The organism is Pelotomaculum propionicicum (assembly GCF_048984525.1).
Taxonomy (GTDB): domain Bacteria; phylum Bacillota; class Desulfotomaculia; order Desulfotomaculales; family Pelotomaculaceae; genus Syntrophopropionicum; species Syntrophopropionicum propionicicum_A.
Genome location: NZ_JBMGJC010000002.1, coordinates 1 through 112,210, shown reverse-complemented (window position 1 = coordinate 112,210; position 112,210 = coordinate 1). Strand labels below are relative to the sequence as shown.

General features: G+C 48.5%; 126 protein-coding genes, 1 tRNA gene, 1 pseudogene, 1 CRISPR repeat array and 1 riboswitch (1 of these 130 cut by a window edge). Of the genes and pseudogenes, 22 read left to right on the top strand and 106 right to left on the bottom strand.

The window, feature by feature from the left end:
• From ACOBQJ_RS02980 to ACOBQJ_RS02970, 3 genes are all read right to left on the bottom strand, one after another.
• On the bottom strand, positions 1-104 hold the 5' end (the start) of the coding sequence (locus ACOBQJ_RS02980; protein WP_421070238.1) for a hypothetical protein. The gene continues 271 nt to the left of window position 1, outside the view; the window shows 104 of its 375 coding nt (coding positions 1-104); it begins with the start codon at positions 102-104; its stop codon lies beyond the left edge, outside the window.
• Positions 105-159: 55 nt separating this feature from the next.
• Positions 160-414: an AbrB/MazE/SpoVT family DNA-binding domain-containing protein gene (locus tag ACOBQJ_RS02975; RefSeq protein ID WP_421070237.1), complete on the bottom strand. Its 255-nt coding sequence runs from the start codon at positions 412-414 to the stop codon at positions 160-162.
• A gap of 586 nt (positions 415-1,000) precedes the next feature.
• Positions 1,001-1,378, bottom strand: a complete 378-nt coding sequence (locus ACOBQJ_RS02970; protein ID WP_421070410.1) for a hypothetical protein — start codon at positions 1,376-1,378, stop codon at positions 1,001-1,003.
• Between the two features lie 138 nt (positions 1,379-1,516).
• On the opposite strand from ACOBQJ_RS02970, the pseudogene ACOBQJ_RS02965 reads away from it, so the two are divergent.
• Positions 1,517-1,657 (top strand): annotated as a pseudogene (locus ACOBQJ_RS02965) (hypothetical protein); the annotation flags it as partial.
• Positions 1,658-1,785: 128 nt separating this feature from the next.
• On the opposite strand, the gene ACOBQJ_RS02960 reads toward ACOBQJ_RS02965, so the two are convergent.
• From ACOBQJ_RS02960 to ACOBQJ_RS02875, 18 genes are all read right to left on the bottom strand, one after another.
• The gene (locus ACOBQJ_RS02960; RefSeq protein ID WP_421070236.1) at positions 1,786-2,202 is read right to left on the bottom strand and encodes a TRAM domain-containing protein; all 417 of its coding nucleotides are present in this window, start codon (positions 2,200-2,202) and stop codon (positions 1,786-1,788) included.
• Between the two features lie 85 nt (positions 2,203-2,287).
• Positions 2,288-3,673, bottom strand: a complete 1,386-nt coding sequence (gene csm6 / locus ACOBQJ_RS02955) for a type III-A CRISPR-associated CARF protein Csm6 (protein WP_421070235.1) — start codon at positions 3,671-3,673, stop codon at positions 2,288-2,290.
• A 34-nt stretch (positions 3,674-3,707) separates the two neighbouring features.
• Positions 3,708-4,043 (bottom strand): CRISPR-associated endonuclease Cas2, encoded by a 336-nt coding sequence (gene cas2, locus ACOBQJ_RS02950; RefSeq protein ID WP_421070234.1) that lies wholly within the window; start codon positions 4,041-4,043, stop codon positions 3,708-3,710.
• Positions 4,040-5,068, bottom strand: coding sequence for a CRISPR-associated endonuclease Cas1 (gene cas1 / locus ACOBQJ_RS02945; RefSeq protein ID WP_421070233.1), 1,029 nt, complete (start codon positions 5,066-5,068; stop codon positions 4,040-4,042). Before cas1 ends, cas2 begins: the two co-directional genes overlap by 4 nt.
• A 13-nt stretch (positions 5,069-5,081) precedes the next feature.
• Positions 5,082-7,363: a CRISPR direct-repeat array (repeat unit 36 nt; unit sequence GTTTCCGTCCCCTTAAAGGGGTCTTTTGTTTTGAAT).
• 187 nt (positions 7,364-7,550) lie between these two features.
• Positions 7,551-8,297, bottom strand: a complete 747-nt coding sequence (cas6, locus tag ACOBQJ_RS02940; protein WP_421070232.1) for a CRISPR system precrRNA processing endoribonuclease RAMP protein Cas6 — start codon at positions 8,295-8,297, stop codon at positions 7,551-7,553.
• A gap of 25 nt (positions 8,298-8,322) precedes the next feature.
• The gene (gene csm5, locus ACOBQJ_RS02935) at positions 8,323-9,459 is read right to left on the bottom strand and encodes a type III-A CRISPR-associated RAMP protein Csm5 (RefSeq protein ID WP_421070231.1); all 1,137 of its coding nucleotides are present in this window, start codon (positions 9,457-9,459) and stop codon (positions 8,323-8,325) included.
• Positions 9,456-10,397 carry a type III-A CRISPR-associated RAMP protein Csm4 gene (gene csm4, locus ACOBQJ_RS02930; protein ID WP_421070230.1) on the bottom strand — a complete coding sequence of 314 codons (942 nt, stop codon included), beginning with the start codon at positions 10,395-10,397 and terminating at the stop codon, positions 9,456-9,458. Before csm4 ends, csm5 begins: the two co-directional genes overlap by 4 nt.
• A complete protein-coding gene (gene csm3, locus ACOBQJ_RS02925) occupies positions 10,372-11,067 on the bottom strand; it encodes a type III-A CRISPR-associated RAMP protein Csm3 (protein WP_421070229.1) in 696 nt (231 codons plus the stop codon). Before csm3 ends, csm4 begins: the two co-directional genes overlap by 26 nt.
• A 15-nt stretch (positions 11,068-11,082) precedes the next feature.
• On the bottom strand, positions 11,083-11,625 hold the full coding sequence (gene csm2 / locus ACOBQJ_RS02920) for a type III-A CRISPR-associated protein Csm2 (protein ID WP_421070228.1): 543 nt from the start codon (positions 11,623-11,625) through the stop codon (positions 11,083-11,085).
• Positions 11,622-14,045 carry a type III-A CRISPR-associated protein Cas10/Csm1 gene (cas10, locus tag ACOBQJ_RS02915; protein WP_421070227.1) on the bottom strand — a complete coding sequence of 808 codons (2,424 nt, stop codon included), beginning with the start codon at positions 14,043-14,045 and terminating at the stop codon, positions 11,622-11,624. Before cas10 ends, csm2 begins: the two co-directional genes overlap by 4 nt.
• Before the next feature lie 270 nt (positions 14,046-14,315).
• Positions 14,316-14,468: a hypothetical protein gene (locus tag ACOBQJ_RS02910; RefSeq protein ID WP_421070226.1), complete on the bottom strand. Its 153-nt coding sequence runs from the start codon at positions 14,466-14,468 to the stop codon at positions 14,316-14,318.
• 78 nt (positions 14,469-14,546) lie between these two features.
• Positions 14,547-14,711, bottom strand: a complete 165-nt coding sequence (locus ACOBQJ_RS02905) for a GNAT family N-acetyltransferase (protein WP_421070409.1) — start codon at positions 14,709-14,711, stop codon at positions 14,547-14,549.
• Positions 14,712-14,830: 119 nt separating this feature from the next.
• Positions 14,831-14,980, bottom strand: coding sequence for an aspartyl-phosphate phosphatase Spo0E family protein (locus tag ACOBQJ_RS02900; protein ID WP_421070225.1), 150 nt, complete (start codon positions 14,978-14,980; stop codon positions 14,831-14,833).
• A 561-nt stretch (positions 14,981-15,541) separates the two neighbouring features.
• The gene (locus ACOBQJ_RS02895; RefSeq protein WP_421070224.1) at positions 15,542-16,738 is read right to left on the bottom strand and encodes a M24 family metallopeptidase; all 1,197 of its coding nucleotides are present in this window, start codon (positions 16,736-16,738) and stop codon (positions 15,542-15,544) included.
• A 220-nt stretch (positions 16,739-16,958) separates the two neighbouring features.
• Positions 16,959-17,531, bottom strand: coding sequence for a 5' nucleotidase, NT5C type (locus ACOBQJ_RS02890; RefSeq protein WP_421070223.1), 573 nt, complete (start codon positions 17,529-17,531; stop codon positions 16,959-16,961).
• Between the two features lie 135 nt (positions 17,532-17,666).
• Positions 17,667-18,509 carry a cell wall hydrolase gene (locus ACOBQJ_RS02885; RefSeq protein ID WP_421070222.1) on the bottom strand — a complete coding sequence of 281 codons (843 nt, stop codon included), beginning with the start codon at positions 18,507-18,509 and terminating at the stop codon, positions 17,667-17,669.
• Positions 18,510-18,746, bottom strand: a riboswitch (cyclic di-AMP (ydaO/yuaA leader). It lies immediately after the preceding gene.
• Between the two features lie 108 nt (positions 18,747-18,854).
• Positions 18,855-19,241 (bottom strand): zinc ribbon domain-containing protein, encoded by a 387-nt coding sequence (locus ACOBQJ_RS02880; protein ID WP_421070221.1) that lies wholly within the window; start codon positions 19,239-19,241, stop codon positions 18,855-18,857.
• A 33-nt stretch (positions 19,242-19,274) separates the two neighbouring features.
• The gene (locus ACOBQJ_RS02875) at positions 19,275-19,721 is read right to left on the bottom strand and encodes a ribonuclease HI family protein (protein WP_421070220.1); all 447 of its coding nucleotides are present in this window, start codon (positions 19,719-19,721) and stop codon (positions 19,275-19,277) included.
• A gap of 185 nt (positions 19,722-19,906) precedes the next feature.
• Between ACOBQJ_RS02875 and ACOBQJ_RS02870 the strand changes: the two genes are divergently transcribed.
• The 6 genes from ACOBQJ_RS02870 (at position 19,907) to ACOBQJ_RS02845 (ending at position 24,130) form a co-directional block, all read left to right on the top strand.
• A complete protein-coding gene (locus ACOBQJ_RS02870; protein WP_421070219.1) occupies positions 19,907-20,176 on the top strand; it encodes a hypothetical protein in 270 nt (89 codons plus the stop codon).
• A 14-nt stretch (positions 20,177-20,190) separates the two neighbouring features.
• Positions 20,191-20,385, top strand: coding sequence for a hypothetical protein (locus ACOBQJ_RS02865; protein WP_421070218.1), 195 nt, complete (start codon positions 20,191-20,193; stop codon positions 20,383-20,385).
• Between the two features lie 53 nt (positions 20,386-20,438).
• Complete coding sequence (locus ACOBQJ_RS02860) at positions 20,439-20,807, top strand: response regulator (RefSeq protein ID WP_421070217.1); 369 nt, start codon at positions 20,439-20,441, stop codon at positions 20,805-20,807.
• 27 nt (positions 20,808-20,834) lie between these two features.
• Positions 20,835-21,383, top strand: a complete 549-nt coding sequence (locus ACOBQJ_RS02855; RefSeq protein ID WP_421070216.1) for a hypothetical protein — start codon at positions 20,835-20,837, stop codon at positions 21,381-21,383.
• 134 nt (positions 21,384-21,517) lie between these two features.
• A complete protein-coding gene (locus tag ACOBQJ_RS02850; protein WP_421070215.1) occupies positions 21,518-21,688 on the top strand; it encodes a YgaP-like transmembrane domain in 171 nt (56 codons plus the stop codon).
• 261 nt (positions 21,689-21,949) lie between these two features.
• Positions 21,950-24,130, top strand: coding sequence for a PAS domain S-box protein (locus ACOBQJ_RS02845; protein WP_421070214.1), 2,181 nt, complete (start codon positions 21,950-21,952; stop codon positions 24,128-24,130).
• A 41-nt stretch (positions 24,131-24,171) separates the two neighbouring features.
• Here the strand turns inward: ACOBQJ_RS02845 and ACOBQJ_RS02840 are convergent, their stop codons facing one another.
• From ACOBQJ_RS02840 to ACOBQJ_RS02795, 10 genes are all read right to left on the bottom strand, one after another.
• Complete coding sequence (locus tag ACOBQJ_RS02840) at positions 24,172-24,447, bottom strand: hypothetical protein (protein WP_421070213.1); 276 nt, start codon at positions 24,445-24,447, stop codon at positions 24,172-24,174.
• A gap of 170 nt (positions 24,448-24,617) precedes the next feature.
• Positions 24,618-24,692, bottom strand: a tRNA-Thr gene (locus tag ACOBQJ_RS02835).
• Between the two features lie 99 nt (positions 24,693-24,791).
• Positions 24,792-26,642 (bottom strand): ASKHA domain-containing protein, encoded by a 1,851-nt coding sequence (locus tag ACOBQJ_RS02830; protein WP_421070212.1) that lies wholly within the window; start codon positions 26,640-26,642, stop codon positions 24,792-24,794.
• 72 nt (positions 26,643-26,714) lie between these two features.
• Entirely contained in the window at positions 26,715-27,731 is a 1,017-nt protein-coding gene (locus ACOBQJ_RS02825) for a uroporphyrinogen decarboxylase family protein (protein WP_421070211.1), read from the bottom strand.
• A gap of 296 nt (positions 27,732-28,027) precedes the next feature.
• Positions 28,028-28,618 carry a hypothetical protein gene (locus ACOBQJ_RS02820; RefSeq protein ID WP_421070210.1) on the bottom strand — a complete coding sequence of 197 codons (591 nt, stop codon included), beginning with the start codon at positions 28,616-28,618 and terminating at the stop codon, positions 28,028-28,030.
• 44 nt (positions 28,619-28,662) lie between these two features.
• A complete protein-coding gene (locus ACOBQJ_RS02815) occupies positions 28,663-29,619 on the bottom strand; it encodes a glycyl-radical enzyme activating protein (protein ID WP_421070209.1) in 957 nt (318 codons plus the stop codon).
• 157 nt (positions 29,620-29,776) lie between these two features.
• Positions 29,777-32,176 carry a glycyl radical protein gene (locus ACOBQJ_RS02810; protein ID WP_421070208.1) on the bottom strand — a complete coding sequence of 800 codons (2,400 nt, stop codon included), beginning with the start codon at positions 32,174-32,176 and terminating at the stop codon, positions 29,777-29,779.
• A 238-nt stretch (positions 32,177-32,414) separates the two neighbouring features.
• Positions 32,415-33,065, bottom strand: coding sequence for a DUF1638 domain-containing protein (locus tag ACOBQJ_RS02805; protein ID WP_421070207.1), 651 nt, complete (start codon positions 33,063-33,065; stop codon positions 32,415-32,417).
• Entirely contained in the window at positions 33,055-34,662 is a 1,608-nt protein-coding gene (locus tag ACOBQJ_RS02800; protein ID WP_421070206.1) for a response regulator, read from the bottom strand. The genes ACOBQJ_RS02805 and ACOBQJ_RS02800 overlap by 11 nt, the downstream gene beginning before the upstream one ends.
• Before the next feature lie 30 nt (positions 34,663-34,692).
• On the bottom strand, positions 34,693-36,540 hold the full coding sequence (locus ACOBQJ_RS02795) for a cobalamin-dependent protein (protein WP_421070205.1): 1,848 nt from the start codon (positions 36,538-36,540) through the stop codon (positions 34,693-34,695).
• A gap of 447 nt (positions 36,541-36,987) precedes the next feature.
• On the opposite strand from ACOBQJ_RS02795, the gene ACOBQJ_RS02790 reads away from it, so the two are divergent.
• Positions 36,988-38,193 carry a L,D-transpeptidase family protein gene (locus tag ACOBQJ_RS02790; protein WP_421070204.1) on the top strand — a complete coding sequence of 402 codons (1,206 nt, stop codon included), beginning with the start codon at positions 36,988-36,990 and terminating at the stop codon, positions 38,191-38,193.
• A gap of 2 nt (positions 38,194-38,195) precedes the next feature.
• Here ACOBQJ_RS02790 and ACOBQJ_RS02785 read toward each other — a convergent pair whose 3' ends face one another.
• Positions 38,196-39,152, bottom strand: a complete 957-nt coding sequence (locus tag ACOBQJ_RS02785; RefSeq protein WP_421070203.1) for a cation diffusion facilitator family transporter — start codon at positions 39,150-39,152, stop codon at positions 38,196-38,198.
• A 354-nt stretch (positions 39,153-39,506) separates the two neighbouring features.
• On the opposite strand from ACOBQJ_RS02785, the gene ACOBQJ_RS02780 reads away from it, so the two are divergent.
• Positions 39,507-39,809, top strand: coding sequence for a cupin domain-containing protein (locus ACOBQJ_RS02780; RefSeq protein ID WP_421070202.1), 303 nt, complete (start codon positions 39,507-39,509; stop codon positions 39,807-39,809).
• A gap of 57 nt (positions 39,810-39,866) precedes the next feature.
• Here the strand turns inward: ACOBQJ_RS02780 and ACOBQJ_RS02775 are convergent, their stop codons facing one another.
• The 17 genes from ACOBQJ_RS02775 to ACOBQJ_RS02695 all read right to left on the bottom strand — a co-directional run bounded on the left by ACOBQJ_RS02775 (position 39,867) and on the right by ACOBQJ_RS02695 (position 54,799).
• Positions 39,867-41,591, bottom strand: a complete 1,725-nt coding sequence (locus ACOBQJ_RS02775) for an aldehyde ferredoxin oxidoreductase family protein (protein WP_421070201.1) — start codon at positions 41,589-41,591, stop codon at positions 39,867-39,869.
• Positions 41,592-42,022: 431 nt separating this feature from the next.
• Positions 42,023-43,672 (bottom strand): chaperonin GroEL, encoded by a 1,650-nt coding sequence (gene groL, locus ACOBQJ_RS02770; protein WP_421070200.1) that lies wholly within the window; start codon positions 43,670-43,672, stop codon positions 42,023-42,025.
• 25 nt (positions 43,673-43,697) lie between these two features.
• Positions 43,698-43,982: a co-chaperone GroES gene (gene groES, locus ACOBQJ_RS02765; protein WP_421070199.1), complete on the bottom strand. Its 285-nt coding sequence runs from the start codon at positions 43,980-43,982 to the stop codon at positions 43,698-43,700.
• A gap of 416 nt (positions 43,983-44,398) precedes the next feature.
• Positions 44,399-44,890: a MogA/MoaB family molybdenum cofactor biosynthesis protein gene (locus tag ACOBQJ_RS02760; RefSeq protein ID WP_421070198.1), complete on the bottom strand. Its 492-nt coding sequence runs from the start codon at positions 44,888-44,890 to the stop codon at positions 44,399-44,401.
• Between the two features lie 84 nt (positions 44,891-44,974).
• A complete protein-coding gene (moaC, locus tag ACOBQJ_RS02755) occupies positions 44,975-45,475 on the bottom strand; it encodes a cyclic pyranopterin monophosphate synthase MoaC (RefSeq protein ID WP_421070408.1) in 501 nt (166 codons plus the stop codon).
• A gap of 83 nt (positions 45,476-45,558) precedes the next feature.
• Positions 45,559-47,481 (bottom strand): molybdopterin biosynthesis protein, encoded by a 1,923-nt coding sequence (locus ACOBQJ_RS02750; RefSeq protein ID WP_421070197.1) that lies wholly within the window; start codon positions 47,479-47,481, stop codon positions 45,559-45,561.
• A gap of 64 nt (positions 47,482-47,545) precedes the next feature.
• Entirely contained in the window at positions 47,546-48,787 is a 1,242-nt protein-coding gene (glp, locus tag ACOBQJ_RS02745) for a gephyrin-like molybdotransferase Glp (RefSeq protein ID WP_421070196.1), read from the bottom strand.
• 91 nt (positions 48,788-48,878) lie between these two features.
• On the bottom strand, positions 48,879-49,058 hold the full coding sequence (locus ACOBQJ_RS02740) for a hypothetical protein (RefSeq protein WP_421070195.1): 180 nt from the start codon (positions 49,056-49,058) through the stop codon (positions 48,879-48,881).
• Between the two features lie 127 nt (positions 49,059-49,185).
• On the bottom strand, positions 49,186-49,947 hold the full coding sequence (locus ACOBQJ_RS02735) for a HesA/MoeB/ThiF family protein (protein WP_421070194.1): 762 nt from the start codon (positions 49,945-49,947) through the stop codon (positions 49,186-49,188).
• A gap of 23 nt (positions 49,948-49,970) precedes the next feature.
• A complete protein-coding gene (gene mobB, locus ACOBQJ_RS02730) occupies positions 49,971-50,474 on the bottom strand; it encodes a molybdopterin-guanine dinucleotide biosynthesis protein B (RefSeq protein WP_421070193.1) in 504 nt (167 codons plus the stop codon).
• A complete protein-coding gene (locus ACOBQJ_RS02725; protein ID WP_421070192.1) occupies positions 50,475-50,912 on the bottom strand; it encodes an MOSC domain-containing protein in 438 nt (145 codons plus the stop codon).
• A gap of 7 nt (positions 50,913-50,919) precedes the next feature.
• Positions 50,920-51,900: a GTP 3',8-cyclase MoaA gene (gene moaA / locus ACOBQJ_RS02720; RefSeq protein WP_421070191.1), complete on the bottom strand. Its 981-nt coding sequence runs from the start codon at positions 51,898-51,900 to the stop codon at positions 50,920-50,922.
• 68 nt (positions 51,901-51,968) lie between these two features.
• A complete protein-coding gene (locus tag ACOBQJ_RS02715) occupies positions 51,969-52,661 on the bottom strand; it encodes an ABC transporter permease (protein WP_421070190.1) in 693 nt (230 codons plus the stop codon).
• 55 nt (positions 52,662-52,716) lie between these two features.
• Positions 52,717-53,103: a winged helix-turn-helix domain-containing protein gene (locus ACOBQJ_RS02710; protein WP_421070189.1), complete on the bottom strand. Its 387-nt coding sequence runs from the start codon at positions 53,101-53,103 to the stop codon at positions 52,717-52,719.
• Between the two features lie 326 nt (positions 53,104-53,429).
• Positions 53,430-53,669 (bottom strand): MoaD/ThiS family protein, encoded by a 240-nt coding sequence (locus tag ACOBQJ_RS02705; RefSeq protein WP_421070188.1) that lies wholly within the window; start codon positions 53,667-53,669, stop codon positions 53,430-53,432.
• Positions 53,670-53,858: 189 nt separating this feature from the next.
• Positions 53,859-54,149, bottom strand: a complete 291-nt coding sequence (locus ACOBQJ_RS02700; RefSeq protein ID WP_421070187.1) for a MoaD/ThiS family protein — start codon at positions 54,147-54,149, stop codon at positions 53,859-53,861.
• A gap of 128 nt (positions 54,150-54,277) precedes the next feature.
• On the bottom strand, positions 54,278-54,799 hold the full coding sequence (locus ACOBQJ_RS02695; RefSeq protein ID WP_421070186.1) for a transporter: 522 nt from the start codon (positions 54,797-54,799) through the stop codon (positions 54,278-54,280).
• Positions 54,800-55,230: 431 nt separating this feature from the next.
• On the opposite strand from ACOBQJ_RS02695, the gene ACOBQJ_RS02690 reads away from it, so the two are divergent.
• A complete protein-coding gene (locus tag ACOBQJ_RS02690; protein WP_421070185.1) occupies positions 55,231-55,401 on the top strand; it encodes a hypothetical protein in 171 nt (56 codons plus the stop codon).
• Between the two features lie 217 nt (positions 55,402-55,618).
• Here the strand turns inward: ACOBQJ_RS02690 and ACOBQJ_RS02685 are convergent, their stop codons facing one another.
• Positions 55,619-55,768: a hypothetical protein gene (locus ACOBQJ_RS02685; RefSeq protein ID WP_421070184.1), complete on the bottom strand. Its 150-nt coding sequence runs from the start codon at positions 55,766-55,768 to the stop codon at positions 55,619-55,621.
• Positions 55,769-56,005: 237 nt separating this feature from the next.
• Between ACOBQJ_RS02685 and larC the strand changes: the two genes are divergently transcribed.
• Positions 56,006-56,473 carry a nickel insertion protein gene (gene larC, locus ACOBQJ_RS02680; RefSeq protein WP_421070183.1) on the top strand — a complete coding sequence of 156 codons (468 nt, stop codon included), beginning with the start codon at positions 56,006-56,008 and terminating at the stop codon, positions 56,471-56,473.
• A gap of 30 nt (positions 56,474-56,503) precedes the next feature.
• On the opposite strand, the gene ACOBQJ_RS02675 is transcribed toward larC, so the two are convergent.
• The 11 genes from ACOBQJ_RS02675 to ACOBQJ_RS02625 form a co-directional block, all read right to left on the bottom strand.
• A complete protein-coding gene (locus ACOBQJ_RS02675; RefSeq protein WP_421070182.1) occupies positions 56,504-56,803 on the bottom strand; it encodes a hypothetical protein in 300 nt (99 codons plus the stop codon).
• A 124-nt stretch (positions 56,804-56,927) separates the two neighbouring features.
• A complete protein-coding gene (locus ACOBQJ_RS02670; protein ID WP_421070181.1) occupies positions 56,928-58,652 on the bottom strand; it encodes an aldehyde ferredoxin oxidoreductase family protein in 1,725 nt (574 codons plus the stop codon).
• Positions 58,653-59,017: 365 nt separating this feature from the next.
• Entirely contained in the window at positions 59,018-59,839 is an 822-nt protein-coding gene (gene larE / locus ACOBQJ_RS02665) for an ATP-dependent sacrificial sulfur transferase LarE (protein WP_421070180.1), read from the bottom strand.
• A gap of 14 nt (positions 59,840-59,853) precedes the next feature.
• Entirely contained in the window at positions 59,854-60,855 is a 1,002-nt protein-coding gene (locus ACOBQJ_RS02660) for a LarC family nickel insertion protein (protein ID WP_421070179.1), read from the bottom strand.
• The gene (gene larB, locus ACOBQJ_RS02655; protein ID WP_421070178.1) at positions 60,852-61,616 is read right to left on the bottom strand and encodes a nickel pincer cofactor biosynthesis protein LarB; all 765 of its coding nucleotides are present in this window, start codon (positions 61,614-61,616) and stop codon (positions 60,852-60,854) included. The genes ACOBQJ_RS02660 and larB overlap by 4 nt, the downstream gene beginning before the upstream one ends.
• A gap of 31 nt (positions 61,617-61,647) precedes the next feature.
• Entirely contained in the window at positions 61,648-61,989 is a 342-nt protein-coding gene (locus ACOBQJ_RS02650) for a hypothetical protein (RefSeq protein ID WP_421070177.1), read from the bottom strand.
• Between the two features lie 124 nt (positions 61,990-62,113).
• A complete protein-coding gene (locus ACOBQJ_RS02645; RefSeq protein WP_421070176.1) occupies positions 62,114-62,416 on the bottom strand; it encodes a hypothetical protein in 303 nt (100 codons plus the stop codon).
• Between the two features lie 46 nt (positions 62,417-62,462).
• Positions 62,463-63,329, bottom strand: a complete 867-nt coding sequence (locus ACOBQJ_RS02640; RefSeq protein WP_421070175.1) for an NAD-dependent epimerase/dehydratase family protein — start codon at positions 63,327-63,329, stop codon at positions 62,463-62,465.
• Positions 63,326-64,216, bottom strand: coding sequence for an Mrp/NBP35 family ATP-binding protein (locus ACOBQJ_RS02635; protein ID WP_421070174.1), 891 nt, complete (start codon positions 64,214-64,216; stop codon positions 63,326-63,328). Before ACOBQJ_RS02635 ends, ACOBQJ_RS02640 begins: the two co-directional genes overlap by 4 nt.
• Before the next feature lie 7 nt (positions 64,217-64,223).
• Positions 64,224-65,339: a DUF362 domain-containing protein gene (locus ACOBQJ_RS02630; RefSeq protein WP_421070173.1), complete on the bottom strand. Its 1,116-nt coding sequence runs from the start codon at positions 65,337-65,339 to the stop codon at positions 64,224-64,226.
• A 145-nt stretch (positions 65,340-65,484) separates the two neighbouring features.
• Positions 65,485-66,831, bottom strand: a complete 1,347-nt coding sequence (locus ACOBQJ_RS02625; protein WP_421070172.1) for a DUF362 domain-containing protein — start codon at positions 66,829-66,831, stop codon at positions 65,485-65,487.
• Positions 66,832-67,109: 278 nt separating this feature from the next.
• Between ACOBQJ_RS02625 and ACOBQJ_RS02620 the strand changes: the two genes are divergently transcribed.
• Positions 67,110-67,367, top strand: a complete 258-nt coding sequence (locus tag ACOBQJ_RS02620; protein WP_421070171.1) for a hypothetical protein — start codon at positions 67,110-67,112, stop codon at positions 67,365-67,367.
• Positions 67,368-67,428: 61 nt separating this feature from the next.
• On the opposite strand, the gene ACOBQJ_RS02615 is transcribed toward ACOBQJ_RS02620, so the two are convergent.
• The 11 genes from ACOBQJ_RS02615 to tsaD all read right to left on the bottom strand — a co-directional run bounded on the left by ACOBQJ_RS02615 (position 67,429) and on the right by tsaD (position 78,120).
• On the bottom strand, positions 67,429-68,067 hold the full coding sequence (locus ACOBQJ_RS02615) for a hypothetical protein (RefSeq protein ID WP_421070170.1): 639 nt from the start codon (positions 68,065-68,067) through the stop codon (positions 67,429-67,431).
• Positions 68,068-68,195: 128 nt separating this feature from the next.
• On the bottom strand, positions 68,196-68,534 hold the full coding sequence (locus ACOBQJ_RS02610; protein ID WP_421070169.1) for a PAS domain-containing protein: 339 nt from the start codon (positions 68,532-68,534) through the stop codon (positions 68,196-68,198).
• Positions 68,535-68,700: 166 nt separating this feature from the next.
• Positions 68,701-69,003, bottom strand: a complete 303-nt coding sequence (locus ACOBQJ_RS02605) for a helix-turn-helix domain-containing protein (protein ID WP_421070168.1) — start codon at positions 69,001-69,003, stop codon at positions 68,701-68,703.
• A gap of 26 nt (positions 69,004-69,029) precedes the next feature.
• Positions 69,030-70,577, bottom strand: a complete 1,548-nt coding sequence (locus ACOBQJ_RS02600) for a sigma-54-dependent transcriptional regulator (RefSeq protein WP_421070167.1) — start codon at positions 70,575-70,577, stop codon at positions 69,030-69,032.
• Positions 70,578-70,636: 59 nt separating this feature from the next.
• Entirely contained in the window at positions 70,637-72,301 is a 1,665-nt protein-coding gene (locus ACOBQJ_RS02595) for an ATP-binding protein (protein WP_421070166.1), read from the bottom strand.
• 32 nt (positions 72,302-72,333) lie between these two features.
• Positions 72,334-73,482: an iron-containing alcohol dehydrogenase gene (locus ACOBQJ_RS02590; RefSeq protein ID WP_421070165.1), complete on the bottom strand. Its 1,149-nt coding sequence runs from the start codon at positions 73,480-73,482 to the stop codon at positions 72,334-72,336.
• A 296-nt stretch (positions 73,483-73,778) separates the two neighbouring features.
• The gene (locus ACOBQJ_RS02585; RefSeq protein WP_421070164.1) at positions 73,779-74,372 is read right to left on the bottom strand and encodes a 5-formyltetrahydrofolate cyclo-ligase; all 594 of its coding nucleotides are present in this window, start codon (positions 74,370-74,372) and stop codon (positions 73,779-73,781) included.
• A 298-nt stretch (positions 74,373-74,670) separates the two neighbouring features.
• Positions 74,671-74,958 (bottom strand): MoaD/ThiS family protein, encoded by a 288-nt coding sequence (locus ACOBQJ_RS02580; RefSeq protein ID WP_421070163.1) that lies wholly within the window; start codon positions 74,956-74,958, stop codon positions 74,671-74,673.
• Between the two features lie 47 nt (positions 74,959-75,005).
• Positions 75,006-75,437, bottom strand: a complete 432-nt coding sequence (locus tag ACOBQJ_RS02575) for an ACT domain-containing protein (RefSeq protein ID WP_421070162.1) — start codon at positions 75,435-75,437, stop codon at positions 75,006-75,008.
• A gap of 130 nt (positions 75,438-75,567) precedes the next feature.
• On the bottom strand, positions 75,568-76,941 hold the full coding sequence (locus ACOBQJ_RS02570) for a DUF512 domain-containing protein (protein WP_421070161.1): 1,374 nt from the start codon (positions 76,939-76,941) through the stop codon (positions 75,568-75,570).
• A 129-nt stretch (positions 76,942-77,070) separates the two neighbouring features.
• On the bottom strand, positions 77,071-78,120 hold the full coding sequence (gene tsaD, locus ACOBQJ_RS02565; protein WP_421070160.1) for a tRNA (adenosine(37)-N6)-threonylcarbamoyltransferase complex transferase subunit TsaD: 1,050 nt from the start codon (positions 78,118-78,120) through the stop codon (positions 77,071-77,073).
• A gap of 224 nt (positions 78,121-78,344) precedes the next feature.
• On the opposite strand from tsaD, the gene ACOBQJ_RS02560 reads away from it, so the two are divergent.
• Positions 78,345-78,599, top strand: coding sequence for a DUF3243 domain-containing protein (locus ACOBQJ_RS02560; RefSeq protein ID WP_421070159.1), 255 nt, complete (start codon positions 78,345-78,347; stop codon positions 78,597-78,599).
• A 7-nt stretch (positions 78,600-78,606) separates the two neighbouring features.
• Here the strand turns inward: ACOBQJ_RS02560 and ACOBQJ_RS02555 are convergent, their stop codons facing one another.
• The 5 genes from ACOBQJ_RS02555 to ACOBQJ_RS02535 form a co-directional block, all read right to left on the bottom strand.
• Positions 78,607-79,401, bottom strand: coding sequence for an alpha/beta fold hydrolase (locus ACOBQJ_RS02555; RefSeq protein ID WP_421070158.1), 795 nt, complete (start codon positions 79,399-79,401; stop codon positions 78,607-78,609).
• Positions 79,402-79,465: 64 nt separating this feature from the next.
• Positions 79,466-79,633, bottom strand: a complete 168-nt coding sequence (locus ACOBQJ_RS02550; protein ID WP_421070157.1) for a hypothetical protein — start codon at positions 79,631-79,633, stop codon at positions 79,466-79,468.
• A gap of 62 nt (positions 79,634-79,695) precedes the next feature.
• Entirely contained in the window at positions 79,696-80,364 is a 669-nt protein-coding gene (locus tag ACOBQJ_RS02545) for a rhomboid family intramembrane serine protease (RefSeq protein WP_421070156.1), read from the bottom strand.
• A gap of 140 nt (positions 80,365-80,504) precedes the next feature.
• Positions 80,505-81,251 (bottom strand): SIR2 family NAD-dependent protein deacylase, encoded by a 747-nt coding sequence (locus tag ACOBQJ_RS02540; RefSeq protein WP_421070155.1) that lies wholly within the window; start codon positions 81,249-81,251, stop codon positions 80,505-80,507.
• 548 nt (positions 81,252-81,799) lie between these two features.
• The gene (locus tag ACOBQJ_RS02535; protein ID WP_421070154.1) at positions 81,800-82,024 is read right to left on the bottom strand and encodes a helix-turn-helix domain-containing protein; all 225 of its coding nucleotides are present in this window, start codon (positions 82,022-82,024) and stop codon (positions 81,800-81,802) included.
• Between the two features lie 177 nt (positions 82,025-82,201).
• Here ACOBQJ_RS02535 and ACOBQJ_RS02530 point away from each other — a divergent pair, with 177 nt between their 5' ends.
• Positions 82,202-83,005 (top strand): polysaccharide deacetylase family protein, encoded by an 804-nt coding sequence (locus ACOBQJ_RS02530; protein WP_421070153.1) that lies wholly within the window; start codon positions 82,202-82,204, stop codon positions 83,003-83,005.
• Positions 83,006-83,030: 25 nt separating this feature from the next.
• On the opposite strand, the gene ACOBQJ_RS02525 is transcribed toward ACOBQJ_RS02530, so the two are convergent.
• Positions 83,031-84,083, bottom strand: a complete 1,053-nt coding sequence (locus ACOBQJ_RS02525) for a restriction endonuclease (RefSeq protein ID WP_421070152.1) — start codon at positions 84,081-84,083, stop codon at positions 83,031-83,033.
• Between the two features lie 171 nt (positions 84,084-84,254).
• Between ACOBQJ_RS02525 and ACOBQJ_RS02520 the strand changes: the two genes are divergently transcribed.
• Positions 84,255-84,833 (top strand): NAD(P)H-dependent oxidoreductase, encoded by a 579-nt coding sequence (locus ACOBQJ_RS02520; protein WP_421070151.1) that lies wholly within the window; start codon positions 84,255-84,257, stop codon positions 84,831-84,833.
• A 199-nt stretch (positions 84,834-85,032) separates the two neighbouring features.
• On the opposite strand, the gene ACOBQJ_RS02515 is transcribed toward ACOBQJ_RS02520, so the two are convergent.
• The 24 genes from ACOBQJ_RS02515 to ACOBQJ_RS02400 form a co-directional block, all read right to left on the bottom strand.
• The gene (locus ACOBQJ_RS02515) at positions 85,033-85,254 is read right to left on the bottom strand and encodes a hypothetical protein (RefSeq protein ID WP_421070150.1); all 222 of its coding nucleotides are present in this window, start codon (positions 85,252-85,254) and stop codon (positions 85,033-85,035) included.
• Positions 85,251-85,991 carry an N-acetylmuramoyl-L-alanine amidase family protein gene (locus ACOBQJ_RS02510; protein WP_421070149.1) on the bottom strand — a complete coding sequence of 247 codons (741 nt, stop codon included), beginning with the start codon at positions 85,989-85,991 and terminating at the stop codon, positions 85,251-85,253. Before ACOBQJ_RS02510 ends, ACOBQJ_RS02515 begins: the two co-directional genes overlap by 4 nt.
• Positions 85,984-86,541 (bottom strand): phage holin family protein, encoded by a 558-nt coding sequence (locus ACOBQJ_RS02505; RefSeq protein WP_421070148.1) that lies wholly within the window; start codon positions 86,539-86,541, stop codon positions 85,984-85,986. Before ACOBQJ_RS02505 ends, ACOBQJ_RS02510 begins: the two co-directional genes overlap by 8 nt.
• A gap of 73 nt (positions 86,542-86,614) precedes the next feature.
• Positions 86,615-86,821 (bottom strand): hypothetical protein, encoded by a 207-nt coding sequence (locus ACOBQJ_RS02500; protein ID WP_421070147.1) that lies wholly within the window; start codon positions 86,819-86,821, stop codon positions 86,615-86,617.
• Positions 86,814-87,512, bottom strand: coding sequence for a hypothetical protein (locus tag ACOBQJ_RS02495; RefSeq protein ID WP_421070146.1), 699 nt, complete (start codon positions 87,510-87,512; stop codon positions 86,814-86,816). Before ACOBQJ_RS02495 ends, ACOBQJ_RS02500 begins: the two co-directional genes overlap by 8 nt.
• Positions 87,513-87,527: 15 nt before the next feature.
• Positions 87,528-87,908 carry an RHS repeat domain-containing protein gene (locus ACOBQJ_RS02490; RefSeq protein WP_421070145.1) on the bottom strand — a complete coding sequence of 127 codons (381 nt, stop codon included), beginning with the start codon at positions 87,906-87,908 and terminating at the stop codon, positions 87,528-87,530.
• 227 nt (positions 87,909-88,135) lie between these two features.
• Entirely contained in the window at positions 88,136-89,359 is a 1,224-nt protein-coding gene (locus tag ACOBQJ_RS02485) for a phage tail protein (RefSeq protein ID WP_421070144.1), read from the bottom strand.
• Between the two features lie 12 nt (positions 89,360-89,371).
• The gene (locus ACOBQJ_RS02480) at positions 89,372-89,947 is read right to left on the bottom strand and encodes a putative phage tail protein (RefSeq protein ID WP_421070143.1); all 576 of its coding nucleotides are present in this window, start codon (positions 89,945-89,947) and stop codon (positions 89,372-89,374) included.
• A gap of 94 nt (positions 89,948-90,041) precedes the next feature.
• Positions 90,042-90,578 (bottom strand): putative phage tail protein, encoded by a 537-nt coding sequence (locus ACOBQJ_RS02475; protein WP_421070142.1) that lies wholly within the window; start codon positions 90,576-90,578, stop codon positions 90,042-90,044.
• A 35-nt stretch (positions 90,579-90,613) separates the two neighbouring features.
• On the bottom strand, positions 90,614-92,206 hold the full coding sequence (locus ACOBQJ_RS02470) for a baseplate J/gp47 family protein (protein WP_421070141.1): 1,593 nt from the start codon (positions 92,204-92,206) through the stop codon (positions 90,614-90,616).
• Between the two features lies 1 nt (position 92,207).
• Positions 92,208-92,663 carry a DUF2634 domain-containing protein gene (locus ACOBQJ_RS02465; RefSeq protein ID WP_421070140.1) on the bottom strand — a complete coding sequence of 152 codons (456 nt, stop codon included), beginning with the start codon at positions 92,661-92,663 and terminating at the stop codon, positions 92,208-92,210.
• On the bottom strand, positions 92,656-93,087 hold the full coding sequence (locus ACOBQJ_RS02460) for a DUF2577 family protein (protein WP_421070139.1): 432 nt from the start codon (positions 93,085-93,087) through the stop codon (positions 92,656-92,658). Before ACOBQJ_RS02460 ends, ACOBQJ_RS02465 begins: the two co-directional genes overlap by 8 nt.
• Positions 93,080-94,078 carry an XkdQ/YqbQ family protein gene (locus ACOBQJ_RS02455; protein WP_421070138.1) on the bottom strand — a complete coding sequence of 333 codons (999 nt, stop codon included), beginning with the start codon at positions 94,076-94,078 and terminating at the stop codon, positions 93,080-93,082. The genes ACOBQJ_RS02460 and ACOBQJ_RS02455 overlap by 8 nt, the downstream gene beginning before the upstream one ends.
• Positions 94,075-94,713, bottom strand: coding sequence for a LysM peptidoglycan-binding domain-containing protein (locus tag ACOBQJ_RS02450; RefSeq protein ID WP_421070137.1), 639 nt, complete (start codon positions 94,711-94,713; stop codon positions 94,075-94,077). The genes ACOBQJ_RS02455 and ACOBQJ_RS02450 overlap by 4 nt, the downstream gene beginning before the upstream one ends.
• Positions 94,714-94,748: 35 nt before the next feature.
• On the bottom strand, positions 94,749-95,780 hold the full coding sequence (locus ACOBQJ_RS02445) for a hypothetical protein (RefSeq protein WP_421070136.1): 1,032 nt from the start codon (positions 95,778-95,780) through the stop codon (positions 94,749-94,751).
• Positions 95,781-95,945: 165 nt separating this feature from the next.
• The gene (locus tag ACOBQJ_RS02440) at positions 95,946-96,350 is read right to left on the bottom strand and encodes a phage tail assembly chaperone (protein ID WP_421070135.1); all 405 of its coding nucleotides are present in this window, start codon (positions 96,348-96,350) and stop codon (positions 95,946-95,948) included.
• 11 nt (positions 96,351-96,361) lie between these two features.
• Positions 96,362-96,772 (bottom strand): phage tail tube protein, encoded by a 411-nt coding sequence (locus ACOBQJ_RS02435; RefSeq protein WP_421070134.1) that lies wholly within the window; start codon positions 96,770-96,772, stop codon positions 96,362-96,364.
• Positions 96,773-96,786: 14 nt separating this feature from the next.
• Entirely contained in the window at positions 96,787-98,253 is a 1,467-nt protein-coding gene (locus ACOBQJ_RS02430; RefSeq protein ID WP_421070133.1) for a phage tail sheath subtilisin-like domain-containing protein, read from the bottom strand.
• On the bottom strand, positions 98,253-98,456 hold the full coding sequence (locus tag ACOBQJ_RS02425; protein WP_421070132.1) for a hypothetical protein: 204 nt from the start codon (positions 98,454-98,456) through the stop codon (positions 98,253-98,255). The genes ACOBQJ_RS02430 and ACOBQJ_RS02425 overlap by 1 nt, the downstream gene beginning before the upstream one ends.
• A gap of 13 nt (positions 98,457-98,469) precedes the next feature.
• A complete protein-coding gene (locus ACOBQJ_RS02420; RefSeq protein WP_421070407.1) occupies positions 98,470-99,255 on the bottom strand; it encodes a minor capsid protein in 786 nt (261 codons plus the stop codon).
• Positions 99,256-99,301: 46 nt separating this feature from the next.
• Complete coding sequence (locus ACOBQJ_RS02415) at positions 99,302-99,496, bottom strand: hypothetical protein (protein WP_421070131.1); 195 nt, start codon at positions 99,494-99,496, stop codon at positions 99,302-99,304.
• A 586-nt stretch (positions 99,497-100,082) separates the two neighbouring features.
• A complete protein-coding gene (locus tag ACOBQJ_RS02410) occupies positions 100,083-101,429 on the bottom strand; it encodes a DUF3168 domain-containing protein (protein WP_421070130.1) in 1,347 nt (448 codons plus the stop codon).
• A 35-nt stretch (positions 101,430-101,464) separates the two neighbouring features.
• Complete coding sequence (locus tag ACOBQJ_RS02405; protein ID WP_421070129.1) at positions 101,465-101,839, bottom strand: phage tail fiber protein; 375 nt, start codon at positions 101,837-101,839, stop codon at positions 101,465-101,467.
• 630 nt (positions 101,840-102,469) lie between these two features.
• Positions 102,470-102,961, bottom strand: coding sequence for a hypothetical protein (locus ACOBQJ_RS02400; protein ID WP_421070128.1), 492 nt, complete (start codon positions 102,959-102,961; stop codon positions 102,470-102,472).
• A 910-nt stretch (positions 102,962-103,871) separates the two neighbouring features.
• Between ACOBQJ_RS02400 and ACOBQJ_RS02395 the strand changes: the two genes are divergently transcribed.
• The 3 genes from ACOBQJ_RS02395 (at position 103,872) to ACOBQJ_RS02385 (ending at position 106,283) form a co-directional block, all read left to right on the top strand.
• Entirely contained in the window at positions 103,872-104,213 is a 342-nt protein-coding gene (locus ACOBQJ_RS02395; protein WP_421070127.1) for a helix-turn-helix domain-containing protein, read from the top strand.
• 94 nt (positions 104,214-104,307) lie between these two features.
• The gene (gene thrC / locus ACOBQJ_RS02390) at positions 104,308-105,810 is read left to right on the top strand and encodes a threonine synthase (RefSeq protein WP_421070126.1); all 1,503 of its coding nucleotides are present in this window, start codon (positions 104,308-104,310) and stop codon (positions 105,808-105,810) included.
• Positions 105,811-105,986: 176 nt separating this feature from the next.
• Positions 105,987-106,283: a zinc-ribbon domain containing protein gene (locus ACOBQJ_RS02385; protein ID WP_421070125.1), complete on the top strand. Its 297-nt coding sequence runs from the start codon at positions 105,987-105,989 to the stop codon at positions 106,281-106,283.
• A gap of 77 nt (positions 106,284-106,360) precedes the next feature.
• On the opposite strand, the gene ACOBQJ_RS02380 is transcribed toward ACOBQJ_RS02385, so the two are convergent.
• The 3 genes from ACOBQJ_RS02380 to ACOBQJ_RS02370 all read right to left on the bottom strand — a co-directional run bounded on the left by ACOBQJ_RS02380 (position 106,361) and on the right by ACOBQJ_RS02370 (position 107,914).
• The gene (locus ACOBQJ_RS02380) at positions 106,361-106,633 is read right to left on the bottom strand and encodes a hypothetical protein (RefSeq protein WP_421070124.1); all 273 of its coding nucleotides are present in this window, start codon (positions 106,631-106,633) and stop codon (positions 106,361-106,363) included.
• A 189-nt stretch (positions 106,634-106,822) separates the two neighbouring features.
• Complete coding sequence (locus ACOBQJ_RS02375; RefSeq protein ID WP_421070123.1) at positions 106,823-107,341, bottom strand: NUDIX domain-containing protein; 519 nt, start codon at positions 107,339-107,341, stop codon at positions 106,823-106,825.
• A 246-nt stretch (positions 107,342-107,587) separates the two neighbouring features.
• Positions 107,588-107,914: a hypothetical protein gene (locus ACOBQJ_RS02370; protein WP_421070122.1), complete on the bottom strand. Its 327-nt coding sequence runs from the start codon at positions 107,912-107,914 to the stop codon at positions 107,588-107,590.
• Positions 107,915-108,361: 447 nt separating this feature from the next.
• Between ACOBQJ_RS02370 and ACOBQJ_RS02365 the strand changes: the two genes are divergently transcribed.
• Positions 108,362-108,676 carry a hypothetical protein gene (locus tag ACOBQJ_RS02365; protein ID WP_421070121.1) on the top strand — a complete coding sequence of 105 codons (315 nt, stop codon included), beginning with the start codon at positions 108,362-108,364 and terminating at the stop codon, positions 108,674-108,676.
• An 88-nt stretch (positions 108,677-108,764) separates the two neighbouring features.
• Positions 108,765-109,901: an HD-GYP domain-containing protein gene (locus ACOBQJ_RS02360; protein ID WP_421070120.1), complete on the top strand. Its 1,137-nt coding sequence runs from the start codon at positions 108,765-108,767 to the stop codon at positions 109,899-109,901.
• On the opposite strand, the gene ACOBQJ_RS02355 is transcribed toward ACOBQJ_RS02360, so the two are convergent.
• Entirely contained in the window at positions 109,889-110,968 is a 1,080-nt protein-coding gene (locus ACOBQJ_RS02355) for an NlpC/P60 family protein (protein ID WP_421070119.1), read from the bottom strand. The two genes, ACOBQJ_RS02360 and ACOBQJ_RS02355, sit on opposite strands and share 13 nt — an antisense overlap.
• A 130-nt stretch (positions 110,969-111,098) precedes the next feature.
• On the opposite strand from ACOBQJ_RS02355, the gene ACOBQJ_RS02350 reads away from it, so the two are divergent.
• Both ACOBQJ_RS02350 and ACOBQJ_RS02345 read left to right on the top strand, forming a co-directional pair.
• The gene (locus ACOBQJ_RS02350; RefSeq protein ID WP_421070118.1) at positions 111,099-111,314 is read left to right on the top strand and encodes a DUF3892 domain-containing protein; all 216 of its coding nucleotides are present in this window, start codon (positions 111,099-111,101) and stop codon (positions 111,312-111,314) included.
• A gap of 174 nt (positions 111,315-111,488) precedes the next feature.
• Positions 111,489-112,079 carry a carbonic anhydrase gene (locus ACOBQJ_RS02345; RefSeq protein WP_421070117.1) on the top strand — a complete coding sequence of 197 codons (591 nt, stop codon included), beginning with the start codon at positions 111,489-111,491 and terminating at the stop codon, positions 112,077-112,079.
• Positions 112,080-112,210 lie beyond the last annotated feature (131 nt).

The following is a 112,210-nucleotide window of genomic DNA, read 5'->3' as shown; positions in this document are numbered from 1 at the left end:
ACTCTTTCCCCTCTTGGTCTGTATACTTCAAAAGCCACGGTATACACCCCTTCTTTTCTGTATTTAGCTTTGGTTATTATATCCATTATATTACTTGAAGTCAAACGAAAAACACCCCGAAGGGTGTCATATGTTGATATGGCAGCTTAGTTACAAGAATTACATAGCTTTGGCATTTTTGAACATTGATGCGGCACATTCGCCGCAAACCATCTTCCCACGAAATTGTTTAACGTCAGTGGCGTTATTACAAAAGACACAAGCAGGCTCGTACCTCTTTAAGATAACATGTTCACCATCAACAAAAATTTCTAAGGGGTCCTTCTCACTAATACCCAAAGTACGTCTTAACTCAACAGGCAAAACAACACGCCCGAGTTCATCAACCTTTCTAACGATACCTGTTGCTTTCATATTAACCCTTCCTTTGACATAATATCTTAATTTCTAACCCAATAGTACCATTTATTATTAAAAGTGTAAATGCTTTTTTGTTTTACCATCTATTGCTCACTCAAAACACAAAAAGCCCGAACCTTTCGATTCTGGGGCGCCATTATTAAAAAAGGGTTAAAACACCTCTCCCATCTCTCCCATGTCTACTAAGTAAGCTACTTTCTTCAGCCGTAATCTATCTTTTTGGTTCCGCCATTTTTCAGCCATTCTGCTGTAAAAGCTCTGCGTTTTGCTCCTTGAGAGACTCATATTCGCACGCGAAATGGTGATAGTTTCTGTGCCCTTTATCATTTTGCGCTGGGAAATAAGCCTTACCGTGTAAATCTACAATACCTTTAAGAAATCTTTTGCCTTTAGACACAGTTATTAACAACCAAAACCTTAATGCTTTTTCAGGCCCTTAATTCTTCAGCAACTGATTCTATTTTATTTTTAATGCTTTCAACTGCATTTAATTCTTTACGCACATAGCAACCTTCCATGCCGCTGCTGTCATACCAACCACTTCTAACATCAATACATACCCTTGCTAGCATATACCTTTCTAATAAAGACGAGATAAGGCGATACGATAATATTTCAGGTGTAGTAGTTTTTCTTTAAAAGATTGCAGGCCAAGTACCTGTTCCACCTGGTCAATTACTTGTTTGGTATCATCAGCGCTTAAAAATGCATCAACATAATTATTTTGGTCAGGCCATCGCAGGTTCTCAAGGCTGAGCGTTGGCCTTAAATAATATCCGGAAGTGTGTAGGTGCTGGGACTGCTGGTTGAAATGGCATAAGTTATTCCATGGAAAATCGCCTTCTTTAATGAATAAGCTAATACAATCGTATTGTCCTCCACCAGGGTGTAGTTCCCATATTGATAGATTTTTATTATAATGTCTTCTCATTAATTCAGTGACTATCCGCCATGTAATGGCAGTTGTGCCTTGTACCCGGTTTGATGGACACGCAGAACTGAGGTAAAATTTAACTCAGTAGGAGGTGTCCGTAATGACAACAAAAGGTAAAAGGCATGATAAGGATTTCAAACTTGGCGCCGTCAAAATGGTCGGTCAATAAATAGTGTCGCTGTTGACCTTGGGGTCAGTTATGATACTCTCCATCGTTGGATTAGAGAGTTTAAAACAGACCCGCAGAACTCCTTTACCGGCCAGATTTATCAACATATTCTGTTAGCTCGGGGAATGATTTAAATATCTGTCTTTTCTGTTGAAGTGATAAGTACACCTGGTCCATCTCCTCTCTATTAAATCACCACTACTATTTTAGGTTTACCACCCGGATAAGCCGTATCTTTCTTCTAAGTATTCCAGGAGGCCTGTCAGTTTTGGATTGCTAATACGATGCATTGACGCAAAGCCGGACTTGTTTCGGTAGTGCCATGGGTAATCCATGCCAATTGTTTCGCAGATCTTAACATCGTCCAGACCGGCCAGGCGGCCAGGTTGTCCCTGGCCAACGTTGTTTTCAGCCTCAGCTGCTCCGCGTAGTCAACGTACTGCAGCTGGCAGCCGCCGCAGGCGCCGTAGCTGGTACATTCGGGCCGACACCGGCTTGGAGACTGCTCTATGACTTCCAGCAGGCTGCTGCGGGAGTAGTTCCGTTTTATATGCGCGATCTCAACCAGGACCGTATCACCCGGCGCTGTGCCGGGGACGAATACGGCCATCCCGTTGTGCCGCCCTACGCCCTCGCCGGCGTGGGCAGGCCCGTTTATCAGAAGTTTTACCTTATCCAACCTTTACAGAACCTGGTGGTTTTTCATTTGCGCTTCCACCTGCCTGCATAGTTTTAAAATAAATAATATTTGTCTTTCGGATAAATTATTTCATTTTGGCGGCTGCCAGCGTATCCGTGTCCTTTAGCCTGCTGATAATATGATCGTTCATTTTGTTATAGCTGTCCCACGCATCTGAACTATGGGCAAAATAATGAGCAAAGGTATATTTGAACATCCATTTCATCCCGCTTAATAATTTAAAGCTGGAGATACCAGCTGTTTGCACAAACTGTTCTTCCTTAATGGCAGTAATATCATGGGCAGCCCGGTTCCTTAATTTTCCCTCAACGCTACGCATAGCCAGTGCCCTTTCCAATACCTCCCCGTTAGGGTTGCGCCCTTCTGCTCCGCAATCGAATTCGATCATTGGCAGCAGCGTGGAGCAAGATAAATCACTATCCTTGAATGCCGGGCTAAACCTTTTATCATAATAAGCAAGCATTCGCGGGTCATTTTTTTCTAACTTATCGCGCCTCATCCTCCAATGCCCGGGATCGGCGGCGCTTTGCACACAAAAGTCCCTTTTTACCTGCCTCCGGCACTTCCTATCTAAAAAACACTCAAACAACCTGCTTAACGCAGGTGATATGCCGCGCACAAAATCCATTAGCAGTCCTGTTTTCTGCTGCAAATCTAATAACAGTAGATATTCAAACAGCTCTTTGGCATCGCCGGACTTTATTGGATATAAGTCATAGTGTGCCATATGGCTGTCTTTTTCTGCCGCGCTCAACTCCATGTTTTTGCGTTTTTGGGCGGCTCTTAACAGCTGCATAACATCCCGGGGCACAAAATCTCTGACTGCGTCTAAAATATGCAAAGCCGCAGTATAGTTGTAGGCCTCGATATTACTGATGGCAGCCTCCCTTAAAAACAGGTAGCGGAGGTTCTCTGCTTCCACCTGTCGGGTCCTGTCCTTGGGTTCCAAATCAGGATGGTTGTCCAGGTTATTTGTCCAGCATTTTTCCAAATCGTAATCTGGTGTGCCGTAATTCTCGCGTTCGTGCGGGGTGGTTACCTGTATTGGAATAACCGGGAAGGGGGCTGTTAAAGCCAGCAGGTGACAGGTGGATTTCATCTGCGGGGTCCCGGAGGAAAGGTTTAGCAATATATTACAGCCGGGATTGTCTCTATGGATTTTATTCAACTCTTTTTCAAATATAAGATAGAAGATATCAAATTGCTGCGGATTGTCAATTTCTTCATAGCGCAGCTCTATTATTTCACAATTAAAACCCTCTTCCCGGCACAGGGCGGCCGCATGTATTCGATAACGGTCATCCTGGTCAGCCAGCTCACAGACTCTTTTGGTCATGAACAGATATGCCTTTTGCGGTTTATAGTGCCGCATTATGTGCAGAAAAGGCCCGTCATGATCGTTTTTTATGGGGTCAGTCATCCCCAGGGTGCTGAATAAAACTTTTGGCACGGTTTCACCTCTTTTCAATTACGCCGGGGGCAGGTCATATAATCACAACCTCTTCCTCTTCCACCAAATCTACAGTTCCCCAGGCCCTGATATCAGCGTTGCTGGTAAGTTTATAAACCCTTATTTGATCTTCCTTGCCTATAAGACGCGGGATTCCCTTAATGAGTTTTTCATATTTAGAGCTTGACAGGATACATTCAAAGGCCGATTTTTGCACCCTAATCCCAAAGCCCTTCAAGTATTTTGCAAAAGCTGTCCTGCGGCGGTTGTCAACAATATCATAAATCACTACGACCAAGTATTTTCGCCTCTCCTCCGCAACAAATTCATCGTAAAGAAAGATACGTTTACTGCATATCAATTGTGTCATCTAATCACCACCGGGTGGTATGCGTCCGGGTCCCCTTCTTCCACAGCTTTGGCCAAACATTGACACTGCATTTCAATGGCTCTTCGAAAGCTCACAGAATAGTCAACATAAGTAAGATAATGAGACCGGCCGCGTACCTTTTTCTCATATTCAGCAATATATGCCTTTGAAGCTTCAGTATTTAAGTAGACGCCTCCATCGTGATTGGGAGCGTCAAAATGGTCCTGTTTAATAATTCCTTTGCTTGTAACATATAGCGCTAAAGAGTCGGCTAATACAGCCCGCCATTCTTCCATTAAATCTGAACACAAAGCTGGATGGCCTTTTCGTATGCTGTGCAGAAAGCTGGCATAAGGATTTAATCCCCGGTTTACAGCAGCAGTGTACACATCGTACATCAGTAATGTATATGCAAAGCTTAAAAGGGAATTGAAAGGATCGCGGGGAGGCTGCCGGTTACGGCTGTGAAAAGCAAATTCAGGACCAACCAAGGCGGATAAACCCTGATAGTAGTTTCTGGCTGCGATGCCTTCAATCCCCATTAACACCTCTTTGTTGTCAACTCGTTCCAATCCAGGCAATAACTTTACCATATCGTCAATGCTTTTTGCAACTGACGTTTCCATTCGGTTCCTTTGGTAGCGGCGAAGTATGGTGATTTGGTTTTTTACTTTAGCTGTGACTATCTTCTTACCCAATGCAAGACAAAATTTATCGTCCTCTCCACAGGCAAATTGCCGTCTTTGCCGGTGAATATTAACATTTCGCGTAGATTCCAGCCGGCCAAAGAACTTTCCCCTACTTGAAAGCCAGGTCAAATTTATATCTCTCTCCATGAAATGCTTGACGCAGCTGGAACTCAGGGATGCTTCACCGAATATTATTACGCTTTCTACCCCCTCAATCGGTAAAGTGCGCTTTAAATGCTCTTTTTCGCTTTCTACAACAACGCAATTATCTTTTACCCAGATTTTAGCTGCCCTTTCATAGATATAAAGAAAGCTCACAGCTATCGTCACCTCCATATAAGATCTGTACGTTTCCGTCCCCTTAAAGGGGTCTTTTGTTTTGAATAAAACAGTGCGTGCGATGATTATGCGCCGAGTACGTTTCCGTCCCCTTAAAGGGGTCTTTTGTTTTGAATAAAACCGAGTAATATCTTTTAAAAATGGTGTTTCTGTTTCCGTCCCCTTAAAGGGGTCTTTTGTTTTGAATGCAGGCTTCTTGTGGTTCGTGGTGATGATGACGGTTTCCGTCCCCTTAAAGGGGTCTTTTGTTTTGAATAAACAGATTTTTGGTATCCACCAACAGATCAAGCGTTTCCGTCCCCTTAAAGGGGTCTTTTGTTTTGAATAAAAGGAGGAAATTTCAATGGCTAAACTGGAAAAGTTTCCGTCCCCTTAAAGGGGTCTTTTGTTTTGAATGCAGGTGGTGCGATGAACCAAGTACAAAAAAAGGTTTCCGTCCCCTTAAAGGGGTCTTTTGTTTTGAATTATACGACACTTGTCGTATACGTGGCGCACTGTGTGTTTCCGTCCCCTTAAAGGGGTCTTTTGTTTTGAATTTATAGATGGAATCGTAAGGAAGAGGAAGACTTTGAGTTTCCGTCCCCTTAAAGGGGTCTTTTGTTTTGAATAAAACCGAGTAATATCTTTTAAAAATGGTGTTTCTGTTTCCGTCCCCTTAAAGGGGTCTTTTGTTTTGAATAGTGTAAAATGTTCTAAGGTTGACTACTGGAAAAGTTTCCGTCCCCTTAAAGGGGTCTTTTGTTTTGAATGTAATGCAGAAAAATAATGATATAGCGGAATTAAGTTTCCGTCCCCTTAAAGGGGTCTTTTGTTTTGAATCGGACATTGCCGAAATGATTGCGGTAAAATACGGGTTTCCGTCCCCTTAAAGGGGTCTTTTGTTTTGAATATTACTGCCGTGGCATTGGTAGATATTTAAGAGTTTCCGTCCCCTTAAAGGGGTCTTTTGTTTTGAATAGAAATCAACGTTGATTATAAGTTATTTGACGTCTAGTTTCCGTCCCCTTAAAGGGGTCTTTTGTTTTGAATTGTCACAGTATGGCCTATCGGCCATAACTAGCACGTTTCCGTCCCCTTAAAGGGGTCTTTTGTTTTGAATTATACGACACTTGTCGTATACGTGGCGCACTGTGTGTTTCCGTCCCCTTAAAGGGGTCTTTTGTTTTGAATTTATAGATGGAATCGTAAGGAAGAGGAAGACTTTGAGTTTCCGTCCCCTTAAAGGGGTCTTTTGTTTTGAATAAAACCGAGTAATATCTTTTAAAAATGGTGTTTCTGTTTCCGTCCCCTTAAAGGGGTCTTTTGTTTTGAATAGTGTAAAATGTTCTAAGGTTGACTACTGGAAAAGTTTCCGTCCCCTTAAAGGGGTCTTTTGTTTTGAATGTAATGCAGAAAAATAATGATATAGCGGAATTAAGTTTCCGTCCCCTTAAAGGGGTCTTTTGTTTTGAATCGGACATTGCCGAAATGATTGCGGTAAAATACGGGTTTCCGTCCCCTTAAAGGGGTCTTTTGTTTTGAATATTACTGCCGTGGCATTGGTAGATATTTAAGAGTTTCCGTCCCCTTAAAGGGGTCTTTTGTTTTGAATAGAAATCAACGTTGATTATAAGTTATTTGACGTCTAGTTTCCGTCCCCTTAAAGGGGTCTTTTGTTTTGAATTGTCACAGTATGGCCTATCGGCCATAACTAGCACGTTTCCGTCCCCTTAAAGGGGTCTTTTGTTTTGAATTTGAGGGCTGGATGAATAAGTCCTGGAGAACGTTTCCGTCCCCTTAAAGGGGTCTTTTGTTTTGAATAAAGGAGAGATTTGAATGAGTAACTTGAACGTATTGGTTTCCGTCCCCTTAAAGGGGTCTTTTGTTTTGAATAGGCGTTTCACTAACTCGGACGTAGCAGTAAAGCTAGTTTCCGTCCCCTTAAAGGGGTCTTTTGTTTTGAATCCGCACCCACAGCCACTTACGAGTTATACGTAAAGTTTCCGTCCCCTTAAAGGGGTCTTTTGTTTTGAATCGAACTTGTCAAAATGGATACATATTGTTTAATGCGTTTCCGTCCCCTTAAAGGGGTCTTTTGTTTTGAATTCTTTAAAGGTTACTAATAAAAAAGTAGTAATTGTTTCCGTCCCCTTAAAGGGGTCTTTTGTTTTGAATTGGCTATTGGGTTGTTAACGTCAGCGGGAATACTGTTTCCGTCCCCTTAAAGGGGTCTTTTGTTTTGAATAATAGTCATAACAGAACATGCTGATACAACACGTTTCCGTCCCCTTAAAGGGGTCTTTTGTTTTGAATCCTGTCCGCTGAAAGCCTTGTTTTGCCTGGTCCCAAAATGCATTTTGCGGAGCAGAAATAATATTTTCCATTGGTCCCCATATTATTGCCGCCAGCACATTAATCACACCAAATTATCTTACGCTTTCTCTGTTTTACGCTTGATTTCTGGTTGCGGCGCTCAATTCGGGTGATAACCGCAAAACCACTAAACTATTTGCTTGATTTTTACAGCCCCCATACCCAGGGCTGTTTTTATCCCTATCCCGCAGTATTCAGCGAAGGAAAGCAAGGCCCCGGCCAACCTGGCGAGTGGTTCCGGCCCGCTGATGACCAGCGTTATCCGTCCCATGTAGCCGGTAATTTTGGTATTTTCCAGGAAATAGACAGCCGTTCGCAGGGAATAACGGACTATGCGCATATGCCGCGCTACTTGTTCCATAGCCTGGGGGTCGTCGATAGACACATCATGGGTAAAATCGCTGTAGCGCTTGCTAATGCTGTTGACAATCAAATCCGGGTTGGGAAACAAAGCGTATTGGCCGTCCTGCCTGTGGGTGCACGGGGTTAGAAACTCCAGTTCATAGCGCCGGCACGGAGCTCCGGCCGCAAAAAAACGGCTGAAATACTCCTGCTCACTTTGCAAAACTCTTTGCGTGCCGGTCACTTCCAAAGTCAAACCCTTTTGCTGCAGCTCAATCCGGGTCAAAGGCAGTACGGCCTGCCCAATGTGACCGGCTATTTCAGTATCCCACATACCGATAACCCAGCTTAAATCCTGGCCGGGTTGGGGTAAAACATACTGGGAAAAGGGCCTAAGCCGGCTATGGTGGAGCGTTTCCGCCACATCAGGCGGCAGGGCCTTGAGCAGGAAACCATGAAAAAGTGAGCCCCAATTATAGTTGGCCCTTTGCTCGCCGCCATATTTACACTGCACAATAATTTTTTGCATCATTTTTCACTTACCTGATATCATAAATTTATTCCACGATCAGTTCGCATCTGCCCATCTGGTAATACTGCCCCGCATACATGGCCGTCTTTAATGTATGGGGCGACACTTTGTATACGGCGGCGTCTTTGCCGTGGCCGTGCCGGGGAAATTGTTTGGCCATTATTTTCGCGGCCAGGTCCAAGGCTTGCTCCCGTTGGGGAAACAAGTTATAGACAAGGGTTTTGGACACATAACCCGCTCCTCCCCCCAGGATAATATCCACCCCCTGTTGGGCCGAAACTGTTGCATCATCCGGGGTTTCCGCAAAGCACTGTTCGAAATTAGCATAATGCTCATCAGCAAAGCTATGTAAAGCCGCCTCGATGCTTTTCGCATTTAGCCCGGCATTAGCCAGCATGGCTGTATCCAGAGTCACGGTCAAACGGGCTTCGCTGCCCGGTTTTATAACTTCCCTGAATATCGGCAGGTTGTTGACGGTTCCATCCGGTTTGCGGTCGTATTTGCCCGTCAAGGTCAGGGTCTCAAAACTCAATGGGGCGCTGTCGCTGATGCTGACGCCGCGCATCAAGTCGTTGACCGGACTGTATATCTCGCCGCCTTCCCTGGGATCTCTAATCCCCAGGCGGTAAAAAATTCTTTTCTCCAGCCTGTCCGCTTCTCTGGCCAGGAATTTCCGCACGTTTACGGAACTATCGGCGCCGGTAATTTCACGCCTGGAGCTGTCCCAGCGGCCTTCTTTAATTAACATAGCTGCCAGCGCTGTGCGGACGGCCCCTTTAACGCTGGAGCCCGGTATATAGGGGTACCCTGCGGGATCTTTGATGAAGGTCAGCACTTCACGGAAGTTTGCCGCCCGGGCAGCTTCACCTGCTTCTATGCTGTAACTGATGAAGGACGGATAGTCAGCCTCGCCGATACCGTTTTCCCTTAAAAAAACACGGAAGTCATTGTGCCGCTGCTGGTAGAGGTAATCTTCATACTTCGGCAGCAGTGAACGGCTTTTTAAAAAAGTAACCAGGCGCGGCAGGTCGGGAAAATAGATCAGGCCTTTACGCGCGTCAAAGATATATTCTTTTTTATTGAGGCTCTCTCCCGAGCCGATAAAAACCGGCCCCAGCGCGCGCAGGGTAATATTCAGCCTCTCGAGATGACCGTATTTCACAAGTTCACCCCCGCAAATAGAGTGTTGCCGAATCGCCATACGGGATGGGTGCCGCCGTCGGACAGGTCGTACATGCCCCCCTTGAACCTTCGCCGCAAACAGGAACCAGGCGCCATCATATACATCGTGCGTTTTTTCATCTGCCCGGGCGCATAATTTTCGGAACAGATAAAGCCGCCACGCCTGACCAGAGCATACCAGCCGTCAGCCAAAACATCATCCAATTCGTTATCCGCCGGCAGGGCGGTGCCAAGCAGCATCTGATATTGCGCCCGGCTGTCCTCAATCAACTCCATTAATCCTGCAGGCACGTCGCTTTGCCGGACTTCAAATTTCCCCCAGCCCGATGACTGCTTGCCGCCGATGCCGGACAGGCCCAGGCGGGCCAGCAAGGTCCCGAAAGTATGCCGGGCATCCTCATGCTCGGCGCGGACAACCAGATACAGCCCGCAGCCTCTGGCAAATTTCCACGCGGCCACATGGTACGGCAGGGGCTGGTCATTACCCTTTAATGCCACCCTGGTAACGACAACCATCCGGCCAAACTTGTATTTAAATTTTTCGACATCTATTTGCGGCCGGCGCAAACCCAGCAGGTAGTCTGCGAATAAGGACAGGGGGATGTACTCTACGTTCTTTAACGCTTTTTTTAAACCGGCGTCACCTTCACGCCTGGTATTATTAATAAACAAAATAGGCCTGGGCAGGAAAAGCTCATCTCCGGCATAAGGCAGCGCGTCGGATATGGTCAGCGCCCCGCCGGCAAACAAGTCAGCCAGCCCGTTAACCTCGCCGGCGCGGGCTGCTTCACAGCACAGGGCGGAAAAGATGGTATCGGCATGGATGTTCATCCGGCAGTCATCTAATGAGCCGGCTCCCGCATCCTTCCCCATATGCAGGGCGGTGGTAAAGCTAAGCCTGTAAAGAAAATGCTCCATACTCCTCCACTTCCTTTAACATATTTAGAAGGGTGTTTACATCCACGGGGCATTCTCCCTCTCTCACTTCTACCGTAAAATCCGCAAAAGCCACTTTACCGTAACCGCGTGACCCGTGCCCGCCCAGGTAATCCATAGACAGCAGCTTCAGGGCTTTGGCGATATTGGTAAAATCAATTTTGAGTACTGCTTGATCCTCCATATCATAAACCATATTAATGGCGAATTCGGAACCCCTTACCACCCTTTCTATCTGCCGCGGGTTGGCAACAGCTGTAAGACGGCTGATCGTGTTTTCAAACTTCACTTCAGTCATACCGCCGCGCTTTTTCAGGTCTGCGGCGTTGACCAGAAAAGCGTCGGCGAATTGCAGGCGCGCGGCCTTGGGATTGATCCCTTTTTTACTGTTGCCGGCGGAGCCGAAGAGGCGCGTAATTTCCTCAGGGTCATTGGCGCATTCCTGGGTTATGTAGTGGTATTTGATGCTCTTTGCCAGCAGCGTGCGCATTTTACCCTTGAGGCTGGAACCGGGCAGCATCGGTTCACCGGTGAAAGAATCCCTGATTACCGGGCTGTCAACCGCGCCGATAGCGGAAAATGCCGACGACCCGCCAATATGCATACCGGTTAAAACTTTCATTTTGCATTTGATAAAAATTTTTCCGTACATTATACCCTTCCCCCCTTACTTATCCTGACCTCCATAGTAGCGGTGGTAGGCTACCAGCGCTTCCATATAGCGGGAAAATTTTTTAAAGTTCTCCCGGCTGCCGCCAATGTTATTTAATAGATCCAGCAACCCCGCCTTAGTTACGAAGGGCTTGACCACATACGGTTCCCGCCCGCACTCGTAGACCAGCCGCACTTTCAGGTATTCGATCCGGCTCTGCAGCTCCGGGCTCAAGAGGTCGTCTTGTTCGGTGATCACATCGTTGTAGATTTCGCTGACCATAGCCAATATGTTCCTAATTTTGCTGGTGGTAAATCTCTGGTAATCCCTTAATGATCGCTTCAGTTCCTGGATAACCTGGTCTGCCTGGGCGGTATAGTTTTCCCCCAGTGTGAATTGCGCCGCGGCGGTTTGCGACCGGGACGGCTGAGCGGGCGGCGCGCCTCTAGAGCCTGCTCTGCCAGTATTATCGGTCCCTCTCGTTTGGGTTTTAGCGGGTTGTAACGGCTCACCCGCAAGCCCTGCTTTTCTAAGGGCCTCTCTCATATCACCACTCATGCCTGCTCCTCCTTTTCATTGCGGTTATAATATGTATACAGCATGATTGCTGTAATCAATTGCCGCCTGTCCTCATCGTTTAAGGCCCATTGATAAATACTTTGAGAAAAATTACGGTAACTTTTTTTAAACTCAGCGCTGGCTTTCTGCCCTGGCTCCCGCCTTCCCAGCAAATAAGCCAGGCGCGCTATATTTATCGCATCACTCTGCGCCTGCCGCAGCAAGTCGACGATGTTGTACAGGTAGCTGCTGCCGTAGTCGTCACTGCCGGAAAAAATACTGTCAATAACCGCGTACTTTTCGCCCAGCACATGCTCCTCAAAGGTATCCCAGTCATAGGTGTGCTGTGCTTGCAGCTGTCCATCGCCGATTTCCAGCCCGAACAGCGAGATGGCGTTTTTCTCCCGGCCGTTGCAGCGGTGCTGTTTGGCGTATTCCTCCAACTGGGCTGTTTCAGCCGCCATCCTGGCAATGGGGTAACCCGGCACAAAAACGGCAAAGCCTGCCGACAGGGTCAGTGTGCCGCCGGCATAACGGGCAAAAGCCCTGCGTATATCAATAGCTGCCGCCAGCACCTCGTTCCAGGCGCCCACCAGAAACAAGTCATCGCCGCCTGAATATACGACCACAATATTACGTGCTTTGGCCGGCGCCAGCAGGTCAAATTCGCCGTTGGCCAACAAGTCATTTAGATAGTATTTAAAAAAAATGGACAGGCTGCGCGACAGGGTGGCAGTACGTGACAGGGTTAGATACCTGTATTTGTTTTCAGCCGCGTGTTCCCTGATAAAACCGCTGACAAAGGCGGCACCCATGTTATCTACATCTGCCCGCAGCACCCCGATCCTTTCGATGCCTCTAGAGCTTGCGGCCAACTCGGGAAAAGTTTTCAATTCCCCGGTCTGGCCGGTGGCCGCATAATCCCCCAGCCATAGTCTGGTGGCCAGATAAAAGCCGGTACGGTAGGTATTCTTACTGTATATGCGCACCACTTTTTCCGGGGTTTTTTGCAGGAGCTCCCTGACTTTTTCTGCCTTAAAGGCGTAAAAATAATACTCCTCGCCCCGGCTCGAAAACAGCGGCAAGAATGTACCGTTTAATTCCTGGTTGGCGACTACAAAAACTGTATCTGGTTTGATCAGCATCCCGGAGATGTCAGTAAAAGCAGCGCAGGTTTGACAAAGGGCGCCTACGTCGTTTCTTTCCTCCAGCAGGCCTGACACCCCGCAAACGCCGCATTCGCGCCCTGACTTGTCGGTAGAGGTACTGTTTAACAGCCGCAGCTCCTCAGCCGAATAACGCCTCAACTTGTTTTCCGATACTTGAGCGGACAAGCTGCGGAAAATATTGACGTAGCTTTCGGGATCATCAGTTTTGCTCATCAACTCCTCTGCCGAGCATTCCTGTAGGCCATAAGCTACAAACAGGCGGGCGCCGAAATATTCAATCAGCTTACTGTTAATATTCCTGATAGCTTCACCTGACTTTTTTCTGGCCTCTGCGGTATGGGGCAGTAAAATATAAGCATGCCCGCCGCCCGTATATAAAAGGTTGGTGCGGTAAAGAGAACAGGCACAGAGAATTTCGTCTGCCAGGTTTTCCAGCAGCAGCTCCAGATAAAAGGAGCGCGCCCGCAGACCTTTTAAAGCTCCTTTAGAAGAAATTGTATAAATAAATTGCTGAATCCCCGAAATATCTATAGAGAGCAGGCAGAAGGCTTTTTCCCGGTAAAAATCCCGCCTGTTTTTAAACAGCTCCAGATAATAATCAGCTCTCTGCTGACTTTCCAGATATAAAGCGATACAGGCCGCCAGGGCCGCTGTTATCTTAGAGTGGTCAAAAAGTGATATATCGGCGACCTCGCTCAAATATGTAGAGGACGGGATGTAGGATAAGTAAGCTTCGGTAAGCTCCAGCAAAGAATTCACATATTCATCCTGAAAATTAATGCCGGCTAAGCCTGCGCTGATGCCTGAAATGATCCGGTTGTAATCTGGGGCTGGTTTATAGTCCCCCCTTTCCTGCGGGTAATTAATTTTTTCATGTATCGGCGCTACTTTGTGGACAGTTTTTCCTGCTGCGTTGTTCAGTAGGTTGTAAATCGAATTCTGCGGCCTGCTTCTGTCAAAACCCCCGGCCGCTTCGCCTTCTGTTTCCCGGCGGTCGGAGCCGGAAGCGATATTGTCAGCCAGGTAAACGATATAAGCGGCGCTGTCTTTTTCTAATTCCGCCGAGATGAGATCCTGGTGATGGTGGTATCTGATACAGTCCAGGATAAGCTGGTCATCCGTAAATTTATTAACCCATGCACAGCCGGAGACGCTGTGGGCACGCCCGTCAACATTTGAGCCACGGTGTAAAACCTTGCCTATGTCATGTAAAAGGCCCGCATTTGTTACACCCCTTACCAGATCATGCAAATTACCACCCCATTTAAATTTTACAATCTTATTTTTGGATAATGATAGCTTAGTTGTATACTTCTCCCTTTTTCGCCAAAATACCTTTATAATACCCCTTACTCAAACAGTTTATTTATAACTCACCGGCCGGCAGCAAATATTCCTTATTAAGCATAGCGTATTAGGCCTGCAACATATTGTCAGTCCATAAAATTAAAGATGGCTGATGCTCTGGGCATAGAAAAAGGGCGATCGCCAAGATCACCCGTGAAAGGAATTATACTGTTATCATGCTAACTGCCATGGCAGCTTCTTTTTTTCTTTTGACGGGAAGGCTGCGTCAAATTTCTCTACTTCTGCATCATCCACCAAATAACCATCCGGGTCTTGAAAAGTACCTGTTATCCCAGTAAGATAACCTGATTGCAATTCCTTTACCATAAAGAACGGAGCCTCTTCATCTCATGGAACAGCAGCGTAATAAACATGCATAGAATAACCACTGACAAATCCAAATCTCTAATAGCAATCTGGATTTCCCGTAATCGCTCCACAAACAAGCTCCAGCGCTTTTTCCATTGCAAAACGAATCAGCTTACTACCATATCCCTTGCCCCGATATTCTGGCAACACACTGACCGGGCCAAATGTCATAATCGGAATAATACGTCCATTATCACACATTATTTCGGATTTGCAGTACATGATATGAGCCACAATTTTGAGTTCATGCCCCAGCCAGCCAGTTTTATTGTGTACTTGAGCGAGTGCTGCCGCAGCTAATCAAGAGTAAAAAAGCCGCCTTACCCAGCGACCTTCTGATACTCCACTATTAATCCATCCAACTGCTGGCTTACTTCCAACAACTCTCCAATATTCCGGCTATATGGAGCTATCGTATACATTACTGACCGCAGACGCTCTATCTCTATAAGTAGTTCAGTACGGGACATGATACCTACTCCCTAAAAATTATATGTATAATTTCGTGGCGAATCTTGTAATATCCTGCATATTTAGGAAGATTTTTTTGAAATAATTTTCTAAAAAACGGTGCGTTTTAGTACCGTAAAAAAAAGTAATAGGTTATGTAAAATACCCAATAAACTATGTCCTTCATTTTGTCCGACTAGACACGGAAACTGTGATCCAACTCTTCGAATATAAATTTTGGGCTTACTTCTTATATATTACATATGTTTTTAAATTTATTTACTAACAACTTGCTAACCAATTTGCTAACCAGGACTATTTTCTAAAATATAGAATACCAGCAATATCAAGGCTTCCAACTAGACTGGTTGGATTACCTGGATTTGTCTGAAAAATATATAATGATCCCGTCCGGCCTTTGTTTTCAAGGTATCCAGCGATCTAGACTAAATTGTCGAGTTAACTCACATTCAAGAGGCCACTGGTTCGAAACCAGTCATCCCCACCAGGAAGATGCAAAAAGCTCCGGGATTCCGGAGCTTTTTATATATCGACTTATTTCCTGTTACTTTGCTGTTCTACTATATTACTTTTATTTCATCATCGACACCGGTCAGCTGCTCCAATCCGTCTTCATTCAAAACAAAAGTGTCTTCAATACCGACCGCCCCCTCGCCGGGAAAGACAAACTTCGGCTCCAGAGCGAACACCATCCCGGGCTGCAGGATTATTTTATAATTTTTCGCTATAACAGGCAGCTCATCCAGCTCCAGCCCGATCCCGTGCCCGATAAATTTGACGCCGGCGCCGTATCCCATGAACTGGTCGGCAAAACCTGATCTCTCTGCAATATCACAGGCAAGATTAAAGAGGTCCGTCCCCTGCGTGCCCGGTCTTGTTTCTTTTATTATTCGGCGTTTTATTCCCAATGACGTATTGTGCGCCTTGACCAGCTTCTCGGACACCGGCCCGATGGAAAAGATCCTGGTATGGTCCACCATGTATCCGTTAACAACAGTAGCGTAGTCAACCAGCACCGGCTCGTTCCGGACGATTTTCTTAAAGCCCGCGCTCTGCGGGAATGAGGGGTTGAGGCCGGTCCCGCCGGTAGGCCCGTTAAAAAAGCTGGGGTAAGCCGAACTCCACCCGGACGCCAGGTGACCCATGAAGGCTTCCTGGTTGAATGCTCTCACGCGCAGGGCGCCCTGGTGCCCCTTTTTTCTTAGAAAATATTCTATCCGGCTGGCCAGACCTACCTCCGTCATGCCTTCCCTTAAAATATTCGGCACCTCGCGAAACATCTCAGTGCTTAAAAAGGCTGATTCCCTCAAGCGTTCGATTTCATATGGAGACTTGATCATCCTTGTTTTACGTATAGCTTCGGATACATCGACGGTTTCCACCGGGTCAAGCAGAGCCTTATATCTTAAAAACAGGGTCGCCGGCAGGACGTCCATTTCCAGACCCAACCTGCGTTTTCCTTTTAGAACTCCGTTTATGCCCTTACGGATATCTTCCATGTTCCCAACTGAAGCAATATCTTTTAAGGCGCTCTCTTTCAGCGCTCGATTATAGCTTTTCTTAACCATCAAGAGCGGTTCACCCTGGGCGGGAATAAAAAGGTGGGCGTCCTGGCAGGTGCCGCTGAAATAGAACAGATCAGCGTTTTGGACGATCAGGGCTCCATCGATGTCTTCCGTACGAAGGCGCTCTTGAAATTTTCCTATCCTGCCGTACAGCTCTGTTTCCGGTGTGTAACTAATTATACTGTTGATCATTTAATACCTCCCATTCTGCAAAAAAGCGAAAAACCAGTTTGCAACGCGATATTATCAATTTTAAGGCTTTTTCTAAAATTTTCAACCTCCTGTTTGATAATTCCTTTTTTCCGGGATAAAACCCAGCCTTCATACCTTTGGCCTGAGCCGCCTTAGTTGTTTAGCCAGGTCTTTAATTACCCGCCTGCCCGGCGAGTGGATCAATCATGATACTATTGTTTCAAGTTTTTGGAATAATAAGTGGTTCAGACGCCAGCGCCCGGTATATTTCCTCCCACGAATGTTTCCTGTAGACAAGCTCGGGCAGCTTCCCACGGTTATACGGGGCGTCCATAAGCAGCACCGGGATTCCTGCTGCACTTACCTTGATGCCTATTTCAAGGGTGTCTTCGACCAGTACTTTTAAATCTCTCTCCAGGCAGAATTCCTTTTTTTCATGGCTGCCGAGCAGCAAAAGGTCGTCATACGGCAGGCTGTTTTTATTAAGCCAGTCAAGTGTTTCCTGATAATACTTTTTATCCCTGGCCGAAATGATGCAGATTTCGTAAAGCTGTTTCAGCCTGCCGAGATAATACGAAGAACCGGTTACAGGATCCGGTTCGCTCATTAAAAAGCGTCCTTTGCGATCAAGAAATAATTCAAGGTCATCAACAGTAATTTCGTAGGTCTTATGGATCTCATAAAGGTGTATATCCTCTACCCGCTTGTTTTTATTAAAAAACTTATTCAGTTCATTTACCCAGAGCGGCAGGCTGTTGGCCAGCACCCCGTCTATGTCCACGCCGATTTTCATTATACTCCCCCGCTGCGCCTAAAATCCTCTACCAGTATATTCGCCTGGCCCGGCTGAATTCCCTTTTAAACAGCGATCCTTACACGGCAGCAAAAAAAAACAGCCCGTCAGGGCTGATTTCAGATCAAGTCATCGTTAATAAGAAAAAATCGCATTTCCTATCGTTTTGCTTACCGGCCTGGACCACAGCCACTTGCTTTTTGCATAGTTGGCAAAGAAATAAAGTGCCCCGTTTGTCGGGTCAGCTCCCTCCATCGCTTCTTTTGCCGCTTTAATCGAATCGCTGCTGGCCGGCCGGTTGATCCACCCGTTCTGCACCGGCTCGAACTGGTAAATCCCATTCCCATTTTGGTATATCACGTCTCGAATTGTTTTAGGGAATCCAGGGGCTGCCACCCGGTTCAATACTACCGCCCCGACTCCTACTTTTCCCTCATATGGTTCGCCATCTGCTTCAGCGGTAATTAACCTGGCCAGGAGGTCGACTTCCTCCGACGTTGTCCGATTAAATAATCCTCCCCTGCTTACCTGCGGCGCTGCCTGGGGCGCAGTGCCGGAATTATTGTAAGGAGCGGACAGATACAGTACCATGCCGGGGTAAATAACGGTACTGACCAAGTTGTTGGCTGTCATGACGTCCTGAAAATTCATACCGTGTTTTTGGGCGATCAGGTAGAGCGAGTCTCCCGGCTGCACGGTATAAGCAGCCTTGCCGGCAATGTTACCAGCTGGGACTTTACCCTGGCCGTCAGGCTGACCGCCGGGAATGTTTAGCTGCTGGCCGGGGAATATCAGGTAGTCCTTTAGACCATTGGACTCCATCAGGTCCTTGACAGCTACTCCGTAACTGCCGCTTATATCATAGAGACACTCGCCCGGCAAAACTGTGTGGGTATCGGCTGCCAGGGCATGAGCGGGCAAAAAAAGAACGCCCGTCAAAACAAAAAAGCAAAAAAACACACGGGTAACCAAAGTCATATAATCCCTCCCTTGGCCTCCGAGGTTAGCTGACGGGTTCGGGTTGAGGGCACCCTACAATTTCGGTCGTCGGTCGTCGGACATAGGAAGTCGGATTGTTTGTTGGAAATCACCTTTAGTGATTTCCTTCTTGTATCTGACTACCGACTACTGACTACTGACTACCGAAATAGATTCACCCCAAAAATTTTTTTCCCCCGTTCCCCGGTTTTACCGGGGTTTCGGCCTTTTGTATAATTGTACAAGGATCTCCATAGTTTGACCAGAGCACAAAATTTTACAGGTTGTATCCTGAATACAATAAAATAACCCCCGGCGGGGTTATTTTATTTAGACTTTACTCTTCTAGTTTTGTTCTTCTTCCGCTATTTTCTCGCCACAATTCATGCAGAATTTGGCGGCAGGCGGCAGTTCCGTATTGCATTTGGGGCATGCGGGTGGTTTAGGGTTCAGCTTTTCAACCTGGTCTTCGAGGCTGGCGATTTCTTCTTCCAACTCCTTGGTGGTGTTTAACAGCCTTTGGATCTCTTCCTCATGTTCCTTTTCGCCTTTAAACTGCAGATAAACGAGATTGCCCAGGGCGGAAATATTGTTTTCCACTTCTTTTTCCCGCTTTGAGATTTCAAACTTCAGCTTGGTGGATTCCACCAGGTCGCTGGATTTTTTCCCAATTGTTTTGGCTCCCTCACCCAGGGACTTTGCGCCTTCACTAACCTTTTTCAGAAAATCCACAGTTTGCTACCTCCCCGTTTATTTTTATAAAAGCTATTCTTTGTTCTGTTCCAGCCACGTCATGTAACTGTCCAGCTCCCGGTTGACTGCCGCGTCCGCCAGCTTGTTTTCCTCCCGGGGCACGTGTCTCACGGTAAGTTTAAGCCCGGGTGTGATGGCGAGGTCTTCCCATACCCTCTCGGCTATTTCCCGCAGGGTTGGCTCTTTGATTTTATACTGGCGGTTAAATTGGCGGACTACAAGCTCGCTGTCGGCCAGAACCTCCGCAGTCAGTCCATCGTGCTCGCCCGCCAGGTAAACCAAAGCGTTGACCGCTCCTTCCAGGGCGCTCCATTCCGCAAAATTATTAGTCAGCCCCGGTCCGAGGAACTTGCTTTTGGTCGCGATTACTTTGCCTTCTTCATCGGTAATAACCATGGCGGCTGCCGCAGGTCCGGGATTACCCCGGCTGCCGCCGTCTACATTCACTGTAATTTTCAAAATCAACACCCCGCTGCACTAATTTTAGCATATATAAACTTTTACTACCAGTTTATACGTATATTTATATCCAACAGATTACAACTTTACTAATTTGGAATGATAATACAGGATTCAACACGTTATACGTCGAATTTTTAATTAGCTGAACATTTAGGGAGGGTCATTCTATTATTAAAATCGATTTGGAAAACTATAAAGAACTTATTTACAGCCTGGAAGAGATCGTTTATCCGGGACGTATGGAGAGGCTGACCCAAGCAGCCTTAAGCCACCAGAAAAAACTGGCCGAAATGGGCCTTGAGCCGGAACAGCATATTGCCACCCTGGCAGCGGCAATGGCGGGAGAGGCTTTTAGGGAAGCTGTGGCTTTAACCCTGGCAGTCGTGGCGATGTCAAATGAAGAGCCTGAAAAACCGTTAAATCCAAGGGATGCAATCAGGCGTATCAAATAAGCGAGGTGATCAAAATGTCAGAAAGCCTGCAAGATGAAATTTACCTGAAACATGCGAGAGAACTGTACGAGCGCTTGAATTTTATCAAACAGAGCGAGGCTTTTGAAAAAGGCGAGGACCTTTTAACAAGGTTGTCTATTGAAATACTGCAGCAGTCTATCAAAGCCAGTTTCGATATCTGCCAGGAACTATGCAATAAAAAAGATTAGTCTGCAAACCGCATACAGGTTATCTCAAATATTATCAGCAGAGGTTGAAAATCTTGAATAAGCGGATCCTGATCGTAGATGACAGCAGCTTTGCCAGGAGCATGCTCACGGAAATATTTATTAAACATGGTTATGATGTTGTGGGCGAGGCCAGCAGCGGCAGCGAGGCTCTGGAAAAATACGGCCAGCTTAAACCGGACCTGGTTACGATGGATATTGCCATGCCCGGTTTAGATGGAATAATGGCCATAAAAGAAATTATCCACAGTTTTCCCGAAGCAAGAGTTGTAGTTATTAGCTCAATACATAGTAAAGAAATTGTAAAAAAAGCTTTACTGGCAGGTGCGTTTGACTATGTAATCAAGCCATTTACAAAAGAGCGCCTGCTTAAAGCTATTGATAAGGCGCTTTTGCAGGGATAGGGAAAAATATGTAGTATTTTAGTAATTATGAAAAAGTTTTTTGATAATAACACCCAAATGAGCCAACAGGAATTCTCGGGTCTGACTATTTCAGAATTAGAAAAACAACTGATAACGGAAGAGCCCGAAAGCGGAATAAAAAATGTCTTTCACGCCCTGACACGGTGGGGAAGGCTCCTGATCGTGTTTAGCCTGGCTGTAATATTGATATTTGTGGCTTGTTACATACAAAACCTCAAAAAAGAAATCTATGAACTCCGCAGGGAATTAAACGAACGGCCCGGCAATACATCACAAGTTGAGAATATTGAACAGAACCAACCAGTTGAGAAAACTCCTACTGACAGTTCACAAGAAGAAAACGACGGGCAGGGCCAGCCTGTTGAAGAAAGCTCTCCCGACAGCTCGCAAGAAGAAAATGAGGGGCAAGGCCAGCCTGTTGAAGAAAGTTCTCCCGACAGTCCGCAGGAAGAAAATGACGGGCAAGAGCAGTCAACAGAAGAATATCCTCCCGCCCCCTCACAAGGAGAAGTTGACGGGCAGAGCCAGTCAGTTGCAGAAAATCCAGCCGGTTGACCAGAAACAATCGACGAATTTCAACCTGCTAATAAAATATAAGAAAATCCCGATCAGCCTCTGCTTAAAACAGAGGCTGTTTTGTATAAATACCCGTTTCCTATGGCATCCTAATCATTCGGAGGGGTCGTCCATTGATTTTGACATACAAAAAAAACCTGGGGACTTTTGACAGGATGGTCCGGGCAGGTATTGGCCTGTATTTGCTGTGGCTCGTTTTTATTGGTGCAATAGTGGGATGGTGGACTTTAGCGGCTTTTTTGTTCGCTCTTTTTCATCTTGTTGAATCGTTTCTGGGCTATTGAATACTTTATGATCTCATGGGTTGGTCAACTCTGAAGTGATTTAAACGGGAAAAAAACAATACCTTCTGAGCAGGTCTTTCGCCTGCTTTTATTATTTTAGGAAAAAAAGTTAATATATGTGTCGCTATTTGTCAAAAAAATAAAGGATATATTTCATATCATGTCAAAAATTAATAAATTATGTTATACATATAAGTATCTTAATTAATTTTAGACTCAGGATATGCGTCTGATTTTATGGAACAAAGGAGGAATTAACATATGTGCGATTCCAACCCCAAAATAAATACAGATACCAGGGGCCAGGATATATGTGTGGTTAATTTTCAGACTTTGTTTAACACAATTGACGACTTAATGTTCATTACCAATACTCAAGGAAAGATATTACAAATAAATAAGGCGGTGGAAAACCGGCTCGGATTTTCTCTTGAAGAGCTCCAAGGCATTTCTCTGACTGATTTACCTCCCCCGGAACGGAGAGAGGAAGCAGCAGGGATTATATCAGAAATGTTCACAGGCAAGCCGGGCCTTTGCAGCTTGCCCCTGATGTCCAAGGACGGAAGTATCATCCCGGTAGAGACCAGAGTGACACCCGGACAGTGGAACAATCAGGATGTCCTCTTCTGCGTCTCACGGGATTTAACAAGCAGAAAACATTATGAGCGCGCTTTGGAGTTAAGTGAAAGGCGTTACCAGGCCATAGTGGAAGACCAGGTTGAATTGATCTGCCGCTTCCTGCCGGATACCACTCACACCTTTGTTAATCAGGCCTACTGCCGTTATTATGGTAAAAGCCGTGATGATCTGATCGGGGAAAAATTCTTGCCGACAATTTATAAACCCGATCATAAAAAATTTTTAAAACATATCGATTCATTGAGCCGTGCAAATCCCGTATCAACCATCGAACACCGCGTTGTACTGCCCGACAATTCGGTCAGGTGGCAGCAGTGGACTGACCGCGCAATTTATAATGAGCATGGCCTGTTGGTGGAATACCAGTCGGTGGGACGGGATATCACCGAGCAAAAACAGGCGGAAGAAACTCTAAAAGCAGATAGGCACAGGCTTTTCTCGCTGCTTGAAAGGTTGCCTGCCTTTGTTTTGCTCATCGCGCCGGACTATTCCATACACTTTACCAACATCAACTACCGAAAACGTTTTGGTGAGGTTAAAGGGAGGTTGTGTTACGAAGTTTTCAACAACCTGAGCCAGCCCTGCAGTAATTGTCCTACTCAGGCTGTTTATCAGACCGGAACACCTGTGGAATTTGAGTGGGTAAGCCCCGGAGGAGACGCTTACCAGGTTTTCGACTACCCGTTTCATGATATCGACGGGACTCTGCTTGTGCTCGAACTGATGGTGGATATTACTGAGCGTAAACATATGGAAGAGAAGCTGCGCTTATCCGAGGAAAAATTCTTTAAAGCATTCAATTCCAGCCCCGCCCTGATGACTATCCTCGCGCTCAAGGAACTGCGCTGCCATGATATAAACGAAAACTGCCAGAGCTTTACCGGTTACAGACGGGAAGAGATAATAGGCAAATCGATAAAAAACCTTGATATGTTTAACTTAGATTCAATAAATGAAGTTCTCCAGAAGGTGCAAAAGCATGGTAAATGCTGCAATTACGAGCTAACATTCCGCAGAAAGTCTGGTGAGTTTAGAACCGGGCTCTTATCTTTAGAGACATTTTACCTTGACAGTGAGCAGTATGTGCTTTGTGTTCTTAATGACATCACAGATATAAAAAAGATGGAAAAAGAGATGGCCCGCCTGGACCGTTTAAATCTTGTAGGAGAAATGGCTGCTATAATAGCGCATGAGATCAGAAACCCGCTGACCACCGTAAAGGGCTTCCTGCAGCTGTTAAATGGAAAAGACAGGTATGTCCAGGACAAAATGTACCTGGAATTAATGATAGATGAACTGGAAAGGACGAATTTAATAATCACGGAGTTTCTTTCCCTGGCTAAAAACAAGGCAGTGGAATTAAAGAAAGCTAACCTCAACAGTATATTAAAATCCATAATCCCGCTCATTGAAGCTGAAGCCCTGAAGCATAATAAAAAGATTTACCTGGATTTAGGGGACATACCCGACCTGCTTCTTGACAAAAAGGAAATTCATCAAGTAGTGCATAACCTCACCCGCAACGGGCTGGATGCAATGCCGCCTGACAGCACCTTGTTATTAAGGACATATAAAGAAGGTGATGAGGTAATACTGGCGGTACATGACCAGGGCAAGGGAATTGAACCTGATGTGCTTGAAAAACTGGGGACACCGTTTTTTACAACAAAGGAATCCGGCACGGGCCTGGGGCTGGCAGTATGTTACAGCATCGCCGCCAGGCATAATGCCGCAATCGAGATTAAAACAGGCGCGGGTGGAACAACTTTTTACGTAAAGTTTAAGTGTGTTAGTAAAACATAAAAAATCTACGGATATTATCCCGGAGACCTCAACGCTATTTTTTATCTTATTTTTACTCTTATTACTTGCTTGTTTAACCAATCCATATAAATCCAAAATAAAACTGCCTGATCCATATTGTTGTCCATGGCAATTTGGTTAAAGCCATCTCTTACTAGAGGAAAAGCTTCACCAATTGGCAATTTGCGTTCTTTTACCATCAGATCAATCTCGAGGCTGACTTTATCCCTTGTGCCTTGATCTACCTCTCCTACAAAAATAAGAATTTCCTGATTGCTAAGTTTACTATCGGTCACCAATCGTGCTATTTCAGCCATTCTTTCGTTTATTTTTTACGCCCCCTTCAAATATTTCCCTAATACTTCGACAGAAAGATGGTTTGTCCTTTACCAAAATCATGACAGCAGCGACACAATATGATATTCTCAAATTATCCCCATTTAGCAGAATAACCCCCGGGGTCAATCCCCGGAGGCCTTGATATTCCTGGAGCCGATGGGGGGATTCGAACCCCCGGCCTGCGCATTACGAGTGCGCTGCTCTACCCCTGAGCCACATCGGCCAGTTATATATGATATGAAAAAGCACTGTTTATTTTACCTTACCAGGTCTGAAAAGTCAATTAACCCGCTGTCCTTAATAGTCAAAAAACCCCCGGTTATCAAGATGGTGGGAAAGGAAATCTGAGCGCGTCAATAAACCTTTCATAAAAATCAGCTCTTGCAGATAAATCTACATGTTCAGCCTTTTGGCATAAAGCCAGAGCCCGTTTTCTTTCAGTCCTGGAAAGCAGGGAGAGCACGGCTCCTTCCCCGGCGGCATTGCCTATTGGTAAAATGCGGTGGAGGGAAACCGGGGGTAATAGCCCGATGGCCAGCGCGCTGTCTTTTCTGACATGGTTGCCAAAAGCACCGGCCAGAAGGATTTCCGTTATATTTTCCGCGTCAAGCCCCATTTCCCGCAGTAATACCTGGATGCCGGCATGAATTGCCGCCTTGGCCAGTTGCAATTCTTTTATATCCCTTTGTGTAATGACAATATCATAGCCTGTACCTGAAATATCACGCGGCGCAAGTATAAATTCAGTGCAGTCATCTTTTTTTACCAACCTGTTCTGAAGCAGCAGGTTCAGTTTGCACCTGTCTTTTTCAGGATCTGTAAAGCGGCCGGTCTCATCAATTATGCCGGCCTTCAGCATCTCGGCCACGGCGTCAATCAGGCCGGATCCACAGATTCCCCGGGGAGGAAGGCCGCCAATGGTTCCCAGGCGAACGTCATTACTGATAACAACAGATTCTATCGCTCCATCAACCGCCCGCATACCGTGCCTGATATGGGAACCCTCAAAGGCGGGACCGGCTGCTGAAGAGCATATCAGGACCCTGCCCCTGGAAGCCAACACCACTTCACCGTTAGTTCCAATGTCAACCGCCAGACAGGTGCCCTCCCTCTGGTCAATGCGGGCTGCCAACATCATGCCGACGGTGTCAGAGCCCACAAAACCGGCAATATTAGGCAAAACCAGCACCCTGCTTTCAGGCAGCAGGTCCAGTCCCAATTCGGATGAGGGAAGTTCCACGGCACGGTTAAAGGCTGGGATGAAAGGCGCGGGGGCCAGGTTAGCGGGGTCTATGCCCAGGAACAGGTGGCTCATGGTTGTATTCCCCACCACCACTAACTCGTATATTTCCTCTTTATTAACGTCTGTTTCCTGAAGCAGGCAGGATATTATACTGTTAACGGCCCCCAGTACAAGGTCTTGTAATTGTATTAAACCATCATAATTATTTGCGGCATGGTAGATCCGTGAGATTATGTCAGCGCCGTAAACGGACTGGGGATTGGACGACACGGAAACAGCCAGGACTTCCCCACTATCCAGGTCTAGCAGGTAACCTGCCAGTGTTGTTGTTCCAATATCAAGGGCTATACCGTACATGCGCCCGGTGGTGTTGCCGGGTTCCACCGTCACGATAGTGTCACCGGCCAGGACCGCCGTAACCTGAAAACCTGATTCCCTTAAAACCTGCGGCAGGGTGGCCAGAATCCTGCGTCCAACCACAATATTATCTCTTTGGGGAATACAGTTAATCAAACGCTCCAGGTCTGGCGTCCGGTCCTCTAAAGTGGGTGATTCCATACACAGGTAGAATTTTGCTATGGACGGATCAACGTTTAATTTGGAGCTTCGCCATCTTATATCGGTTTTACTCAGGGAATTTTCATTTTGGCCCCATGTCTCGACCACGACATCTTCCTTCACATTATGCCGGCATGCCAATACCCACCCCTGGGCCAACTCGTCAGATGAAAGCAGGTTATTCTCAGCAGACGCCTTTCTCAGCGTATTACCGTTTAAAATTTTAACCTTGCATTTACCGCAAGAGCCTTTACCCCCACAATTCCCTTCAACTGGAATTCCCGCGAGGGCAGCCGCTTGCAATATACTCGTCCCTGCGGGAACCTCTACTTCTTTCTCCTGGGGCTTGAATAAAACCCTGCCTGATGACACCTTTGCCATCCCCTTCAGACTAAGTCTCCGGCATAAAAACCAGCCTTGATTGGAAACGTTTTTCGGTTGTCTTCACTCTAACCTTATAGGATACTTACCATATTCTTTTATATACTGGCCCATAGCCAGGACATTTTGCGGTTTGCAATAATCTGTAAGACTGTTGGCGCTGGATATAATATAACGGCCGCCCGGAGCCACTTGGCTGATCCTGTTCATAACTTCTTTTTTCACATCTTCCAGACTTCCGCGTGTTAAAGTGTGTCGCAGGTCAATATTGCCAAGCAGACAGATTCTGTCGCCATATTTCTGTTTAGTTTTCACAATATCCATACCGGTAGGGTCTATAGGATGCAAACCTTGAAATCCCAGGGGTAAAAGTATGGGTAAAAAAGGTTCAACATTGCCGTCACTGTGATAAACCCACGGTTTATTCATTGCTTTTATTACTTTTAGAACATGGGGCAGGAAGAATTCCTGTAATACCCGGGGGGAAAACAGAGGACCTGTGTTACAGGCCAGATCGTCGGTAACCCAGTAGAAATCGAAATCCAATTCATTGATATGTTCGAGTACTCTCGCTGTCCAGTTTGCGTACAGGTCAGCCACTTCATGTATGAAGTCAGGGTTGTCTACCAGGTTATATGAGAACCTCTCCAGGCCCATACCCAGATAAGTAGGCGCGATACCCAGGCGTATTCTGGCGTAAACAGCATAATCACCCTTATAGGCATTTAGCCACTCCCGTACCCGTTTATAAACCGCGGGCTGATCCGGGTCCGGCAGGATAATATCCTGCAGCCTCTCATTGCTTGTGAGAAGCCCCTGGCCCACCATTTCCACACCGTTAAATGATTCTTTTTTAGCCATCATGGGAGGATAGAAATCGAAATTAACACCGCAAGGGTAAGAAAAGCCAAACCCATCCAGCCCCAGACTATCAGCAAGCTCAGCAGGTGTAAAACTCGAACGGCCCATGATCCTTAGCTGAAAATTGATTTGCACATCATGCTCCAACCAGGGGACTCTGTCAGGTTCACCTTTGCCCAATAAGGCTGTAAGTACCCGTTCCCGCGGTGTTAATTCCAAATTCAACACTCCATAGCTTAAAACAGTAATATTTTAAACCTTAAATAATTATAACACCGGCAACACCATTCTTTATAATCTCGTTATGTTTGTTGAAAACCATAAAGATTCATCCTTTAAAAAAAATTTTTCTCTCTCACTTGTTAACCTATACAAAAAATAAAATATCATCCTGTTGTCTAAGCTAAACTAAATTGTTGCGCGCAGCAAGAAATGAGATCTCACCTTTGTTAGACTTTTTACAAATTAGTGAGATCTCATCGATTTATTTAGCTATGACATTTTCTTATTTTCTTTTATTTTAACAAAACTCTGCCCATGGGAAATTTAATACCGGCGCCTTCCAGGATTAAGCCGCCAGCCATAATGATACCAAAAATTCCGGTTATAAAAAGCCCCCAGGCACTGGTCAAGACCATAAACTTGCTGGCGTAACCCAGGTAAACCAGGGCCAGGGCACAAACACCGATATCTGCTCCAATGAGAGCTATCGTCCCGGCGGCTGGGGAATATTTAAGAAATACCGGAGTGGTAAAAATCAGCATGACGCCCAGGGTTGCCCACTCGTATCCAAGGATGCGCGGGTCAATTACCCAGTTGTATATTGGCGCAAAGTAATTTAAAGCATAGGTTAAACCGTTGGCAAAGCCGAAAAACGAAGCAAAATACAACCAGGTGACCCCTCCCACTACATTTCCCAGTTTAATCAGGCTGATACCCGCTCCCAGGTAGGAAATAGTACAGCCAAAAGACACCAGCGCCATGGGAAGGAGCGCTTTGCTGTCCACAAACCCGCATAAATAGGCCCAGGCCATAAGGCACACTATAGAATTAGCTATCCAGCCGGCAGCTCCGGCGTCGGCAATCTTAATATCAGTATCCGCCAAGCAAATGACCTCCTTTAAAATTTACTGAAAAAAACATTTTCATTTTAGCCTATTATCACCTTAAGCCCGTAAGATTCAATAATATTCTTGCAGTGCTTCATATGTTCCTTGCCGGGTGGTTTAAGCTCCTCCAATTTATATTTTTTACCCAGCCGTTCATATTTAGCGGAGCCCAACCGGTGGTATGGAAGGATCTGGACAAGCTTAACAGAAGGACCCAGCTTGGCGCAATATTCACTTGTGGCCCGGATATTTTCTTCTGAATCGTTATAGCCTGGAATGACAGGTATCCTGATTTGTAGGGCGACCCCTTCTGCCGCCATTTTCCTGGCATTTTCCAGGATTAATTCATTTGGAACGCCGGTTAATTTCTGTGATTGCAGGGTATCCATATGCTTTAAGTCATATAGAACAAGATCTACATATTCCAGGACTTCCCTGTAATGCTCCCATTCGGCGTAGCCGCTCGTATCAAGGCACACATGCAATCCCCTGTTTTTGCATTCCTTTAATAGCGCTTTGACAAACTTGTACTGCGCCATGGGTTCCCCACCGGATACCGTAACCCCTCCGCCTGAGCGCCGGTAAAATAACCTGTCCTTGTCTATTATTTTCATGACTTCATCAACACTGATATCTCTCCCGGTAAGGTATAACGCTTTGGGTGGACAAACCCCGGCGCATAGCCCGCATTTATCGCATTTGTCTCTATTAAGATCAATAACTTGGATTTCTTTCTTTTCAAATTTTGAATAAAATTTACGGCCTTTTGCCAAAGCTCCGGTTGGACAAACTTCCAGGCACTTTCCACAGTTGTCCAAACCAATACATTTTATTTCAAACCACGCTATTTCGTCTTCAAATGCCTGTGAATCCGGGCTGTGGCACCACAAACACGCAAGGGGGCACCCCTTTAAGAAAACCTCTGTTCTGATCCCGGGGCCGTCATGCACCGTGTATCTCTGGATATCGAAGATTTTTCCTGTTCGTACGTTTTCCATTAAAAGGCCTCCCGAATTTTCAGGTATGCTCCGACAAAAACAAGAAAGATGGAGGCCAGCAGCACACCCGGGCTATGAGCCTGGGGTGTACTGCTGGCTGCTGCCCTGAGCGCTTTAGAAAGAGCCGGCCGCAGTACTTGGCCTCACCTTATCTTACCTAGGCCAGTTCAGTAATTTCCGTTCTTTCAATGATATCCTCCTGGAGCGCCGGGTCCAGTCCAACGAAGAGAGCACTGTAACCCGCTACCCGCACCACTAAGCCCCTGTATTTATTCGGGTTTTTCTGGGCGTCCCTAAGTGTTTTTGAGCTCACGACGTTGAATTGTAAATGCAATCCCTTATTATCAAAGAAAGTCTTGATTGCCGACATCAAATTCCTGGTGCCGTTATCACCTTCCACCGCGCTCGGGTGGAACTTTAGATTCAGCAGGGTTCCGTTGGAGTTAATCAGGTGGTCCACTGCGGCAGCGGAATTGAGTGTAGCCGTCGGGCCGTTTTTATCCTTGCCGTGCATGGGAGAAATTCCGTCAGCCAGTGATTCTCCGGCCTTTCTCCCATCTAAAGAGGCGCCCCGCCCGTAGCCCATGGGGATGTTGGCAGATACGGGATAGAGTCCGGGGCTGTATGGCCCCCTCGGCCCGGTACACTCCTCAGTTTGTTTGCAATAAACGCCTGCCGCCCACCTGGCCAGCTCATCGGCGTAAGAGTCGTCGTTGCCGTAGCTGGGGGTACCCGCAATAATCTCGCTGCGCAGAGCTTCTTTACCTTCCCAATTTGACTTCAACGCGCTCAAGAGTTCAGCGCCGCTGTATTTCTGATCATCAAACACAAATTTCTTAATTGCTGAAAGCGCATCAGCCACGTTGCTGACGCCCACTCCCGCGGTACCCGTGGAATTATATTTTGTGCCGCCTGCGCTTACATCAACACCGCGCTCCACACAAGGTTCCATGGCGCAGGACAGGATCGGCAGCGGGACCAGCTGCATATGGGCCAGGTCAACAACATTTGTGATTACAGCAAAATGATCTACAAAGTACTGGGTCTGCTTGACATAAGCTTCCTTAACCTCCTCAAAGGAAGTGAAGCTTGCCAGGTCTCCCGTGGCAGGACCTGCCTGCACGCCGGTCAACAGATTGACCCCATTGTTGATGGCCAGTTCCAAACAAGCGGGCAAACTGAAAAACGGCGCGTCGCCGGTACCGCCGGACCACCCGTATTCATAGCCCTGGCACCCCGGCTCTACACATCCCACAATGGCATAATCGCGCACATCCGCTAACTCTTTGGCCCTGTTTAATAATGCCGGAATGATTACCTCATCATTATAGAATGCCGGCATGCCCAGGCCCTGCTTCTTAACTTCTATTGCCTTGAACCATAACTGTTCCGGTGTCCCGTTCCAGATTCTAACCGAAATGGAGGGCTGGTGCAGTTTGACGTTCATGGACGCATCCAGGCAGATATAAGAGAGTTCGTTGGTTGCATCCCGGCCGTCCCGGGTCTGGCCGCCCACACAGAGGTTCTGGAACATGGGGTAGCCGCCGAAGGCCTTTGTGGCGCCGATGGGACGTATTTTATTGATTTCCGAAAGCTTAATCCACAGGCACTCAATTAATTCCTGGGCGTATTCTTTTGTTATCAGTCCCTCTTTGACATCCTTGGCATAATAGGGATACATGTACTGGTCGAACCTTCCTGGTGATACGGAGTGACCGCTGGATTCAAGCTGGAGCAGCAGCTGTAAAAACCAGAACGACTGGCATGCTTCCCAAAACGTCCTGGCCGGGTTTTCAGGGACCCAGTCACAGTTCCCGGCAATCTGCAGCAGTTCAGTTTTTCTATTTGCGTCTTTTTCCCCAGCTGCCATTTCCCGGGCCATCTTCGCATACCTTTTAGCAAAACCGGCTGCGGCATCACATACCATGATAATGGCATTCCAGAAATGATATTTTTCTATGTCCCTGCCGTCCCTGGGTATGCCAAGCTGCTTCAACTGCTCCAACGCGTCATTTTTAACTCCTGAAAAACCTTTTTCCAAAATGGTTTTATAATTCGGGCTGTAATGTCCTACGCCCGAGATCGCGACTTCCGGAATACCAAAGGTATATACTCCTGAATTTTCAATGGCTTTTTTAGATTCTTCGGGCAGCATCCTCAGAATGATATCGTTGAGTTTTTTCCCATCCCAGTAATCAAAAAGACCTCTGATTGTTTCTTTGGTCTCTTCATCAATTAAAAACCTGTCTGCGTCTCTTTTTTCAAAAGGTTCATTTTCCATCTCTTCAATTATCCAGTTGTAAGAGAACTCGGGAAAAATCGGCGCGGACCTCGCCACTTTGGCCTGGTTGCCGATTACGAGCTCATCATCGGCAATCCAAATAGTCATTTCATTTAACAATTTTTTAAGGGCTTTGGCCCTTCTGATTACCATCGGCTCACCTTCTGTTTCCTGGTAAGACCTGGTAATTATTACTGCACGCTCTGCATCTATGGCCGGAGGCGTAGCTAAATACCTCTCCTGCAGCCTGTGTACTCTTTCCGTAATACCGTTCACAAAGATCCATCTCCTCTCGTTTTTACAATTTTGTTTTGCCAAATTGCCGTGCCGCCGCTGAATTGCACCTGCCTTTCTTAAACGTAGTGCTTTTCTTACATTCTAGAATCGGTAGCCGGTCAAAAGAATTCTAACGTTTTATGATTGCGGGGTTTTCCTTGTCAAAATAAAAAAGTGCCGGATGCTACCATCCGGCACGAGGGTGAATATTTTTACCCGGGTTAATAATTTTGTCTATTTAAAGAAACATGTTCGCCTCCACTTTTTGTCCCGGCGGTAAAACCAAAAATTCAGAGGAATCCCAACTGCCTGTCAACAAACGCTCCAGACGGTCCGTCGCACCCGGTTCCACTGCAAAATCCCATCCCAGGCCGCCAGCGGTTTCACGCGCCAGCTCTATGGTCTTCCTGGTATCTTCCCCGGCGCCCATGGTGTCTATATATATAATCTGCTTATAGTGACGGTACATGGAGTCAAAGATCCAGGCGCCGGTTTGCGGGCCGTGCTTGGCGATTAATTCGCTTCGCTCCTGTAAGGGCGTGCGCCCGTAACGGACCCAACTCGGGGAGAGGAAATAGCTGCCCGCCGCGTCCCGGCCCGTCTGCCGCAGCAGCCGGATGCAGTCATGAAACCTGGGCAGGACCAGTTTCCCCCCCGGGTTGAATAAACCTACAGTAGACCTGGAACAAAGACCGTAAGCCAAAATCACATCGCGGCCACGGCCTTCGCGTAAAATTACCTGCATGAGGGCTTTGTTTAAGTAAGACGGCGATTCATGTAACCCGATGGGATAAAATTTTGTTTCCAAGTAATCCGGGGCCAGTTTATCGATCTCCTCTTTCAGCGATGAGCAGGCCAGGCAGATTTGATCATTCCGTCTAATTATCATTACACGCCTCTTCACAGGTGTTTAATTTAATAAGTGACTTGCGGTATTCACCGGGTGTAATTCCTTTGTGTTTTTTAAATACGCGTGTAAAATACTTGATGTCGTGGTAACCCGCCTTTTTCGCAATACCGGCAATTGATTCATCCGGTTTATTAAGGAGTTGTTCCGCCGCGCGCATTCTCACCTGGGTCACATAGTCAACAAAATTCATCCCAGTTTCAATTTTAAAAATACGGCTAAGATAACTCGGGCTGAGAAAAAACTTGCCGGCCACAGCTTCCAGGTTAAGATCAAGGTAATAGAAGTCATTAATATACCGCTGTATATTACAGATAATACTGTTATTATGCTGTTCTTTGCGTTTGGCAACCGCGGCGGCCATCGATATAATATTTTGTCTGACCCAGGCGCCTAAAAGGTTATTCGTCTGGTATTGCTCCAGTGCATGCCACCAGCGGGCGCCGAGGGGAATACGGGAAGCCCTGGAAGCGACCACCAACAGCTCGATTAAATGATTTCGCATCTGGTCGGGATCTCCGCCTCGCCCAACCTCACTTACAATAGCATCCATAATACCGGTTACGTTACTTATATCTCCCAACTCAATCCTGGCCAAAAGTTCCTTCTCCAGGTGTTTGGGATAGCAGCTTTCTAATTTTATTCCGGCTATTTTGCTGTATGGGATAACCTGGTTATTTCCAAGGGTCAGCCGGTGGTTATTGGCTTTTTTAGCCTGCCGGTATGAATGGTATAGTTCAGCGGGTCCGGAGCATATTTTACCGACACCGATGGTCAGGTGTGCCCATCCGGTCTTCTCAGTAACCGTCCTCAAGCTTTCAGCAACATTTAACATTTTTAAAGCAGGGTTTTTTTCCGCGGGATCAATCCATACCAGAACAGCAAATTCGAGTCCGCCGGCATGGGTCAGCAATATATCATGCGCGCCTAACCGCAGTTTAACAAGGTGGTATATTTCGCCAAGAATACGCTGGATCCTTACTTCCTCTCGGCCACTGTCGAGAATATTTACACTGGCGCATAAAACACCATTAGGAAAGCGCTCAATGCCAAGCACGCGGGCTCTTTCCAGAAGAACTTCCGGTGATTCTTTGCTGCCTTTTAAAATTTCGGAGAAAAAATTCAACCGCAGGGCCGGGATAGTATTTTCCAGTAATTCTGTAATTCGTTTTTGCTCAAGAATTTTATTGTTTTCGCGTTCAATCTCTTCGATAACCTGCCCGATAACCTGTACCAACAACTTCGATTCCACAGGTTTGAGCAGGTAGGCGCTGGCTCCCAGCTGTACGGCTTTCTGGGCGTAATGAAATTCATCATGCGCCGAAATAATGATGAACCTGGTATCCGGCCCGTTCTCCCGTATCTCTTCAATAACTTTTAAGCCGTCCATGCCGGGCATGCGAATATCCATGAGGCAAAGGTCGGGTTTAATAGTGTTGATTAAATTTAGCGCCGCAGGACCGCTTTCAGCTTCCGCGACCTGTTCGACAGCAGGAAAGTACCGGTTAAGCAACCTCCTGATATACATACGTTCTATGCTTTCGTCTTCCGCTATGACTATCTTTATTATGAAAATCACCCCGTGTAAAAATTATGGCAGATAAGAGGTTCAATGAATTTTCGGAAAGTAGAGCTGCACCTTACATCCTTTGCCGACAGTGCTTTTTATCTCCAGGGCGCAGTTTACCCTGAAAAAGGCCTGCATACGCTTTTGAATATTGTTAAGACCGATCCCGGTGGTATGTCCCTTGCCGCTGGGCAGGTTCTCGAGGTTGAAAATCCGGTCTATTTCATCCTGACTCATGCCGATACCATTGTCCTCCACCTCGAAAACAATTCCGCCGTCCTTATCATAGCCGCGCACAGAGATCTGGCCTTTTACTGTAGACGGCTCAATTCCGTGTACAATCGCGTTTTCAACAATTGGCTGCAGAGCAAGGCAGGGAACCCTGGCCCCCAGAATCCCGTCCTGCACGTCAATGTTTACCTCCAGCCTGCCGGCAAAACGTGTCTGCTGTATAAACAGGTAATCTTTTATTGTTTTCATTTCTTCTTCTATGGTTAAGGCCTCTTTAATCCGACGCAGATTATAGCGAAGGACACGGGCGAGACTGTGTACCGTCTTTTCTGTCATTTCCGCTCCTTCTAAAAAAGCCAGTCGCGCAATGGTATTAAGGGTGTTGAAGAGGAAGTGCGGGTTGACCTGGGATTGCAAAGCAAGCAGTTCCGCTTTTCTGAGGGCTTTCTCCAATTCCACCTTGGCTTTTAAGGCATGCGCCAAAAAAAGCTGTTGTTCCCTGACCTTAATCTCTTTCTGATTAGAGTAAGCCATTTTAATAACATAGTCAGCCAAAAGTTTAAGGAGTCCCCGGGTGGACTCTACCTGTTCTTTATCGAAAACCTTTATGCCGTAATGGTGAAGGTGCCAGGGTTGCTCATCCGGATCTTTCGCCAGGTAAAAGTGCCCGCAGAGAATACTGCCTACCCGCTGGTTCTCATGGAAAAGGGAAGTGGTTATTTCCACCAGGCCGGCGGGGCAAAAATAAGCGAACGGTTCGTCTGAGGGTGAGGTCCTGTTTAGTAATGGCGTTTTTTTAAGCTGGTTTAAAATATTCTCTTTATTTGGCCGTATACAACCAGTACAGTGCTCCAAAAATTCATCCATCAGTTCAGGCGGCCCGATATGTTGATTTTTTTCATCTAAAAAAACGACGCGCAGGCCTGTCGCTTCAGTAAAATTTCTGCTCACCTGCTGCAATTCCTCACTGTCCAGCCATGCGCCCAATGTAAATGTTGTGGGGTTGAGAGATTGACGGACACTGAGTTCTTTTATATCTTTGGAGAGAACCCGGGCGGCCGTGGAAGCATCCGAAAAATAATAGTCAGCGCCAATTTCCTTGGCGAAATCCTCGGTTACAGGACTCCCCCCTACAGCTATCAGCACCTTGTCGCGCAGACCTGCTTCTTTTATAACGTTTACTGTTTCGGCCATGCGGACCATGGTTACCGTAAGAAGCGCAGAAATCCCCACGACTCTGGGTTTATACTGCTGGATTGCCTCAACAAACCGCTCATGGGATACATCAACCCCAAGGTCAATGACCCTGAAACCGGACCCTCTTAACATTAAGGCTAATAAATTTTTACCTATATCGTGTATGTCTCCCTCGACAGTGCCCAGCACGATTACCTCTTGTTCCTCCTCCAACGGCTGGCGAAACATAGGTTTTAAGATATCGATCCCCCACTGGATGGCCCGGGCTGAGATCAACACGTCTGCAACAAAAAACGAATGTCCGGAAAAATTTTTGGATACTGTTTCCATAGCCGGCAGGAGGACATTATTGAGGAGATCTTCAGGGCTGTGGCCGTCTCCGAGGGCTTTAAGGATGGAACTCTGCACGTCATCCAGTTTACCTTTTAATATAGACTGGATAATTGCTTCATCATATTGCATGCCGGTTATTATCCTCCTTTAGGATTATGACTGTCTCAAATGCGAAAAAAAAAGGAGTCAACGGTTCAGGTAATAGAAGTATGAATTCCCGTGCAAAGGATTTCATTTTATGCTGAGGTTAAAGCAATTTTATATATAATCACTAGTAAGTCAATTATACAGATAAACTGTGACAACAGCAAACTAACCTGACATCTTTGCCTGGTCGGAAGAAACACGGGATTGTCGTGAATTTTTACTATTGGTTGAGTTGAAATTATATCTGATAAATTAGATCCGGAATTAATTATTCTAATATCCCCCGGTTGTTCATAGTATGTCCTGAAGAATGAACCAACGCCGGGGGTGATTTATATTTTTAAGGTTAAAATTTATCTTGCCGCGTTAACATTGGGCTTACTGTTTATACTTTTCTTCCCGCAGCTTGCTCTCACTGATTACAGATTATTGATTAACAAGAGCACCAACCAGCTGGCGTTTTTCGAGGACGGCTTTCTCCTCGACGTATTTCCTGTCGCTACCGGCCGCCTGCCGCACTATACGCCGGAGGGGAACTGGCAGGTGGTAAACAAGCTTGTCTACCCCTCGTGGCGGCATCCTGACGGCGGGCCGCTGATACCGGGCGGCGTTCCAGAAAACCCGCTCGGCCCGCGCTGGCTGGGGCTGAACGCCCTGGGCACCGCCGGCAGCAGCTACGGTGTGCACGGCAACAACAACCTTTATTCTATTGGGACTCACGCCTCATCCGGCTGCATCAGGATGCACAATGAGGACATCCTCTGGCTTTATGATCGTGTTTCGGTCGGCACGGAAGTCCAGATTATCAGCAGCGGGCAGGACCTGTTGTCTTTAAAAAAATATGACCATGTAGCCGTTAACGGCGTGGAGCAGGAATTTGCCAGGCACCTGGGCCCGGTACAGGCGGGAGAAGTAACCTACCTGCCCCTGCGGCCCCTGTCTGCGGCACTCGGCTGCCGGCTGACCTGGGACGGCAGTACCAATTCCCTCCTCGCTGCCAATATAGACCGGGAGGTGCAGCTTACAATAGGGAGCAAAAAGGTCACTGCCAATAACGTGACCGTTCAAACCGGTGACGCCCCCTTACTGCTTGAAAACACTATATACATCCCTGATTACTACCTGAAGAATTTTTTTGGAGCTGATTTCCTGGGTGAGGACAACAGGGTGCTGAATATAAAAGCCCCCGTCGATCCATATGGGGGCATGCTGGTTAAATATCACCTTAACGTATTGATTAACGGGAAAACGATAGATTTACCAGAGTCCCTGACACCGCTCAGCGACGGCGAAAACCTGCTGCTCCCGCTGAGGCCGTTATGCGCCGCTGCCGGCGCGTCGGCAGGCTGGAATAAAGACACTGAATCTGTTGAGATTAAAACGGGAGGAAGGCTGTTGTCGATACCGCTGAACGGCTCTGCCGCCCGGCTTGACAATACTGTTTTGGACCAGAAGGCACATATCTTTGCCCGTGACGGGGCCTCTTTTGTCAGCCTGGCTTTTCTGCAGGATGTGCTCGGCTTTGACGCTGAGTTGGACTACGACGCCCGCACTTTAAAAATTTCGAGTAAAAAAAAGGCCCGTATTGCCGTCCGGGTCCTGCCGCCGGTCCAGCTGTCATTCAAAATGGCATGATATTATATTTCACACTTGTCCCACTGTCTTTCTCTGTCATCAGCAATAACAGAGATATGGGCGTATGAAATTTCATTAAATTTTTCTTTTACCATCTTCTTGACACAAAAGCCGATGTCGTCGCAATCAACCAGGTTTATCCTCTCGTCTGCTTCCACGACCATCTCCAGCAGGTAGCTGTTCGGCCCCACACACATTGAGCGGACATTGTGTATATCGATAATTCCGGGGATGGTCATTACAAAATCACCAATTTCTCTGATCAGTCCGGAGTCGGCGGATTCGCCCAGGATCGCCGAGGCGTTTTCCTTGGCGGTGCCAAAACCGATAAAGAACAGCAAAATACCTATAATTATAGAGGCAACCCCGTCAAAAACAATGTTACCCGTGTAATGGACGATCAGGATTGCCGCGCCCGCTACTACCAACCCGAACAGCGCGGCCGTGTCCTCCAGGAAAATAAACCGGGTGGCCGGGGTGGACCTGGCCAGGACGGGGACAACACTGAAAATCGTTTTTAACCCTCGCGCCTCTATCCCGGTCTCATGCACAATCGCCCGCACGGCCATGGAAAAAGAATAGCACTCAAACAAAATACTGAGCGTTATCACGATCAGGTTAAGCTGCACGTGCCCGATGTGTTCCGGGTGCATGATCTTGAGCACGCCCCCGTAAATAGAAAGCGCTCCCCCAATAAACAGCATGCCCAGGCTTGCTATAAAGCTCCAGAAAAAGACTCGCTTGCCGTGGCCGAACTGGTAGCGGTCATCACTGGGCCGGTCTGCCTGCTTGATCCCGATTAATAGAAAAAAGCCGTTTGCCCAGTCACCCAGTGAGTGTTTAAATTCAGCCATCATCGAAGCGCTGCCGCTCAAGATTGCCGAGACCAGCTTCATAGCGGCAATCAGCCCGTTGGCCACCAGGGCGGCCTTTATTGCTGATTCACTGTTGTGAGCCATAATTTACCTCCTGTGTAAAACCCAAAAGCGCCCTGCCGCTTGAGCAAGCATTCTTAGTTCAGCCGGCAGCCCGGGAGCTTCGTGATTGCATTAACAAAATACATATTAACAAAGAAATGTAAAATGGACAAGTTCTCTCACCCTGGTAACGGCTTGCGCTTACAAAAGAATTTTCAGCCCTTATTCAACTAAAATACCGTGATTTTATTTTCCCCCGGTACTAAATCTTTATCGGGCAAATGTGTAATTCTTTATCATGCTAAAAAAATTTCTTAAATATATTATTGCGATCAGCATCATATACTTTTACAAAGCAATATCAGGAAATTTATGTTAGAAAGGAGCGCGTATTCAATGGCTAAACCCAGTCAGACCGCTCGCTTTATCACCTCGCAGGATGATAAGGTTGGGTCAATCTCTATCGGAAAATACCTGGCGATACTGTCCACACATCCGCCCGGCCTGTTGAGAGAACGGCATACACACGACGAAACGCACCTTATTATAGTCAGGTCGGGGAAGATGAGTTTCAAAGTTGACGGCCATGTCCAGGAAGTCGGTCCCGGAGATATAGTGCTCATACCTCCGGGCGTTCACCATAGCTCCGAAGTCCTATGCGAAAGCCCCTCGTCTGTGATGTGCCTGGTATTGATATAAGCACAAAAAAAAGCTGGGTTATGAAATTCTCCCAGCTTTTTTAATGCCGCATACGCTTTAGAAATTAAACACCTCGTCAATTTCCTCATCCGTGAAATCCCAGGTGGTATTGTGGGGCGGGCACTCCTCTTGGAAATACTCCGGCAGGCGGTCATGGGCCCTGGTGAATCCCGCCTTTTCGTTAAAACCGCGCTCCGCTTTCAGGATAGCCTGGCCGAGGGCGGTAACGTCGTCCGCGGTAAGAGACAGGCCGTACTGAGCGTTAATCATGTCGATCAGGGCGTTGAATCCATCAGGAATATCAAGTATAGCGAATGCTATAAACAGGCACATGCCTGTGCTGTCCACGGCGGCAGTCGCTATCTGCAGGTTGCGGGACAGCTCCACCTGGCCTTCTTTCTTTAAAGGCTCAACAAACCCACCTACTTTAAGGATGTTGGTAGCCACAGCATAACCCGCGGTATGGTCTGCGCCCATAGGCGATGTGGCGTAGGTCAGGCCGACTCCTTTAACCGCGCGCGGGTCATAGGCGGGGATGGCCTGGTTCTTCACAACAGGCACCCTGGTCAAGCCGAAGACTTTGCCGGTAACCGCGGCGCCGCTGCCGATAATCCTGCCCAGCGGGGTCCCTTTGCCGATCTGCTCAACCAGGTCAAGCGCCGCTTTGCCGTCACCCCACGGTATGACGCCGGCGTCCATCGCCACAGCGATGGTAGCGCCTGTTTCGATGCTGTCGATACCGGCGTTATCCATGGCACGGTCAATATAAGCGATATCGTCCAGGTTTTTTATGCACGCGTCAGCCCCAAGGCTCCAGATAGTTTCATATTCAAAGCCGCTGGTAAGATATTGGCCCGCCTTATCGTAATACTGCTGGGAGCAGCGGATAACACAACCTGTATGGCAGTTGTGAGTAGGCTTGCCGCCGCGCTCTTTAATTGTGGCGGCCATTGTTTCGCCGCCGATATCGTTGGCCCACTCGTTGCGCCCGCGGCGGAAATTCTGCGTGGGCAGACCTCCGGCTTCATTCAGGATGTTCACTAAAATATCAGTGCCGTACGCGGGCAGGCCCTGCCCGGTAACCGGGTGGTCCAGCAGGGCTTTGGCAAACCTTTTGGCAGCGGTGTTAAAGGCATCCGCATCCGCGATAGGCACGCCTGGAGCACCGTTATCGTCCACAACAACAGCTTTCACTTTTTTGGAGCCCAGCACCGCGCCAAGGCCGCCGCGTCCGGCGCTGCGTATGTTTCCGTCAGGGTCCTTGATGGAGATATTGGCCGCGGCCAGCCTCATTTCTCCTGCCGGGCCCGCTATGGCGATGCCCACCTTCTCGCCGTATTTGGAACTGAGGCCCTTAATCGCCTCGTAATTTCCTTTGCCTATGATTTCCCGGGGCGCCTCTTCTATAGTAACGCCACTCGCATTCACATTGATCACATAGAGATTGTCTTCATCCGGCATACCTTCAATAACAAGCGCCTTAACGCCGAGCCTGGCCAGCTTCTGTGAGAATGAACCGCCGGCGTTGCTTTCTTTGATCCCTCCGGTCAGGGGGCTTTTGGCGCCCACTGAGATACGCCCGGAATTAGGCGCGGAAGTGCCGCTGAGCAGGCCCGGGGCAAAAACGATTTTGTTGTTCTTCCCTAAAGGGTGGCAGGTCGGCTTTACTTCATCTGCCACAATCATGGAGGTGAGACCGCGGCCTCCTAATCCCGCGTATTTCTCGGGAACTTCCTCAACCTTGACTTTTTTCGCTGTCATGTCCACGCGGATGAACTTCATTTTAAACCCCTCCTTTATTTGAAAACATAAAAAAAGGAAGAGGACACCCTCTTCCTTTGCGCGCCGGCAGGTATGGCAATTGCTCGTCATACCCTCTCGTTTGTCACATCCCATTAGGACGTAACAAATCGGAAGCATCTTAGATTTAATATACTATAAATACCAGATTAAAAGAAGATATATTTTTGAACATTTTTAATATATTTTATTTTATCTTTATTATGAATATTGCGACATATTACGACAATATACGACATTGAACAGGGGGAAACAACAGGGGACGTTCTTTTTGTTTGCTTTTCTCTTGTTATTAGCAAACGGCCAAAATATGAGGGGCTCCCCAATTTTCTATTCGAACTGGTAAAAGGACCCATATAAATGAAGGGGAACCGCGTCAACGGTCCCCCTTCATTTATATGCCTTGGGCTTTATTACATCATGCCGCCCATACCGCCCATGCCGCCCATTCCACCCATGCCGCCCATGCCGCCCATGGGGTTGTCCTTGTCAACTTTTTCAGCGACAAGGGTTTCGGTGGTCAGGATCATGGCCGCGATGCTGGACGCGTTTTCCAGCGCGGAGCGGGTAACTTTGGCCGGGTCGACGATGCCGGCGTCGATCATGTTGACAAACTCTGTGGTCAGGGCGTTAAAGCCAAACCCGAGTTCAGCGTTCTTGACTTTTTCCACTATGACCGAGCCCTCAAAGCCGGCGTTGCTGGAGATCTGGCGCAGGGGTTCTTCCAGCGCCCGGCGCACTATATCAATGCCGGTTTTCTCATCGAGAGTACCGGCTTCCAGGCCGTCCAGGGACTTGATCGCACCAATGTAGGCTACACCGCCGCCCGGCACGATGCCTTCTTCAACAGCTGCGCGGGTAGCGTTCAATGCGTCTTCGATGCGCAGCTTCTTGTCCTTCATTTCAGTTTCAGTGGCGGCGCCCACCTGGACCACTGCCACGCCGCCGGCCAGCTTGGCCAGGCGCTCCTGGAGCTTCTCCTTGTCGAACTCAGATGTGGAATCTTCAATTTGGTTCTTGATCTGGACCACACGCTTGGTAATTTCGTCAGCGTCGCCCGCGCCGCCCACTATAATGGTCTCTTCCTTCTTGATCCTTACTTTGCTGGCCCGGCCAAGCATGTCGATGGTAGCCTTATCCAGCTTCAAGCCCATTTCCTCGGTAATAACAGTACCGCCGGTCAGGGTGGCGATGTCCTGCAGCATGGCTTTACGCCTGTCGCCAAAACCCGGCGCTTTGACCGCGACGCACTGGAAGGTGCCGCGCAGTTTGTTGAGCACCAGGGTAGCCAGAGCCTCGCCCTCAACATCCTCAGCGATGATCAGCAGCGGCTTGCCGGACTGCACAACTTTTTCAAGTACCGGCAGCAGGTCAGCCACAGCGGACACCTTTTTATCAGTCATCAGGATATAGGGGTCGTCCAGGTTCGCTTCCATTTTATCAGTGTCGGTAACCATGTACGCGGATAAATAACCCCGGTCAAAGTTCATCCCTTCAACAATTTCCAGGTTGGTGGTGGTGCCTTTTGACTCTTCCACGGTGATAACGCCGTCTTTGCCTACCTTCTCCATCGCGTCTGCAATCAGGTTGCCTATATACTCATCGTTGGCTGAAATAGTTGCGACCTGGGTGATGGCCGACTTGTTTTCAATGGTCTTGGCTGAACTCTTAATAGAGCTGACCACTTTTTCAACGGCTTTTTCTATGCCCCTCTTGACAATCATGGGGTTGGCCCCGGCAGCCACGTTCCTCAACCCTTCACGTACGATAGCCTGGGCCAGTACGCAGGCCGTAGTGGTACCGTCGCCGGCCACGTCGTTGGTCTTTGTGGCGACTTCTTTAACCAGCTGGGCGCCCATGTTTTCAAACGGATCGGGAAGTTCGATTTCCCTGGCAATGGTAACACCGTCATTGACGATCATCGGTGAACCGAATTTCTTCTCAAGCACTACGTTGCGGCCTTTGGGGCCGAGGGTTACCTTTACCGCGTCAGCCAGCGCGTTTACTCCCTTTTCAAGGGAACGCCGGGCATCTTCCCGGAAAATAATCTCTTTTCCTGCCAATTTTCTTACCTCCTCTTTTTACCTGTTACTCGATTACGCCGAGGATGTCGGCTTCACGCATGATCAAATATTCAACGTCGTCAATCTTGACTTCGTTTCCGGCATACTTGGAGAAAAGAATTCTGTCCCCCGGTTTCAGGTCGATGGGAACACGCTGGCCGGTTTCTAGAATCTTACCGGAACCCACGGCTATTACTTCCCCCTCCTGGGGCTTTTCCTTGGCCGTATCAGGCAGGACAATGCCGCCTTTGGTCCTTTCCTCGCTGGGCAGCGGTTTAACAACCACCCTTTCGCCTAATGGTCTGATCACTTAAACCCCTCCTTGTTAACGGTTGGTTTGGTTACATCATTTGTTAGCACTCAAGGTCAATGAGTGCTAACATTACGTAAATATAATATAGAATTAGATTATCAAAAGCAAATTAGATCACCGCATAATTTTCCTTATTTAGGCTAATAAAGGGCAATTATCATGTAATAGCTTTTAATATCTTCTTCTATCTTATTTACAGGTTATTTTTTATTTTTACTCTTGCTCTAGAAATATTTTCCCACATAGTTAAAAGTTTTATACAGGTCCGTAAAAAGAAAAAACTCGACTTTATTCAGTCGAGCCGCACTCGCCGCCCCTGCCGGTCAATTCGGTCGTCAGACGTAGGACGTCGGTCGTCGGTAACAAAAAATTCTTGGGGCGGCTGCCCTAGGATTTGAAAGAATAAAGAAGAATTATTCAGTCGAGCCGCACTCACCGCCCCTGCCGGTCAGGATCTCCAGGCCGTGTGGCAGGGCAGGCATTATTACCGCGAGGCATTCCCGCACCGCTTTAACACTGCCGGGCATGTTTATGATCAGGGTGCTGTTGCGAATACCCGCGACAGCCCTGGAAAGCATCGCCCGGTTGGTTTTTTTCAAACTTTCAGCACGCATGGCCTCGGCCAGGCCGGGCGCCTGTTTGTGGATTACGGCCAGGGTAGCCTCGGGGGTGTTGTCCCTGGGACTGAAGCCTGTACCGCCGGAGGTGAAAACCAGGTCGATCTTTTCCTTGTCTGACATATTAATCATGGCTTCTTTTAAAAGGTCCAGGTCATCGGGTACAACAACGTAGCTTGTCACTTCGCCGAGGGATTTCACCATATCCCTTATGGCCGGTCCGCTTTCGTCCACCCGCTCGCCGCGGGACCCTTTATCGCTGACAGTGATGATGCCTATCTTATACAAGTTAACAACCCCTATTAAAAAATATAGTTATAACGCATTCTGGCGGATACAGCTTTAACCTTACAATGGCCAGATAAACCGGTCCTACAATTCAGGCCAATCTTCCTCGCCCTCACGCTGGAAGACGCCGCTTTTACCTCCGCTTTTACGCACCAGCCTGACGGCGCCGATGACCATCTCCCGGTCCGCCGCCTTGCACATGTCATAAATGGCCAGGGCCGCAGCCGACACAGCAGTCAGGGCCTCCATCTCCACCCCGGTCTGCCCCGTCGTCCTGGCTTTGGCTTCGATTTCGACCCTGCTGCGCTCACGGTCCGGCCGAAAATGGACATCGACTCCCGTCAGCGCCAGGGGGTGACAGAGGGGTATTAAATCCGGAGTCTTTTTAGCCGCCATGATCCCGGCCACGCGAGCCACACCAAATACTTCTCCTTTGGGAACTTTTCCGGCAAGGATCATATCCAGCGTTTCCGCGCGCATGGTCACTTCTCCCCGGGCCACAGCCTCCCTGCGGGTAAATTCTTTTCCGCCCACTTCTACCATCCTGGCCTGGCCAAATTCATCCAAATGAGTCAGCTTGCTCATCATTAACCCTCCATCACCAAACTGCCGGCCTGAAGCCGGACAATTTTGGACAAATACTTATTAATGTTTTAGCATTTCCTCTTCTAACCCTGCCACATAACTTTCCCACAGTCACGCAGGTCGTATCCGCCAAGCCGTTTAACTTCTTCCTGGAACTCGGGCATCCTCATTACTTCCAGCAGGCGCTGGATATAAGGCATATCCCAGTATTCTTCAGGTATGCACAGGTCATAGCGCTCCTCCACGATACCGGCAAAGTCCAGGCCCAGGGCCCGGGCCGCCGCCTGTATGCCCAGCCCGGCATCAGCCGCTCCCGCTTTGACCGCGACGGCTACTGCCATATGGGTATACTCCTCGTGGTCGTAACCGTTAATTTGTTCGGGATCAATGCCCTGCTCCCTCAGCAGGTAATCAAGCAGGATCCTGGTGCCGGCGCCGCGCTGCCGGTTGACGAAACTTACGCCTTCCCTGGTTAAATCTTTTAGATTTGATATGTCCTTGGGGTTGCCTTTAGCTATAATAAGCCCCTGTTCGCGGTAAACCAGGTTTACCAGAATAGTATTACGTCCGGGAAGTATTCTCTTTACATAGGATACATTGTAATCGCCGGTTTCCTCGTCAAGCAGGTGGACCCCGGCGCAGTGAGCCTCCCCGCGCCTCAACGCGGTCAGCCCGCCCAGGCTGCCGACATGAGCCGATGATAGGGTCGCCTCGGGAAATTTGCGCCGCAGAAAATTGGCCAGCACGTCCAGGGTCAGGTCATGGCTGCCGATGATAACGGAGGTCTCTCTTATTTCCCGCGCGGTTTTATAAAGCTCCACCGGCGCGGTTTCTCCGGCGTTAAATCCTTCTGAATTCTGCGGGATCCGGATCATCCCGTCAGCCTGCACCAGCGACATCAGGATCCCGGCGCCGCGGGAAATGGGGGTTGCTACGATTTTATCTCCCACCTGACCCAGCTTAACCCGTACAAATTCCTCCACGCCTATAGGTGAAACCATTTTCCTGGTCACCGAGGCTTCAATTTTTTCCACCGCGGGAGGCACGGTACCGAGTTTTTTAAAAAAAACCGGTTTGACAAAGAGATCCAGATCTATGTATGCGGATACAGGATAGCCGGGCACACCTATCGCCGGCCTGCCGTTTATCTGACCGAGTATTACCGGTTTACCCGGCTTGGTGGCCACGCCATGCACCAGCACCGTTCCCAGAGACCTTATCGCGTCAGCGGTAAAGTCCTCGGAACCTGCCGATGACCCGGCGTTTATCAGTACAATGTCAGCTTCATCAGCGGCTTTGGCCAGCGCAGCCTTGATGCTTTCAAAGTGGTCCACCGTGATTTCCCTGCGCAGGGCGATGCCGCCCCATTTCTCCACTATCGCCCCCAGCATCCTGGAGTTGTACTCAATAATATCCCCCGGCTTCAAATTCGAGCCGGGCTGCACCAACTCCGTGCCGGTCGGCAAAATAGCCACCCGCGGGCGGGGATAAACATAGATCCGGTCAACACCGCCCGCGAGCAGGGCGCCTACATCAACCGGCCTTACGGGATGGTTTGAGGATATGATCATTTCTGTCGCCACCAGGTCCTCCCCCACAACCCTGACATGCTGCCAGGGGGGCGCGGCCTGAATAATCTCGATAAGATCCGGTTTTACATAGTGCACGTCTTCGATCATTATTACAGCGTCACAGCCGTCCGGCAGCGGGTCGCCCGTATCCACCAGGGTCGCGGCCTCACCGACTTTCAACTGTATGGGGGTTGTTTCCGAAGCCCCGTAAGTGTCAGAAGAGCGGACAGCCATACCGTCCATGGCCGAAGCATGGTAATGAGGAGATGAAATCCCGGCGTAAACCGGCGCCGCTGTTATCCTGCCCAGCGCCTCTTCAACAGGAACCAGTTCAGGCCTGCCCGGATCCAGCGCTCCAATACCGGCGAGATAATTAAGGTAGCGCCCTAATGCTTCTTCCCAGGGCAGGTCGTCGAGATATACTTTACGCTTCATACTTTACTAAGCACCTCAATCAATACACAAATAGGCAAAATTTACTAATTCGCTAAATTTACATTTAAAACAATTTTACATCCACAATCTCGCCGGCCTCAACACCTTCTTTGCCGGCAGGAATGCGGGCAAGTCCGTCCGCTTTGATCATAGTATTGATCAACCCTGATTTGCCAAGCACCGGCTCGGCAAAAAGCTGACCTTCTTTACTGCTGATTTTAACCCGGAAATAGTCCTTGCGCCCGGCTGCGGAATGAAGGTTGCGGGTAATAACCGCCTTAACCGGAAACTCCAAAGCGGACTCCTCTTCAGTGGCCGGGTAAGCGCCGTCACGCAGGAGCGGCGCGACCAGAACATCAAATATAACCAGGGCTGACGCCGGGTGACCGGGCAGGCCGAATAATGGTTTGCCTCCTATAAATGCCCCGGCCGTAGGTTTGCCGGGCTTAACGGAAATACCGTGAAAAATCACACCTGGCTTTCCGGCGGAGTCTATAACATTGAATGTGACGTCACGGGCGCCAACCGAGCTTCCTCCTGAGATGAGGACCATATCGTTTTCATCCAGCGCCCGCGCCAGAGCGTCTCTCATTTTTTCGTAGTCATCCGGGACGATGCCGTACAGGCGGGGCTTGCCTCCTGAAGCAGCCACGGCGCCATGCAGGACATATGAGTTAATGTCCCTGATTTGACCGGGAGAGGGTACCTTCAACGGGTCGATCAGTTCATCGCCCGTCGAGATAATACCGACTTTAGTTGGAGGGATTACCTCCACGTCGGTGACACCGATAGATGAAAGCAGCCCCAGGTCCTGCGGCCTGATCCTGTGGCCTGCCGGGAGCGCGACGTCTCCGGCCGCAATGTCCTCTCCGATGCGGATAACATTTTCGCCGGGAGCAACCGGCCTGTTAATTCCGATCGTACGGCTGTCAAGCTCTTCCGTGTATTCCACCATCACAACCGCGTCAGTCCCCTCGGGAAGCATCCCGCCTGTGGCTATATACCAGGCCTGGCCGGCATTGACCCGGCCGGACGGCACCCGGCCTATCAGCACCTCGCCGCTTACATCAACATAAGATGGTATCCCTTCTGAAGCTCCATATGTATCTTTCGCCTTTACAGCGTATCCGTCCACTGTTGATCTGTTGAAAGCAGGCACATCATCTACCGCCCGCACTTCCGCGGCCAGGCGGCGGCCAAGGCTTTCCAGAATGGGGACCTTTACGCCGGCACTAACAACAGGCATGTGGCTCATTATTGCAGCCCTTGCCTCATCCAGTGTCAATACAGTAAAAAGTTCGGCCATAAGCACACTCCAAAGCACAAATTACCGCTGTCTAAAATATAACCATGCAGCGACTTCAGTATTCGGCAGGCTATTTACAGTTTAGCCTTGATCAAAAGCATCCCAGTTCGCATGACTTGATTTTAATTTTCAGCTCATTCGCGGCCTTCCCCACGGTCCCAGTGGCAACTTTTAAATCTTGCGCCAGTTTCCTGGCCTCCGTACAGGTAAGCTTCCCGTCCTTTGCCGCTTGTCTGACTGCATCCAAAACTTCCTGCTTAATTTCTGACATTTACAACACCCCTTATTTTAGTCGTGGGACGTGGGACGTGAGTCGTGTGAATCCTGGTATTTCTCAAGAGCTTTTTGACCCTTGTGACCGTCCCTTTAGTCTCACGTCTCACATCTCATTTCTAACGTCACAATTTGCCGCACACCGGGCAGTCTGTGCTTCTTTCCACCGGCACCTCAAAAAACCTTGCCTGGAGCGCGCTGTAAACCAGCATCCTGCCCACCAGCAGTTCTCCCACACCAAGAATAAAACGTACAGCTTCCGCCGCTTGAATAGTACCAATTACACCCGGCACCGCGCCTAAAACGCCAAGTTCAGTAGTGGTGGGCGCATCCGGCGGCGGCTCAACAGGAAAAATGCATTTAAAACACGGTCCCCGTCCTGGTACTACTGTAAAAGCCTGTCCCGACCAGGCCAGTACCCCTCCGTAAACAAAAGGTATATTCAGCCTGACACAATTCTCATTGATGATATAGCGTGATTTATAATTATCGGTGCAGTCAATAACAAAATCATATTTTTCTATAAGTTCTCTTGCAAGATTTTCGGTAAATCTCTCCTGGTATGGCTCAATATTTAATGCGGGGTTAAGCGCTTTCAGCTTCTCAGCGGCTGAGACCACTTTATAGTGGTCCAGGTCCGGGGTAGTGTGTAGGATTTGGCGCTGGAGATTGGACAGGGAAACAGTGTCATTATCGATCAGGCCGATTCTCCCCACACCGGCCGCGGCAAGATAAAAGGCGGCGGGAGATCCCAGCCCTCCGGCGCCTACCAGCAACACGCCGGCGCTAAGCAGCTTTTCCTGGCCTCTCCGGCCGACCCCTTCCAACAGAATATTGCGATGATAGCGCACCGCCTGTTCTTCGGTTAAAAAATTATTATCCGTCATGTAAATCAACCCTCGAATCACGTTTAGACCTTTTTTAAAACCATCTGCTCAATATATTCCGCCACTCCCGCCGCGTCGTCAAGCCCAAAATGCGGGACATCCTTTTCAGGCTGCACGTCGCTTACCACGGCCAGCAGCTCCCCGTCCGGAATGTCAGGCCGCTCAGAAGTCCCGTGCCGGTAAAATACTTCTATTTTGGGCCACTTTTCCTTCTTGTAACCCTCAACAATTACTAAATCCATCTCTCCGGCCATGGAAATCAAAATCTCCGGTCCCGGGTCCCGCTCAGTTTTTTTAAAAACAGAATAACTTCCCGGCGCCGCCAGAGCCACAAAATCCGCCCCCGCTTGGGCGTGCCGCCAGGTGTCTTTGCCCGGCTGATCAAATCCAACGGCATGGTGGGTATGTTTAATAACACCGATCCTGTATCCACGGCTTTTAAGTTCTATGATTAGCTTCTCCAGAAAGGTGGTTTTGCCCGAACCGGAATAACCGGCCAGGCCAACCACGGGAACCGGCTTCCCCATTTATGCCTCCACCACTTCGATTTTATCTCCTACTTTAACCGGCCCGCCCTCCAGGACCCTGATGAAGATCCCCTCCCTGGGCATGACACAGTCTCCCGCCTGGTAATATATGGCGCAGCGGTTATGGCATTCCTTCCCGATTTGGGTTACTTCGCCTACTGCTTCAGTACCGATTTTCACCTGTGTGCCAATGGGAAGATTTACAAGATCTATACCCTCGGTTGTGAGGTTCTCGGCAAAGTCACCCGGCCCCACGTCCAACCCCATCGCCCGCATCTTATCTATGCTCTCGACAGCGAGAAGGCTGACCTGGCGGTGCCAGGGGCCGGCGTGGGCGTCGTCTTTCAGGCCATATTCCTTGACCAGCAGACCTTCGCCTGTATCCTTTTTGCGCATCCCTTTATTTGGGCTTGTGCAAACTGCTTTAATTATACCCATTTACAAATTACCCTCCTATCTGAGACATTACTCTTTTCTTGTCAGTCCAGCCTTCGTCCATATGGTGCCGGTCAGGTTTCAGGTCAACCGCTTCCATAATCAAATCGGCGATTTCCCTGTCTCCGGCTCCCCTGCGGAGCGGGGTCTTCAGATCAATTTCCCTGGCGTCATAAAGGCACGGCCGCAGGCCGCCGCTTGAGGTCAGGCGCAGGCGGTTGCAGTTTTCACAGAAATGTTCGCTCATGGAGGTAATAAAGCCCACCGTACCCAGGGCGCCCTCAAAGCGGTAGTATTTAGCCGGCCCGTCTCCCTCGGCCATCTTGGCCGGATGCAGCCTGCCGACCCTGCGGTTGATCCTGTCCAATATCTCCCCGGCCGGCACAAAACGTCCCTCCGTCCACTTATTACAGGTGCCGATAGGCATCAGCTCGATGAAGCGGATATGCAGAGGCCTTTTCTTTGTAAGGCGGGCCATGGACTCCACCTCGTCATCGTTAAAATCACGGACTACCACGGTATTCAGCTTAACCGGGTGAAGCCCCGCGTCAAGTGCCGCCTGGATTCCTTTCCATGCTGACGCCAGGCTGCCGCCCCTGGTAACTTCCCGGTAACGATCATCTTTTAAAGTATCCAGGCTGATATTTACTCTTTTTACCCCGGCTTCTTTTAACGCAGCTGCGTGATCCGGCAGAAGAATGCCGTTCGTGGTTAGTGTTATGTCATCTATGCCAGGAATATTCGCAAAACGCCGCACTAGGTCCTCGACACCCCTGCGTACCAGCGGCTCGCCTCCGGTAAGGCGTATTTTCCTAATTCCCACCAGGGCCGCCGCTCTTACTATGGCCTCGAATTCTTCATCACGCAGGATTTCGTCGTGGGGTATCGATTTTACACCTTCCGGCGGCAGGCAGTAGATGCAGCGCAGATTGCACTTGTCCGTCACCGAAACACGCAGGTAGTTTATCTCTCGCCTGTAAGTATCACGCATTTTTTTCACCCTTCTAAATGAGCAGTTAGTTATTTAAAACAGATTCTTCTTTTGCTTATTTTTGCGCATCAGCGGCCCCTCTGCTGGGCAGTAGTCAAGGCCACGGTAACCCCGAAAGCAAGCAGCAGGAGAATTATACTGAACGCAGTGGCTATTTCCCAGTTGCCCTTGTTTACTTCCAAAACTGTTGTAGTTGTTAGGACCATGGTGTAACCTTTCAAATTGCCCCCCACCATCATCGAGGCCCCTACTTCTGACACAGCCCCGCCAAAACCAGCGATGACAGCCGCCAGCAGGCCCAGCCTGGACTCCCTTAGAAGCAGCCACAGCAGCTGGAGCTTGGAGGCGCCCAGGGCCAGGATTTGGAGCCTTATTTTAGGGTTCAGCGACTGTATGGCGGCAATAGTAAATCCCGTAATAATAGGCGCCGCGATTATAACCTGGGCGGTGATCATGGCTGTCGGGGTGTACAGCACCTGCAAAACGCCCAGGGGGCCATAACGGCTGAAAGTCAGCCAGACCCAGAGACCTACCACCACCGGTGGCAGGCCCATGCCGAAATTAATTATGCTGATTACCAGCTTCCGGCCCGGGAAGGAGGACAGCGCCAGCACAGTGCCCAGGGGCAGGCCGATGAGCATGCCGATAATGGTCGCGCTGCCCGAAACGTGAACAGTACGGAAGATTACCTCATATACTTCCGGATTACCGCTGAGCAAGAGGCGAATGGCCTCAATCAGTCCCTGCCAGTAGACTTCCATATAACATCACTACTTTCGATACGATATGTTTGTCTGTATATAACGAATTGTAAAATTAAGGGCCTTGCCGGCCTGTGCTAATCTTGCCTGATAATTTTTGCATAAATTTGTCGACTTCCTGCTCCATCCTGCAATACGTCTCAAGCAGCTCTTCTGCTTCCGGTGTAAGCCGGGCCCATCCTCCGGCTTCACCGCCCACCCTGGCGACAACCAGCGGTATTCCCCATTTCCTCTCTGTGGCCCGTATCTTTCCCCAGGCAGCCCGGTAGGACATCCCCATTCCCCTGGCTGCTTGTGAAATGGAACCCAGCCCGGCTATGCTGGAGAGCAGGTTGTACAGCCCGTCCCCGAAAATAGCCCCGTTCTTTTCCAGCCACAGCTTGTGTTTAGCGCTAATTCCCTCGAAATCAGAGCCATTTGATTTGCTGCGCACCGTGCCCATATAGATTGCACCCCGCTATCCGGGCTTGTCTCAAGCTGATCAACCCGCAGCCTGCCTGGAACTTTAAGTGGTATAATACAAAACTTAGCTGATTTATCAACAGCCGGCGGGCATACTTCAGCTTTCACACTCAACCTTTATTCATCAATTATACACTAAAAGTACAACTTATTGTCTGAAAACTATAACCAAATTAAGATCTTCCTTCTAACTTTATTTTACCTTTAATAAACATCTTGATTTTGGGTATAAATCAACATAAACAGCGCTAAATCACAGTGAAGTTATAGCCAATGAATTTTTTTCTTGTTAATACTTTGAACGGATCAACCCCCGCCTACAGCAGGGAAAAGAGATACGCGGTCTCCGTCATTAAGGGTCACTTCAAAATTTTTATGGACGCCATTTACTAAAAATGTAAATACTTTTTCCTCGGGAATGTTTAACTTTTTTAAAAGCTCTCTCCCGGTAAAACCTTCTGTTATGCCGACAGTGATAACCTGTCCGAAAGTTGTGCCGGGAATAAAAACCTCAAGACCTGAAAAAACCCTTACTTCTACCTGCAAAAGACTTCACTCCCTAAGATTATTAAGGTAGAACCGAAAATATCTAAGAGCCCGCAGTTAAACTGAATTTATAATACTTTATGTCCGTATTATTAACAACCCCAATGGAAAGGATCTTTATGCAAATTCTTCTGCAATTTATATGCAATTCTTCTGCCATTACTTGCCTTTATCTCACATAAATGCGTGCTATTTTTTATCCTCATTTTTAAACCCCAGTAATACCCGGTAGGGGCCCGGGGTGCCTGGCGGGACGTAAGCCACCCTGTCGCCGGGCTTAATCAGGCAGTGGGCGCCAAAAGGACTTGCCTTTCCGTTAACAAAAATAATTTCAATCTTTTCAAAAGGTATATCCAGTTTTGCGGCCAGATCAGCCGCGCTTATCTCTTCCTCTAATTCAACTTTTATCGGTTGGGACCACTCTCTTTCTTCGAAAAGCTTCTTTATATCCCCGAATCCCCTTACTTCAATAGTGTCCATTTTCCGTCCTCCTAATTTTGAACTTGTTAGCCGGGGTAATGCTTACTTCACACTCTACATTCTGTTAAGCCCGTTCGATGAACATAAAAATAAAAGAGAGAAGGAAAGCAGGATATTGTATGTTTTATTTAAAAGGGAAAATTACCGGTTGTTAAAACAGTGAAAGAAGGAATCCACAGGCCGAGAAAAGCCCATACAAGCAAAGAATAGGCCAGTGAGCTGGCAGCAAACTTCCCGTAGGCGTTCAGCCAGACCATGACAGTCAAGGCTGTATAGCCGGCGCACATCAGCGCCAGGTAGAGAGCCGCGGGCACCAGTGGGGTGCCGACCAGATAAACAAGACAATAGATGGCTGAAATGACAGCAACGGTCAGGCTCACATTACCGACGGACCTCATATCTTCCAGCCCTGTCAGCAAGGCGTGTGACACACTGATGTAGAGTATTCCATGGGCGAAAAGCAAGCCGGCGCCAAAGACATCCTGTTTAAACAAGGGGGTTGCCTGTACTAAGGCGCAGATGACAACAAGGACCCCAACAACTCCCGTAACCGCCCCAGTTCCTTTGGCTTCTCCTTTACCCAGGAAAAGCAGTGCCACAGGGACCCACATAATAGATATGAATATAAGGACAGCAAGTGTTAACGGCATGAAAATACCACCCCTCTAAAAAATACCTTATTTTATTATTTTAAGCTTTCCTTCTCTCTCAAATACAGATCTCAATTAAATATTAATCCACCTCCATTTTTCGAAATATTACTAACACTTTCAATATTGCAAAAACTATACCTTTATAGCCTGTTTTTCAGTTGCAGCTGCATAGCGGGGAGCCCTGAGAACGCGCAAAATAACACCAGGACCCCCTTCACTCCCTGCCGGGTGACAGTCAGGGTTTCAGGCATTTGTCCAAGGCCCCGGTTGATACTGTGCCTATTTCAAACATATATAATAAAGGGTCTCACGGGATTGGCTAAGCAAAAGGGGGGAAGCTGTAAAGCCATAAAAAGCGGTACTCCACATAACCAAAAGTCCAAAGACCAAGAACGCAGCTTCGTGGCGGGATATGTGCAGTATAAACGATGTTCCGCCGGCAACATGAAGCAGTGCCGGCTGTATGCGCAGCCAGGGCGGTCTGGTTGATATTCACTGAACTGCCGCTAAACAGCCAATTCCAGAGTATTGAGGCGGCGGCTTTTTTTGTTTTCCTTCGGTCAGCCTGTAAATATAGCCATCCGGGAAGAGCAGTATAAAGACAATACTAAACGCGCTGTTCCCAAATTGCAGAATACCCCCAGTCCTAACAGCAGACCTGCCGGGCCAAAGATATATTTATAATGGTGTTAGGCGGGCTGAAAATAAGCCTGACCATAGACGTCCCGATATAATACAACAACGGTTTTTTCTGGAGCGGATGTTCCGGAATGGAACATAAAACTGACGCTAAATAGATAAGACAGCAGTATAGTTTTAATTGTTCAACTTTAGCTTGATGTTTAATTCTTTTAGCATTTTCTTGATATCTTTTAGGTACTGGTTAATATCAATCCAGCCTATTCTCTCGTCGTAGACCCATGTGGTGGCGTAATCCGGTTTAAATTGATCAGTCTTGTTGTTCATAATAAAACCTTCACTCTTAAAATGTTATAGGACTGTTAAATAGCAAAACTGCTGCCATTATACCGGCGCAGAAGAGATTTCACTTATTAGATAATTTTTACAATGAACATTCTGTACAGAGTATGCAATGAAGCCGTTAAACCTGCCCGGGCAGGCACAGGTATTTTTTATGCTTAGAAGGAAAAGGTTATGGTACAATGTAATCGCAAATTTTGAATATATAAAAGGAGAATTGAAATGACCGGCAAAGAGGAAAAAGTAATAGTGATAGAAACCACTATAGACGACATGAATCCGGAGATTTACTCCTACATACTGGACAAATTAATAAAAGAAGGCGCCCTTGACGCATATACGATGCCCGTATACATGAAAAAAAACCGGCCTGCCAACCTTTTGTCCGTGATTTGCCGCGAGGAAAAGTTAGAAATGCTGCTGCAGTTGATTTTCAGAGAGACCACAACGTTGGGCGTACGTATCAGAGAAGAAAAGAGAAGAGTTCTTTTCAGGAGTTTTGAGAAAGTAAGTACTCCATGGGGAGAAGTAAATATTAAAATTGGCCGCGCCGGTGAAAATGACAGTGAAATGCTGCAAATCGCACCTGAATATGAAGAATGCAAAACCATTTCAGAAGGTTGCGGTGTCCCCCTCAAAAAAGTGTACACCGCCGCCTTGCTGGCCTTTGCGGAGCTTAAAAAGGAGTAATTAAGTTTAACAAAAAATATAAAAGAATTTCTAGCCCAGTGTGGATTTACTAACTACCGCGGTTAAACGCTCCAGGAACTTGCTCTTCAGCAAAATGCTGCGGCGAAATAAGACCAGGGTCCTCTCGCTTTCCCTGGATGGCTTTTTCCTGTATGAATCCAGTGCTCCGATTACTTTTTCACGAAGCTGCTCGACCATATCGCTGCTGCCCAAATTGGTCACCGGAAGGTCCAACTCCCGGCATATGGCCCTTAAATCATAGCCATCCAGCAAAGAAAACTTATTCAAAAGGTACCTTACATCTTCCATTAAACTATCCGGCGTGGACATGAAAAATCCTCCTCTAAACGCTGAACAGCGGGGTGGCCGGGCCACCCCGCTGAATTCAGTATTAACCGAATCTGCTTTCTTTACACCTGATAATTCGTCCAGGTGAGAATATCATTCATCAGGACTAAAAGTTCATCACTTCGTCCAGTTCATCTTTCAGAGCAAACTTGGTGTTGTGCGGAGCCAGCTCTTCATTGTAGAAGAATTCCGGCAGGCGGTCGTCTTCCTTGGTGAAGCCGGCCTTTTTGTTAAATTCTCTCTCAGCCCTGAGGATGCTCATGCCCAGAGCCACCACGTCGTCACCGGTAAGGCTCAGCCCGTACATGGCGTTGAGCATTTCAACTACAGTCGGGAGTGCTTCCGGGTTGTCCAGAACGGCAAAGGCTACGAAAAGGCAGAGGCCTGTGCTGTCTACTGCGGCAGTGGCGATCTGCAGGTTCCTGGACAGATCAACCTGTCCTTCGTCTTTCGTCGGGTCTACGAAGCCGCCCACTCTAAGGATGTTCGCGGTAACAGCATAGCCTGCGGTGTGGTCCGCGCCCATGGGAGTGGTAGCGTAGGTTACGCCGTTGCCTCTGCAGGAGCGGGGGTCATAAGCCGGGATAGCCTGGCCTTTGACAGTCGGAACACGGGTAATGCCGTACAGTTTTCCTGCGAAGGTTGCGCCGGCGCCGATAACACGGCCCAGGGGAGTTCCTTTGGCAACTTCTTTGAACGCTTCAATAGCAGCTTTGCCGTCGCCGAAGGGAACCACGCCGGCTTCCATCAGGACGCCCAGTGTAGCGCCCGCCTCGATGGTGTCCAGGCCGGCGTCATTGCAGATGTAGTTCAGTTCGCCGACTACATCCAGGCTGTTGATTTCAGCGTTCGGGCCAAAGCCCCAGGCGGTTTCATATTCAATCTTGCCCATTTGGGTGCCGTCCGGGAGGATAAAGACGTTGGAGCAGCGCATTACGCAGCCGGGGTGGCAGGCGTGGGTCGCTTTGCCGCCGCGGGCGTTGCAGGCTTCCGCCAGTGACTCGCCGCCTACCATGTTGGCATCGTCAAAGCGGCCGCGGGTAAAGTTCCTGGTGGGCAGGGTGCCGGCTTCGTTGATGATGTTCATCAGCACGTTGGTGCCGTACGCGGGCAGGCCCTGGCCGGTAACCGGGTGGTCCAGCAGGATCTTCGCAAACTTTTTGGATGCAGCCATGAAGCGCTCTTTATCCTTAACCGGCACGTCAAAGGTTTTCGGCGCGTCAATTACGATAGCTTTCAGGCCTTTGGATCCCATTACAGCACCCATGCCGCCGCGGCCAAAGTAACGGTCGCCGAGACCTTCTATGTTGCTGGCGCCAATACCGGCGCTGGGCATTTGCATTTCACCGGCCGGACCGATAAATATAACAGCGGTCTTTTTGCCGTATTTTTCTTGCAGCACTCTTACAGTCTCGTAACCGCCCTTGCCGGCCAGGTAGTCGGCGGGAAGCAGTTCGGCGCCATCAGCAGTAAGTTTAAGCAGGTAAAGCTCGCCAGCAGTTGCTTTGCCTTCAATAACAACTGCCTTGTAGCCCAGGTTGGCCAGCTTCTGGGAAGGAGTACCACCTGAGTTGCTTTCCTTGATGCCGCCGGTCAGCGGGCTCTTGCCGCCACACGACATCCGGCCTGAAGACGGAGCGTTGGTCCCGGAAAGAAGGCCGGGAGCAAAGATCAGCTTGTTAAACGGTCCAAGCGGCTCACAGGTTGCCGGAACTTCATCAAGAACAAACTGCGAAGTGAGACCCCTGCCGCCCAGAGCAGCGTACTTCTCGGGCGCAGCTTCCGTTTTTAGTTCCTTGGTGGTCATATTGACCCTTAAAAATTTGTCCATTAAAAAACGTTCCCCCTTTTTAGATTATTTAATTAACAGGTTAAATCTCTTTATAAAATGATATGCAACATTGATACCATGAAAAAAAAAGCATTATCCCTTTCGGGATAACCCTCCTGGCCGAATACAGCCCGTAAAATATTTTCGTTTTTATTGATTCCGGTTCTTTTCCGGCCGGCGCCTGTCTTAAGATAATACAAAACTACCGGTCTAAATTGGAGCAAGTGCGCCATGATGGAACAGGCAGCTCTGCCAAGCCGTCTTATTTTGATTTATTATTATACATTTTTAACATAAATTTTATAATATTTATTACTTTATGCTTTATTATGCATAACGCATGCCAGAAAAAACAACCTCGTGTATCAAAATTTACTTAAGACCCCGCTGAGGGTCTCATTCATGCTCCCGCTCCGGAAACCCTTCAGGTCCAGCGCCGCATAAGTATAACCTATTTCTTTAAATTTGGCGGCAACTTCTCCGGATTTCTCCACCAGCAGACCAAAGCAGTCAAGGGGGACCTCTATGCGGGCCAGGTTGCCGTGGTGCCTTACCCTGAGCTGGCGTATTCCCAGGCTTTTTAAAAATTCTTCAGCCTGGTGCACCATCGCCAGGCTCTCCCGGGTTATTTCAGCACCGTATGGAAACCTTGTGGCCAGGCAGGGGTTGGCCGGCTTACTGGCGGTGGGGAGAGCGAACTGCCGGGAAAGGGCATAGATCTCCTGTTTCGTTATACCAGCCTCCATCAGCGGCGCTCTAACCCCAAGTTCCTTGCCGGCACGTATGCCAGGGCGGTAATCATCAGCGTCGTCGGCGTTCACCCCGTCAAGCACGTGACTAATACCCTTTTCCCTGGCTACCCTGATTAATTCGGCGTATATTTCTTTCTTGCAGTGATAGCACCTGTCTGGCGGGTTGCCCCTGAAAGCGGCGCTCTTGAGCCCGTTGACTTTTAAAACAATATGCTCGGCGCCGATCTGGCCCGCCAGCACTATGGCCTCGTCTGCCTCGCCGGGAGGATATATTTCCGAGGAGGCGGTCACTGCCAGCACCTGATCACCCAGCACATCATGGGCGACTTTGAGCAGCAGAGTGCTGTCGACACCGCCGGAAAAGGCAACCAGTACTTTCCCGCAGTTCTTTAAAAAATTTCTAAGCCGGTCCAGTTTCTGGTCAAGCTGATCCATAGCAAAACCAACCTTTACTGATCTTGTAAGTGATCGTGATCGTGGTCATGGTTATGATCGTGGTCATGGTCATGGTCATGGTCATGGTTGTGTTGATGATCATGATCTTCCCCGCCTGCGGACGGACCGCCGCAGTGTTCATGGCTATGACCGTGCTCGTGCTGGTGGCTGTGGTGAGCATGCCCGTGTTTATGCTCATGAGCGTGGGTATGCGCCAGTTTGTGGTCGTGCGGGTGGGCATGGCGGTGTTCACGGTCATGGCTGACGTGGCAGGGAAAGGGTCCAGGTATTTTGGACTCGTAGCGTTCACCTACAATTAGCCTCAACAGGTTCGGGTGCTCCATAACCTTTTTGCCTGAGCCGTACCCCACCTTTTCAATAGTCAAGGCCGGCAAATCAATAAATGCGTCCGCCAGGACTGAGACAAGGGCCGCCCCGGTTGGGGTCACCAATTCTCCTTCGATGTTTGCTCCATAAATAGGCACGTCCTGTAATATCTCCAGCGTGGCTGGGGCTGGTGACGGAATTACGCCGTGCATGCATTTTATAAAACCTTTGCCCATGGGCAGGGGGGAAGCATAAACCTTGTCCACGCCAAGCATGTGCAGTCCCAGTACAGTGCCTACCACATCCACGATAGCGTCAACAGCTCCGACCTCGTGAAAATGGATACGCTCCGGCGTCGTGTCATGGATGGCGGCCTCCGCCACTGCCAGGCGGGTAAACACATCCTTGCTTTTATCCTTAACTTCCGCCGGCAGGTCGCTGCCGTCTATAATCTGCAGGATGTCGGCCAGGTGCCGCTCGGGCTGGTCTGTTTCAAGCAGATCCACAAAAACATTGGCGCAGGCTATTCCGTTTCTTCTTTCTTTCTGCCAGCGTAAATCATAGCCTTCGACCGGCATTTTAGACAACTCTTCTTTTAACAGGTCAAAGTCAACCCCGGCGCTGATCAGGGCGCCCAGGCACATATCCCCGCTTATTCCTGAAAAGCAATCGAAATAGGCAATCTTCACGCACGTGCCTCCTCTATCATCTTCGTTATGGCGTTGGCCATGGTTGCGGCTCCAAAGCCGTTGTCGATATTAACAACGCTTACCCCTGAGGCGCAGCTGTTGAGCATGCAGAGCAGGGCGGAAAGACCGTTGAAGCTGGCGCCGTAGCCCACACTGGTCGGGACGGCAATGATGGGCTGGTCAGCCAGGCCGCCCACCACACTGGCCAGAGCTCCCTCCATCCCAGCCACAACAATGATCACGTCAGCCCAGCGAATGGTGTCGAGCTTGTCCAGCAAGCGGTGGATCCCCGCCACTCCCACGTCATAAGTACGCCGGACTTCGTTGCCCATTATTTCAGCGGTGATAGCCGCCTCTTCAGCAACAGGCAGGTCAGCAGTCCCGGCGCTCATAACAAGTATTTTGCCCTTGGGGGCAGGCTTCTCCCCCCGGTTGACCACGATGGTCCTGGCCAGTTCGTTATAAACCGCGTCCGGGTATATTTCCCTTACTCTATCATAATCTTCCCTTGAAGCCCTGGTGCCAAGGATGCTCCTCCGTCCGTCACAAAGCTTATTAAAAATTTGAGCAACTTGGTCGGAGGTCTTACCCTGGCAAAATATTACCTCGGGGAAACCCTTGCGCAGGGCGCGGTGGTGGTCCACCACCGCGAACCCCAGGTCCTCATAGGGCAGATTTTTTAGTTTGGCAAGGGCGTCCCCGATGTCAACCTTACTATTTTTAACGTCCTCCAGCAATTGGCGTAGTTCATCTTTAACCATTTCTAAAGCTCCTTTACGGGCCTTTATTTCTCTAGTTGTTTTGTTCAGAAATACGCTTCATGTTTACGGCAATTTCCTTGAAGTCCTCATAAAGGGTTGACTCACCGTATTCCCCCAACTGGTATGTCATTTCATCAATCAACCCCTGCAGGGACTGCAGAACCTGCCAGTGCGGAACATAACTTGAGTTGGAAGTGAGGTCCCCCCAATACCGGGTCATAACCTCTTTCACCCCGGTCCCGGATAAACCGGCCAGTAATTCTTCCCGGGTTACCCGCCCTGAAAGGAAGCGCTGGATTAAATCCAGCGACTCTTTTCCAACTTCCAATACAGCTTCATTAATTTCTCTGCGGACGTTAGCTTGCATATTCATTTATAAAATCAACCCCATAATTTGAGACATTAACTTTAGATATATCTTAAGTTGGAGTATATAACCACTAAAATAACTTCATTATAATTCTAAAGGATAACGCGGTAAATAATCAAACCGCTTTTTAGGTCATCCGCACGACCATGGTCCTGACTCTTTCCACCAATTCAGCGATGTCAGCCTCGATGGAGGCCAGTTTTTCAGTGTCCGCCAGGTTGTTTTTCAGCGCTTCGCTGGCTTCCAGGGTGCCGGTTGTGACCCTCTCGGCCTTCTGGGTGCGCATAAAAGTCCTGTTGTCCTTGATCGGGTCCAGGCCGGCAATAGCCTTTTCAATCCTCTCCTTGGTTTCGCCTTCTGCCTTCGCAGCAGCTTCTCTCAAATTCTCCAGTATTTTCGCAGCATTTTCATGTGCGGGATATCCAGCCATTTTACATTACCTCCAAAATATTTTTATTAGATTTTTTAAATATCTTTTACTCTTCGTTATAGAAAGCTTCTACAGCTTCAGCCAGTTGTTCAAAGAAAAGATCCGGAGTCGTATTCTGGTATTTCAGCACAGCCTGGCTTTCCTCAGTTTCATACCAGTCAAACCAGCCGGGATTATCCGAATAAACAGCTTCTTCAAGGGGGAAGTCCAGCACGGCCAGGTGCCTGGCAGCCCATTCATGGCCTAGCATCTGCCAATCCTTGCCGCCTGCGACGTTAAAGATCTTGTTGCGCGCTGCTTTGGTCACAGCAGAGTTATAAAGGGCCGCGGCCACGTCGTCGCGGGCCACAAACTCAACCCGCTGGTCTTTCAAAAACTGCCACGGGTTAGGATCGTAAAAAGTCGGGATCACCACGCCTGTAATACGCAGGATGGTGTATGGAATACCGGAAGCCAGGACCACTTTTTCAGCTTCAATTTTGCTCTCGGCGTAAAGGTCCATGCCTACCTGGGCGTGGTCGGTTTTAATGGGCGGAGTGTCTTCCGTAGTCCACCCGTAAGTTGAGACTGAAGATGAGAATGTAAATTGGACATCACGGCCTTCCTTGGCCAGAGCTTCCAGGACTGTCCTTGTGCCGCCGACGTTGACGGACATTGTTTTTTCCCTGTCGGTGCTCAGGTGGGTCATCAGCGCGGCCAGGTGGATGACTGAATCCACGCCCTTTACAGCCTGGCTCATGGCTTCAGCGTCAGTTACGAAACCTTTGACGACGTTGATGCCTTTTTCTCCCTCAAGACCTGAATAGTTGGCCGGTGGGATATCAAATACTGTTACTTCGTTGCCCGCCGCCAGCGATCTCCTTACCAGTTCGCGGCCGATATTACCTGCTCCGCCCGTGATCAGGATTCTCAATTTTTTTCCCCCTTCTTTTTTAGGATTTCAAGTATTTTATCTGTAACACCCCGGAAAGCCACGGAAACAGGGGAGTCGGGGTATTGCGCCACAACCGGCACACCCTCGTCAGCCGCCTTGCCCGCCAGCTCGTTCAAAGGAATCCTGCCCAGGAAGGGAATCTTATAAGTCCTGGCCAGGTCCTCGCCCCTGCCCTGACCCAGCAGGGCAATCTCGCCGCCGCAATGAGGGCAGCGAAAATCACTCATGTTTTCTATCAGGCCCAGGATCGGGGTATTCAGTTCATTGGCGCTGCTGATAGCCTTACTGCATACAGCCACGGATACCTCCTGGGGTGAGGTTACCACAACCACACCGTCCAGCCCGGGAATCGATTTCATAATAGTAACCGGCTCGTCGCCCGTTCCGGGCGGCAGGTCGACCAACAGAAAATCCAGTTTGCCCCACTGTACCGATGCTAGCAGTTGGCGTATTACGCGAGCCTTATGATGCCCTTTCCACATAACCGGTGTCGCTTCTCCAGGCCAGAAAAGGCTGACTGACATTACCTTAATCCCCTGGTCTGTGGCCACCGGTTCCATTCCCCAGGCTCCATGCAGTTCGGTTCGCTTACTCAGGCCTGTCATTTTGGGTACGCTTGGACCGTGCACATCCGCGTCCATGATCCCAACCTCAAACCCCATCTGCTTCAAAACCGCAGCGATATTAATTACAGCGCTTGTCTTGCCGACACCGCCTTTTCCGCTGAGGATGGCTATTTTGTAACGCACGTCCCTCAAAGCATCCTTAATCGGACCATGCTGGTCGGACAGTTCCTTTTTGACCTGCTCCCTCATACTAACTTTTTCGAACAATTCAAGGTCTTCCAGCTTGCGTTCTTCTGTCAAAAGGCTGTCACCTCCCCGAAACGAGTGCCTGATAATCTTTTGAACCCAGACCCATGCTTTCCGCATGATTGAGCATTAACTCCGGATCCGCCCCGGTAAGCGCCTTGAACTTCTCGACACCCTTGTCCAGCGCGCCTGCGTCTTCGGCGGCAGTACCAGGGATCCCCTGCGCCCACTTGACAAGCTCCAAGCTAAGCGCGTCGATTGCGACCGGGTCGGTGGAGGCCAGTATACCGATGTCCGGAACGAACGGCGTATCCGCCCAGGCAAACCGGTAGTACTGGGGAACAATATCCGTTAGGAAATTCAGATATATAATTTTCTTATCGAGAGTTTTAACGATAGCCGCGGCAGATTCCGCAACCCTTCGCTGAAAAGCCTCAATATGTTCGCCCGCGAGCCCCCGTGCTTTATTCGGGCAGGCCAGCAGGCAGGCACCGCATCCTGAGCAGCGGGCTTCATTATATGACAGCTCTTCATCCCGGTAGGTCAGTGCCTGCCACTGGCAGGCGCCTGCGCAGATACCGCACGACTGGCAGTTCTCCCTGAGCCAGTCCGGCTTTAGATCCTGGTATACCCTGGCCTTGCCTGAATTATTCATGCACTCAAGGCCCAGGTTGACAATGGCTCCAAACATACCGGCCTGCGGGTGGGCGGACACCTGGGAAACCATAATGAGGCACTCGGCGTCGCGTATGGCTCTGGCCACCTCAACGCCCCCCAGTTCGCTGCCGCCGGTGGAAATAAACTCGCCGTCGTCGCCTTCGTATCCGTTGGCCAGTATCCGTTCACATCCCAGGGACTCCATCGAATAGCCCATTGCTTCCGCGGCGGTAAGCCACCTGTCACCCTGGATCTTTCCACTGGGGAAGAAGCCGGAGGTATCGGTAATCGCGGCAAAGCCGCCTGCTAGATTGACACTTTCAACTACCGCTCTCAACAAAACCGGCCGGATATGCCTGTTGTAACCATACGGGCTGTAATTAGCCTTGATGAAGGTCACCCTCTTGCCCTGCGGTATTAATTCCGCAAAATCCGGCACGCTTAAAAGCAGCCTGATTTTATCCGAGTAGTTTTCGCCGCTGTTGGCAGACCGGGCGTCAACCATGTAAACATCCGGCACAGACAACTTCCCCCTTATTGTTCTTTTAAAATAATTTTTACCAGTAGGCCTTTTTATATGCACTCATTTTTTGGATAAACGTGCCATTAGTCCAAGTTAAACTTGGACTAATGGCTTCTTTATTTTCCTGCAAAAGACCCGGTTCTTATTTTGCGAATTGCTTCCAGGCGCCTTCCACAAACTTGGCGCGCTTGAACGGCTCGACACCCTGGCCCTTGGTAACGTGTCCGACTTTTTCGTATTGTTTTCTCAGAAGCAGCGTGGTCGGCTCGTCTTCAATTTGGCCGTAATTCATGTTTTCAGGTGTGAGGATGGCTTCGTAGGTCTCGAGTTCATAGTCCATTGTGCCCATGTTGATCTTCTGTGCCGCGCGGACCGCGATGCGGGGATCAGCAAGGTTAACGGCCAAGAACTTGTTGTCGCCAGGCTTCAGGCCGAGTGCATCGGCGCGGGAGCCGGGATAGTTCGGAGCCTTGTCAATCAGGTCGAGGATAGCGGCATCCATCGCAACAATATCTTTACCGGCTACGATACCGACATCGGGAACGATGGGAATGCCCGCCCACGGGAAGCAGTCACACTCAGGGCTTACGTCCTGGATATAGGCCATGTAGCCTACTTTATCAGGATCGAACAGGTTCAGGCAGCCCTTGGCGGCGTCAGACATAGCAATCTGGGCATACGGGAAGTAGTCGTCCCTGAAGCCGATGGTGCTCTCGCCGGTGAACATGCAGGTGACCTGGCAGCTGTAGCAGAGGCGGCATTTTTCGTAGTTGAAATCGATGCCGTCGTCAGTAATTGTGATGGCGCCTTCCGGGCAGCCCTGTTCACAGAATTTTGCCCACTTGCAGCTTTTGCCGCCGCAGTTTTGGCCGTTAACCAGCGGATAACCGATAGCGTCGGAGGGATCACCCCACATGGACAGGTGGGTAACATATTTGCCCCGCTTGGACTGGGCGCCGATACCGATGTTCTTCAGGCAGCCGCCGAATGAGGTGATCGGGTGGCCTTTAGCGTGCGCCAGGTTAATCAGCACATCCGCGCCTGCCAGAGCCCGGCCGATGTAAGTCTCTTTCAGGATGTTGCCGTCCGGAATGTCAACACGTACGTCGTCATGTCCGATCCAGCCGTCAGCGATAACAACGGGGCATTGCATGGAGTTCGGGGCGAAACCGTGCCTGTATGAACCCCTCAGGGCGTGGATCTCGTCATAACGGGAGTTGAACAGGTGGTAGGTAAGTGTGGTAGTGTCTGTTACAAACGGCTTGCCACCGCACTTTTTAACTTCTTCTACTATAGTGGCCACATCTTCCGGCCGCAGGCATGCGCTGCGGTTCCACTCACCGTTGTGGATCTTGATGGCTACACTGTCGCCCGGCTTGATGCACTTGTCCAGACCAGCCATGTAGAATAATACCTTTGCCTTTACAGCTTTCGCTTCAGCCCAGTTAGTTGCGCCGTTAGCTGCAAAATAAACCTTACTTTTTGCCATTTTTACACCTCCAAATTTTTTGAAAAGATTGTGGTAGCCTTTTTACCCGTTCTGTTTACGCTCACCCCCCATAAGGAATTCAAAATGGTTATAGCTTACATTACAAAATCGGACAAAAAGACAGTCAATTTTGTTAATTAGCAATTTTAATGCCATTAAGCTGATTTTGCGATTAATCAAAGCCAGCCCTAGAAAAATGGCTGAAAATTTTAAATTTGCTGACTGCCGATTTTTCCTTCCCCGCGCACACCATCCTATTTTGGAACAACCGTTCCAAAATGGAAATCTCCTGCTGTGCTAATTTAGAAATCCTGGCCGGAATTATCCATTTGTCTGTCTTAACAGCATTTTTATCCAGGGAAAGCCTACTGCCACACCCCTGCAACCTGGCAGGCTGCAGTTATCCGGGCTGTATATTGCCAAAAAAAAAACCAGCTGTTGTTGTTGCTGGTTATGGAAAGGAGAGAGTGCAAGGGTTTCTTAAAGGAATATATTTTAATTTTTTTATTTTCAAAATGTCTTTCGAGCTTAAATAATGCAATAGGCGTGCCAATATGCTGTCAGCGGTCAAAAATCTTTAAAAAAATTTGCCGTTTTTTATTTAAATCTGTCCAGCCCGTGCATTTCCACGACCCTGGATACCCGCTCCCTTGTCCTGGCCACTTCGAGATATTTGGCCAGAATTTCTTCGAGTACCGCGGGGAGGTCTTCCGACTTGACGTTCTCACGGACCATCTGGCCCAGCATCTGGCGCCCGCCTTTTCCGCCGACATAGACCTGGTAGCCGTTAGGCAGGCCAATAAAGCCTATATCATTGCTCTTGGCCTCCAGGCAGTTCTTCCGGCAGCCGCTCAAAGAAACTTTCAGAGGGGCAGGCATGACCCGGCCGGCAACAAGTTTATCCAACTCCATCGCGTCACCCAGCGCATCCTGGCAATGGTACTTGCACAACCTTCCGGCACACCCTTTAATGTTTCTTATTGTGGATCCGACAGGTCCGACTTCAAGCCCGACTTCTTTCAGGCCGTCCTTCACTGACTGTACTTTATCGCTCGTGGTCAGAATAACGATACGCTGCCCTGTGGTAAACTTGGCTATACCGGCGCCGTCACGGACCAGTTCAGCAATTTTGGCCAACTGGTCGCCTGTAACCACACCGGCCGGTGTCGCCGGGATTACAGCAAAAGTGCCGTTGGTTTGTTTGAGCACAGCTTCGGTTGGTTTTCTCTGATCCACCTGTTAACCTGACTCCGCCACTTCCTGGAAGCCAGGCTTTTCACCCCCTGTTAGATTATTATTCATTGTCATCATTAGTGAAACGCAACTGGCTGGCCAGTTGCGTGCTTTTTTCGTTGTTAAGATACCTAAGCCAGGGAACCTTCGAAGATAAACTCTACCACACCGGCTAATTCATCCCCGTCAAAGTAGGGGACCTGCAGGAGAGTGAGCTTGCCGCCCGGGGTGTCCATGGTGTAGTGGCTGATAACCTTTTTCCTGTCACGGAATTCCTGGTACAGCTCTTTCAGCTTTTTCATCGTCTCCGGCTGGTGGCATTCGGCCATGTTCCTGCCCACGATATTTTCCTGGTTTAACAGCTCTTTAAAGGCTTTCTCTCCCTGCTTGTTTATATAGACTATATTGAATTGTGCATCCGAGGCCACCGCCGCTGCTTCCAGGTTGTCGAGAATACTTTTAACGTCCATTAAGTCAACCTCCTTTATTTGTTTTTTAAATATTTAGGCAACTCTTATTAATGCAAGATTAATACCTGCCTTGTCACCAATAAAAATCCACCCGGCGTTTTGCGCAAGGGTGGATGTGAAAATAATATATGCCAACATCTCATTAACGTATGTCCGTTCGCGGGGCTTAGCCGCAGCGGCTGTCTGCCTGGCGCAGCAATTCCTCGCCCTTTAAGGTAATCTCGAAATTAACCGGCCCGTTGTCGATCCTTTTACGCTCAACAATACCTTCATTCAAAAAAAGAGTTATATAGTCCCAGACCGTCGAATAGCTCATATTTAAGATTTTTCCTATTTGGCGGCAGTGCAGGTGCTCTTTTTTTTGGTGGTGGCAGCTGCCGGTGCAGAGCATGCCCCCCTGCTGCTTGATCAGGCCCAATATTGCTGTGGCCCGCTGCGGGGAAAGCACTCCAAAACCTGTATTTTGCAATGACTAGACCTCCTCTTTAAAGACCGCTAATTTTCCATATTTATTTTGTATTCCTTCATTTTGCGGTACAGGGTGTTGCGGCCGATACCAAGCGCCTTGGCGGCCATTGTTATGTTACCCTGGTAAAAATTATGGGCAGCCCGGATCGCTTCCGCTTCGATCTTTTCGATGGATTGAGGCGGCAGTGCGGCAATACCCCTCTTTCTCATGGTGGCGGCCAGATTGTTTTCCAGTTTGCGCAGGAGTTCCGCAAGATTTGCCAGTTCGCCCTGCTCAATTGAATCAAGCAAGTTTTCGGCCAGATACTTTTCCAGCAATTCTTCCAGCGACTGCGGCAGCGCTGCCTGAAAGCTCCGGTTGTCCTCCGTTCCGGACATTTCCCCGGGCAAGGCGGGTGTTTCAATAACAGCTGAGCGCAGTTTTCCGCTCAAGTGCTCGGGCAGGATGATTTTATCGTCACAGAGAGCGACCGCCTGGCTGATGGTGTTGGCCAGCTCCCTGATGTTGCCCGGCCAGTGGTAATTGCATAGCATGCGCATGGTGTCGATAGATATTAACAACTCCGGGTTGGCCTTTTTGACGAAGTACTCAACCAGGACCGGGATGTCTTCACGGCGCTCCCTCAGCGGCGGCAGCTCCAACCTCACCACGTCCAGGCGGTAGAACAGGTCCTCCCGAAATGTCTTATCTCTCATTGATTGCTCTAAGTCCGTATTGGTCGCGGCGATAACACGCACGTCAGTTTTAACCGGCTTCTCGCCGCCTACGCGCAAAAATTCACCGGTCTCAAGTACCCGCAGGAGTTTTACCTGGATGGCCAGGCTGGACTCGCCGACCTCGTCCAGAAATAGCGTGCCCCGGTTGGCCAGCTCAAAAATACCCTTGCGCAGGTTTCCCGCGCCGGTAAAGGAGCCTTTTTCGTGCCCGAATAATTCGCTTTCCAGGAGGTTTTCAGGCAGCGCGCCGCAGTTCACCGGAATAAAGATCTGGTCTGCCCGGTTGCTGGCAGCATGAATGAAACTCGCCAGGACCTCTTTGCCTGTTCCGGTCTCCCCCTGGATTAAAACGTTTATATTCTTTTTGGCGATTTTATAGGCTATTGAAACCAGCTTCTGCATAACCTGGGACGTACCAACCTGGAAGCCAATTTTGTCGGTGATAGCGGACCATTCCGTGCTCACCGGCCACTCTTCAGGGCTTCGCTGCCCGTATTCCGCCGCCTTCTGGATTAAATTCTCCACCATTTCAATATCGTCGAAAGGTTTTTCAATGTAGTCAAAGGCGCCGAGTTGTATTGCTTTGACAGCGGTCCTGGTTGTACTATAACCAGTCATGATGATCACTTCACAGCCCGGCTGAAGCTTCTTTATCTGCTGGAGAAGGCACAGTCCGTCGGCATCAGGCAGTTTCAGGTCGACCATGGCTACATTGAACCTGGTTTCCTGGATCGCCTTGTTCGCTTCGGCACTATTTAATACAACTGTAAGGTCGTAATCTTTCTTTTGCAGGAGGCGTCGGAAAAAGGTACCCACCTCAACCTCGTCGTCTATAATTAATACTTTTGTTTCGGGCAAAGTACCACCTCCAAGAATAAGATAAAAACAATATTACACGATAAAGCGGCTGCCTGGATTTACAGACAGTTATCAGCATCCACCGGCAGCACCAGGGAGAAAGAACTGCCTTCGCCCAAAACGCTGTCTACCTCTATAGTACCTTCATGTGCTTCAGCGATCCCCAGGCTTACAGAAAGACCAAGGCCCGTACCCTTAATGGCGCTCTTGCTGGTGTAAAAAGGATTAAAAATTTTGGAGAGATTATCTTGCTCAATTCCTATGCCGTTGTCTTTAACGGTAAGCAGCAGCCACTTTTTCCCGCAATCTGCTTCCCTTACCGACGTGCTAACTTCGATAATCTTTTCCCGGTCCAGGCCTTCCAGCGCGTCACGGGCGTTCAGCAGGAAATTTATCAGCACCTGTTGAATCTGGTGGCCGTTAGCGTTGATTTTGGGCAGGTCAGGAAACAGGTTTTGCACAATCTTAATCTCAGTTTTGTTAATCTGGTAACTGATCAGGCTTAATACACGCTCGATTTCCACATTAAGGTCGGTAGGGGCAAACGGGTACTCGTCCTGCCTGGAAAAGGTCAGGAGGTTTTGGACTATTTTTTTACAGCGCAGGCCGCAATTAATAATGTCATTTAAAAAATCGCTCTTGGGGTCACCCTGGCCTATTTCCCTCTGCATCAGCTGTGCGGTGCCAATGATAACAGTCATGGGGTTGTTCAGCTCATGGGCAACACCGGCCGCCATTTCTCCGATTGCAGCAAGTTTGGCCGATTGCATCAACTGGACTTCCATTTTAGTCTTTAAGGTAACGTCCTTGACATGGTGAATTATCCCCGCGATCTGGTTTTGTTCATTAAACACGGGATAATAAAATATATCGAAAATTTTTCCCGTGTCTGTCTGGACCCTCTTATAGGCGGGCTTCTCAGTCCTTATGGTCTCGTCCATCATGCAGTCATCGCACTTTTTATCCCGCCCCCATATTCTTTTATAGCACTTCATGTTTTTTTCATCCTCTTCGTCAATGTCCATATCAGTTGGAAAACGGTTATTGCTTCTGAGAATGTTAAAACATCTGTCAATCAGTACTATCGGTTCAGTTACGGCGTTAAATGTGGTTTCCCATTCGCTTTTAGCCCGGGTAACCTGCTTATATAACATAGTGTTAAGAATACAGATAGCCAGCTGATCTGAGAGCTGTTGAACAAAGTTCAACTCGGACATGGTATATGCCGATCTCAAGCAGCTCCCCACCAACAATATTCCCTGTGCTGTTCCCTTGATAAAAAGGGGCGCCACTGCCAGAGAAATATCCCTGCCTGCCGGTTCCGATTCGCCGTTATAAAATACATCGTTTTGATTAACGTTATCAAAAATACTAGCCTTCCCGTCCTTAAAACAATTCCACAGGAAGGAATTCCTGGGTATACGGCTGTTGCCTTTTAGTTCTGCAGGCAAAATCGCTTTCATATAGAGTTCATCGTTACGGGTCAGGGCCAGTCCCAAAAAATCACAAGGTATAGCCAGCGGCAATTTAGAGTATACCCTCTTGATAATATCCTTTACAGTCATGTCAATATTAATGTCGCGCACTAATTGATTGATTATCTCAAGACGGTTATTCTGCTTGATTATTTTCTCGTTTCTTTTTTTTAACTCAACGTAATAATTAAGCTTTGATGAGTGTACGCCTGTCAGGTTTTCAATTAGTTTAATTCTTTCGTTGAACATTTTTACCTCCAAAAGAAGTATCTTGCCTGAGTTTACATAGATCTCCTGAATATATCCAGAATGTCATTCTCATCAGCATCCCTGGGGTTGGTGATCAGGCAGGCGTCTTTGAGCGCGTTCCTGCTCAATATGGGCAGGTAACACTCCTTCATCCCCACTTTAGCCAGCCCTTGCCCGAGGCCAGTGTCCAAAATGAGACGACGAACGGCCTTAACCGCCACTTCGGCAGCCACCCAGTTGCTCATTCCTGTAACATCCTCGCCCAGCGCTTCGGCAATTCGCTTGAACTTGGCGGGACAGGACATTATATTAAACTCCATGACGTTCGGCAGGACACAGGCATTTGATTCGCCGTGGTGCTTGTCCAGAAGACCGTCAACCTGGTGGACCATCGCGTGAGTAGCGCCCAGGATGGCGTTTGAAAATGACATGCCGGCCTGCAGGCTGGCCATGGCCATGTTCCTTTTAGCCTTCAAATTTGTTCTGCTGGCCACGGACTCCCTCAGGTTTCTTGTGATCAGGTTAATCGCGTTAATAGCGTGCACTTCGGTGATGGGAGTCGCAGCTAAAGAGACAAAGGACTCCACCGCGTGGCTGAGGGCGTCTATACCTGTGGCCGCTGTTAGCTTGGCGCTTTTTGTAGTCAGCAGTTCGGGATCAACAATGGCGATATCGGGTACCAGAGACTTTGATATGATGGTCATTTTAAGATTTCTTTGCCGGTCGACTATAATGGCAAACTGAGTCACCTCAGAACCGGCCCCGGCTGTAGAAGCCGCTACCACCATGGGGGGAAGGGGATGGGTTACCTTGTTTATTCCTTCATAATCTTGAATTGAGCCTCCGTTTGTGGCCAGTATGGCGATTGCCTTGGCTACGTCTGTAGGGCTGCCGCCGCCAACAGCCAGAATGCCGTCGCATTCGGCTTCCCGGTATTGCTTTGCGCCTTCAACCAGCTCAATATCTTTGGGGTTACTGGTGATGTTGCTGTAGACCTCGTATTCGAGTCCGGCCAGCTTAAGATAAGAAAGCGCTTTTTCCACCCATCCGGAATTAATGACACCTTCGTCGCTGACCACGAAAACCTTGCGCGCCCCCAGCCGCAACATGCTGTCTCCCACCTGGGCCAGGGCGCCGCAACCGAAAATAATCTCGGGCGTTACATATTTGATTATGTTCATCCTATCTACCTCTCACAATACATATCCGCCTGCAGCGGTAAAATTTTTTCTCTACGATGTACCACATGCAATTATTGTTCCATATCAGGACGTCCCAGTCAAACCTTTTTCGCTGTTAAAACGGTGGCAATACTTGCCTTGCAGCCATTGCATTAACCATAAAGAACTTAAGAACGGCTTTAACCGTTCTTAAGTGGAGCGCCTAAAAAAGATAAGTGTCCTGCATTGGAACACTTATAGTAAAGTTGATTTATAAATTAATTCGGAGAATAAGGTGGGTCCACATTGAGTATTGATTAATGAGAACGATTTAACCTGATTAAGCGGTCTTCTGTTAAAATCATGTGCACGGGAACATCGTGCGGTCCCGGGACAATCTCGGGCAGCACCTGAAAATCATAAGCCAGGCCGATGTATAATGTTCCCTCTCCAGTGCGGCGCAAAAAGCGGTCATAGTAGCCGTAACCATAACCGATACGGCAGCCGGACAAATCAAAGGCCACCCCCGGCGTGATGACCATGTCCAGCGCCGCGGGATCCAGCGGCCGCACAGACTGAGGCTTCGGCTCGGGAATGCCCCAGGGACCGGTATGCAGGTCACCCGGAAAATCTATAACTAATGACGGTGTCAATATAATATTAGATATATCGGTAACCGGCACAGACACACTTTTACCGTCCGCCATCGCCCTCGCCACCAGCTCCCCTGTCCGCACCTCGTTGCGGCAGTCCAGGTAAACCATGATCCTGCGCGCGTTGCGGTATTCATCCAGCGCCAGAAGCCTGTCTATAATCAACGCGCTCTTTTCAGCCACCTGAAGGGGCGAAAGCGCGTTTCTTTTTTTAATTACATCATTTCTTATCCGCTTTTTCATCGCTTCATTTCCCAACAGAAAACTCCTCCGGCCCCGCTTAGTTAAAATATTAAAACTTATCACAAGATTTACAGGATTTTTAAGATTTACAAGATTAAATATTTATTAAGTGAATTCAAATTCAGTAATCTGCTTGTAAACTCATATTTTTAACCGGTCTTTTAAACTCTGGATTTAATAAAACACCTATTTTTTTAAATTTAATTAATCTTGTTAATCAAATTAATCTTGTAAATCATGTGAAAATTGTTTTCCCGTATTAGCCGCTCTCAGGTTAAGAAGGGGCGGCTTCAAAAGGCCGCCCCGCGCTGATTTAATCACTTTTATTTTTCTGTATAAATCCCAGGAACACGCGGTAGGGACCCGGCGTGCCAGGTGGGACAAAAGCGAGCCTGTCGCCGGGCTTTACCGGATAATCAAGCCCCTGGGCCAGCCCGTTTACAAAAGCCACTTCAATATTATGGAGCGGGATGTCCAGCTTTTTCGCAAGCGCCCCTGCAGTCGTTGTGTCCTCAAGGGTAACAGAAAGAGGAAAAGGCCAGCCTCTTTCTTCAAAGATATTTCTTAAGTCGCCAAACCCTCTTACTTCCACAGTTCCCATATGGCTTTCTCCTAAAAGGTTTTAAGCAAATAACGGCAAAATATTCCTTAGAGCTTGTATACATCCTCCCCGCTCATGACACGGGTGCCGTTCTCCAGGAGCACCTTAACCGCCTCGTCCAGCTGTTCCACCCGGAACACAACCAGGGCGGCGCTGGTAGTCTTCTGGACAAACGCGTAAAGGTACTCAATATTAATTCCGGCCCGGTCGAGCAATTGGAGAACCTGGGCTAATCCGCCGGGCTCATCAGTCACTTCCACCGCGATTACATCTGTAAAGCCAACAGTGAAGCCGGCTTCCTTCAAAACCCGGTAAGCCTTATCAGGTTCATTGACAATCAACCTTAAAATGCCAAAATCAGTAGTGTCCGCTATAGACAAGGCGCGGATGTTAATGCCGTTTTTTCCCAGCGTCGCAGTCACCTGGGCCAGGCGTCCTGACTTGTTTTCAAGAAAAACTGAAATCTGTTTGACCTTCATAAATAAACCTCCTTTTTATTTATTTACTGGTAAAATTAAATTCCGGTTTATGTTCAACTTCTAAATATTGTTAGTATTCAACGGTCAAGTTAAGTTCCCTGCAAGCACATCAGTGGTGAAGTAAAATACATTATAAAACTTCAAATTTAATATCGAAAACGGCGGCCAAATCAGAATAGGAGCGTCCGGTCAGATCTCTGCCGCGGCGGTCAAAAGCAAGGCCGGGGAGCAGGACCATAGCTGGCTTTTTATCTGATTCTTGATTAAGATAAACTTCCAGTGCACGTTTAAAATCACTTACCGTGAGCAGGCCTGCGGCGCCAATCGAGCCGCCGAAAAAGTGATTTTCAACCGGCTGCGTTTTAACATGCGCCTCGTCCTTTAAAAACCGCTTTAACCCCAACCTGATCACAGTTGACGCCAGTTCGGAGGTCAGCGCCAACGCTTCCCGCACACCGTGTCTCCTGGTCAGCCTGCCGATATCTTCAATCAATACTGGGTCAATATCGTAATCCATTACCAAACCGGACCTCTCGCCCGGTTTTTTCTTTAATACAAGTGTGTGGGTTTCTTTTTTTCTGCTGACGGATATTTCAGGATTGCCGGATTTTAATACCGACCTGAAGGCATTGACCCTGGTCAGGGCCGGCAGCCCGTTTACAGTCTGGATTATATCCCCCGCCCGGATCCCCGCCAGGGCGGCCGGGGAGCCGGCGATCACGCCGGCCGTAACCGCTTCCAGGTTCCTTATCAGCGGTGGTTCGGCGGTTAGAGGCACTTCTGCTTTTTTCCGCAGCTGCGTTATAAAACGATCGATTTCTTCCCTGAACGATTGCCCGAAACGCAGTGCTTGTTCCGCCAGCCTGGTATAACCCGGCAAAAACAAACGAATGGTCTGTGCTCCCTGTTCGCAAAGGTACATCACTGTATCTTCCAAATCCGCCCATCCTACCAGGTGGGGCATAGCCACCATACTGCCATTATAGGTCACACCGTATCTTTTGAGAAGGACTGCGCTGGTTATAGATTGGCGGGCATTAACATCTCCGGTTAAAAGCGTCCGGCCCCTGTAATTTGCGCTGTTTAGGGAAAGGTAAACCACCACATCTCCCAGCCTGCTTAAAAATTCAACGGTCCTTTCATCAAGCAGGCTGCCGTTGGTGGTGATCTGGATCGGTGTGCGGGGAAAGCTATGGCGGATAAGGCTTAAAATCTCCCTGATGGCTGGATGAGTCAACGGTTCTCCCTCAATAATCCGCGACGCTGACTCACCTATGACTACCGGCCTTGCCGGATCGATGAAGGGGAGCGCTTCACTGACTTCTTCCAGGGTGCAGGGCTTGATCCTGGAGACCATTACTCCCGGAGGGTTCTGCCGGTGGGAACAGAAGACACAGCTGATATTGCACTGTGATGTTATCGGCAGGATGTTTGCTTCAGCCGCCCCGCTCATAATAAAAGTTTCTATGTAGGCGGAAGTTTTCCGCCCTTCTATTTCACCCACAGGAAAACCCCTTGTTTTTTAAGTTATTAACAAGCTTATACACATTATCCACAGGTAAAACCATCCACAGAACCCCTGTTTCTGGTACTTAAGTATAATAATAACCATTTTTTTCGTTACTACGAGGCTCTAAAAGACTATACGCCTGAAATTGCCCTCATATCTTTCTTCCCCCAGCTTCAAGTCCGGCACAGCGTTAAGTGTCAGCGGCGCGAAAGCCTCCCGCAAAAACTTGTGGTAGGCGGCGCAGCCGATCATAGCGGCGTTGTCTGTACAAAGTATTAGAGGGGGTACATTCACTTTAATGGATTTTCCCCCGGCCTTCCCGGCCAGGTCGGCCCTCAGCCTGCCATTCGCAGCCACGCCGCCGGCCAGCAGGATAGTGGACACCCCGGTTTCAAGCGCCGCTTCAATGGTTTTATCAACCAGGACGTCAGAAACAGCTTTTTGGAAACCTGCCGCCAGGTCAGCCCTGTTTACCTCTTCATGTTTCTGTTCAGCCCGGTGCAAATAATTAATCACCGCTGACTTGAGCCCGCTGAAGCTGAAGTCAAGGCTTCCCTTCTCTAGGTAGGCCCTTGGCAGCTTTATTGACTCCGGGTCTCCCTCCCCAGCCAGGCGCTCGACCAGGGGCCCGCCGGGGTAGCCCAGGCCCAGGGTGCGGGCAACCTTGTCAAATGCCTCGCCTGCCGCGTCGTCCCTGGTTTTTCCCAGCACCTTGTAGCTGCCGTGTTTTTCCATATAAACCAGGTCGGTATGGCCTCCGGAAACCACCAGGCATATCAGGGGAAACTCCAGCCCGGGCTCCACCGCGAAATTAGCATAGATATGGCCTTCAATGTGGTTTACCCCCACCAGGGGCAGGTCCAAACCGTAGGCTAAGGCCTTCGCCGCGGAAACCCCCACCAGGAGCGCTCCCACCAGCCCGGGGCCATACGTCACGGCAACGGCGTCCAGGTTCCCAAACTCCAGCCCTGCCTCGAGCAGAGACTCCTCCACCACGTGGTTAATCAGCTCCAGGTGTTTGCGGGAAGCCACTTCGGGAACCACACCGCCAAACTTTTTGTGGACGTCTACCTGTGAGGATATTATATTTGAAAGTATTTTTGAACCATCGACCACCACAGCGGCCGATGTTTCATCACATGATGTCTCCAGTGCCAGTATTGTGACACACATAATTTAGCCCACCTGCTAACGCATAATATAATTTAAGGAAAAGGAGATTCACCGCGCTGATTCATTTCCCTGTATTATAACACAAAAAAGCGCCGATATTACTATGTCAGCGGGCAGCTTGCCCGGACCGTGGGCAACTTATTCGGGATAGAATATATCCAGGTTAAGAATAAACAGGCACCGACGGGGAAAACTACCTGAAAATATGATAGAGGGGGATATTAATGATGAATATGCTGAATACAAACTGGGATAGCTGGAAAAGGACCCTGGGCCAGGCGGTGGAATACGCCCAGGAACTGGGTATTTCAAGTGATCAGATAAACTCCATGGCACATCAGCTGGGAGATATGCTGGCGGAAAAAGTACCTCCTGCCAACCCTGAACAAAAAGCGGTGAAAGAACTCTGGGAAGTGGCCAATACTGATGAGAGAAAGGTCCTGGCAAACCTTATGACCAGGCTGGCGGGCAGAAAATAAGGGTGGCTCAAATCCACCCTTTTTTTATTTCCTTTGCGATTACATTGAGGGCTTCCCCTTTGGAGAAGTACTCCTTGTGCCCTTTAACCGGGTCAAAGTTAATGGCGAACTCTATATGCTCATCCAGGCAGTCAATGATCCTGGGGACCATCTGGGGAAAAGCAATATCCATCAGGCCGGCTATGTTGGTAAAACGGCCCACTGCCGGCCTGGCGCCCAATCCCGTCCTTTCCGACACCCCGTGTTTAAACCAGAACACAGGGCTGCCCAGCATGACCAGGTGGGATACCTTTTTAGCCGCTTCTTCATTCTGCTTTAAGGCACAGTAACAAACTAATGACCCGAGGCTGTAGCCGATCAGGTGGACCTGTTCCCCGCTGTCTACAACAGCTTCGTACAGGCGGTTATTGACCTCGTAATGAGTCTTATCCAGATAAAGATAGGTTATAATATCGCCAAAGCTGTCAACCACAGAGTCCGCAATTTTTTTAACCGCCTTTACTCCTTCTGCAAAAGGAAAACGCGATAAACCGATTTCATTTATTGCCATCTCCCTTAAGGCAGTTTTTTTAGAAAGCAGTTCTTCAGATATGGCCCCTTCCTCCCTGGGGCCGGGAACCAGGTCGTAATAATACACACCGCCGAACTGTTCTTCCCGCAGGTCCAGGCCGGCACCGGCCAGGGCCCCCCTGAGCGGCGCCGCCCATTCCTTCCAGTAATGCCTGTCGTCGCTGTGCCCCATGCCATGTACAAATAAAATTACCCCAAGTCTCATACCCCCGGTAATAATAAATTTATACATTTTATGCCGGGGCAGGGCATTTGCCAAAGAAAAAACCCCGCTTGAATAAAGCGGAGTTTTAAACTTACTTCATTAATGAAATTGTGCCCCTGTCGCAGGCTACAAATTCTTCCCTGATATCCCCGCAGCATTTACATACAACTGTCAGGATATCGCAGAGGTCGCTCTGAGACACGTATACGTCAAATCCTACCGGGTCCTGGTTGCCACAGTCGCAGATAAATTTGATCATATTATCACCTCAGCCTTATTTATTAAAAGATTCGACAAGGCAAAAGGTGATCCTTTTTAAGCTCAGTATCTAATATTTACCTTCCTCGTGACAAATAATTTCACCAGCAGCATACCGGCCACAAACCCCCCCACATGGGCCCAAAAAGCCACGCTCTGTGCCGCCTGGCCGGACAAGCTGGCAGTGCCGCTTAACAGCTGGAGTACAAACCAGATGCCCAGGAACACTATGGCGGGTATGGGTATAACCTGGATGATTATAAAAATGAAAATCAGTGTCAGTATCCTGGCCCGGGGGAACAAAATCAGGTATGCGCCCAGGACTCCCGCAATAGCGCCGCTGGCGCCCACCAGGGGAGTATTTGACGTTGGGTAGAAGAATATATGGGCAAACGTGGCGACATAACCGGCTATAAGGTAAAATACCAGGTATTTAAAATGGCCCATGCGGTCTTCCACATTATCGCCGAAGATCCAGAGGTACAGCATATTGCTCAGTACATGCAGCCAGCCCCCGTGGAAAAACATGGTTACCGTCATCCTTATGAACTGGTCCGCTGTCAAACCGACACTGACCACCTGGGCCGGGATAACCGCGTGCGTATATATGTACTGGTCCAGGGACCTGCCCAATGACAGCTCAAAGCCAAAGACAGCCAGGTTGGCTGCGATTAAAAGGTAATTTACAACTGGGAAGGTGCTGGAAGGAATATCGTCTCTTAAAGGTATCACGCGGTGTCCCCTCCTGTATCCTTAACACGGCGAATCTAATCAATTATATTCTTCATAATCTGCCAATTCCCCTGTCCGGTCAAACCTTTTTTATCTTTCCCGTTTTTAAAACAGCTTAATGAAGGTCAATATTGCCAATTTTACAGCTTTTCCAGGGCGGCCAGGACGTCGGTCAGGACGCTCCCCGCCATATCATTGATCACTAAATCCGCACGGTCATCCCAGGGGGTGGGTTCTTTGTTAATAATAACAAGCTGCCTTGCCCTTTCCGGGAGCGATGCCACCGGGTATACCTGCAGGCTGCTGCCTACCACTATCAACAGGCGGCATTTGTTCATAGCGTATACAGCCCCCGTAAAATCCTCCCCCAGCGGATCCTCGAACAACACCACGTCAAGCCTCAGCACACCACCGCATCTCTTGCAGCGGGGCGGGTTCGTCCCGTCGTTAAACTGGTTGACAAGGAAATCCAACGGGTAGCTTTCCTTGCAACCCATACAGTGGCAGGTCCTCAGGTGGCCGTGCACTTCCCAGAGCTGCTTTGACCCCGCTTTGCGGTGCAGGCCGTCAATGTTTTGTGTGATCACGCCTTGCAGGAGGCCTTCACTCTCCAGCCTGGCCAGGGCATAGTGGGCGGCGTTGGGTTCAACCCCGGTATAACGGGTCCAGCGGTCAAGGTTAATTTCGTAAAAAGCGGCAGGGTCGCGCTTCAGTGCGGACACGGTTGCTACCTTGATTGGGTCGAACTTTGTCCAGAGACCGGTGCCGGGGCTGCGGAAATCCGGGATGCCGCTTTCGGTGCTTATGCCCGCCCCGGTCAGGGCTAAGGTGTGTGCTGATTTTTTTATAAAGCCAGCCAGGCAGTTAATCTTTTCGCTGTAATGCATTCACATACTCCTTGTATACAAATAAAAAGCGATAACCGGCGCCTCCACCTGCTTATAATAATAATTGCAGCCGGCTGCAAAGACAAGTCCCCAACATCGGAATGGAGACACACCTCGTATGTCAGCAGACTCGTATCGTAACAAAACATACTATGACAGCGGAATGGGGACACAATTCAGTCGTCAGTCGTCGGATGTCGGACGTCGGAAAAAACAAAGCGTTCGGTTTCTTAGCACGTATTTCAGCAGACTTGTATCGTAACAAAACATACTATGACAGCGGAACGGGGACACACTAAATGAGACGTGAGATATGAGATATTAGACGTGAGAGTGCATGACAGACCTTTAGGGTTAAAGACTCGAATGGAATACATGAATCCCACGACTCACGACCCACGACCCACGACTCAATTTATGTCCCCGATTATATGGCTTTGCTCTATGACGATACTTGTGGTAGTAAGTGTTACACAGGGGAACACTCCTTTGTCATAAGCATGTCGAGGTATGTCTCCAATATCAAAAGGCCGGATACAACCGGCCTTTTAATCCTCGGGAATATAGTCTACCAGGTCCTCCAGTTTCAATCCGGGACAGTGAGGAAGCAGTCTTTCTCTGACCCGGCAGAGGGCCTCAAGCGTTGGCTGAATTCTCTGTTCTTCCCACCTTTCCACCATCCAGGCGGAAAAACCTATTAATTCGGCAAATTGAAGACAGTCCTCATAACCCAGTTCCTGTCTCCAGTGCCTGATCCTGTTTTTTACAGACATTTAAAAAACCTCCCGCCCAAATATTTTATGCAAAAAAAACATTTACAGTACTTTGGCAGAAAAACCGACGTATTCCGGCAGGACTTCACAAAAAAACAAGGAAACATATCTATTGTTTTAAAAAAGATGTCTTTGTTATGCGTAAGGTATACAAACATCGCTTAAGGGGAGCTTGACATGATTTACAGATTCGCGCTTCTGATTATTGCGGCTGCTGTTCTTATCAGCGGCTGCGCCAAAGCATCAACCGAGCCTCTGGCGCCAGCCGGACATGAGGCCGTTGTTGTGGCGGGCGCCCAGGATATTGTTCCTGATCCGGCCAAGAAGGTTTACCTGACTTTTGACGATGGACCCAATTCATACTTTACAAAACTGATCCTTGACATCCTGAAACAAAGCGGCGTAAAAGCAACATTTGTAGTAATCGGGAGCAATATTGAAAAGAACCCTGAAGTTTTCAAGCGGATATTGGACGAGGGTCACAGTGTCGTCAACCATACCTTCTGCCATGATTATAAAAAGCTTTACGAAAGTCCCGAAGCATTCCTGTCTGACCTGGACAGGTGTGATAAAATAATAACTGCGTTTGGAGGCAAAGCGGTTAAAATATACAGGGCTCCCGGCGGCTCCTCCAGGCTTAATCAAGATTTTTATGAATTTATTTGCAGCAGCGGTTATAAAACGCTGGACTGGAATGTCTCCAGCGCGGACTCGGACCCAAAAGGTATCGGCAAGGAACAACTCGTTTCAAATGTTAAAAACGGCGTCATCAACATGGAAAAAATGGAGAAAGCGCCTATTATTCTGATGCACGACGGAACTGAGATTTACCTTGGCCTGGAAAACCCGGGGGAGGCGGTTGAAAACTATATCAGAAGCCGCGAAAGCGATGTGGCCGCGCTGCCGGAAATAATTGATTTTCTTAAGTCCAGGGGCTATACTTTCGCCGGCGTTGATGAACACACTCCTCCCGCCTGGTAAGCCAAACATCCCGCTCCGCTAATTGCTACTTCTCGGGTCCCAGTCCGGCCAGGGGATCTGTTTGGTCAAGCGTTTTTCCGAACAGCAGGCTGCCCGCTCCCAACAGAAGATTTATAACAGTGAATAAAAGGTAGACCAGGCTGAACGTGGTCGTATCTTTTAATATGAGATAACCTCCGTATAGCAGGAGCCCGTAAACAAAGTAACTTTTTGCTTTTTTTCTGTTTCCAAAGGCTGATTCAAGAAAGACATCAAGGCTATTTTGTTTTCTTTTCTTCAACGCGGGAGATACTCCGGACAAGTCCACGTCCTCCCTGAAAACTCCCCAGCCGGCCTGCCTGGCCAGATCAACCAGCCCGTACCGGTTTACCAGCATTATTTTGGCGCCTCCCCGGAATGACTCCCTGGTGACCTGGATGACACCGGCATCAAAGTCTCCGGAGGTTATATAGATCCCGTTCTTTAGCCCTTCACCCTGCAGGGCGCCGGCAAAAGACCGGACTTCTTCAGAACTTATTTTTCTGTCTCCATCCGGCCGCGAGCATTTCACACCCAGCGGGACACCTTTATAAATACCCTTCATATCGATCAGCCCGTCCCATTTGTACTGCTTCTTCCCGTCAGCCCTTAGAGTCACCTCCTGAAAACCGGGCAGGCTGTTCAGCATATCCCTGATATAAGGCTTAAATTCTCTTATAGGCAGCCTGAGTATATCGTCCATAAACCTCTGCCCGGCCAGCCAGAAACCCTGCTGGATTTTCCGCCTCTTATCCCTTTTTCTTAAAACTTTTTTCAACACCGCAGCATCCGCGGCCAGCAGCAGCAGCGAGATGGCCAAAGAAGCGGCGGGCTTGCCGGTCAGGTTCAACAGCAATAGAAAACCGGCCAGCCAGACCAGCAAAAGCCCGCCGATATAATCAACGCTTTTACCGATCAAGGTCCTGGCGTCTTCTTTCGGCTTCTGGAAAAAATAACGCAGGACAGCGCCTTTATCCCGCCTCTCCCGCCAGCGCGCGAAACTCGGCCGGAAATTCCGGCCTCTTATTGATAATAGTTTGTTACCTCTAAATCTGTTCATAAATAACCCTCCGCAACCTTACAGCTATATAACCATTTTGCCCATTTTACAGGAAAATTTTACTATGTCAGGCTGGATGTTTATGAGAACTTACGATAAGCACTAAATTTTTGCATATAAAACTGAAGAAATACAAATATAAAAACAGACACTAAACAGGAGGTACCATGTATGAAAGTGCTTATCGTTTACACCCATCCAAACCCTATGAGCTTCAACCACGCCATACTCGAAACTGTCAGGGGGGAACTGGCCAAAAAGAATGCACACGTAAAAGTTAAAGACCTCTATGCCATGAAATGGAACCCCATCCTCTCGGGTTCAGACTTCGAGCAGATGCAAGCCGGTAAAACACTCCAGGACACCGCGCAAGAGCAGGCTGATGTAACCTGGGCTGATACCCTGGTTTTTATCTACCCCATCTGGTGGTTCTCGCATCCGGCCGTATTAAAAGGGTGGATCGACAGAGTGTTCAGCTTTGGCTATGCCTATCATATGACTGAAAACGGCCCGTCAGGTTTGCTTGCAAACAAACGCGCGGTTGTCATAACGACATCAGGCGCCGACGAAAAAAAAGCCGGCCAGGACGGCCTGCTTGACGCTATAGAAACCACCATGATCAAGGGGATCCTGGGCTTTGTAGGAATAACCGACGCCCGCCATAAGAATTTTTTTGCCGTGCCGTATGTGGATGACGAAGCACGAAGAAAGATGCTGGAAGATGTTAAGGAATATATTGCAGAGATTTAGATTCTTTTAAGAGCTAATTGGTGGATTTAAAATATATCTAATTAAAAAGCCGGGAAAGGCGAGAAGACTGTATAGCTATTATAAATGCAAAAAACCACCCCCAATAAAAGGAGGTGGTTTTGTTCCAAATATCTTTTCCTATTTCAGTACATTTTGCCATTTTGTGAATGATATTAAACTGCTTTATCTTAAGGTGTATTTATTTAACGGTAGCATCGCACTTTGCTTTAGCCCATTTGGCCAACTGCGCGGCAGAATCCACTAAACCTTCAACAGCCACATAACCCATGAGCGCCCCCACAATAGTGTACAACGCCTTGTCTGGAAAGTCCGGGTAGCAGGCTTTTACACAAGAGACCCCTGCTGCAACCAGGGCCATGATTAATTTCCTTGATTTCAACCTCTCCAGAAACGGTCTCATCCTTTCACCACCTTTAACAAATTTAACGCTATGGCCAGGACAAACCATACCGCACCTGATTCATCCGGATCATGGTCCTGGCTTATCAGCCCTGCTTCCCGTGCTTCCCGCACGATCTTCAACTTCCAATCATCCAGTTCCGGATTAGTGGGAGCAACGGTCTCCGGCGCAGGTGCCGGTTGTAGACACGCCCCAAGAAAATCGGCGATACCGGCAGCCACCGCCTGCGCCGCTGTCTCCTGGAAGTCCCGGTTTTCCAGCAGCCTCTCCTCTTCCGGATTTGAGATAAAGGCCAGTTCAACCAAACAGGCTGGACAATCAGTCTGCCTCAAGACTTTAAAGTTTGCTTGCTTTACGCCCCGGTCGGTCAATCCAAGGTCAGGGATCAATCTTGAGTGTATTGCCTGTGCCAGTTCTCTCCCCTGCCCGCTGTCGGGATAATGGTATGTTTCCGTGCCATGTGCTGACGGATCGGCTGCACCGTTGCAGTGTATGCTCACGAAACAATCAGCTACCCATTCGTTGGCCAGGGCCGCCCGGCCATATAGATCACTCCGGTCATCTGTCCCCAGGGCTTCCTCCTCTGTCCTTGTCAACCGTACCTCTGCCACCGGGGATAGCAAGCTAGCAATTCGTTTAGCAACCGCGAGGTTAACGCTTTTCTCTTGTACCCCGCCGGGACCAACTGCGCCGGGATCTTCACCGCCGTGTCCCGGATCAATTACAACCTTAAACATCCTTTTTTACCTCCTGGTCAGCTTGTTCAGGGATAGTCCCGGTTATTTTTCCTCCGTATTGGCTGTTCTGTTTTTTTACATCCAACCGGTCTTCTGTTAAATCCGTTTCTTTCCTTTTCAACCAGCAAAGCAGGGGTTTCAGATCATCTGCCCCGGCTTCAACCAGGTTCTCAACCACACTGGTGGCCTCCCTGACAAACAGGAAGGAGTAGATAACCGTTGCCACGGCTATACTGACTTGTTCCAGCGGCAGGACTCGTAAGGAGAGCCCGGCCAGAATCTGCAGGCACAGGTATGCCACTACCTTGACAACAGTCCTGTTCCAAAGCGTGTCACTGGAGATAACCCGTTCCCGGATTGCTTTCAAAAACCCCCCGCAACGGCGTGAATTTGCAAAAAGCCGGGTAAAAATGTCAAGGATCACAGCCACCCAGACCGCCGCAATGGCCGGAAGGTACGCCGCGTTCGGACAGATCAAATAATTAAAAACAGCAAATAAAAAAGCCCACACGGGCTTGAAATTAACCTGGAACAGGCGATCTAACTCCACAATTATCACCTCTAGGAATAATCAGTCCTTTAAAAGCCGGAGCCTCACTGCGCATTTTAGCCCATATATGAGCTTACTTGGTTGCGTCGGGCTCCAGTTGATCGGTATTATAGTTGTAATATTTTAGTTGTCCATTTATAATCCCGTAAAAACCAGCCTGAGACACTGAAAGTACTTCCTGGTTTTCGCTTTCAGGTAAAGGTTTAACCCCTTCGTTTATAGTTGAGACAGCGTTTATAATTTGACCAGTTACTTTATCAATTAAAGCCCAATTATACATACTCAATCACCTGCCATTCACATGCTCCATCACAGTAAATTGTTGTGCTATTAAGAAGTTTTGCGCTATAAACCTTGACTGTTAGGTCAGTAGAGCCACCTGTAATTGAGCCACTATAAGTAGGGAAACCTCCCGAGGATTGACCGCTACCATCTTCTGCATACCCAAGAATATTTCCTCCTGATGGGGTAAGTGAAACACTACCCCTTGCTGCCACATAACCGGCGCTCCCTTTGGATGCGCTTAGTACCATTGTTTTTGCCGTATTAACCGCCGTAATGGTTACGTTACCGGCCCCGGCAGATGTACCACGTTGAATACTTCTGATAAATCCGGCAGCCAGGTTTGTTTCCAGGGTATCTGTGTAACCTGCCATTTGTGCTAAACGGGCAAAAACGGTATTTGTTCCAGCTGGGTCGGTGTTCAACCCTAGTTTTGTTTCCAGGGTATCAACATAATCCGTGATCAGCTTTAATCCTTTAAAAACTGTCGTTAAGTCGCCGGTTGCCGGGTTTGCGGTACCAATGAGGCCCTCTACGGTATCGGTATAACCCTCTACCTGATCGACATATTGTTCTAACCTCGCCATCCAGGCAAATAAAGAGGTTATCCCGGCCGGATCCCCGCTCTTACCGATCAGGTTCAAAATCTGGATTGCGTTTGCGAGTGCCGCTATTGCCGCTTTATCCATTTAGATCACCCCTTCCTATGTCACCACTGGCGTGATAGAAGTTAATTTCCCAGTTGTATATCCGAGTGTCGTTGTTATTGTGGAACCTCCAGCTATTTCCGTAAGTGTCTGCAGATTTCCACTTCCGTCATAGGCCAGGGTTACCGTGTCAACCATTGTCACCCCATCCTTCTCGGTGATTGTTTGAAGTCGACCGCTTCCATCGTATGCCAGGGTTACATTCCGTCCGTCGATTTCAATATTCAAGACCTTAGTTTTGTTGATGTCCTGGGCATCTAATCCTTTTGCCATGGCATTTGATTCGAGAATGTCCAAGTTCTCATTATAGGCGGCCCGACTGACCGTCTCATTACTGAGAGGTTTTTTAAGGCCGAGGTTTGGTGTTATTTCTGGCATTATTCATTCACCTCCAATAAATCCCACATTAATATTAGAGCATCGAATAAATTTTTTGTCCGGTTCTTCGCATCAGTCATCACAAAGGCTTTTGCAGGTTTAATGTATGTACCTTATAACCTTTTATAATGAAGCAGAATCATCCACTATCAATGTTTCAGCTTTATCTCGTCTTACAGAAAAACAGGAAGCAAGAGAACCTCCTCCCTGCTTCCATCTTTAGCTCCTTAGTCAAACTTACCAGCCCACCAGTATATTGTTTCTGTACTATCATAAGGGTCACGGGGATAGAATGTAAACCCGTCCGACGTAAAGGCAATTTGAGCACTTACTTCGGTGCTGCCCCCGTCGTTCCTCATCCAGTTCATAGTTATTAACGAAACCCCTAATATACTGCCTTTTGTGGCAATAAAGCGTGAAGTACTAAATCCTGTTTGTTCTAGGTGTACCCATGTGGGCTGAAAACCTAAGCCCGAAATGGTACGCTGCTGCGTATAATTGCTGTCAGTAATTGTAAGAGATCCAGTAGCAATTCGGCCCTGAAATGTCCCTGTTATTCCAAAAATAAGCACGTCCTTTTTTATGTTCGCTGCAGTTAAGTCAGAGTCACCCTGTACGTAACCATTACCGTCATGGTATCCCGTAACTATAGCTTGTTGGGCCGTTCCAGGGGTTATTGCTAAAGCGCCCCTATTTATCATCGTACCTGTTAACTGTGCGCCATCAACAAAAGCTATTTTACCCGCTAAAATATCCCCGGCTACAGCGGTACCTGGTGATGTATTAATCACATTAGAGTTACCGGCCACCCCGAAAATGTTAACTCCGGCTTTAATATTTGCAGATATTAAGTCCGCGTCCCCTAGTACATAACCGGAGCCGTTATGATACCCTGCAGTTATGGCCTGGTTAGTTGTTCCAGGGGTCAGTACTACAGCGCCCCTATTAGGCATAGCGCCTGCCTGTTCACCGCTGTCATTAGTAAAGGTTTTACCTGCCAGGACGTCACCTGTAGTTGCAGTTCCACCACCTCCTTCACCCTGTAAGATAAAATTTGTTCCGTTATAACGAAGGGTGTATATACTTCCAGCCTTTAAGTTGCCAGCCGACACATCGTTTCCATTTGGCTTCTTAATGCTTTTTACGCCGAGCCCATTGACATTAACTGTTGAAGCCCCAGTGTTTTCAATACTAATCTTAATAGCTATAGCCATACCTTCGGTATAAGAAGCAGGCACCGGGTTGAGAGTAACAATATATACGTTAGTTGCACCCGATGCTATTGCGTAAGGTATATGTGGCACATTATCGGCCAAATGCGCAGCATGATCATCTGCCCTGGTCTTTATTTGGGTATCTATGGCATCCATATTTGTATTAGCGTGGGCCTGCTCGTCAAAAGCTTCATTGTCTTCAGGCTTTAAAAAGCCGTAATTGGCAGTTTGTTGCAATTGTTCCACCTCCTATGAAGGTTTATAAGTTTTAATCCCGCCGTAGGTTAACGTCTTAAGGTCTCCGTAGGTAAGCCCCCAGGTCTTGATATCGCCGTAAAGAGTCCAGCGGTATTGATACTGAATACTAAGGTGCGCCGGTACCACCGCCCTTAAGGCTGCCATCAGATCGTTCATGTTCGGGGGTATCCCGAAGACATCTACGAAAATAATTAGCACCAGATACTGAGGGTGGTTTTCCACTACCTCCACCGTGCCGTTTTCGTAGCTCTCCGCGACCTCTTTGGCTATTTTAATGGTACAGGTGCCCTTTCCCCGGATCCTGGACTTAATCTTTGGCCGCCGCTGAGACTCCGGCTGCTCCGGCGCGAGAGGCAGTCCCAGTTCCTCCTCCCAGTCATCCAGGCTCCAGGTCGACGTGTTGATATAAAACTGCTCCAGCGTCTCGTCAAGCGCCTGGCGAAGTTTATCTACCTCCTCCCCTCTCACTTGACTGATGGTTTTAATTACCCGGCTGGATTTGTAATACTCGGGAAGACAGCCCAGCATCCTCAGCCCGCTTGCGCTGGTCATTGGATAATCACTCATGTTATTTGCTCACCACCTACTGTTACAGAACTTTAAAATAAAGCATGACGCTATTTAAGCGGCTTAAATTACTGGCTTCGAGTATTTTCCGGATTTAAACGTATACCTCCAGTTGATCCCACATCAACCCAAGCGTATCGAGCTGATCCCAGGTCCAAACCTTTTCGTCAAGATCGTCCCACAGGAAATAACTGTACTCGTACAGGATTTCCAGGTGCGCCGGCACTATGTCCCGGACTGCCGCCATCAAGTCTTCTATGTTCGGCGGCAATCCACGCGTGTCCACAAACTTCACTATTACCAGGTAACCCGTGAAGTCTTCTGCCACGTTCACGGCACCTGCGTCGTAGCTCTCCGCCACTTGCTTCACCAGCTTGATCGTGCAGGTGCCCATTCCCCGCAGCTTCGACATGATCTTGTCGCGCCGTTCAGTCTCAGGCTGCGCCGGGGCCACCGGCAGGCCGAGTTCGGCCTCCCAGTCCCCTAGGCGACATGTCGCCGTGTTCACGAAAAACTGGTCGAGGGTCTCGTCCAGCGCCTGTCTCAGCTTGTCCAACTCGCTCCCCTGGCCCTGGACGATCGACCTCATCACCCTCGAAGACTGATAGTAGCACGGCAGGTAACCGGTCATCTTCTGCCCCCTTGCTGATGTTACCGGATACTCACTCATGGCAGCAGGCTCACCGTCCCTTTCACCGCCACCTCCTGGGCACCCACAGTAATGTTGGCCGTACCCCCGTTCACCGTAAACCCGGTGTAGTCCTGCACGCCCGGCGTATCCAGGATGGCGTTTCCGATCCGCACGTAGCGCACGTCGTTGTCCTCAGTAAACGCCAGGCCCCTGATGTAGTCCTCTATGTTTTGCTCCACTGCCGCCTTCACGCTGGTGGAGTTGTAACCCGGCATAATGGTTAGCGTAGCTGAGACATTAATCAAAACCGCGGTCGCCTTTTCCACCGTTACCCTGGCGCCCACCGGCGCCTTACCTTCCCCGGTGTCCTTACTGAATGTGGAACGGTACACCGTCCGGTCAAAACATACCTCCACGGCCGTGGTATCGGGTGCAAGGCGTTTTATCCGTAGTTCGATTTGATCCGACCCGTTCCAATAAAACTCCACGATCTTATCTGTAAAGGTTGTACCAAGGTCACTTGCCTTAAGCGTGATCTTGGCGTCAGTCGATCCTTCCGGCCTGGTCTTACACCAAACAGCGCCAGAAACATTATACATCCCTACTTCCAGCAGGTCGTTGACTCCTGAGATATTGTCAACCTTGAGATGGTTCCGGGCCTGCCAGATGCCGGGCTGTTGTAGGATGCTGTTTACATTTGTATGAGTTACCGTTCCAATCCCGGAAGTGTCGTACACTATCTTGACTGAACTCCCTGTGTCGTCCGGCTGATTGTCGGGAAAAACTCCAAAGCCGCCGATCGTCATGTTTTCGGCCTCTTTTTCGTTTATCCAGGACGGGGCGATATAGTTCTGTACAGCATCCACCAGGGTCTGGCTCGCCGGGGCCTTGTCCGTCCCGATGATCGCCACGCTCACCGTCCCCGGGCCGTCCCTCACCGGGGTTACCGCGACTCCCCCGACTCCAGCCACTTCCAGCGCCCAGTTCAAGTAGTCGGCCTTATTCCCTCCCGCCGAGGGGGACCTCACTTTTTGAAGGTACCTGGCCAGGAGCGCAGCATCGGTTTCCGTGTTCAGCCCCCCGGTAATCGGGGCGGAGTTCGTCACTCCCGTGACCCCCACGTAGGGGTCCACCACCACGCTGATAGCCCCGGCTGGTACGTTGCCGCCTGTCCCCGCCACCACGGCCTCAATATCGGCAGTTCCAGTTCCGCCACTTTCGATATTACACTCCGTGGTAGTTAAAAACTCAATAGAAGGAGTATTCGTAACAGGGTTAGCCTGGGTAGCAACCCTCAGCCCTGCGTTTACTTTTCCCGGCGTTCCCGTAATCGTCAACGAGTTACCCTTTGCAGTCGTCCCTGTAGCCTTCACCGCCGCTATCCTGGTCAGGCCGTGCTCCTCGCAGCGCAGGTCCAGGTAATCGCCAAAAGTCGTCGAAGCGAAACCCCTGCGCAGGACCTCCTTTGCCCATATGGCCGCCAGCGCCAATTCAATCGCCACCGGGGAGACCGCGTCCCAGATGTAGCTCCCCTCCGTCTTGTCAAGATCGTCCGGCAGGGCGTCAAGGATTCTCTGTTTTATTGCTTCCTCTGTTTGCTCAGTCAAGTATTCCGGCAATACAGCCATCTTATCCGATCACCACCATTCCATTCATAGTCCCGCTGCCGCCGAGCACACTGGTTACCTCACATGTAAACTGGCATGTGTCTTCCTCCCAGGTGAAGGTAAAGTTGTCCACGCCGGATGTCCTCGGGTCTACCTTCAAGCACTCGGTTGTTATTCGCTTGATTTCACTTTCGTTCCCCGCCCGGTTCAGATGCCGGCTTATAAGGTCTTCAAACTCCTGCCCATAGTTCCGCGAGTAAACGAGGTAGCGGTACCTGGCGGTCATCAGCGCCTTTCGGCACCACTCCAACCAGGCCTCCTCGTTACCGCACTCGGCCACCTGGCCTGCCGGCGTCAGTACGAAGTCCCCGCTGTCGAAGTCAAAGCGCCAGCTCCTGCCGAAACGAACCTGGCCGGCGCCTGTTCCCGTTATTTCAGGGAGCGGGTTCACTATTTCTATAGGAAATAAGTTAGGCATTTGGCACCACCTTGCAAATTACTACGAAGTCCTGACCGCCGTTCACCGGGATAACCAAAACCCGATCCCCCGGCTTCAGGCTGACTGACAGGTTATGGCGGACATCCTCGATCTTGTCTGCTCCACCGCCTCCCTGGTAGTCAATGCGGGTGAAATGGGAATACACAGTTGAATTTGGTATATCGCTGCCGTCTGCGTTTACAGGGGCAGCAGTTTTGATCACCCTTCTCGGCTGCGGGATTTCCTGTCTTATCAGCCAGTCCGCCACCAGGTAGTCCTTTATTTCGTATTTAAACGAGTCCAGCTTCAAACCGCCCGCTGTAACCGTCCCCAGTTCGCACGGAGTCCCGGAGACAGCCCGTGCGGCGTGGCCTGCCATGCGCTTCTCTATTACTGAGGCAAGTTCCTTGTAAGGATTAGTCACTATAGTAACGCCTCCTCACATACTCTTCTCCCGCCAGTTCCAGGGTCATCCTGCCCGGTGCGCCCAGTTCATGCCGCACCGAGTTCACCAGCAGGTCAATGTTATTCAGCTTGACCTTGTCGCCGGCACGAATCGTATTAATATCCAGACCCGCCACAGTTATAGTTTCCTGCATCCCGCAAAGCTTCTTCTCACCAGCCGAACGTGCCGCCCCGGCATCGGTCAGTTTGGGGTCGCTGTGCACCTTCTGCAGTGTCCCGTACCGATCCGTCTCGCCGGTTACCAGTGCCAGCACCGGAGAACGTTCCTCCACCGGTGCGTTCCCAAGCACCTTTACCTGAGTAACCGCTCCTTCCAGGCTGCGCCGCTGCCTGATTTCCTCCACGTTGCGCTCCGCCTCCAAGGCCCAGACCGTTTCGTTACTTCCTAGCTTAACCAACCCCAGACCATCCGGCGTCATCCGGGGACGATACATGTCCCCTCCCTTGACGGCTGTTTCTTTTAAGTCCGCCATAATCATAGAGTAAATGGGCCGGGCGCGGTACACCGCCTTGGCCAGGGCGACCCCCGTGTCGGCCACCTGGCCCAATTCCAGTCCCCAGTCCGAGGCATATCGCTCCAACCTTTGAGTGGACGTCTGCCCGGCCGGAAACAGGTACTCGTCCTCGCTCTTGGCCAGGTATATCGTCCTGTCGTAAACAGTTACATTAATATGCTTCTGCCCCCGCGTTTCACTATCGCACTGCCATACCATTCCCGGGTGCAGCAGGTACACCATACCACTACCCCCGAAGGGCACCCCGGACACTCTTATCTCCTGACCCGGAGCGATCCCAATCTGCTGGAAGTCGTCCGTCACCACCAGCCTGACCGAGGCCCGGTAGGCGATCTCATCCAGCGAGTCCTCCAGGGTGATCCTTTCCACTAGTTCCCGCAGGAAGTATTGATTAGCCAGCACCACCTCGTACCTGTTCAGCGTAAAGTCACTCATTGCGGCATCACCAGCTTCTGGCCCGGCAGGATCAGGTCGGCGTCCGGCCCGATAATCCCCTCGTTGGTCTGGTAAATCTCCCGCCACCTGTTGCCGTCGCCGTACTGCATCTTCGCTATAGCCCAGAGCGAATCGCCTGTCCTCACCTCGTATACCGCCGGCACCGGCCTGGTGTCCGGCCTCGGCTCGGCACCCTGCAGGGCGACCGAAATTTCCGCCGCCGTCCTCACTTTCAGTTCCTGCCAGGCGTGACAGGTCAGGTCAAAGTAGACGTCCCCCGGTTCTCCACCCCTGAAGGTAGTCGTGTGGGCACTTACCAGTACCAGGACGTTGACAATCGTCTCCGTGATCATCAGTCGCACAGGCTTCTTGCTCATCATCCAGGCGGTGAGCTTATTCATCGCCTCCTGCGGGTCGTGGATATCCGGGTAGCGGCAGTAGCTGGAGTCGTATTCTTTGGGAAAAAATGAAGAAAAGGTGATCTCTTTCACCTTCTCCCCATGCGGAAACTCCACTTGACCCAGGTTAATTATATTTACAACGTCCGTAAGCTTCTCCCGCCGGATGGTCACCTTCGCCGGGTTGACCGGAAAATGGAACTCCGGTCCGGCTGGGTCTATTAAATAAAAATCCATAGGAGGCACTCCTCCTCAATTTTTTGATAAAAATTTTATACAACACCAAAACCAGATGTGTTCATGTTTTCAAATACCTCGCCCAATCTGGCCACTAACTTATTGACGATCCCGTTTTCGTCCCCTTGCCCTTCCACAGCGATGTTAACAGTAACATTCTGGTTATTAACTTCCTGCTCGGTGTATTGATCGCCATGGTCCGATTCCGGCTGGAGAGTAGAACGGAAAATCTCTTCGTCGCCAAGGGTTTCGTTATCAAAGGTGAGAGAACGAAAAGTTTCTTGGTTTAATAATTCTTCTATATTAGGGGAAAGAGAACGAAAAGCCTGTTCATCGCCCATCGCCTCCTCGGGAGGTAGAACATAAGGCTGTAATAATTCCTCCGTATTAGGGGAAAGCGATTTTAAATACTCTTCGTTTAATAATTCTTCCATATTAGGGGAAAGAGAACGAAAAGTTTCTTGATTTAATAAATCTTCCTTATTCCAAGAAAGCGAATATACAGGAGCGGGAAGCTTCAATAAATCTTCCCATTCCAACCCATTGGGAAGAGATTCCGAACCAATAGCAGCTTCTGGAGGAAAAGCCGGGTGATCGTACACATATTTTCCAAACTTATATCCAACTTGCTCTATACCATGTTGCAAAACAGTACTTAAAAATGGAATGCGGATCCTCTTTGTAAGATACATACCTAAAGGCTTAAACATTGCTGTCTTCATAAAAAGTCCAGCAAATTCTTTTCCTTTTTCATAATCACCATAATATTTAACATCACTATATTCTACCATCTTAGCGATATCATTACTTGTTTCACACACTTCAGTAGCAAAACCCAGCGGTCCTAAAAGTGAAATTAACTTACTTGGCGATTTTCCCGCATAGATAAATTCCTTCATTTGATCAATATAAATATCAGATATAAAGCTTGATATTACGTCTTTAAAAATTTCATTTTCAGACAAATCCCAAAAGGGAATGTCATAACCCGGATAGTTTGAAGCCTCCTTAAGCCGCTGTTCTTGATTAATATATAGATCTATGGCATCTTTTTTATCTCCGGCCACGTCGTGGCACCCCCTTCCTGGCCTTTACCTCAGCCTCAAGTTCCAGGGAAATACTCGCAAGCAAAAAAAGCTGCTCTCCCCTGGACAGCCGCCAGAACTCTCCGGGGCGCAGGTGGTGCCGCACCCAAATGGCGTGCAGCGCCCCTGCCAGTCCCCCGGAGCTAATCAGTTTTTTACGTCTTCCAGACTGATATTAAAGCCGGACAGGTCGAGTACTATGTTGCTGAGCGCCGAAAGTTCTCCCGCGAGAAGTATGCGCTTGATAACCTCCTCCGGTCCCGAAGCGTTGAATTTATTGATAAGTTTCTGGTTGCCCCAGTCAGGCTTGACCGTGGCAGTCGCTATCAGCGCAACATTAAACTGTTCTTCATCCAGGCGCTCAGTAACACGCCCCCGTCTTTCATTCCTCTCGGAGCAGCGCTCTCTGATACTGAAGACCTGTTTTCCGGTAAGACCTCTTAGAGTCACAGGAATATTCAGCCTTGGGACTACAACCGTCCGCTCCGGCACAGTATCAGTTTCAAGAAGACGCTGGAGTATTTGATCTTCAGTCATTTTTTCAAAGCTCACTGTCTCCACTCCTAACCGGCTACAATCGGGTCGAGCAGCTCGTATTCCTCAAAGGTGAATTTGATCTCCTCCACCACTTCTTCGCCGGCCTTCCAATTAGCCAGAGGCAGTCCGTCAACCATCACATTTTTCAGCCTGATCCGTTCGTGCCCGTAGGACTCCGGGTCGTCCAGCTTGGAGATGATCTCGAACTTGCCGAAGCCCCTCTGTAACATCTCGCTGGTCACCTTGAAACCGCTCATGGTGCCCGTCCCTTTCATAGGGCCTTTTTTGTGCCGCTTCCAGGCGTCACCCGAAAGCAGCAGTTCCCTTTTCTCCATCTCCACTGTCGCTTCGAGATGGTTTATGTTGGTCTGCCATTGACCGTCAATGTAAAGGTACCCGTAGGTACCCAGTATTGCCCTGCTTGCGTCCAAAGCCATTTAATCACACCTCCCTATTTCACTATAAATGTGCTGAAGATCAGTTCCATCACATCGGTCAGACGGGCTTCCCACTTCAAGTAGACCTGGTCCGGCTCCGGTGTGAGTGGATGTCCAGTACCGTAATAATCCGGGTCCTCGTAGACGTCGTAGTCAATCGCCTCGATCACGCCCCCCTGGGCCAGTGTCAGCATGTACTGCTTGCAGGCCCCGATCAGCGCCAGGCGGCCTTCTTCGGTGTTGTTCACCTTGCCGATATAGTTATCCTCCGCCGTTTTCACCAAATCGCTATTGACGGCGTCCATCACCCTGATTGTGCGGATCTTCTTCCAACTGTTGTTCTGTCCCTGGCGAAGGGTCACCAGCGAGTTCATCCCTCGCAGCACCTTAACCATGCGTCCATCGTGGAAAGGCAGAAACACCCCGTTCAGTACCGCCTCCTCCATCTCGCTCTTGGTCCAGCGCCTGGTCACGTCGTCAAAGGGAGTAGCGGCGTAGGTCGTCGACTCGCTGAGCTTCTGCCCCGCAATCAGCCCGGCTACGTAGGCTGCCGTCTGGGCGCTGGAGTAACTCACGCCGTTCAGCACCACGCCGGTGCCCACGTTGACCACGCCCTCATGGTTGAAGCCCACGCTGCGCGTAGTCGCCTTGTTCACCGCGTCCGCGGCCGTATCATCCGCTGCCGAACCGCCTAGGACAGCTATTACGCCCTTACCCTCGTCACGCACCCGGCTCACCCAGGAAACCACGCTGGTTTGGATGGCCGGATCATATACTCCGTCCAGTGTCAGCAGGTTGAACTCCTGCGTTTCAAACGCAGCCAGGGCGTCGATGTAGTCAGACATAACCGTTGCAATTCCCGAGTTGCCCCCCGTAAAGGGAGAATTGGTCACATTGGCGAGGACACCCGTTCCATCCGCCAGCTTGGTGGCCGTTACCCACTTGTTACCTATATCTCCGTTCACCGTATCCACCGCCGCCTGGACGGTTCCGCTGTCGAATGTGAACGTCCGTAAAAGTGCGCTCCCCTCGAACAGCAAGATATCCTTCTTGTTGCCGTCCAACGCGTTCACCTGTACCGTCGCCTTAAAGCTATTGCCCCTCGCGCCGGGATATTTCGCGTCCAGCCGCAGCACGTTCGCCGGCGTCCCGTTGGTGTCCTGCAGCGTCACCGTGGCTGCCGCCGCATTGCTGTCCGCCAGCCGGTAGGCCAGTATCTTGCTGGCCCCGCCCAGCAGGGCGAATCTTAGCGTGTTGTAGGCGGTAGCCCCGTTTGTCACGTCAGCGGTATAGGCGTCAGTCGCGCCCGCTTCGCTTGTCACCTCAACGAACTGCCGCACCGGGCCCCAGTGCGCCTTCACCGGTGCAATCACCGTGCCCCGCGAACCCGCCTTGATTGCGGCCAGGGCCGCCGCCTGAAAGTTGAGATAGAAGCCTGGTAATACCGGCAGCTCAGTGGGAGACCATTTTCCTCCTGCCATTAGCTAATCCTCCTTTTTAAAAATGATTTAATCATACTTTTTACTTCCTCCAACGGAAACTCCGCGCGGACATCACCGTGCAGAGCCCCGTGAAGAACCTCCGGCTTTACACCAAAAAGAGCTTCTGACTTGGCCAGAAGCTCTTCCCGGGGGTATACGGGAATTATGGTTGCAACATTATTTTTTTTACCTCTGCCAGCCATTTTAACCACCTCGCTAATTTATAATTATCCCTTTATGATGCACTCCCGCCATAATCGGTGCTTCTTCCGACGGTCTGCTCGTCAGCCTGCTCAAAACCACGGATACCTGCCCGGCAGTCAAAGAATCTTCCCGCAAATCCGCTGTCGGGGTGCTGACCGTCAGGTACCGCTTGTTTAATGCGTCCAGCGTCAGTTTAATAGTACTTCCCAATTCCTGAACTAACTTTGTTGTGCCGAAAACCAATTCGTATGTTGTATTGCCCAGTACCTCACCGGTATACTTCTTTCTTACCTCGAACACAGCTTTAGCCTTTTCCGTCACCTGCACAGTGGACAAACGCCAGGTAACGGACGGCCTGTTATTGCCCTGCCAAACTTTATATACCGTCCAGCCCGTTAATATTGTCCCGGTCCAACTTGCAAGTGTGTCAAGCCATTCATCACCCGTCGAAATATCGCTAACACTACGAATGATTACCCGAAATCCGAACAAATACCTGTTTTGAAGATCCCGGCCTGACATAGATGGTAATTCTTGGAGTTGGGCTGTGTATTTATTTGTTCCAACTTCTATAAAACCAGCTGTGGGACGTAAAATTAGGTTTAATATGCGCCAGATACGGTCGTAGCCATCCTGGTGATCAATGTTCCGTCCCTGGATATACAACTCGCGCCAATTTTCAGGCGGGTCCTGAGGAGAGACTCCACCTTTGTCGTAAACGGTAAGGAAGGGGATGTTGTCTGGCGCGTCTGGTTGTATATCCACAAAAATATTTGTGTTTAGCGTTCCCTCCCCCATAGCTTGTAAATATTGTGCTATTTCTTTAGCAATCATTATAGTCATGTTATCTCAACCTTCCTTTCAAGGTTCCTTCCAACGTTTCCCCCCCATACCTTTTCTCACCACCCTTCCTTACAGTTATAGACACCAAGGCCTTGGTGGAGTCTCCCTTAATAGCATTATGGGTCGCTTTTTCCCTCATGTGGCACCGTGCAGAAAAATTTTTTAAGTACAAATTCTTAAGCTTTTTAACGAGCATATGATACATCCCTTAATAGAGGAGATGTAACTACCACAACTTTTGCTTTTGTGCTCTCGGATCTGAGAACATCTCATATCCGCCCATGGCTGCTAAAGTCACTAAATAGCATTTATACGTCCAATTCGTGTTTGAGAATTTTCCTTGACGAACAGTCGTCTTGAGGCTGATTTTAAATCAGACAGTCGAACAACACATCAATAGAGTTGACTGTTTTCAGCAAGCAGGACGCAAACAAATAACCTACCTATTCCGGCCCAAGTTGTTATATTTTTATAACAGTTTCTGGTTGCCCCAGTTAGGCTTGACCGTGGTAGAAGCTATAAAGCGCTAACCTGCTTGGCCACCCTCCTCAGGTAATTATTTTCATTTGCTGTCGGGGAAAATATAGCACAAACCGCCTGAAGGCATGTTACCGATACACCGTTAAACCAGCCACCCCCTGTAGCTTAGCTTATCTCTAATATGTAAGCACCCCTAAAGGTGCTCAGACTGTAGATAAACTCATATACTTCATAGAAATTTCCGCCACTGTATATGTGCCAACCATAACCTTCCCATTATATCGGCTAATGCTGACATTTTGTTATACCTCCTCAACTAATATTTTGTATTTTGCCGGGATATGTCGCCTTATCCCGTCAGGATCGCGAATGGTTTCAGCTGAATCATACCCACAGCGTATCGTAACAAAACGGGTGAGGTTAAGGTTTGCTCTATCGAGCAACCGGTTTAAATCATCAAGTATACTGAGTGGTTCTTCAAAACTGGTAGCCTGGCTCCATATGTGTAATGTGGTTGTCGCTTCCCGGCCCTGCTTGCCAAAGTTATCTACCGACGTTTCTTTAGCTTCACCAATTACTACATATGGATAGGACTGGCCGCTAGGAACATTGTCAAAAACACCTGTGATTTTTCCCATTAGAATTAAGTCGTTTGTTAAGATTGTATAAATCGCATTCTGGATCTCCCAAAGTGATGTCATATCCAAATTCCCCATTTCACTTGTTGCCTGTAAGTTACCTGAACCGTCTATTTGAGCATAACCTACTAATATCTGATTTCCAAAACCCTCTAGGGTACTGATTCCCTCAAGATAAGCTATTACATTAATGATGTGAATTCCAGTCCCGGTAATATCGCCCTGGCCGGAAAACTGGATTTCACCTTCCGCGATATCTATTCCGTCTCCAGAAAGATAACTTTGCCCTTCGAGATTCGCAAATCCGTTTTTAACTAGATTACTTGTTCCATTGAGAGCTCCTGTACCATCTACTGTTACAGATCCTTGCCGGACTTTAATACTACCAGATGATAAGTCTCCCTGCCCTGCAATTTCTATAGAAGAGCCTATGACTGGTGCATACCCCTGTGCTGAAACATTGCCTTGACCTGTAAGACTTGCGGCACCAGTAACAACCATTGGTTCTTCTGTATAATTAATTATAATTCTTACATGGTTTACATAAATATCACTGTTGTTAGATGTAGCGTGGCAGGCTAGATGAACACCGAAGTTATTAGCATTTACAGCACTTGGAGAAGAGTTTGACCAGCCCCAGAGATCGGTGCTTCCTCCGAAAGAATTATACTGTTCTATCCCTGGCCAAGAAGCACCCGCGCTCTTGTTATTTCCTACCACCCCGGTTGAATTCAGGTAGATATAATCATCTGCAACACTACCAGAACCACAATATCTTTTGATCTCAACTAGTATACCTTCTATAGTGGCATTTAATGGAATACTAAAACCAAAGTTGTAAGCAAACATCCTTTGGGAATATTTACCTATATCGAATTGGTTTGATGTTATAGATGCGTAGTTGGAGTCATCGGCAGTAATATAACTAGGATTTACCCATGCTTGGTCTGTATAAGGCGAGACACCTGTATCGCTCACTGCGCTGCCCGCACTTTTCGATTGACTTGGCATTTAACTCACCCCTATATTGGGGACGTCTTATCGTCCTATACAAGATTAACGTCAACATCCGCAGCTGGAAACCGTAAGGTATCTCCTGCATTCAGAGTCTTGCTTGCGGTAAGGTCTCCGCCCCACCAGAAATCTCCTAGGGTTGATGCACTCCAAAGACCGACATGAGTTATAGTGCAGGCCGGCATTCCGGCAAACTCAATTTGAGACGGATTATCGGCATGTTTGCTATTAGCAGCGTTAAAGGTAATAGCTTGACGAGCATAGCTCCCACCAGTTACTTCGTTTGCCCCATTATCCCCACTGTCAGCAGTATGGAGACTTATATAGAGGTTTGTTGCTGGAGTAAAATCAACACCGCGCAGGATCTTGTCTAGAATCTTATTCGCTGTTGCAGTTGTAAACGGCATTTGTCTTCCCTCCTTCTAGAGTTAAAATTTTTGAGTCGGTAGCCTGCCGTTGTATCTTAATATCTCCACTGTTAGAAGTAACCGACAGGCCTGTGGCATTATTAATCCAGGATATTAACGAAGATTTGATTCGCACCAGGATCCATATAGATTGCTGCTTTCTTATATCATTTTGCCAGCACCACCTCAACAAGTAAAAACAGAGCCATTTAACCCAGCTCTGTCATTACTCTAATAAAAATAACCATCCTCCTATCGGATGGCTCCCTGCTATCATATTAAATCCACTTTTCTCCTTTGTGGCACTGTGCAGAATAAAATTTTTTATAATTTATCTACACTAAAACGAGACTGCCTCGTTGTTCCCAGTTCCACCCCGTACTCCAAAATACTGTCTTGCCATTGTTTTAATATGTACTACTCTCCACCAATTCATCCTCCGGCTATTGTCCCAGCCAAGCAGCTATCTCCAGGGAACACTTCCCCTGCTCACTGTTATTCTAACCACCTGCAATAAACATAAAAATACCAAAGCCGCCTAGGCAGCGGCTTACTTAATAACAATTATTGATCGGTTTTTACCTATTGTGGCACAGTGCAGAAATAAATTAACAGAACAAATTCTAAAACCTAACATAGTAAACCGTTTTTTGCAGCCAATCTTACCGTGTACTCTACAATTCTGTCCCACCACCGGGTAAATGTATTTCTACTCTCAACCCATGTATCCTCCGGTCTCTTCCCCAACCGCTCGGCAACTTCATGTGAAAACCTCCACTGTACTGCCGCCGTCCACCCCTGTCGTCCCCTGGCATGCCGATACTCCCTGCGGAGGTTCAAAAAGACTTGCATTTTCCAAGACAGTCGCCGCTCTACTTCTTCCACCAGTTCCAGCCATCGTTCGGTTTCTTGGAGATCCGCCAACTTCTGGCCCTTTCTCCCGGTAGGATCTCCTATTTTATTTTTCCCGCCGGGCACGCTATTATAAAGGGGGGCAGAGTTGTGGATTATCTCTTCTCTCCGGCGCCAGTATTCCTTTCTTCGCTCAGGATAGTACAGAAGCCAGGCTGACACGATTTTATTATCTTCCCGTATTTCACTTTCAAAAAGAGCTACCTCCATTTATCTGCCTCCTTTTAAAGCTTCGTTTGTTAAGGCCTGTCTTTTTAGCCGTGCTGGCCAAAGTATTACCCTTTGTTGAAGACGCCTAGCCAATCTGTTTTAGCGAATAAATAACTTATTTGAGCGAAGCTGAGTGTCTTGAATTATCTATCCGTTTCAGTAAAGATTGGGCGCGGATACCATGTCCGCGCCTAATTTCGCGCTCTTAGTTTTATTAGTTCTATTAGCTAAGCCCCGTAAACAGAAACATGCTCTATTATCAAATACTTCTTATTAATGTTTTTAGTTACCTATTTATAGCCCTTGTACTACTTTTTGAATGTAATACAAGGAACAGGAATTATCCCGGGATAAGTAAAAGTCCTACACTTGAGATCGAACATATGTTCTTTATACATATAATATATTACCAAAATGGTAATATCCTATCAATAGGTTTTTATATTTTCACGTTCTTTTCCGTTATTAAAGCTTTATACTGATGAAAATATAAAAAATTTGGTATACAATAAAGCCGCCTTGGCGGCAGCTCCCTTAATAGCATTATGGATCGGCTTTTAACTCTTGCGGCACCGTGCAGATAAAAACTAAAAATTTTTCAACCTTATCATGCAGACTGTTTTAACCGCCAGCTTCAAGCTGTACTCCACAATCCTGTCCAACTACCGGTTATGTATTTCTAGTTGATTTAACTCCAAAAGATTATAATTATATAGAATTGGTAGATTTATAATATTATCAGAATTTTTATACATATCTACTTTAATATGTAAAATACTGAATAAAAAAAATTAAGATTATCATTCTAAAGGTGTAGAAAATTGAAATATTTTGTTTTATAATAATGCAACGTTTCGTGGCAGTCAATGAAATATATTGTCGTATTTTAGCGAATTAGTGAGGGTTGATAATGTTTAAAAAAAGGCTCATTTCCTTAAGAAAATCAAAGAAATTAACCCAAATTAAACTTGCAAAAATACTTAAAATATCTAGAGGCGCATTATCGATGTATGAAATAGGACAACGGGAACCTGATTATGCAACACTTCAAAGAATAGCGGACTACTTCAATGTCAGTACTGACTATTTACTCGGGAGAACCAACATTTTAACTCCTTCAAAGTACATGGATATTATTGTTCATTACATTAAGGTTATTAATGAATGGGAAAAAGAAGGAAGATCTCCGGAAGAGATAAAGGTGCTTTGGGAAAAAATTGAAAATATAGCTTCCAGATATAAGCTAAAATAGCTGGGAGGGGCTTTTTCATTTAATCCTTTACTATCAGGTGTTTATATAGTTTAATGTTAATGTCGCTATCATTTTTCAGGAGGCAAATAAAAAGATGCTCTACGAAAGCACCAGGGGCAATTACAGGCGGGTATCGGCGGCAGAGGCTGTCAAGCTTGGCATATCACCTGACGGAGGGCTGTTCGTCCCCAGTGAAAACGTGGTTTTTGACAGGAAAATGCTGCTCGATATGGTTAACCTTGATTACCGGGAACGGGCATATTTAATATTAAAGGAATACCTGGACGATTATTCTGAAGAAGAAATCAGGGAGTGCGTGAAGCTGGCCTACAATACTGAGAGTTTTGACTCGCCATATTTTGCCCCGGTCCACAGGCTGAACGACTCGCTGTACATACTTGAACTCTGGCACGGCCCCACCTGCGCCTTTAAAGATATGGCCCTGCAGATCCTGCCCCATCTCCTGACCAAGGCGGCCGTTAAAACCGGAGAGAAATCTACTATTGTAATTCTGGTGGCCACCTCCGGAGATACCGGCAAAGCCGCCCTGGAAGGTTTCAAAGATGTGCCCGGCACCAGGATTATCGTTTTCTACCCGGAGCAGGGCGTCAGCGAGGTCCAGAAACTGCAGATGATTACCCAGGAAGGCGGCAATGTGGCAGTCGTCGCGGTCCGGGGCAACTTTGACGACGCGCAGTCCGGGGTTAAAAAAATTTTTGCGGACGAGGGCTATAACCTGGATCTGCAAAAATCCAATTACAGGCTTTCTTCAGCCAATTCTATCAACTGGGGCAGGCTGGCGCCCCAGATAGTGTACTATTTTTCAGCCTACCTTGACCTGGCCGCGAAAAATGTTATCTCCATTGGTGATAAAATTAACTTCGTGGTCCCGACAGGCAACTTCGGCAACATCCTTGCTGCATATTACGCCAAGGAAATGGGCCTGCCGGTCAACAGGCTTATCTGCGCGGCCAACTCAAACAACGTGCTGACTGATTTTATCCGCACCGGCATATACAACCGGAGCAGAAACTTTGTTAAGACTATCTCCCCTTCCATGGACATTTTAATTTCAAGCAACCTGGAACGCCTGCTCTATCATCTCGCCGGGCGCGACCCCGCCAGGGTGCGCCAGTGGATGGCCGACTTAAACGGGACGGGGTCCTACCAGGTTGACGCGCCTACCAGGGACAAATTACAGGAAATACTGTGGTCGGATTATGCTGATGACAGGGAAACGATCGAGACGATCAGGTCAGTTTACCAGATTAACGGGTACATTATGGATACTCACACCGCGGTTGGCATGAAAGTCTACGAAAAATACACCGGCGCCACGGGAGACACCGCAAAAACAGTTGTTGCCTCTACTGCCAGCCCGTTCAAGTTTAACGAAAGCGTCGTCAAAGCCATCCTGGGTGATGAAGCAACCAGGGGGAAAGACGAGTTCGAACTTTTACAGGTCTTATCAAAAGCCAGCGGTTCGGATATTCCGCCGGGGCTTAAGGACCTGGACCGGAAACCGGTCCTGCATAAGACAAGCACAGCCAGGGATAATATGGCTGAGGTTGTAAAAAATATTCTGCTTGACATATAATTTTTATACAGTTTTACATCTTGAAATATTTGACTTTTGGGAAATGTTGTGTTAGAATTAAACGGTTCTCACGGTTAGGTCTGTCAATTCCCTCTCTCAGCCTGTTACGTTGGTTAGGGAACTCAATTTGAACATCCTAATCCAATGGGGCTAAAATTATTCGAGGGGGTTTTTTAATGTATCAAGACCGTTATCTGACATGCCGCGACTGTGGCAATGAATTCACTTTCTCCGCATCGGAGCAGGAATTCTATGCTGAAAAAGGATTCACCAATGATCCTGGTCGTTGCCCGAGCTGCCGCGCAGCCCGGAAAAACGAGAGACGGAATACCGGCGGCGGTTTCCGCCAGAGGCGCCAAATGTACCCTGTGGTATGCGCCAGCTGCGGGAAAGACACCGAGGTTCCTTTCCAGCCGAGTGGAGACAGGCCTGTATACTGCAGCGACTGTTTCCGCCAGGTGCAGACCTACTAAAACTGATGAAAAAGAGGCAGCTGACAGCTGCCTCTTTTTATTTATCTTTGGTACCTGGTACCTAAATTATTAAGTTTTTATACGTTTGTGCTCCGGCTTCTCCCTTCCCTGTACCATGCAGAGCCTCCCACAAACTGACCGGCCACCGCGGCCGCCAGGTTCAGCGGAATATCCCAGGCGCTGAGGCCCAGTTTTAACCGGAGGAAGATAATCAGAGGTATAGACAGGTGTACGGCTAAAAACCAGTTAACAGAAAACTTTTTAACCGTGGAGCGCCACCGTCCCAGCGGCAGGTTGCATATGAAAGAGAAAACAGTCAGGCCGGCGGCCGGTATTATATAATGCTGCATATTGTACATCCCGTTTCCAAGTGAATATAAAATTCCCCATTATTAACTCAAATGGTATTCGACATAACTTTATGATCTCCCTTTCCAGTTGACAAACAGATTATGGCTCAAGTTCTATACATGAATATATCTTGAATAGTGGCAAAGGATTTGTTCTACGGTAAACAAAATCATGTCCATTAAGGTAAATTATTTTGGAGAGGGGCAAAAATCCACCTTGCTCCGCAGGCTTTCGATCACCAGGCTGTCAGTCGGGAAAGCCAGTTCGGGGGGCGCGGCCAGGTCGAAGTATCCCACCGCGTCCAGGTCAGCCTGCGCTGTTAATTCACCGCCTGTGACCTCGGCCATAAACCAGATCCCCACAGTATGCGTTTCCGGGTTATGAAAATTTGACTGTACCGTATAAACCCCGTTAATCTTAACGTCCAGGTTGGTCTCTTCCTTAAATTCGCGGGCAGCCGCGTCAAATACGTCCTCGTCATACTCAACATAGCCGCAGGGTATACACCACAAGCCGCTGTAGCTTCCGTTTCTCCTGCCCAGGAGGATCTGCCCGTCTTTATTAAGTACTATTACCGCTACCCCCACGACAGGGTTTTCATAAAAGATATATTTACAGACCGTGCAGGTCAGCCTTTCTCTTTCCCCGTAACTTCTATATTCCAGGCTGCCGCCGCATTTCGGGCAGTAAAAAAACCGCTGGTTCATAATTACACCTCGTTTTACTCATATCACAATTATACATTAAAACCCCCTGATAACCATGCAAAAAATGATTGGGGCTGGTTCGATAAAAGGCCATTACTGAACATTGATATTGAAAGGGATTTTTAATGGCGAACTGGTTGAGTGCGGGGATACCTGATACCTGCTCCTTATTCACAAAACCTTTAGATCAACGAACAGAAGATTACATCACCGGCCGTTTTGGTTAAGAAATCAGTAAAGCCCGCATTACTGCGGGCTTTCCATGTTTTGATCAAGGTTTACATAAAGTGCATTTTCTTTTTCGTCATATTTTGCCTGATATTTACCTTTAGCGCCTATGTAAAAATGATTAAAAAATCCTCTGCTAAATACTTTCGTCTTTTTGATATTTTGACCGTCTTCTGTAGCTTTTATCCTGATAACATTCTTTTCTTTGTCATAAGCTAACTCAACTTTTTCTGTATTCAACTTTTCACGGGCATGTTTGTTTAATACTATAGAATTCTTTGATATAGTCACCAATGGCAATTTAGGCACTCTTTCACCGCGAGGTTTATAAACTTCAAAAGGCATTCTCAACACTCCCATTTTTTAGTATTATTAATAGATTATAAAAAAAAATTAAGCATTTGTCAAACATACTTAGAAATTTTATTTTACGGAGTAAATTTTCAAAAAGTGTTTAGCCTAGGCTTTTTTTAAATTATTATAGCAATATAAAACAAATAATGAGCTTTTACCACAAAAAATATTTTTTCAACAATGTTTTTTTAGTCTCCTATACCTATAAATTATTGTTTATTTCCTCATTTTATTTATTATTTCATCTAGAACACTTAAATTTTTTTATTATCTGCCCTGCATGTGTTCACAAGCATTCCAGCCTCTTAAAAATTATTTTTATACTAAATAAGTGGTGAGTGAATTTAATAAAGGATTTCCGATCTTAGTTAAGAATAAAATAAAATTATACTGCGATCCCTTCTGACATTATTAAATTTATTAATGAGGAGAGTAAATATGGACTTTACAAATTTGAGTGTTAAAGAAAGAGCCGACTGCTGCCAATATATATACACTAAAGAAGGAGACAGCGGGCTTCCAAGATGCTCCGACCATTTTTTGGACAACCAGGACTGCGGGAGCATATGCTGCGGACACTGCTCCGATTACGGCACCTGTGAGCAGGAAAAATGCAGAAAGGTTTGGATTGACCCCAAGCTGGTTATAGACAACCCGGTCGGCAGGTTAATTTACGTGGTATTGGAGACAGGAGAACTGGTATCAGGTTCTATACCCTGTCTGATTAGTGAAATGTATGATGATAACGAGTAATTAGATTATAAAGATTTATCGTTTTATGACGAAAACTTAACAGGAGAAGTTTTAACGTCATATTTGTGTAAAAATTTGAGGTGTTGCTATGAGAAGAGTGTCGACTAATTTACTTAAGCCGGGCATGAAAGTAGGCCACAATATTTTTAACAGCAGGGGTGAGACTTTAATAAGCAGGGGTGTCGTCCTTAATGACGGTTATATTGACAGTTTGAAAAGGTTGGGCATCCCGGCTCTTTATATAATCGATGACAGTCTGCCTGACTTTTATGTCAGTGATGTTATTGATGAAAAGAGCAGAGTAGCGGCTATAAAACTGGTCAGAAATATTCTCGGCGGGAACAAATCTTCCAAATCCCGCCTGGATAACGCCCTCATTAATGAGTCCAGGTCCACTATCAGCGGCATAATTGACCAGTTAATTGAAAACCCAAGCCTTATGGTGAACCTCATAGACATACGCAGTATTGATGACTACCTTTTCGGCCATTCGGTAAATGTTTGTGTGCTTTCTCTGATCACCGGCATCTCTTTGGGATACGACCGTAAAAAGCTGATGACACTCGGCATGGGCTCTTTGATGCATGACATGGGCAAAATCCTCATCCCCGCCTATATCCTCAATAAGCCGGGCCCACTGAATGATGAAGAGTTTAATGTTATTAAGCAGCATTCCGAATATGGATATACTATTCTCAACGACGGCGAATCAAACATAAAAGTGCTGTCCGCCATAATCGCGCTGCAGCATCACGAGCGGTATAACGGTGAAGGTTACCCGAAAGGGCTTAACGGCAACAGCATTCACGAATTTTCTCAGATCGTGGGGATAGCGGACGTTTTTGACGCCATGACCGCCGACCGGGTTTACCGGAAGGCGCACCCGCCCTTTGAGGCGTACGAAATGCTGGCCGGTTCCGGCAACTATTTCTTTGACTATAAACTGGTACTCGCTTTTCTCAGCAACATCGCCGCTTATCCGGCCGGTTCCCTGGTCAGGTTGAGCTCGAATGAAATCGCCATAGTGGTTGAAACACCAAAAGGTTTTCCTCTTTACCCCAAAGTTAAAATACTGTACGACGACGCTGGCGGTAAGTTAGCGGAGCCGATTGACGTTGATCTTTCACTGCAAAAAGAAAAGACCGTTTTAAAGGTCATGGACCAGGAAGAAATAGAAGCTGCTAAAAAGATGCAAAAAAATAATTTAATAACTCAATTGGCATAGCGCCTCGCACCCCAGTATTCCTCACCGTAGGCACCGCTTTCCACCGCTTGTATAGTTACAGCGCAGCTGCTGTTGGGGGAGTGGATCATCATCCCGTTTCCGATATACATACCGACGTGGTGGATCTGTCCGAGGCCTCCCTTGGCCGCGAAAAAAACCAGGTCTCCCGGCAGCAGGTCCTCTCTGGCGACAGCCGTGCCCTCCCTGGCCTGCTCGTCGGCATCCCGGGGTATGGATATACCCTGCGACTGGTACAACCGCATGGTAAAACCGGAACAGTCAAATCCATACGGCGTCGTGCCCGCCCAGATATAACGCAAATTCAAAAATTTTTTTGCCTCTTCAACAATACCGGCCTGTGAAAAATACAAATCACTGGCTTTTTTTATACATCCGCGGGACAGGTAACCGCAATCCCCGCCCGGCAGCCGCACGGTCACTGTCTGTTCCCCCTCTTCCAGCAGGGGCAGCCTGGTCATATAACCGGCCTCCGCCCGCAGCTCTGTCAGTGCGGGATTTTTAAATATCAGGGCTGATTTATCAGCCACCACGACGTTTGGCAGGTTTTTTAGCTCTTTATTGTACAAATGGTCGATTGCTATATGAGAAGCGGGTACCCAGCCCGGGTAACCCAGGACATTTAACGATGTTTTCTGTGATTCGGCAGCAACCTTTACCCAGTCGCCCCGGCGCTCCAGGACTACTACCGGCTCACCGTAAAGGGCCATGGTCTCAGCTTTCCCCACCAGCCACAAACGCATATCGCCATCCATTCCGCCGGCCCAGCCGGCGGGGTCATTATTTTCTTTCAATAGTGACCTGTCATAATCCCTGGCCTGTCCCGGTTCGCACCAGAACACTGTAGCGGCCACCCTTACCGCGCCCCGTTCGGGGCTGTCAGCCGTATCAGGAGCGTTTTGGCCGTTATCCGGAGCAATAGGCGCTGGTTTCTTCCCGGGCGGCTTTAAACGTTCTGCCAGGGGATAGCCCGTGGAAAACTGGTATACCAGGTATAATAACACTGCCAGGATAACAGCAATCAAAAGTCCCCTTGATGTTTTGTCCATATCATCCGCCACCACAAAAAGTATCCTGTTAATAAGATAACCTATAGTACTGATAAATAAAAATGTTTTAATCAAATTCGCGGAATGGATTGAAAAACCTCTTGGGCATACTAAAACAGGAGGGATAATAATGAAAATTGAAGCAATTAAAAAGAATTCTGAGGGTGATATCACGGATGTGATGATCAGCGGCAATGTGTACAGCATAAATGACGCCATCATGCTGGCCAGGGACGGAAAAATTGAAGGAGTTAACGTGGCAAAAGCCAGGAGCGGCAGAGAATACCTGCGCAGCAATCCCGACGGAAGTGAAGACAACAACCTGGACAACCTCCCCGCTTTTTAAAGAAAACTGAATAATGTGGAAGATTTGGCGTTAAGCCCCGAAGGCTGGCGCCTTTTCTAAATAAATGTATACAGGTATATTATTTTATTATTCTTAAGAAAATTTTTGATTTAATGGTATAATTATTAAAGCAGTCCAGTCAGTTGGCAAAATTTTCATAGAGAGGTGTTTTTAATGGGCAATATTTCAGGCAATGAAGCGCTGCAGCTTCTAAAAGATGGAAACAAAAGATTTACTACGGGGAATCCGGCGGTTAAAGACACGGGAAAAGCTAGGCGGGATGAACTGGTCAGCAAAGGCCAAAAACCATTTGCCATAATTGTTACATGTTCTGATTCCCGGGTGCCGCCGGAACTGATATTCGACCAGGCCCTCGGGGATCTTTTTGTAATCCGCACAGCGGGAAACGTCGTTGATCCGATTGCTGTCGGCAGTATTGAATATGGGGTTGAACACCTCGGTTCCCCGCTCCTTGTTGTAATGGGCCATGAAAAGTGCGGCGCCGTACAGGCTACTGTAGACGGCGGCGAAGCGCCGGGCAGTATTGCGGCGATCGTTTCCAAAATCGCGCCGTCAGCCGAAAAAGCAAGGGCCGCCGGGGCGTCGGGCAGCGACCTGTATGAAAAATGCTGCCTTGAAAATATTAAGGCCACCATTGATGAAATTAAAGAAAGCCATATTGTAAAGCATTTTATTAAAGACGGGCACCTGACTGTAATCGGCGCCAAATACCATCTCGGATCCGGAGAAGTGGTTTTTATTTAATTAGAATCATCACCACCCCAAAATGGGGTGGTTTGAACCAGCCCTATAAGGGCTTATTACAAGCCAGCGCCTAAAAGACGCTGGCTTAAACTTCGTTCAAGCCATGTGCACTGATTACTTGGCAGAACCCT

Excerpts from the sequence above, each read along its gene's own strand:
- ACOBQJ_RS02975 (WP_421070237.1), bottom strand. The coding sequence starts at position 414 with ATGAAAGCAACAGGTATCGTTAGAAAGGTTGATGAACTCGGGCGTGTT.
- cas2 (WP_421070234.1), bottom strand. The coding sequence starts at position 4,043 with ATGACACAATTGATATGCAGTAAACGTATCTTTCTTTACGATGAATTT.
- cas1 (WP_421070233.1), bottom strand. The coding sequence starts at position 5,068 with ATGGAGGTGACGATAGCTGTGAGCTTTCTTTATATCTATGAAAGGGCA.
- cas6 (WP_421070232.1), bottom strand. The coding sequence starts at position 8,297 with ATGATGCAAAAAATTATTGTGCAGTGTAAATATGGCGGCGAGCAAAGG.
- csm4 (WP_421070230.1), bottom strand. The coding sequence starts at position 10,397 with ATGGAGCATTTTCTTTACAGGCTTAGCTTTACCACCGCCCTGCATATG.
- csm3 (WP_421070229.1), bottom strand. The coding sequence starts at position 11,067 with ATGTACGGAAAAATTTTTATCAAATGCAAAATGAAAGTTTTAACCGGT.
- csm2 (WP_421070228.1), bottom strand. The coding sequence starts at position 11,625 with ATGAGTGGTGATATGAGAGAGGCCCTTAGAAAAGCAGGGCTTGCGGGT.
- ACOBQJ_RS02910 (WP_421070226.1), bottom strand. The coding sequence starts at position 14,468 with ATGGTAAAGGAATTGCAATCAGGTTATCTTACTGGGATAACAGGTACT.
- ACOBQJ_RS02905 (WP_421070409.1), bottom strand. The coding sequence starts at position 14,711 with ATGTGTGATAATGGACGTATTATTCCGATTATGACATTTGGCCCGGTC.
- ACOBQJ_RS02900 (WP_421070225.1), bottom strand. The coding sequence starts at position 14,980 with ATGTCCCGTACTGAACTACTTATAGAGATAGAGCGTCTGCGGTCAGTA.
- ACOBQJ_RS02895 (WP_421070224.1), bottom strand. The coding sequence starts at position 16,738 with ATGATCAACAGTATAATTAGTTACACACCGGAAACAGAGCTGTACGGC.
- ACOBQJ_RS02890 (WP_421070223.1), bottom strand. The coding sequence starts at position 17,531 with ATGAAAATCGGCGTGGACATAGACGGGGTGCTGGCCAACAGCCTGCCG.
- ACOBQJ_RS02885 (WP_421070222.1), bottom strand. The coding sequence starts at position 18,509 with ATGACTTTGGTTACCCGTGTGTTTTTTTGCTTTTTTGTTTTGACGGGC.
- ACOBQJ_RS02865 (WP_421070218.1), top strand. The coding sequence starts at position 20,191 with ATGTCAGAAAGCCTGCAAGATGAAATTTACCTGAAACATGCGAGAGAA.
- ACOBQJ_RS02855 (WP_421070216.1), top strand. The coding sequence starts at position 20,835 with ATGAAAAAGTTTTTTGATAATAACACCCAAATGAGCCAACAGGAATTC.
- ACOBQJ_RS02845 (WP_421070214.1), top strand. The coding sequence starts at position 21,950 with ATGTGCGATTCCAACCCCAAAATAAATACAGATACCAGGGGCCAGGAT.
- ACOBQJ_RS02840 (WP_421070213.1), bottom strand. The coding sequence starts at position 24,447 with ATGGCTGAAATAGCACGATTGGTGACCGATAGTAAACTTAGCAATCAG.
- ACOBQJ_RS02815 (WP_421070209.1), bottom strand. The coding sequence starts at position 29,619 with ATGGAAAACGTACGAACAGGAAAAATCTTCGATATCCAGAGATACACG.
- ACOBQJ_RS02805 (WP_421070207.1), bottom strand. The coding sequence starts at position 33,065 with ATGATAATTAGACGGAATGATCAAATCTGCCTGGCCTGCTCATCGCTG.
- ACOBQJ_RS02795 (WP_421070205.1), bottom strand. The coding sequence starts at position 36,540 with ATGCAATATGATGAAGCAATTATCCAGTCTATATTAAAAGGTAAACTG.
- ACOBQJ_RS02785 (WP_421070203.1), bottom strand. The coding sequence starts at position 39,152 with ATGGCTCACAACAGTGAATCAGCAATAAAGGCCGCCCTGGTGGCCAAC.
- ACOBQJ_RS02780 (WP_421070202.1), top strand. The coding sequence starts at position 39,507 with ATGGCTAAACCCAGTCAGACCGCTCGCTTTATCACCTCGCAGGATGAT.
- ACOBQJ_RS02775 (WP_421070201.1), bottom strand. The coding sequence starts at position 41,591 with ATGAAGTTCATCCGCGTGGACATGACAGCGAAAAAAGTCAAGGTTGAG.
- moaC (WP_421070408.1), bottom strand. The coding sequence starts at position 45,475 with ATGAGCAAGCTGACTCATTTGGATGAATTTGGCCAGGCCAGGATGGTA.
- ACOBQJ_RS02750 (WP_421070197.1), bottom strand. The coding sequence starts at position 47,481 with ATGAAGCGTAAAGTATATCTCGACGACCTGCCCTGGGAAGAAGCATTA.
- glp (WP_421070196.1), bottom strand. The coding sequence starts at position 48,787 with ATGGCCGAACTTTTTACTGTATTGACACTGGATGAGGCAAGGGCTGCA.
- ACOBQJ_RS02740 (WP_421070195.1), bottom strand. The coding sequence starts at position 49,058 with ATGTCAGAAATTAAGCAGGAAGTTTTGGATGCAGTCAGACAAGCGGCA.
- ACOBQJ_RS02735 (WP_421070194.1), bottom strand. The coding sequence starts at position 49,947 with ATGACGGATAATAATTTTTTAACCGAAGAACAGGCGGTGCGCTATCAT.
- mobB (WP_421070193.1), bottom strand. The coding sequence starts at position 50,474 with ATGGGGAAGCCGGTTCCCGTGGTTGGCCTGGCCGGTTATTCCGGTTCG.
- ACOBQJ_RS02725 (WP_421070192.1), bottom strand. The coding sequence starts at position 50,912 with ATGGGTATAATTAAAGCAGTTTGCACAAGCCCAAATAAAGGGATGCGC.
- moaA (WP_421070191.1), bottom strand. The coding sequence starts at position 51,900 with ATGCGTGATACTTACAGGCGAGAGATAAACTACCTGCGTGTTTCGGTG.
- ACOBQJ_RS02715 (WP_421070190.1), bottom strand. The coding sequence starts at position 52,661 with ATGGAAGTCTACTGGCAGGGACTGATTGAGGCCATTCGCCTCTTGCTC.
- ACOBQJ_RS02710 (WP_421070189.1), bottom strand. The coding sequence starts at position 53,103 with ATGGGCACGGTGCGCAGCAAATCAAATGGCTCTGATTTCGAGGGAATT.
- ACOBQJ_RS02700 (WP_421070187.1), bottom strand. The coding sequence starts at position 54,149 with ATGGACACTATTGAAGTAAGGGGATTCGGGGATATAAAGAAGCTTTTC.
- ACOBQJ_RS02695 (WP_421070186.1), bottom strand. The coding sequence starts at position 54,799 with ATGCCGTTAACACTTGCTGTCCTTATATTCATATCTATTATGTGGGTC.
- ACOBQJ_RS02690 (WP_421070185.1), top strand. The coding sequence starts at position 55,231 with ATGTTCCGCCGGCAACATGAAGCAGTGCCGGCTGTATGCGCAGCCAGG.
- ACOBQJ_RS02685 (WP_421070184.1), bottom strand. The coding sequence starts at position 55,768 with ATGAACAACAAGACTGATCAATTTAAACCGGATTACGCCACCACATGG.
- larC (WP_421070183.1), top strand. The coding sequence starts at position 56,006 with ATGACCGGCAAAGAGGAAAAAGTAATAGTGATAGAAACCACTATAGAC.
- ACOBQJ_RS02675 (WP_421070182.1), bottom strand. The coding sequence starts at position 56,803 with ATGTCCACGCCGGATAGTTTAATGGAAGATGTAAGGTACCTTTTGAAT.
- ACOBQJ_RS02670 (WP_421070181.1), bottom strand. The coding sequence starts at position 58,652 with ATGGACAAATTTTTAAGGGTCAATATGACCACCAAGGAACTAAAAACG.
- larE (WP_421070180.1), bottom strand. The coding sequence starts at position 59,839 with ATGGATCAGCTTGACCAGAAACTGGACCGGCTTAGAAATTTTTTAAAG.
- larB (WP_421070178.1), bottom strand. The coding sequence starts at position 61,616 with ATGGTTAAAGATGAACTACGCCAATTGCTGGAGGACGTTAAAAATAGT.
- ACOBQJ_RS02650 (WP_421070177.1), bottom strand. The coding sequence starts at position 61,989 with ATGAATATGCAAGCTAACGTCCGCAGAGAAATTAATGAAGCTGTATTG.
- ACOBQJ_RS02645 (WP_421070176.1), bottom strand. The coding sequence starts at position 62,416 with ATGGCTGGATATCCCGCACATGAAAATGCTGCGAAAATACTGGAGAAT.
- ACOBQJ_RS02625 (WP_421070172.1), bottom strand. The coding sequence starts at position 66,831 with ATGGCAAAAAGTAAGGTTTATTTTGCAGCTAACGGCGCAACTAACTGG.
- ACOBQJ_RS02620 (WP_421070171.1), top strand. The coding sequence starts at position 67,110 with ATGGAAATCTCCTGCTGTGCTAATTTAGAAATCCTGGCCGGAATTATC.
- ACOBQJ_RS02610 (WP_421070169.1), bottom strand. The coding sequence starts at position 68,534 with ATGGACGTTAAAAGTATTCTCGACAACCTGGAAGCAGCGGCGGTGGCC.
- ACOBQJ_RS02595 (WP_421070166.1), bottom strand. The coding sequence starts at position 72,301 with ATGTTCAACGAAAGAATTAAACTAATTGAAAACCTGACAGGCGTACAC.
- ACOBQJ_RS02590 (WP_421070165.1), bottom strand. The coding sequence starts at position 73,482 with ATGAACATAATCAAATATGTAACGCCCGAGATTATTTTCGGTTGCGGC.
- ACOBQJ_RS02580 (WP_421070163.1), bottom strand. The coding sequence starts at position 74,958 with ATGGGAACTGTGGAAGTAAGAGGGTTTGGCGACTTAAGAAATATCTTT.
- ACOBQJ_RS02575 (WP_421070162.1), bottom strand. The coding sequence starts at position 75,437 with ATGAAGGTCAAACAGATTTCAGTTTTTCTTGAAAACAAGTCAGGACGC.
- tsaD (WP_421070160.1), bottom strand. The coding sequence starts at position 78,120 with ATGTGTGTCACAATACTGGCACTGGAGACATCATGTGATGAAACATCG.
- ACOBQJ_RS02560 (WP_421070159.1), top strand. The coding sequence starts at position 78,345 with ATGATGAATATGCTGAATACAAACTGGGATAGCTGGAAAAGGACCCTG.
- ACOBQJ_RS02555 (WP_421070158.1), bottom strand. The coding sequence starts at position 79,401 with ATGTATAAATTTATTATTACCGGGGGTATGAGACTTGGGGTAATTTTA.
- ACOBQJ_RS02550 (WP_421070157.1), bottom strand. The coding sequence starts at position 79,633 with ATGATCAAATTTATCTGCGACTGTGGCAACCAGGACCCGGTAGGATTT.
- ACOBQJ_RS02540 (WP_421070155.1), bottom strand. The coding sequence starts at position 81,251 with ATGCATTACAGCGAAAAGATTAACTGCCTGGCTGGCTTTATAAAAAAA.
- ACOBQJ_RS02535 (WP_421070154.1), bottom strand. The coding sequence starts at position 82,024 with ATGTCTGTAAAAAACAGGATCAGGCACTGGAGACAGGAACTGGGTTAT.
- ACOBQJ_RS02530 (WP_421070153.1), top strand. The coding sequence starts at position 82,202 with ATGATTTACAGATTCGCGCTTCTGATTATTGCGGCTGCTGTTCTTATC.
- ACOBQJ_RS02525 (WP_421070152.1), bottom strand. The coding sequence starts at position 84,083 with ATGAACAGATTTAGAGGTAACAAACTATTATCAATAAGAGGCCGGAAT.
- ACOBQJ_RS02520 (WP_421070151.1), top strand. The coding sequence starts at position 84,255 with ATGAAAGTGCTTATCGTTTACACCCATCCAAACCCTATGAGCTTCAAC.
- ACOBQJ_RS02515 (WP_421070150.1), bottom strand. The coding sequence starts at position 85,254 with ATGAGACCGTTTCTGGAGAGGTTGAAATCAAGGAAATTAATCATGGCC.
- ACOBQJ_RS02510 (WP_421070149.1), bottom strand. The coding sequence starts at position 85,991 with ATGTTTAAGGTTGTAATTGATCCGGGACACGGCGGTGAAGATCCCGGC.
- ACOBQJ_RS02500 (WP_421070147.1), bottom strand. The coding sequence starts at position 86,821 with ATGTATAATTGGGCTTTAATTGATAAAGTAACTGGTCAAATTATAAAC.
- ACOBQJ_RS02495 (WP_421070146.1), bottom strand. The coding sequence starts at position 87,512 with ATGGATAAAGCGGCAATAGCGGCACTCGCAAACGCAATCCAGATTTTG.
- ACOBQJ_RS02490 (WP_421070145.1), bottom strand. The coding sequence starts at position 87,908 with ATGCCAGAAATAACACCAAACCTCGGCCTTAAAAAACCTCTCAGTAAT.
- ACOBQJ_RS02480 (WP_421070143.1), bottom strand. The coding sequence starts at position 89,947 with ATGAGTGATTATCCAATGACCAGCGCAAGCGGGCTGAGGATGCTGGGC.
- ACOBQJ_RS02475 (WP_421070142.1), bottom strand. The coding sequence starts at position 90,578 with ATGACCGGTTACCTGCCGTGCTACTATCAGTCTTCGAGGGTGATGAGG.
- ACOBQJ_RS02470 (WP_421070141.1), bottom strand. The coding sequence starts at position 92,206 with ATGGCTGTATTGCCGGAATACTTGACTGAGCAAACAGAGGAAGCAATA.
- ACOBQJ_RS02465 (WP_421070140.1), bottom strand. The coding sequence starts at position 92,663 with ATGCCTAACTTATTTCCTATAGAAATAGTGAACCCGCTCCCTGAAATA.
- ACOBQJ_RS02455 (WP_421070138.1), bottom strand. The coding sequence starts at position 94,078 with ATGAGTGACTTTACGCTGAACAGGTACGAGGTGGTGCTGGCTAATCAA.
- ACOBQJ_RS02450 (WP_421070137.1), bottom strand. The coding sequence starts at position 94,713 with ATGGATTTTTATTTAATAGACCCAGCCGGACCGGAGTTCCATTTTCCG.
- ACOBQJ_RS02435 (WP_421070134.1), bottom strand. The coding sequence starts at position 96,772 with ATGGCTTTGGACGCAAGCAGGGCAATACTGGGTACCTACGGGTACCTT.
- ACOBQJ_RS02430 (WP_421070133.1), bottom strand. The coding sequence starts at position 98,253 with ATGGCAGGAGGAAAATGGTCTCCCACTGAGCTGCCGGTATTACCAGGC.
- ACOBQJ_RS02425 (WP_421070132.1), bottom strand. The coding sequence starts at position 98,456 with ATGGCTGGCAGAGGTAAAAAAAATAATGTTGCAACCATAATTCCCGTA.
- ACOBQJ_RS02420 (WP_421070407.1), bottom strand. The coding sequence starts at position 99,255 with ATGGGGGAGGGAACGCTAAACACAAATATTTTTGTGGATATACAACCA.
- ACOBQJ_RS02415 (WP_421070131.1), bottom strand. The coding sequence starts at position 99,496 with ATGCTCGTTAAAAAGCTTAAGAATTTGTACTTAAAAAATTTTTCTGCA.
- ACOBQJ_RS02410 (WP_421070130.1), bottom strand. The coding sequence starts at position 101,429 with ATGCCAAGTCAATCGAAAAGTGCGGGCAGCGCAGTGAGCGATACAGGT.
- ACOBQJ_RS02405 (WP_421070129.1), bottom strand. The coding sequence starts at position 101,839 with ATGCCGTTTACAACTGCAACAGCGAATAAGATTCTAGACAAGATCCTG.
- ACOBQJ_RS02400 (WP_421070128.1), bottom strand. The coding sequence starts at position 102,961 with ATGGAGGTAGCTCTTTTTGAAAGTGAAATACGGGAAGATAATAAAATC.
- ACOBQJ_RS02395 (WP_421070127.1), top strand. The coding sequence starts at position 103,872 with ATGTTTAAAAAAAGGCTCATTTCCTTAAGAAAATCAAAGAAATTAACC.
- thrC (WP_421070126.1), top strand. The coding sequence starts at position 104,308 with ATGCTCTACGAAAGCACCAGGGGCAATTACAGGCGGGTATCGGCGGCA.
- ACOBQJ_RS02385 (WP_421070125.1), top strand. The coding sequence starts at position 105,987 with ATGTATCAAGACCGTTATCTGACATGCCGCGACTGTGGCAATGAATTC.
- ACOBQJ_RS02380 (WP_421070124.1), bottom strand. The coding sequence starts at position 106,633 with ATGCAGCATTATATAATACCGGCCGCCGGCCTGACTGTTTTCTCTTTC.
- ACOBQJ_RS02375 (WP_421070123.1), bottom strand. The coding sequence starts at position 107,341 with ATGAACCAGCGGTTTTTTTACTGCCCGAAATGCGGCGGCAGCCTGGAA.
- ACOBQJ_RS02370 (WP_421070122.1), bottom strand. The coding sequence starts at position 107,914 with ATGCCTTTTGAAGTTTATAAACCTCGCGGTGAAAGAGTGCCTAAATTG.
- ACOBQJ_RS02365 (WP_421070121.1), top strand. The coding sequence starts at position 108,362 with ATGGACTTTACAAATTTGAGTGTTAAAGAAAGAGCCGACTGCTGCCAA.
- ACOBQJ_RS02360 (WP_421070120.1), top strand. The coding sequence starts at position 108,765 with ATGAGAAGAGTGTCGACTAATTTACTTAAGCCGGGCATGAAAGTAGGC.
- ACOBQJ_RS02355 (WP_421070119.1), bottom strand. The coding sequence starts at position 110,968 with ATGGACAAAACATCAAGGGGACTTTTGATTGCTGTTATCCTGGCAGTG.
- ACOBQJ_RS02350 (WP_421070118.1), top strand. The coding sequence starts at position 111,099 with ATGAAAATTGAAGCAATTAAAAAGAATTCTGAGGGTGATATCACGGAT.
- ACOBQJ_RS02345 (WP_421070117.1), top strand. The coding sequence starts at position 111,489 with ATGGGCAATATTTCAGGCAATGAAGCGCTGCAGCTTCTAAAAGATGGA.